Source organism: Mesorhizobium sp. M7A.F.Ce.TU.012.03.2.1, from assembly GCF_004006095.1.
Taxonomy (GTDB): domain Bacteria; phylum Pseudomonadota; class Alphaproteobacteria; order Rhizobiales; family Rhizobiaceae; genus Mesorhizobium.
Genome location: NZ_CP034779.1, coordinates 1,119,445 through 1,231,122 on the forward strand (window position 1 = coordinate 1,119,445; position 111,678 = coordinate 1,231,122).

Genomic DNA, 111,678 nt, shown 5'->3' on the forward strand with positions numbered 1-111,678 from the left:
GGTGGCTGCCCGGCCAACATCGCGGTCGGCACCGCCAGGCTCGGCCTGCACTCGGCGTTGCTCACCCGCGTCGGCGACGAGCAGATGGGCCGCTTCATCCGCGAGCAGCTGACGCGTGAAGGCGTCAATGTCGACGGGCTGAAGACCGACAAGGAGCGGCTGACCGCCTTGGTGCTGCTGTCGGTCGAGGACGAAGGCGTTTCGCCGATGATCTTCTACCGCTCGGACTGCGCCGACATGGCGCTGGCGCCGGAAGACATCGATGAGGCCTTCATCGCCTCGGCGCGCTCGATCGTCGTTACCGGCACGCATTTTTCCAGGCCCAACAGCGATGCCGCGCAGCGCAAGGCGATCCGCATCATGAAGGCCAAGGGCGGCAAGGTGGTGTTCGACATCGACTACCGGCCGAACCTGTGGGGCCTTGCCGGCCATGCCGAAGGGTTCGAGCGCTATGTGAAATCGGACCGGGTCTCGGCGCAGTTGAAGACGGTGCTACCCGATTGCGACCTCATCGTCGGCACCGAGGAAGAGATCATGATCGCGTCGGGCGCCGACGATTGCCTGAGCGCCTTGAAGACGATCCGCTCGCTGTCGTCCGCCACCATCGTCCTGAAGCGCGGCGCCATGGGCTGCATCGTCTATGACGGACCGATCAGCGACGATCTCGAGGACGGCGTCGTCGGCAAGGGATTCCCGATCGAGATCTACAATGTGCTGGGCGCCGGCGACGCCTTCATGTCCGGTTTCCTGCGCGGCTGGCTGGGTGGCGAAGACCATGCGACAGCGGCGACCTGGGCCAATGCCTGCGGCGCCTTCGCCGTGTCGCGGCTGCTCTGCGCGCCGGAATATCCGACCTTCGAAGAACTGCGGTTCTTCCTCAAACACGGCAGCAAGCATCTCGCCTTGCGCAAGGACGAGGCGATCAACCACATCCATTGGGCGACGACGCGCCGGCGCGACATCCCCTCGCTGATGGCGCTCGCCTGCGACCACCGCGTGCAGCTCGAGGATGTGGCGGCGAAGGCCAGCGCCGATCCGGCACGGATCGAAGAATTCAAGGTGCTGGCGGTCAAGGCCGCTGCGAAGGTCGCCGCCGGCCGCGACGGCTACGGCATGCTGATCGACGAGAAACACGGCCGCAAGGCAATGTTCGAATTCGCCAGGCATTCCTTCGCCTGGCTCGGGCGGCCGGTGGAGTTGCCGGGCTCGCGGCCGCTGCGCTTCGAATTCTCGCAGGACATCGGCTCGCAGCTTGTCGAATGGCCGGTCGACCACTGCATCAAATGCCTGTGTTTCTATCACCCCGACGATCCGGCGGCGCTGAAGGAAGAACAGCAGCAGAAGTTGCGCGCCCTGTTCGAAGGCGCGCGGAAGGTCGGCAGGGAACTTCTCATCGAGATCATTGCCGGCAAACATGGCAAGCTCGACGACACGACGATCCCGCGCGCGTTGGAGGAACTCTATGCGCTCGGCATCAAGCCGGACTGGTGGAAGCTCGAGCCGCAGGCGTCGAGCGGCGCCTGGGCGAAGATCGAGGCCGTCATCCTGAAGCACGACCCCTGGTGCCGCGGCGTCGTGCTGCTGGGCCTGGAAGCGCCGCAGGACGAGCTGGAAGCGGCGTTCGCCGCCACCGCCAAGGCGCCGATCGTCAAGGGCTTTGCCGTCGGCCGCACCATCTTCGTCCATGCGGCCGAGCAATGGCTGGCCGGCAAGATGTCGGATGACGAGGCGATCGCCGATATGGCGCAGCGCTTCGAACAGTTGACGGATGCGTGGCTTGCCGCGCGCGGCCGCAAGGCGGCATAAGAAGGCGCGGAATAGGACTGCGGAGGAAAACACCATGAGCAAGACAATCCGCCTGACGATGGCGCAGGCGCTGACCCGCTTCCTCAGCCGCCAGATGACCGAGATCGACGGGAGCAAAGTCCCGATCTTCGGCGGCGTCTGGGCGATCTTCGGCCACGGCAATGTCGCTGGCATCGGCGAGGCGCTTTATCAGCTGCGCGACGAACTGCCGACCTTCCGCGCCCACAATGAACAGGCGATGGCGCATGCGGCGATTGCCTACGCCAAGGCCAATTTCCGCCGCCGCTTCATGGCCGCGACCTCTTCGATCGGCCCCGGCGCGCTCAACATGGTGACGGCGGCGGCGCTCGCCCATGTAAACAGGTTGCCCGTCCTGTTTTTGCCGGGCGACGTCTTCGCCAACCGCATCCCAGACCCGGTGCTGCAGCAGGCCGAGGATTTCTCCGACGGCACGGCGACGGTCAATGACTGCTTCCGTCCGGTTTCACGCTATTTCGACCGCATCACCCGGCCGGAGCAGATCATCCCGGCGCTCAGCCGCGCCATGGCTGTGCTGACCGATCCGGCCGAATGCGGCCCGGTGACGCTGTCTCTGTGCCAGGACGTGCAGGCCGAGGCCTACGACTACCCCGAGAGTTTCTTTGCCGAGAGGGTCTGGCACCAGCGCCGGCCGCGCCCGGATCGCCATGAGCTTGCCGCTGCGGTAGCGGCGCTGAAGGGCGCAAAAAAGCCGCTGGTGATCGCCGGCGGCGGTGTCCTCTATTCGCAGGCGTCGGACGAACTGGCGAAATTCGCCGAGAGCGCCGGCATCCCGGTCTGCGAGACGCAAGGCGGCAAATCCTCGTTGCCGGACGATCATCCGCTCAACATGGCGGCGGTCGGCGTCACCGGCACTTCTGCCGCCAATCGGCTGGCTGAGGAAGCCGATGTCGTGCTGGCCATCGGCACGCGCCTGCAGGACTTCACCACCGGCTCGTGGGCGCTGTTCAAGAATTCCGGCAAGACCATCATCGGGCTCAACGTGCAGCCCTTCGACGCCGGCAAGCACCGGGCGCTGCCACTGGTCGCCGATGCGGCCGAGGGCCTGGCGGAACTCGGCGCGGATCTGAAAGGCTGGAAGGCGCCGGCAAGCTGGACCGCCAATGCGGCCACCGGCAAGAAGGCCTGGCAGGCCGAGGCGGCCAAGGTGACCGCGTCGACCAATGCCGCCTACCCGTCCGACGCGCAGGTGATCGGCGCCGTGCAGCGCGCCATGGGCTCCGGTGTGACGCTGCTGAATGCCTCCGGCGGGTTGCCGGGCGAATTGCACAAACTTTGGCAGGCGGGCGCGCCCGGATCGTATCATGGCGAATATGGCTTCTCGACCATGGGCTACGAGATCGCCGGCGGGCTCGGAGCCAAGATGGCGAAGCCCGGCGAGGAGATCGTCGTCATGATCGGCGACGGCTCCTACCTGATGATGAACTCCGAAATCGCCACCTCGGTGATGCTCGGCCTCAAGCTCACTATCGTGCTGCTCGACAACAGAGGCTATGGCTGCATCAACCGGCTGCAGATGGCGACCGGCGGCGCGAACTTCAACAATCTGCTGAAGGACTCGCGCCACGAGGTCCTGCCCGACATCGACTTTGCCGCGCATGCGGCGAGCATGGGGGCGATCGCCGAGAAAGTGCCGTCGATCGCCGGGCTGGAAAACGCGCTGGCACAAGCCAAGAAGAATACGCGCACCACGGTGCTCGTCATCGACACCGACCCGCTGGTTTCCACAGATGCCGGCGGCCATTGGTGGGACGTGGCGGTGCCGGAAGTGTCGGCAAGGCCGCAGGTCAACGCGGCGCGCAAGGCGTATGACGAAAAGCGGAAGATGCAGAGTGTGGGTGATTGAGGTCGGCGCTGCCCCTCACCTGCCTGCCGGCATCCTCTCCCCGTATAGGGACGGGGAGAGGGACGCTGTCACCACCGGTTTCGCCAATCACCGCCGTCGCAAGAAAGACGCCGAGGTCGCGGCTAGACCCCTTCTCCCCGTCACTATACGGGGAGAAGGTGCCGGCAGGCGGATGAGGGGCGGCGGCAACCAAAGGATAACTGTTCTAAACCGGAGTGACGACTTGAAAGCCAAACTGGGCATGTCCCCCATTGCGTGGTGGAACGACGATCTTGCGGAACTCAGCGATGATGTGTCGCTGGAAGAATGCCTGCGCCAGTCGCGCTCGGCCGGCTTCACCGGCATGGAGATGGGCCGGCGTTTTCCCAATGATCCCGAAATCATGCTGCCGATCCTGAAGGCAGCCGACGTCACGCTATGCGGTGGCTGGTTCTCCGGCACGCTGGTCGATGGGGAGATGGCCGACAACAAGGATCGCATCCAGCCGATGATCGACCTGTTCAAGGCGGTGAATGCACCTTGCATCGTTTATGGCGAAGTCGGCCGCTCGATCCAGGGCGACCGCTCGAAGCCGTTGGCGACCAAGCCGAAGCTGTCGGATGACGAGATGAAGGCCTACGCGAAACGCCTGACCGAATTTGGCGAATGGTGCGCCGAACAGGGCATGCCGCTGTCCTACCACCACCACATGGCGGCGGTGGTCGAGACCGAGCCGGAACTCGATGCCTTCATGCGCTATTCCGGAGCCGGCATTCCGCTGCTGCTCGATGCCGGACATCTGGCATTCGCCGGCGGCGACGTGCTGCGTGCCATCGACAACCATCACACCCGCATCAGCCATGTGCATGTGAAGGACGTTCGCATGGAGGTGATCGACAGGCTCGATCGCACCAAACAATCCTTCCTCGACGCGGTGGCGCTCGGCGCCTTCACCGTGCCGGGCGACGGTTCGCTGGATTTCGGCGCCATCGTGCAGCGCTTCGCCGACCATGGCTATGAGGGCTGGTTCGTCGTCGAGGCCGAGCAGGACCCGAAGAAGAACCCGCCGCTCAGGATGGCGCAGGTTGGCTACAAGGAATTGATGCGCGTCATGACCGCCGCCGGCTACACGGTCGAGACGCAAGGCTTTCCAAATGTCTAGTTTCCCAATGGCTGGTGCGACGGGTTCCCGGCGGGGCCGATTGCTGTAGATTGGCCCGATGAAAGATTCCGAACACCCCTTCTTCCGGCCTTTGTGGCGGCGTGCCGCCATCGTCGCGGTCTGCGTCATCTGGTCGATCATCGAGTTCGCCACCGGCACGCCGTTCTGGGGCATGATCGCGCTCGGCTTCGCCGGCTACGCCGTCTGGCAGTTTTTTTATCTCTACAAGCCTGCTGACGAGGCGAAGCCTTCGGTCGAGCCCGAGCCGAAGGAGTAACTGATCGCATGCGTTGGCGACTAGCTTGCAGTGCTTCTCGTTTCGTCATCCTAGGGTCTCCGCGACGGAGCTTCGCTCCTGCTTCGCCCTAGGATGACGAAGTTGGAAGGGCGCCGGCCGAAGATTTGCGATGGCCCTTTCAAACAGGCGGCTTGGCTTCACGGAGTCCTTCAAGCCAACGGAATAGGAGACAAAAATGTCGAAGCTGCTCGTCAAAGCCGACAAGGGCCATGGCCGCGTCGCCCATGTAACGCCGAAAGGCGCCGGCTGGACCTATGTCGGTTTCGACCTGCATCGGCTGAAGCCGGGCGAGAGCGTCTCCGGCAAGACGGAGGATCGTGAAGTCTGCCTGGTGTTCGTCACCGGCAAGGGCAAGGCGTCAGCCGGCGGCAAGGAGCTCGGCCTGCTCGGCGAGCGCATGTCGCCCTTCGAGGGCAAGCCGTGGTCGGTGTATGTGCCTGAGGGTTCGGACTGGTCGGTGACAGCGGACACCGGACTGGAACTCGCGGTCTGCTCGGCGCCGGGCCTTGGCGGCGGTCTGCCGGTGCGGGTGATCGCGCCGGACGACCTCGGCCAGGAGGTGCGCGGCAAGGGCACCAACACGCGCTACGTCACCAACATCCTGCCGGAAGGCGAGCCGGCCGATTCGCTGCTGGTGGTCGAGGTCATCACGCCCGGCGGCCACACGTCGAGCTATCCGCCGCACAAGCACGACCAGGACAATCTGCCCGCCGAATCCTATCTCGAGGAAACCTACTATCACCGTCTCAACCCGCCGCAGGGCTTTGCCTTCCAGCGCGTTTACACCGATGCCGACAAGAATGGCCATCGCGCGCTCGACGAAGCGATGGCGATCGAGGATGGCGATGTCGTGCTGGTGCCCGGGGGCTATCACCCCTGCGCCGCCTGCCACGGCTACGACCTCTATTATCTCAACGTCATGGCCGGACCGAAGCGGACGTGGAAATTCCACAACGCGCCCGAGCACGAGTGGTTGATGAAGGCCTGATCGGTCGCTGCGTGAGCACTCGCTCCCTGGTCCAGCACGAAAAAATCGTCGGCTAATGACCCCGCCGCAGCGTTTTGTTACCTGAAAAGCCAGCAAGGCTTCGTCAATTCGTCATGGAAATCACCTATGGCAGCGAAGCTGACAAGGACTTTCCATGCGCTACGCCCTCTATTTCACCCCCCGGCAGGACGAGCCACTGGCGCGGATCGCCGCCGACTGGCTGGGCCGCGACCCGTTCGGCGCCGCGACGAGGCCGGTCGAAGCGGTGGCAGACCTGTCGGCGGCGGAAGTCGCTTTCCACACCGCTTCGGCGCGCCGCTATGGCTTTCACGCAACGCTGAAAGCCCCCTTCCGCCTGGCTGCCGACGAGACGGAAGCCTCGCTGCGCGCCGCACTCGACCAATTCGCCGAGGTGACGCCGGTGGTTACCATCCCGCGTCTCGTCGTCAGCCAGATCGACGGCTTCTTCGCATTGGTGCCGGAAGGGCCAGTGCCTGCGCTCAACCGGTTCGCCGATGACGTGGTGCGCGATTTCGACCGGTTTCGCGCACCGCTGAGCGAAGCGGAAATCGAGCGGCGCAGCCCGGATTCGCTGAAGCCGGCCGAGTTCCGCAATCTCTGCCAATGGGGTTACCCCTATGTCTTCGAAACCTTTCGCTTCCACATGACGCTGTCGGGCCGGGCGGGGTCACAGGAAAGCCCTCGTTTGCGCGCAGCGATCGACAGCCTGTTCGCGGAAGTGCTGCAACAGAAGGTGCTGGTGGATGCGCTGACCTTGTTTGTCGAAACCGAACCGGGTGCACCGTTCATGGTGCTCTCGCGTCACGCGCTCGGGCGCCGCCCGGCCAGAAAAACCGCCTGAAGGACTGCCTGAAATGACCGCCGAGACTGTTCTCCACAATGCCCGCATCGTGCTTGCCGACGAGATCGTCGAAGGTTCGCTGGTGCTGCGCGACGGCTTTATCGCCGGCATCGAATCCGGCATCAGCCGCATCGGCGAGGACATGGGCGGCGACTATATCATTCCCGGGCTGGTCGAATTGCACACCGACCATCTCGAAGGCCACTACGCGCCGCGGCCCAAGGTGCGCTGGAATCCGATCGCCGCCGTGCTCGCCCATGACGCGCAGGTGGCGACCGCCGGCATCACCACCGTGCTCGACGCCTTGCGCGTCGGCATGGACGAAGACGCCGACCTGACATCGGCCGACATCCGCAAGCTGGCCGACGCGATCGAGGACAGTGTGAAGCAGGACCGTCTGCGCGCCGACCATTTCATCCATCTGCGCTGCGAGGTTTCGGCACCGGACTGCCTCAGGGCTTTCGCCAATTTCGACGGCGACGAGCGGATCAAGCTGGCGTCGTTGATGGACCATGCGCCAGGCCAGCGCCAGTTCGTCGATCTCGAGACCTATGCCTACTATTACCAGCGCAAGCTGAAGCTGACCGATCGCGACTTCAAGCTGTTCTGCGAAAAGCGGATGGCCGAATCGGCGCGCAATTCGGCGCCGAACCGGGCGGTGATATCAGCCGCCTGCCAGGAGCGCGGCATCGTGCTGGCCAGCCACGACGACGCCACGTCAGGCCATGTCGACGAGGCGATCGAGCAGGGCGTGCGCGTCGCCGAATTCCCGACCACGGAAGAGGCCGCCAGGGCCTCGAAAGAGGCCGGGATGGGCGTGCTGATGGGCGCGCCCAACGTTATGCGCGGCGCCTCGCATTCGGGCAATGTCTCGGCCCGTACCCTGGCCAGCGACGGCTTGCTCGACATCTTGTCGTCCGACTACATTCCCTTCAGCCTGATCCAGTCGGCGTTCTTCCTCGGCGATGTCGTCGAAGGCATTTCCCTGCCGCAGGCCGTCGCCATGGTCTCGAAAAACCCGGCCGATGCGATTGGCCTGACCGATCGCGGCGTCATCGGACAGGGCCGCCGCGCCGACCTGGTGCGGGTGCGCGTCGACGACCATGTCCCGGTCGTGCGCACCGTGTGGCGGCAGGGAAGCCGGGTCGCATGATGGTGTCGGCGTCGATCGAGCGGGAATTGTCGGCCGAGACGTTTCCGATCCGCGATGGCGTTTTCGTCGCCGTCGTCGGCCCTAGCGGCGCCGGCAAGGACACAGTGATCGGCTACGCCCGCGCCCGCTTTGCCGATGAGACAAGGCTGGAGTTCGTCCGCCGCGTCATCACGCGGCCGAGCGATGTCGCCAGCGAGGACCACGACACGCTGGCCGATGCCGCCTTCGTCGAGGCCGAAGCCGATGGCGCCTTCGCCATCTCCTGGGAAGCGCACGGCTTGCGCTACGGCATCCCCGCCGATGTCGACTGGTCCGTTGCCAATGGCCGTGTCGCTGTCGCCAATGTGTCGCGCGCGATCATCGCCTCCTTGCGCGAACGCTATGCCAATCTGGCTATCGTCGAGATCACCGCCTCGCCTGAAGTGCTGGCCGAGCGTCTGGCGATGCGCGGCCGCGAGTCACGCGGCGAAGTGCTGGCGCGGCTGGCGCGCAGCGCCAATGTCACTCTGTCCGGGCCCGGCGTCACCTCGATCGACAACAGCGGCCCGCGCGAAGCGGCCGGCGAACGCTTCGCCGAGGTGCTGCGCAAGGCGATGGCTTTTTCCGACATGTCGGGCCTGATCTAGATCGTCGGCTCCTGACGCCTCGTTCACGCGATGGGCGCTTTAAGCCCCAAGCGCAAAGGGCATCAGCGACACCGTGCCGGCCGAACTTTCACCTGGGGCGAGCACGATGGCGCCCTCGTCCGGATCGCTCCATCCGCCCCGGTTGAAAGCACCGGAGGCCATGGTCTGCGGTTCGACGCAAAAATAAGGCTTGGCCGGGTCGGCGTACAGCATCAGGTGCTTGAAGATCGGATCGGCCTTGATGCGCAAACCCGCGCCGCGCGCCGGAAAGCGAAGCGTCGCCTCACCCGTCCAGCCGCCATAATCATTGTTGCGCCAGCCGGCGGGTAAAGGCCGGCTCTCGGCGAAGTCGAGTTCGGGCGCAAGCGCTATCGGATCGCCGGCGATGCCTTGCGGTTCCTCCAGATAGAACCGCGCGGCCTTGAATTGCAGCGTGACGTCCGGGTCGCGGTCGAACCAAGGATGCAGGCCGAAACCAAACGGCATGGAAACCGGCCCCATGTTGGTCAGTGTCATGGTCACGTCGAGGCCTTCTTCGGACAGCACGAAAGCCTGCGTCGCGTGATAGGAGTAGGGTTCGAGGCCGGCTGCGATATCCAGCGACAGCGTTGCCTGGGCGTCGCCCGTCTCAGTGACAGTCCAGGGGTGTTTCCAGCCGCTGCCATGCACGTTGATGGTTTCGGGCGGATTGTTGGGCTGGACCCGCCAGCGCTTCGCTCGAAACTCGAAGGTGTTTCCGGCGATGCGGTTGGCGTAGGGCATCATCGGGAACATGGCGACGCCAAGCACGTTGCCCGCTTCACGATCGTCATCGGAAATCCGGCGCATGAGATCGATGCCGCGCCAGCGCAGCGCGCTCACGCTGCCGCCGATACGCGGCACCAGTGCGACCTCAAGCGCGCCGGCCCTGAGCGTCAATGGTTCGGGAATTGCAGCCATCGCCGCCATTCGCCGCGAGGCGCTTATTCCGCGGCCGCGCCGGCGGCGCTTTTGCGGGTGGCGTCGACCATCAGCCGCCGTTCCCGGAACACGCCCCATTGCTGGTCGACCAGCACGCCGATGAGGATGACGCCGCCCATCACCGCGAAGTTGAGCGAGGACGGGATGCCGAGCAGGTTGACGAGGTTCTGCAGCTCCTGCAGCAGCACGGTGCCGAGGATGACGCCGATCAGCGAACCTTCGCCGCCGCGCAGCGAAAAGCCGCCGAGCACGGCTGCGGCGATGGCGTAGAGTTCGTAGAACTGGCCGTGGCTGGCCGGTGAGATCGAGCGCGTGTACATGGCGAAATAGATCGCCGACAGCGCCGTCAGCACGCCGCAGATGACGTAGGCGGCGATGACGACGCGGCCGGTGCGGATCCCGGAATATTTCGCCGCCTCCTCGTTCTTGCCGATGGCGTAGAGGTAGCGGCCGAACACCGAGCGGTGCAGCACCACCCACATGACGATCGAGATGACGATCAGGGCGATGAAGCTGTTCGGCACGCCATAAGAGCGCCCGGCGGTCAGGAATTCGAGGTCGGGGAAATTCTGGCCGAAGGCAAAACCCGCCGTGCCGTCGGCGGTGTAGAAGCGGGCGACGCCGCGATAGATCAACAGGCCGCACAGGGTGACGACGAAGGGCTGCAGCTTGAGCCTTGTGATCAGCCAGCCATGCGCCAGGCCGATGATGGCGCCAAGCACCAGGATGAGCACGAAGGCCAGCGGCCATTCCATGCCACGCACGGCGATGAAGTCGATGAACAGCGTTCCCAGCAGCGCGACCACCGAGCCGACCGACAATTCGATGCCGCCGGTGATGATGACGAAGGCCTGGCCGATCGACAGGATGCCGAACAGGCCGATCAGGTTGGAGGTGTTGGCGAGGTTGATCGGCAGCAGGAAGCGCGGATTGATGATCGCCACGATCGCCCCGACCACCAGGATCAGGATCAGCAGGCCGAGATCTTTCTTGCTCATCGTCTTCTCCCCAATGCCTGCCTGAGCGGATCGCGTTTGCGCGGCCCGTGGCAAGAACTATTTCGGCTGCTTGCCCACCGCCAGCAGCAGCACATTTTCCTGGCTGAACCGGTCCTTGTCGAGAATGCCGGAGATCTGGCCCTCATGCATGACGGCGATGCGGTCGGACACGCCGATCACCTCTTCCATGTCCGACGAGATCATCAGCACGGCGACGCCGGCATCGGCCAATGCGCGCATCAGGCCATAGATTTCCGCCTTGGCGCCGATGTCGATGCCGCGCGTCGGCTCGTCGAGGATCATCACTTTCGGGTTCATGGCCAGCCACTTGCCGAGCACGACCTTCTGCTGGTTGCCGCCCGACAGCGTGCCGGTGCGCGTCTGCACCGAAGGCGTCTTGATGCCGAGATCTTTCTTCTGCTTCTCGGCGGTGGCGGTCTCGGCGCTTGAGGACACCAGCGAGCGGCGCGCATGCGCGGGCAGATTGGGCAGCGAAATATTCTGCGCGATCGACAGGTCGAGCAGGATGCCGGTGAGCTTGCGGTCTTCCGGCACCAGGAAGATGCCGTGCGCGACGGCGTCGGCCGCGGACGCCAGCGCGAGCGGCTTGCCGTCGAGCTCGAGCGCGCCGCCGAGCTTCGAGTCGATGCCGAAGAACACCCGCGCCAGTTCGGTGCGGCCGGAACCGACAAGGCCGGCAAGACCGAGGATTTCGCCGCGCCTGACGTCGAGGTCGACCGGCCGGCCGGGATAGGCCGGTGTGCGGATGGCTTTGGCCGCAAGCGCTACGGCGCCGGGCGCCCGCGCCGCTTCCGAGGCCTTTTCGCGCTCCTTCAGCATGCGGCCAATCATCAGCTTGACCATCTGGTCGTGGCCGATGTCATGCTTGCCCAGCGTACCGGCCAGCATGCCGTCGCGCAGCACGACGACGCGGTCGGCGACGCGCTCGACCTCGTGCAGGCGGTGCGAAATGAAGATGACGCTGATGCCGTCCGCCTTCAGCGCCTTGATGACGTCGAGCAATTTGTCGGTCTCGGCGAGCGGCAGGCTCGATGTCGGCTCGTCGAGGATGACCAGCCGCGCCTCGATCGACAGCGCCTTGGCGATCTCGACCATCTGCTGCTGGGCCAGCGACAGGGTCGCAACCGGCGTGTCGGCGGAAAAATTGGCGCCGACGCGCTTCAACAGCGGCGCCACCATGGTGCGCAGCCTGGCGCGGTCGACGAGTTTCAGCGGCCCGGCGCGCAACGGCTCGCGGCCGAAGAAGATGTTGGCGGCGACGTCGAGATTTTCGAACAGGTTGAGTTCCTGGTGGACGAAGGCGATGCCCGAACCCAGGCTGGCCTCGACGGAGAGCCTGTCATGCGCGGTGCCGTCGACGGTGATGGTGCCGCTGTCGGGCGTGGTGACGCCGCCGAGGATCTTCATCAAGGTCGATTTGCCGGCGCCGTTTTCGCCGACGAGGCCGATGACCTCGCCCGGCCTGACCTCCATTGAGAAGCCATCGAGCGCGACGACGCCGGGATAGGTCTTGCGCACGTTCTCGAGGCTGAGGAACGGCGTAGTTGCTGCGATGGATGTGTCGGAATAGTTCATCATGCCTGACAGCAGCCGGCGGGCCGTTTTTGGTCCATCTTCAGACTGACGATCCGCGCGCGGTTCGTCAATGCGAGCAGCCGGCCCAAGCGAAGTTGAGCCGGCTGAACTGCTTCAAGTCTTAGTTTCCAGACATCGCCTTCAGATTGGCGGCGTAGGCGTCGACGTCATCCTTGCCGATGATCTTGGTCGGGATGATGATGAGGTTGCCTTCCGGGATGCCCGACTTGTCGCCCTTGAGATAGGCCGCCATCAGCTTCATGCCCTGATAGGCCCATTCGAAGGGCTGCTGCACGACGGTGGCGGCAACGGTGCCTTCCTTGACGCCGCCCAGCGTGATCGGATCGTCATCGAAGCCGACGACGGTGATCGAGCCGAGCTTGCCGGCATCGCGCAGCGCTTCATAGATGCGCGGCGTGTTGTAGGAGTAGAAGCCGACCATGCAGGTGACGTCGGGGCTGGCGACCAGCGCGTCCTCGACGTTCTTCTTGGCGCGCGCCTGGTCGATGTCGTCGCCGCGCACGTCGATCAGCTCGATCTTGGTGCCGGCGAGACCGTCCTTCATGCCCTGGATGCGCTCCTTGGCATTGTCGGCGCCGAGCAGGCCGACGAAGCCGAGGCATTTGCCGCCATTGGGCATCGCCTTCTTGGCGATTTCGGCCGCCTGCTTGCCGGCGTCGACATTGGACGAGCCGATATAGGCGACGCGCTTGGTCTGCGGTGCGTCCGAGTCGGTGGTGAACAGCGCCGTTTCCGAAGCGATCTTGTTCAACCCGTCGGTCGAGGTCTTGGGATCGACGGCCGAGACCATGATGCCCTTGACGCCGGCGGTCACCAGATCGTCCATCAGCCGCTGCTGGATGGCGACCGAGGACTGCTCGGGATATTTTAGCTCGAGCGTATAGTCGGGCAGCTCGCCCTGCGCCTTCTTGACGCCGGCTTCGGCGGCCTTCCAGAAATCGGAAGCGCCGTTGACGACGAAGGCCAGCGTCGGCTTGTCTTGGGCGCGCGCGATGGCCGTGGCCGACAGGCCAAGCAGCAGCGCGGTCGCGGCTACGGATGCATTGCGTATCAAGGATTTCATGTTCAACCTCCCGTTTGGCTCAGTCGTTGGACCGGCCGATCTTGCACTGACCTGATTTGCCGTTTGCAGCGTGGACGCCCTCCTCCTCAAAGGGGTTCCCGGCACCGAAAGAATGGCGTCGTTCCAGCCACGATCATGGACCTTAGAGACTCATCCTTCGTTCGTAAATAGTCCGATTTGTCTGACATATCACATATCCGAGACAAGGCTTGCGGAGGTAGGTTCCGCTCGCCACCGGGCCATTTTTCGCACTCTCCCGCCGCCCCGGACGTGACCGGCCGGACGCGACGGATTGACGGTACAGCGCATTTTTGTATTAGTAAACAGTATTAGTTCCGAGCCAGTGCCGGGGTTTCGCAGTGCGCCCGCCGCCGAGCCGTGGTCACCGCTGGCCCACCGCCCAAGCCTTTCGCCCTTTGAGTTTTGGCTTGTATGGAGATCCACGGCGGATGGACCTCCTGCATACTAATAGTTATAAACGGCCTGGACGTTATCTCTATGCATCGACAGCGTCACGCCATCTTGCCGGCCTGACCGGCCAGCCAGACTGGGATTTGCCATGAGCGAGACGACGGATCGGGCCAGCGACACGGCGAGGCGGCGCAAGGCGCCGGCCAAGGGCGCCAAAGGCCGCGTCACCATGATCGATATCGCCAGGGCGGCCGGCTGCTCGCAGGCGACCGTCTCCTTCGTGCTCAACAATTCGCCAGGGATCAAGCTGTCGCAGCAGACCCGCGAACGGGTGATCGAAACCGCGCGCACGCTCGGCTACACCGCGCCCGCCTTCTCAGCCCTCCACCCGACGTTGCCTGCCTTCGGGGGGCCCGCCTTCGAAGGGCTGGACGGGGTGATCGGCTTCGCCGTCGACCAGCTCGCCACCAGCCCGGAAGCCGTGGTCGCCATCGAGGGCGCGCGCCAGGCCTCTTGGAACGCCGGCAACGTGCTTCTGGTGGCGCAGACGCTGGGCGATGCCGTCATGGAGCCGCGCGCCATTTCGGCACTGACCAAGCGGGGCATTTCGGCGCTGATCTACATGACCATCTTCACCCGCGAGATCACTGCGCCCGATTATCTCTACGGCCTCGACATCCCGGTGATCCTGCTCAACTGCTATACGGCCGACTACGCCTTCCCTGCCGTGGTGCCGAGCGAGATCGCCGGCGGCCAGAGCTCGACCCGCCACCTGATCAGCCACGGCCACCGCCGCATCGCCACCATCACCGGCGAGCCGTGGATGCAGGCCGCACAGGACCGGCTGAAAGGCTACCGCCGCGCGCTCGCCACCGCCGACATCCCGTTCGATCCCGACCTGGTGGTCGAGGGCGACTGGTCGGCCAGCGCCGGCTACGCCGCGACCGTCAAGCTCCTGGCGCTCAGGGATAGGCCCACCGCCATCTTCTGCCAGAACGACCGCACCGCGATCGGCTGCTACGAAGCGCTGAAGGAAGCCGGCCTGCACATTCCTGCGGATATTTCCGTCGTCGGCTACGACGACGAGGAAATCGCTAGGCATTTGTTCCCGCCGCTGACGACCTCGATCCTGCCGCACATGGCGATGGGCCAATGGGCGATCGAGCAGCTGGAAGCGCCAGCGGCGCCTGGGCGAGGGCGGTATCCGATTACGAAGCTGGAGTGCCCGCTGGTGGAACGGGAGAGTGTGCGGGCGGTGAAGGCAGGCTGAACGGTTTTCAGGAGACGGCAGCCATCTGCAATATCCAGTCAACTTCGGCCGACCCAGGTTTCTTCCTTATTCGCGCACCAATGCTGCGACCTTGGGGTCGTATCTGTAGTCGGTAATTGTCCCGTCCCTGATCCGGCCGACAGCCTCATCTACGACAAACAGGGGCACGAGGAACCATTCCCGCGGGATCGTGGGATGCCCAAATCGATCTTTGATCTCGATGTCGAGCCGCGCCGCGTCGAAAATACGATGGATGAGGTGTTCGAGCCGGGTGCGGTTAATGTTGTATAGTTCATAGGTAGCGACGATCTCCACATCGGCCATCAAGAAAGTCGGGTCGAGCTTCGCGATCGCCAAGCGCCTAGTGATATCGCCGCCGGTCACGCCGATCTTATGCAAGACATCGCGGTTTGCTGCCACAGTGGGGTGGTCAGACTTGCTGCGTAGCACGTAAATTATACCGCTGGCTTGGTCGCCATCTTCGCTTTCACCGGCAAACAGCGGACCAGCCGCCGGATCGGTGATGCGCCTTCCGGTCTCATCCTTGTAGAGGGCACGTTGGAGTGATCGGCGAAGTAAGTTGCTCTCCGTTCCGTTGGAATAGATGACGCGAAGGCGAGCGTCATACTCACCGTTTGGCGCTCTGAAGGTCTCACCGACCTCGGCGACATAGGCAATCTGACCGCCGAGAATGAAGAACTGTCCTTCCATGATGTCCGCTTTCAGGAACCCTGCATCCCGCACGAACGGGCGGGGAGTCCTAGCGCCCATGTCGAGATCGCGCTGAACAGCGGCGAACAGCTGTTTGAAAGTCTCAAAATCCAAGCAGGGTTCGCGGTTGGCAATTTCCTCGGCCGCACGCTTCTCAGCGCTCGTACGGACGTACCGAAGCTCGGTGATCTCAGCCGCGCCAGCCGCGCCGGCCAGTTCCGCGAGCAACTCATCATCATTGACTGGTTCCGCAAAGCCGCCTGCGGCGCTGGCCGGTTGGAGAAGGCCTTGGTGATCTAGAGAGGAGAGCAGCGATCTGCATTCTTCAAGCGCGGAAAGTCGGTCCAGTCGCACCGCATATAGCCGCTCGAAAATATCCCGGTCTTCGGTATGAAACGGCGGATGACCGTGCTTTTCGACAAAGCGCTGTATCTCTTCGAATCCTGCGATGATGCGCTCCTCGCGCGGGGAGCGACCATTCTTCTTCTGAGGCTGGGCGAAGTCGTCGAGTTCGGCGCGCAGTTCGTCCAGGTCGAGGTCACTCATAACGGCCCTCGTCCTTGAAGCGTACAAAGGCGGCGGCGCCTTCGGCCATCCGCTTCTCCCAAGCGTCAGTCGAGCTGATCGAGGGAAGACGCCCTCGCTCTTTCTTGAATTTGACCGCGCGGATGGCCAGATCCTTCGCCTCCTCCGGTGTCAGAGTGGTGTGTTTGGCGGCGATTGCGGCTGCGACCTCTTTCAAGCTAGCCTCACTCATGGCCTTAGCGAGGATCGCGTAAGCCTCGCCGAATGGGTTGATCCGGTCGATAAGGTCGATATCCAATTCCCGGACATCCATGGCAAACTTGCGCACGCCGTCGATAAGAGCGGTGTTGGCGCTCGGTTCGCCGTCGGAGCTTCCAGCACCGAGCGCAATTTGCTTCGCTTGCTGCGTCAGGTTAAGAGCGGCGATGGTGTGCTGGCGCACGGCTTCCTGATCCGCATCATCCAGTTCGGGATATTTGTCCTTGATGATCTTGCCCAGGCGGACTTGCGTCAATTCCTCGGGCACCAACTCATCATCGAACAGGCCCCGCGTAATGGCAGTCTTGTCTTGAACGAAGGCTGCAATCACCTCGTTCAAATCTTCCCGACAGATGCGTGCCGCCTCTTTGCTCTTGGGTTCAGCCAAACCTTTAATTTCGATCTGGAACTGCCCCGTCTCGTGGTTGAAGCCGACATTGCATTTCTCGCGACCGTAGCCTTCCTCCCCATAGTCGAAGCCTTCGACCGGGACGCCGTTCGGATTCTTCGGCGTGAAGTTGAAACGGGGCGCCAGAACCTGCTCCATCAAGAGGCTGGCCGCGATCGCTTTCAGCGTGTCATTGACTGCCTCGTTCACGGCTTCATCAGAAGCGTCCGGCGCTGCGATCAGATTGCTGAAGCGCGCGCGTGCCTTACCTGGCGCATCGCGGGTCGCACGGCCGATGATCTGCACGATCTCTGTAAGGCTCGACCTGTAGCCGACCGTCAGGGCATGTTCGCACCAGATCCAGTCGAACCCTTCCTTAGCCATGCCGAGCGCGATGATGATATCGACATGGTCGCGGTTATTCTTCTGTGTCGAGTCTTTCAGCGCGGCGGAAACCCGGTCGCGCCTGGATGCATCGTCATCTACAAGATCGGCGATCCTGAGCACGCGACCACTCGGTGTTTTGACTAACTGGAACCCCGTCACGGGGTCGCTCCCCTGCCAGTCCCCAAGCTCCTCGATTATGTGCTCGACCTCCCTGACCTTATCCTTGGTGCTTTCGCGGGAATTGACACTCGGAATGTGGACGATTGTCTTTTCGGCCGGGTTGAGCACCTTCAGGATGTCGTCGGCATAGGAGCCGGAATAGAAGAAATATCCTATGTCGAGCTGCTTCAAATACTCGTAGCCGTTGAGCTGTTCATAGTAGGTGTAGGTAACGGTATCAAATTTGGCTTCATCCTGCGGGGCCAGCACGGCTTCGGCGTCGCCCCGAAAATAGGAACCGGTCATCGCCAACAGATGCACGCGGTTGCGGCCAATGAACTGGCCGAGATGCAGGCCGAGCCTATTGTCAGGGCTGGCCGAAACGTGATGGAACTCGTCCACCGCGATCAGCCGGTCGTCGAACGCTTCGACCCCAAATCTGTCCACAGCAAAGCGGAATGTCGAGTGGGTGCAGACCAGCACCTTGTCGTCGCCCGCAAGGAAAGCGCCGACGGAATTGACCTTGCCGCCGTCTGTACCGGGCGAGTTACAAAGGTTCCATCTCGGGGCGACGATCCAGTCCGCCCAAAAGCCAAATTTGGTCAGCGGTTCGTCGTTGAAGCTCGCTCCGATCGACTTTTCGGGCACCACGATAATCGCCTGCTTGAGCCCTTGGTTGTGCAACTTGTCGAGGGCGATAAACATGAGCGCGCGGCTCTTGCCTGAGGCGGGCGGCGACTTGATAAGAAGGTATTGCTCGCCCCGCCGCTCATAAGCGCGCTCCTGCATCGGGCGCATGCCGAGCTCGTTAGACCTGGTAGAACGCCCATTGCGGGCGTACGTGACCGACACGGCAGGAACCGGGCTGCCAACAACGTGGGCATCCGCTCCTGCAGGCCTAACGCCACCTGGCATCACAAGTCTGGCCCTCGCGAAGAATGCCTCGCCTGCTTCGGAGATGTCCGAAGTGTCGATCTCCTCTTCGGCGATCGCCGCTATTTCAGCTAGTCGCTCTTTTGAGATAGGCATCGAAATGTTTCCGTTCTTGCTTGGTCGCTTTGCGAGCGCTTATCAGTCGTATGGCTTGGCCTCTGTCCGTGTGTATGACGCAGATTACCACTATCCCATTGAGGAGACCGAAGCTCCGCTCCCGGATCTCGTCATACGCCCCATAGTCTTCTGCCGAAACGACAGGGCCTTCGAAGATCGTTATCGCCTCCTCAAAGCTTATCCCATGCTTGGCGATATTCGCCGCATTCTTGTCCTCATCCCACTCAAAGGTATGCATTAGACGGCGGACCTCCAAGATCTGTCGACCATCGCAGCCCCTAAGCTGGTTGCCGCTTGCGCGCGGTCATTTTTGTGTACATCTCAAAAAGCTTTTCCAGTCGCTCGGTATCATTGCGGAACCGACGGCCGATATAGATGCGCTCAAGGACGTCGTCGTTGCGCTCGTGAGCCTCGCGCAGATCAGAGGGCATAGCATCGGAGTCGTAGAGATCGGCAATGGCCGCCGGGAAATGGGCCTCGCGCGCCAGCAGTATGTCTTCGGCACAACGGGTCAGATCAACCTTGTTCTTCTCGGTGAGCGCCGGGAGGGTAAAAGTGTTCCAACAAAGAGTATTTGTAAATCTGTAGTCGGTTCTCATTCGCGCGCACACAGCGGCGACCCATGAAAGCATCATCCGTGACACCACAATGCTTAATACCCAAATCTTAGTGCAAGGCATGCCAAACGCAAGATTTGAAATTACTACTTCCGCAGGAAGCAAGCCCGCGGGCAGATACTCGCGATTCTCCGAACTCGTAATAGGTACACAAATTGTTGGTACGCTTGGCAGAGGCTTCCTCTCATCAAAGCGATAAGCCCACTCGGCGGCCTTTCTCGTTGCGGCCTTTGTACTTTCGAGGCGAAAAGATCGAACGCGCGCCACTCGATCGGCAATCGCCGCGACTGACAATCCGTCATTAACGTCTCGGTCTTCAATCCAGATGCAATACCGATTTGCTCCTCGGATTAATTCGAAAGATCCAACGAATGGGCGGACAAATCTATGAACTTGATCCTCGGTCAGACCCATTTCAGCCAGGTCATTTCTATCAAGAAGAAGATTGCCGCCGTCGGTAGGGGAGTTTCCGCGATCAAATTCTGGCAGGTTGGATATCTGGCTCCTTCGAGCTTCCACAATCGCATTAGATCCCGGAATCAAGTATGCATTGATGGTGGACACTTCTCGTACGATCGAGGAACCTCGTTCACCGGGCTCAAATATTCGACGCACACCGGTATACAACGACGAAATGCCAGCAATTATAACTGTTACTCCAGCGTTATTACTAGCTAAATTTTTCCAATTGAATGAACTATAAGCAAAAAAAATCTCGTGCCTTGATTTGAATATAAGAGGCCATAGAATAGACGCCTGCTGTCCCTGACAAATGGAATTCGTCGCAACAAACGCAGCTGCAGATTTTGTGTGCCTTCCATAATTTGCCGCCTTCATAAACCATGAAGCAACATAGTCTAGCGATCTCCAGTTATTTGTTAATTCTCCGAAGATTGCCTCGAGATCTGATTTCTGCTCTTCAGTTTGCCGTTTGCTGCCCAAATATGGCGGATTTCCGCAGATATACGTTTCACCGCCCTCATTCTCAAAGTCGATCTGCGCCTGATCAAATGGCATGTGAAATAAGTCTTCAGCGTGGTGCTTCACACCAGTTCCGGTGGGCGGGCAGATGCTTAGCCAGTCTAGCCGCAGCGCATTGCCACATGTGATCCAGTTCTGCGCGTCGAGCGGTAGAAATTCGGCCAGTGCTTCCTTTTGCCCACGATAGAGAACGTCGCACTGAAACTCTGCGATGATAAGCGCAAGACGCGCAACCTCGGCCGGGAAATCGCGCAGTTCGATCCCGCGAAAATTGGTTAGTGGAATTTCCGTGCGTCGATCCGGCTCGCCACGCCGTCGATTGATTTCGACTTCGATCGCCCTCATTTCCTTATAGGCTATGACCAGGAAATTGCCGGAGCCGCAGGCCGGGTCAAAGACCCTAATTCGTGATATGCGCTTGCGCAGATTGAGCAGCGTACGGGCATTGTCTCCTGCCCCCCCAAGCTGCTCTCGCAACTCGTCGAGGAACAGCGGATTCAGCACCTTCAGGATGTTCGGCACACTGGTGTAGTGCATGCCGAGCGCGCCACGCTCGTCGTCATCCGCGACAGCCTGAATCATCGACCCGAATATGTCGGGATTGATCTTCTTCCAGTCGAGACTGCCGATGTGAAGCAGATAGGACCGAGCGATGCGGCTGAAGCGCGGCACATCTGTGCTGCCTGAAAACAGCCCGCCGTTTACATAAGGAAAGCCATCGGCCCAGCGCGGCAGCTTCGCCGTGGCGCGATCCTTGATCGGCGTATTCATCGCGCGGAATATTTCGCCGATCACCTCATTGGTGTTGGACGAGTCCCGTGCGCTCATCTGCTCGATCGTGGCCGTGAACAAGCCGGTGCCGTTGAAGATGTCGGTGTCTTCCGCGAAGAAGCAGAAGATCAGCCGCGCCATGAAATGATTCATATCAGGGCGCCGATCGACTGCACCCCATTCCGGGTTGTCTTTCAGCAGTTCGATATAGAGGCGGTTCAAGCGCCCCGTGGCCCTAATGTCGAAAGAGCTTTCGCGGATTTGTTTAACTGTTGTAATCCCCGCCAACGGCAGGAAAAAGCCGAAATGGTTAGGAAAATCCGCATAGCGGCAGGCGACTGGCGGGTCATCGGAAGTGACATCTTCCGCCTCAAAGAGGTCGCCGTCCGTCGCCAATACAAAGCGCGCTTTTGCTCTTGCTGTTGCCGGGCTGGCCTTCAGTGCTGCAAGCGCCCTTGTGACTTCGCCAGGCTTGCAGGTGGCGATGTGGATGTTGTTCGTTTGAAGAACGCCGCCCAAATCAGATTTATTGGACTCGCCTTTCCGCAGACGCTTGATCGTGGTTTCCTTGTTCCCGAAGGCGGTAAGGAAAGCGAACGGAAACTCACCCGCATCGAACGGGGCTTCTGACAGCTCAGAAACAGCTTCCTCGATCTCAACTGCGTTCACTGCGCTCCCCAACACAACAGATCGACTAACGCCGGCGATTGCGAACCATAGTCGCTGCTGCTGGACCCGCCGAGTGCCTAAAAACATATAGCCGTTGGCGCACCCGACAGGATTCGAACCTGTGACCTCTGCCTTCGGAGGGCAGCGCTCTATCCAGCTGAGCTACGGGTGCTTCCCGGAATCCGGAAAACGAACCAGCCGGTGAACCGGCAAGTCACGGCTTCTTAGCGGAAGCCGGGGCGGGCTTCAACGGGCAATTGGTGATTGGCGCAGCGACTTGGCTCGGTGCGTGCACGCTGCCGGCTATGAGGTTGCCGCCTCGCTCTTCACCGTCCGCCTTCCGCGCACCGCCCGCTTTGGCTTCTTGGCACCGGCCAGCTCATGCATGGCATCCAGCTGCATCTGCTGCATTTCGGCCAGGCGCGTCCATTGGCGCGAGATGAGGTAGTCGAGCTTTTCGTGCAGATGGCGCACTTCGAGCTCGGCCTTGAGGTTGACGCGGTAGTCGTTGAAGGAGCGCAGGCGGTCCTTGGACTCCTGCCGCCGCTGGCTCATCATGATGATCGGCGCCTGGATGGCGGCGATGCAGGAGAGCAGCAGGTTGAGCAGGATGAAGGGATAGGGATCGAAGGCGGCGCTCATGCCGGCGATCAGGTTGATGCCGATCCACACCAGAAGCACGCTGCCGAACGAGATCAGGAACCACCAGCTGCCGCCGAAGGCCGCCATGTTGTCGGAGACGCGGTCGGCGAAGGTGCGGTGCTCCTCGAATTCCTCCTCCGAGTTTTCGGAGATCGTGTCTTGCCGGGCGATCGATTCGACCACCTGGCGATCGAGCTCGGAGAATTCGCCGTGCTCCTGCTGCAGCAGCTCCTCCATGTAGCGCATGCGGTAGCGGCCGAGCTCGGCGCGGCTGATGCGGGCGCCGGCCGGCAGGTCGGGATGGTCCGAGCGGATGCGGTCGGCGAGGCTCGGGCGCAGCGTGTCGATGCGCACCAGATCGCGCTTGCGGAATTTGCGGCCCGAGATCGCCGACGGTTTTTTCTTCGGCTTGCCACGGTGGGCGCCGGGGCCGGCGGGTTCCGAGTCCGGCACTTCGGGCGTGTCGAAGTGCTCGTCCGATACCGGATCGGCCTCCAGCTCGCCAATGATCGGGGCCTCGAAATATTCGCCGCCACTGTCGTGCTGGTTGTCTTCCGGTTGCTCGGGCGTTTTGGGGACGGTGCTCATGGTGGGCTCCTTAAGGTGCTGGGCGACGATAGACAGAGGTGGCGGCGCATAGCCAGCGCGGGACACGGATTTCGCAGGCCGGACAAGTGGTTTTGATCGGGGAGGTGATGTGGCTGGCGGCGGCTCGCCCCTCAGGGCGTGTGGAGACGTTCGAGATTGGCCGAAGCCTCACCAACTTCGTCATCCACGGGCGGAGCGGGAGCGAAGCGGACGCGTAGACCCGAGGATCCATGCCGGGACGTTTGTGGAGGGTGCAGCGGAGCAGAATTCGGCACCGCTGCGGCGCTTTGAAGTCGCGGCATGGATCCTAGGGTCTGCGCCGCGTCGCTTCGCTCCTTGCTCCGCCCTAGGATGACGAAGCGATGGATGTCTTCGCTAAACGGCGCCAGGGCTGCGGGAGAAGGCGGCGCGGCGGCGGGCAACAAAAACCCGCCTTGCGGGCGGGTCACGTTTCCAGTGGGTCAATTGGCGCGACTCAGCACCATACCCAAAACAGTAGCATAACTGCCCTCATCGGTCAAGAAAAAATTCCTATCCGTCACCGTGCACCCAGACGCGAACCGCGCCGCGGCCACTACTGCTCGGCGAACATCAGCCTGGTCTTGGTGCCGTCCATGGTCGGCGACAGGCTGCGCTGGATCAGCGCTTCGACATGGTCGTTGCGCTGGCGGGCTGAGTCGGCGCCCATGACCACGACGATCAGATTGCGGCCGTCGGCATTGTAGGAGGTGACGATGTTGAAGCCCGACGCCCTGATGTAGCCGGTCTTGATGCCGTCGACGCCGCGCACGCGGCCGAGCATGTCGTTGTGGCCGCGCACCAGCCGGCCGCGGAACATGAAATCGCTTTCGGAGAAATAGTGGAACTGCTGGGGAAAGCGCCGATGCAGCGCCATGCCGAGCACCGCCATGTCGCGCGCCGTGGTCATCTGGCCATCGTCGGGCAGGCCGGAGGCGTTGCGGAAAATGGTGCTGGTCATGCCGAGCTGGCGCGCCCTGGAGGTCATCATGGCGGCGAACTGATCCTCCGAGCCGCCGAGATATTCGCCGACCGCGACCGCCACGTCGTTCGCCGATTTGACGACGATGGCGCGGATCGCCGAATCGACATCGATGCTCTCGCCGCGCCGGAAGCGCAGCTTGGTCGGCGGCTGCGAGGCGGCATGGTCCGAAACCGGGATCTGCGTCTGCTTGCTGACGCGGCCGGAGTCCAGCGCCTCGAACAGCAGATAGAGCGTCATCATCTTGGTCAGCGAGGCCGGGTAGCGCTGTGCCGTCGAGCTGACCTCGAACAGCTGCTTGCCGGTCCTGGCGTCGACGACGATGGCCGCATATTTCTGCGCCGGCGCCGGCACGGCCAGCACCGAGTCCGGCGGCGTCGTGGCGCAGCCGGCAAGCAGCACCAGCAGGGCGAGTGCCGCAAAAAATCTCTGGATGAGCGGAAGGGGGTTGTACAAGGGCAAGTCTGTTCTGGGGTCGGCTGTTGCTGAGATGCGGCGAAGCTAACGTAACGCATGTGATGCGTCCATTTGGTTAATGGCGGCAGCAAGGCATTTGCCCAGGTTTGCGCATATTTTCAGAGCTTGGCGCCGCCCCTCATCTGCTGCCGCCATCTTCTCCCCGTGAACGGGGAGAAGGACGCTCTCCTCGACGGGTTCGCCAACCGCCGGCGTCGCAGAGTGAACGCCAACGCCGCGGCATCTCCCTTCTCCCCGTTCACGGGGAGAAGGTGCCGGCAGGCGGATGAGGGGCAGCGCCGGCGTCGGCTATCGGCACCGCCGAGCATCTGCCCCGAAAACGCCGGTTTTCCCGTGTCTTTCCTTGCCAGGGCCGCGTTTCCCGTGGGAAGGGGCGTGGTATCTCAGGGCTTGGGGGCTTGGCATGACGAATATCGGGGCCGGGGGCGCAGCGCCCTCGCTTATCAGGGCATCGCTCAGCCGCACCGGCAAATGGGCCGGCAGCGTCGCCTTTATCGGGGGTGCGGTATCCGACATCCTCAATCCGCTGGCGCCGTTCGCCGCCTATATCGCGCTGATCGCCGCGGTGGCCGCAATCATCATCGCCATTGCCATCGTGCTCAGGCTGGTGCTGGCGGCCAGAGCGCTGCCGGCCTTGATCTTCGCCACCACGGCGGCGGCCGTCGCCGGCGGTGTCTACGGCCTGCAGCAGCAGACCAACGCCCAGAACGGGGTGATCGCAAGCCTGGTGCCGGCCATTGCCGGGCTGCAGCAGTCGATGGGGATCGTGTCCGAAAAAGTGGCCAGGATCGAGCAGACCGTCACGCAAACGCAAAAGACGGTCGAACAGGTCAAGCAGACGACCGACACGGTGGCGAAAAAGGCCGACGAGATCGCCTCGGCTCAGCAGCAGCAGACGCAGCAGACGGCGGAGGTGCAGAAGACCACCGACGAGGTGAAGAAGCAGACCGAGACGCTGGCCGCCGGCCAGGCGCAGCAGCAGGCCCAGACCGAGAAGCTGCAAGAAACGACGCAGCAGATCGCCGCCTCGATCGACACCATCGCCAAGGGCTTTGCCGCCTTGGCCGCGCAAGGCGGGGCGATTGCCGAGCCGAAGCGGCCGGACGAGTTCTACCACAATGCCCGCGTCTATGAGCTGTCCGGCGACATGCTCAATGCGCGGCGCTCCTACCTCGCCTTTGCCGGTTTCGACGTCGACGCCATCGACCCCTACACGCGCTTTGCCACGCTGCTTCGGGTGCAGGACGGCAAGGCCGGCGCGCGCGAAGTGTTCGGCGCGCTTGCCGACAAGGGCAAGGCGCTGTCGATCAAGCTGGTGCATATCCAGCAGTTCGACGACGCCCAGCGCCTCGACAAGCTCAACGCCTTCATATCAGCCAATCCAGATTTCGCGCCGGCCTATTTCCTGTTGGCGCAGGAGTTTTCGGAAGATCGGCTCGGCGCCCAGACGCTGGCCGACAAGCGCAACGAGGCCAAGGCACTGACCAGGTTCGTGTCCTACGAAAAGGATGGCGGGCTGCTCAAATATTTCGTCGACCAGACGCAGCTCGCCGACTGGCTGGACCGCAGCCGCAGCCGGCTGGCCGCACTCGGCGACGTGCTCGACCCCTCCCGCTTCGTGCCTTCGCTGACGCCGATGCGTTCAAACCAGGGCTGGTCGATGACCATCTCGCTGCCGGAGCCGGCAACCGCCATCTCCTGGCGCATGGGCGACAGCGGTCCGTTCACCGACACCGGTTTCCTGGCGATGAACGATCAGACGACCGGCAAGCCGATGGCCAATCCGAGCTTCGAGATGCCCGACAGCACCGTGGCCGGCATTATCGCCATCAAATATCTCGACATCAGGGGCCGCGAGACCGGCCCGTTCGACATCCGCTTCGACCCGGAGACAGCGCTCCAGCAAGGCAACAAGCAGATCCTCGACCAGTTCTGGACCTCGTGGATCGCCTTCGATGCCAGCGGCAATCACGGGCTGGTCTACTTCACCCAGATGCTGTCCTACCGCTGCGCCATCAAGCAGGTGCATTACAGCCTGAACGGCGCGGCGCTCGACAAGGAGATCGAGATGCCGCCTTGCGACAAGAAGGATCCCTACGCCATCCCCTACGACTACCAGCCCTATTTCAAGGTCGCCGATAGCGTGAAATCGATGTCGGTGCAGGTCACCTACACCGACGACACCAAGTCGCCGATACGGGAATACAAGCGGCAGTAGCTGCGCTCACCCTCCCCCTTGTGGGAGGGTGAAAGGGCGCTGATGCAAAATGCCTGCCGCAATGCTTGCGCAAGTGCCGCCGAACAGGCCAGTTTGCGCCTGCAGAATCGGTGAGAGCACAATGACCATCCACACCATCAAGGCCCGGGGCATTTCGGTTTCGCTCGACCTCACGGTCGGCCATATCGCCGACATGGTCGTCGAGGGTGGCGGACGACAGCTGAAGCCGCTGCATCGCGCGCCCTGGGTCGATGCGGGCGAGACGCTGCCGGACAATCTGCCGGAAGGCACGGTTCGGCTGTCCGGCGATTTTCTCTGCGCGCCGTTTTCGCGCAGCGATGTCGAGGAGGCGCCGCTGCATGGCTGGCCGGCCAACAGCGCCTGGGATGTGGTCGAAAGTGTCGCGACCGACGATGGCTGGGGCGCGGTCTATCGCCTGCGGCACAAGGTGATGGGCGCCAGCGTCGACAAGATCCTGACGCTGCGCGACGGCCATCCCTTCCTCTACCAGGAACATGTGTTTTCCGGCGGCCATGGTGCGATTTCGGTCGCGCATCACCCGATGACGGCAATGACGGGCGGCGGCAGGCTGGCCTTTTCGCCGAAGCGGTTTGCCGCGACGCTGGACGACCCGCTGGAGCCGGATCCCGCACGCGGCCGCTTCCTGCTGGCCTATCCGGCACGATCCGCCGATCTCGGCCGTTTTCCCGCCGCAGGCGGCGGTACGCTCGACCTGACGGAATACCGCATGGGCGACCTGCGCGAGGATTTCCTCACGCTGGTCGAGACGGATCATGGCGGACCGGGCTGGACCGCGCTTGCGCGCCAGGCCGAGGACGATCTGGTGCTGGTGCTGAAGAACCCTGCCGAGCTGCCGATCACCATGCTGTGGTTCAGCAATGGCGGGCGCGACTACGCGCCCTGGAGCGGTCGCCACCTGGGCGTGCTCGGCATCGAGGACGGCCGCGCCGCCGTCGGCCATGCCGCTTCGATCGGCGACAACTGGCTGAAGCGCGAAGGGGTAGCGACCGCCTTTGCGCTGGGCGAAAGCCAAAGCGTTTCCTTTCGCCATGTCATCGGCGTCATGCCGCTGTCGGGCGGCGAGCCGCCGCAGGAGGTCACGACGGCGGATGGCCGCATGCGGCTGACGGCCAGTGGCGCGGCGCGGGAGGTTCCCTTCGACAGCGATTTCCTGCGTATTGGCCGGCCAGCGGCTGCCTGAACGAACAGCACAGTTGACTTCTGTTCGTTCAAGGGTCCCCATCAATTGCCAAAGTTGGCGCCGCCCCTCACCTGCCTGCCGGCACCCTCTCCCCGTATAGTGACGGGGAGAGGGGTGCTCTCATCACCGATTTCGCCAACTACCAGCGTTACAGAGTAGGCGCCGAGATTGCGGCTGGCCCCTTCTCCCCGTCACTATACGGGGAGAAGTGCCCGGCAGGGCGATGAGGGGCGGCGCCAACTTTGGCAAAAGACCGCCTCCAATAGCTCAAATCCCGATTTGAAATTTCCGCCAACTGCCGACAAGATACAGCGGAAATTATCGTGCCGATCATCCAGGCAAGCGAGGCTCTCATGTCCGAAATCGCCCATCTCGCCGCCACCATCTTCAAACGCGCCGGCAAGGCAAACCGCTTCATCGTCGCCATTGCCGGTCCACCAGGCTCCGGCAAGTCGACGCTGTCGGCAAGGCTGCATGAACTGCTGCCCGAAGGTGCTTCGGAAGTCGTGCCGATGGACGGCTTCCACTATGACGACGCCGTGCTCGAGCGGCGCGGCCTGCGCGCGCGCAAGGGCGCGCCGGAAACCTTCGACTTTGCCGGGTTTGAGGCCCTGCTGAAGCGTATCCGTGCCGGCGAACCCGACATCGCCATCCCGGTCTTCGACCGCAGCATGGAACTGTCGCGCGCCGCCGCCTCGATCGTCGCCACGCAAACCAAGTTCATCCTGGTCGAGGGCAACTATCTGCTGCTCGACGAAGAGCCGTGGTCGCGGCTGGCGCCGCTGTTCGATTTCTCGATCTTCGTCGACGTGCCGCGCAACGAACTCGAGCGCCGGCTGATGGAGCGCTGGCACGGACATGGCCGCTCCGATGAAGATGCGCGCGCCTGGATCGCGTCCAACGACCTGCCCAACATCGAGCGCGTGCTGGCGCGGCGCCGGGCTGCCGATCTGGTGATCGGCCTTTCCGCTTGATTCGACGGATTGCGCAAGGGGAACCTTAAGACTTTCAGGCCGTTATCCCGACACGGCAATTGTGCCAAAAGAGGGATTCGGTTCTAATGGCAACCAAGGCAAAGAAGCCCGCGCCCGCCAAGGGCAAGGCGACCCAATCCGAGGCTGGCGCCGGCCCGGCGATGACAGCCCGTTCGAAGGACGCGAAGCCGACCTTCGGCAAGGCAGCGCCGAAGAAAGTGGTGCCGACCGCAGCGAAAGCCGCGCCGAAAGCCGCAAAGCCGACGAAGCCCGCGAGTTCCAGCGACTCCCTGAGCGGCAGTGCGATGCGCACGGCCAAGGCGACGGCCAACGTCGCTGCCGGCGCGGTCATGGTCGCCGCCCGGGGTGCTGCGTCGCTCGCTGCTTCCGTCACGGGCAAAGGCGGTTCCAAGGCCAAAGCGAAGGCGAAATAGCCGCGCTTCGGAGGCTGGTTCGGCTATCCCTTGGCCGGGATGGTCAGGCCTTTCTGCACCGCCGGCCGCGCCAGGCCGCGCTCCAGCCATGTCGAGACATTGACGAAATCGTCAAAGCCGACGAGTTCGCGCGCTTCGTAGAAGCCGATCAGGTTGCGCACCCAGCCGAGCAGCGAGATGTCGGCGATGGTGTAGTCATTGCCCATGATCCACTTGCGCCCCTTCAGCCTGCCGTCGAGCACACCGAGCAGTCGCTTTGACTCGTCGCGATAGCGCTCCAGAGGGCGTTTGTCGGCGATCTGGCGACCGGCGAATTTGTGGAAGAAGCCGACCTGGCCGAACATCGGCCCGACCGAAGCCATCTGAAAGAACACCCACTGGATGGTCTCGTAGCGGCGCGCGGCATCGATGGGCATGAGCAGGCCGGTCTTTTCAGCGAGGTAGAGCAGGATGGCGCCGGATTCGAACAGGCCGATCGGCTTGCCGTCCGGACCGTTCGGATCGATGATCGCCGGTATCTTGCCGTTGGGATTGAGCGACAGGAATTCCGGTGTCCAGCTTTCGTTCTGGCCGATGTTGACCCAATGCGGCTCGTAGGGCAGGCCGAGTTCCTCCAGGGCAATCGATATCTTCACGCCGTTCGGCGTTGTTGCCGAATAGAGTTGGATCTGGTCCGGATTCTTGGCCGACCAACGCGTTGCGATCGGAAAGGCGGACAGGTCGGCCATGGAAACTCCTGAATGGGGATTCGCGCCGAGCGGCGCGGTTTGGCGGGGGGCCAAGAATTAGACGCGCAACACGGCACGATCAATATAGCGGTGACCATTTCGTCGTGCACGGACGGTCAACGGAACGGCCCGTTTGGGGCAGATCGCGCGCCTGGGCTCAAACAGCCTTGAAGGCCAGCACGGCATTGGTGCCGCCGAACGCGAAGCCGTTGCTGATCGCGGCGCGCACCTTGCGCTCGCGCGGGACATTCGGCGTGACGTCGAGGTCGCAATCGGGATCGGCCTCACGAAAATTGGCCGTCGGCGGCACGATGCCTTCGCGGATCGCCATCACGCAGGCGATCATCTCCAGCGCCCCCGATGCGCCGAGGCAATGGGCGTGCATCGACTTGGTCGACGACACCGAAACCTTGTAGGCATGGTCGCCGAAGACGCGCTTGATCGCTGCCGTCTCGATCTGGTCGTTGGCCTTGGTGCCGGTGCCATGGGCGTTGAGGTAGTCGACATCCTCGGGATTGAAGCCGGCATCGGCCAGGCAGGCGCGCATGGCCGCCGTCGGCCCTTCGACGGTCGGCGCGACAATGTCGGACGCGTCGGCGGAAAGGCCGGCGCCGGCAATCTCGGCAAGGATGGTGGCACCGCGCGCCATGGCGTGTTCGTAGCTCTCCAGCACCGCCATGCCGGCGCCCTCGCCGAGCGACAGGCCCTGGCGATCTGCCGAGAATGGCCGGCAAGTGTCGGGTGCCAGCACCCGCAGCGCTTCCCAGCCCTTCAGAATACCCCAGACCAGCGGCGCATCGGTGCCGCCGGCGACCATCACATCGGCGCGGCCAAGCCTGATCTGGTCGACGGCCGAGGCGATGGCGTGGTTGGACGACGAGCAGGCCGAGGTGACGCCGAAGACCGGGCCGCGCAGGCCGAGATTCATGCTGACGTGGCCGGAGGCCGCACTTGGCATCACCTTTGGCACGGTGAAGATACCGGCGCGGTTCTTGCCCTCGATCAGGATGGCGCGATAGCTCTCTTCGATCGCCTCCCAGCCGCAGACGCCGACACCGACGACGGTGCCCATCCGATAGGTGGTGGCTTCATTCGAAACCAGGCCGGCCTGCTGCATGGCTTCTCTGGCTGCGATCGTCGCCAGCAGGCTGAAGCGGTCCATCGACACGGTCTGCTTGCGGTCGATTCCGTGATCGGGAAGTGCCTTGATTTCGCAGCCGACCTTGACCTTCAAATCATGCAGCTGGGGACTTGTGATCTGGCCGATGGCCGAGCGGCCGGCGCGCATCTCGTTCCAGATCGCGGGCGCGCTGGTGCCGAGCCCGCAAATGCCGCCCATGCCGGTGATGACAACGCGCTGCCGCATTCAGTTCAGGCTTTTTTCGCGATCAGCGCGCGCACAGCTTCGACCATGTCGCCGACATTCTTCAGATTGCTCCAGGCGTCGACCGTGTTCATCTCGATCTCGATGCCATACTCTTCCTCAAGATCGAAGATAATCTCCGTCAGCTCGAGCGAATGGATGCCAAGCGAGGTCAATTCGGTGGTGGTGGTGATTTCTTCGCCGCCGGGCTCGGCATGAGCCTTGATCTTCGCGATGATATCCGTTGCCAGCTGGTCGGCCATTCGGTTCCTTCCCCACTATCTCGACGTTTCCCGACGCCAACTGAGCAGCGCCCCTTTTTCTCCTGGTATCAAGCCACCGTCGTCGTTTAATACCCTCGCCAAGCGCAGCATGACCGTACCAAGGTGGTTCCCTCTATAGAAACCGAAACGTTGTCAAGCAACAAGCTATATCGAACTCCATATCGACAAAGCCGACGGAGTGCTTAACGTGCAGGCATGGATATGGGCGAACCTAACGGCGAACATGACGGGATTTCGACGCAGCGCGTTGCGGGCGTCGCGCGGCTTTCCTGCGCGCTCAGTGAGGGCCGCACGCGCCTGCGGCGCCTCTATCAGGACGGCGCCGCCAAGATAAGAATGCCGGCCGTCTCGACCGATCCGCTCGAAGCGGTGCTGATCAACACCGCCGGCGGGATGACCGGCGGCGACCGTATCGCCTGGGAGGTGGATGTCGGCGCGGCCGCTTCGGCGTCGATCACCACGCAGGCCTGCGAGAAGATCTACCGGGCGGCATCCAACCGTGCCGAAGTGCGGGTCAATTTGTCGGTCGGCGAAAATGGCCGGATCGCCTGGCTGCCGCAGGAAACCATCGCCTTCGACCGGGCGGCCTTTGCCCGCACGCTCGAGGTCGAGCTTGCCGTCGGCGCCGAGGCGCTGGTGCTGGAAGCCGCCGTTTTCGGCCGCCTGGCGATGGGCGAACGCGCCACGCAGGGCGACTTCCATGACCGCTGGCGTGTGCGCCAGGATGGCGCCCTCATTCATGCCGAGGATTTCCGCATCGGACCCGATATCGCCGCCACGCTCGACCGCCCGGCGGTTGCCGGCGGCGCGATTGCGGTGGCGACGCTGCTTCTGGTGTCGCCACGCGCCGAGGCCCTGCTCGACCGGGTTCTGGAGATCGTCGGCGACCACGGCAGCGCCAGCGTCTGGAGCGTGAAGAAATCTGGCAAGCTTCTTGCGAGGCTCTACGCCGGGGACGGCTACCGGCTGCGCCAGCGGCTGGTTCCACTCGTCGAATTGCTTAACGGAAGGGCGGGGTTGCCCAAATTATGGTCACTATAGGCCTGTCTCTACCAATCCAGGGAAACGCATGAACCTGACGCCGAGGGAAAAGGACAAGCTGCTGATCGCCATGGCGGCGATCGTGGCGCGCAAGCGGCTCGAACGCGGCATCAAGCTCAACCATCCGGAAGCGATCGCGCTGATCACCGACTTCGTCGTCGAAGGCGCCCGCGACGGCCGTCCGGTCGCCGAACTGATGGAAGCCGGCGCTCATGTCGTCAGCCGCGCGCAAGTCATGGAAGGCATCGCCGAGATGATCCATGACGTGCAGGTCGAGGCGACTTTTCCCGACGGCACCAAGCTGGTGACCGTGCACGAACCGATCCGTTGAGGAGGACAGGATGCTGGAGCTGCGTCCCAACTGCGAATGCTGCGACAAGGACCTGCCGCCGGAGGCGACGGATGCGCTGATCTGCACCTTCGAGTGCACCTTTTGCGCCGGATGCGTGGAACAGGTGTTGGGCGGCATCTGCCCCAATTGCGGCGGTGGTTTTTCGGCGCGGCCGATCCGCCCGCCAGCGATGCTGAAGAAATATCCGGCGTCGCGCAGACGCGTTCTCAAGGCTGAAGGCTGCGGTCCCAGCAAGGCGGCGTAAACACCAGACCGAGCAAAACGAAAGGCAAATAGAATGATCCCTGCCAAACGCCTCTGCCTGTCGGCGATCCTGCTGCTGGCCGCTGCCATGCCGGCCTATGCTCATGTCGGCATCGGCACGGCCTCCTCCTTCACGGCCGGCTTCATGCACCCGCTTTCCGGGCTCGATCACATGACGGTGATGGTCGCGGTCGGGCTGTGGGCGGCGCTCAAGGGCGGCAAGGCGGTTCTTGCCTGGCCGGCGGCCTTTGTCGGCGTCATGCTGGTCGGCGGCGCGCTGGGCATGCTGCACATGCCGCTGCCCTTCGTCGAACCGGGCATACTGGCATCGGTCGTGACGCTCGGGCTGCTGGTGGCGCTGGCGATCGATCTGCCGGTCTCGGCCGGGGTCGCCATCATCGGCCTGTTCGCACTTTTCCACGGCCACGCGCATGGCACCGAGGTGCCGGAGAATGCCGGCGGGCTTGAATACATGGCCGGCTTTGCCATCGCCACGCTGTTGCTGCATGCCGCCGGCATCGCTGCCGGTCTCAGTCTCGGCATCCGGTTCCGTGGAGTGGCCCGTGCTGCCGGTGCCGCCTGCGCGGCGATCGGCATCGGTCTCGCCTTCGGCATCGTGTGAGGGTGACCATGATCCCCGGTGAAATCATCACGGTGAGCGGCGACATCGAACTCAACAAGGGCCTGCCGACCGTCACCCTGAAAGTCGCCAACAGCGGCGACCGGCCGGTCCAGGTCGGCAGCCACTACCATTTCTTCGAGACCAATGAGGGGCTGAAGTTCGACCGCGAGCGCGCCAGGGGCATGCGTCTCGACATTGCCGCGGGCACGGCGATGCGTTTCGAGCCGGGCCAGGAGCGCGACGTCACGCTGGTGCCGCTCGGCGGCAAGCGCGAGATCTACGGATTTCAGCAGAAGGTGATGGGCAAGCTGTGAGATCTTCCGGCGCGCTCAGCTCAGTTCGATGGCTTGGCCGCGGCGTAGATGACGATCTTTCCGGGATCGCCGAATTCGACGGCAAGGACATCCTGCGCCTGCACGCGCCGCGATTCGATGGCGTTGAACAGCAGCGCGTTGGCCTCGATCTCCTTGCGCAGCTCGGTGATGTCGTCCTGATGCTGCTTGACCTTGCTTTCGATCTCCGGCGGCGGGCCGCCTTCGCTGCGCGCGGCATCGGTGAGGAACACGATGTCGACCTTGTCGAGCTTGGACGTCTTGCGCACCGTACCGATGTTTTCACGCGTCCGGTCGATCGCCGTGTTGACGTTTGCGGCCTCAGTGGTGGCGTTGGTCTCTTCCTGCTTGACCTGCGAGCCGACGATGCGGTTAACGGTCTCAGTGCTTTCCAGCCCCTGCGCCTTCAATCCGGCAACAGGACCCGCCACCGCCAGGAACGCCATAGCGGCGATTGCCCGCATTCCGGTCGAGAAAGAATTGGTCGCCATCGCTCGCTCCTGAGAGAAATCGTTTCGGGGCGCGGGTTAGCGCGAAAAGAACAAAACGAATGCCGCCCGGAGAAGGTTCCTTTCCCGATGCGGCCGGCCGGCCGGATGCCGGCCCGCCGTGCCGTGGCGTCAGCTCGCCTTCTTGGTGATCAGGGTCAGTGCGCCATTGGGTTCCATGCTGGCCGCGACCACCTGCGCAGAGGTCATTCCCTTGGCCTCCAGCGCCGACTTCACCTTGGGTGTGGCATCGATCGAGCTGCGCAGTTTCTTCAAGCCGTCATCGCCGCGCTGGGCGATCACCTGGTTGACCTGCGTCTGGGTGTCCTTTGGCAACTCGGTGATGTCGACGATGTTGACGCTTTGGATCGTCGGCACCGCAGGCTGAGTCTGGGGCGTGGCTGGAGCAGGCGTTGCCGGCGCCGGAGCGGGCTGTGGCGCGGGTTGCTGCTGGGCACTGGCGGCGCCCGCCAGCATCAGGCTGGCTGCGGCGGCAAGAATTATCGTTTTGCGCATGGATCTTCCTTTCCATCGATTGGCAAACGGTCGGTCTGGGGTGACCCCCTAACCTCAACCGCCAAATGGGATCAGAAGGTGTCGCCCAGCGGGTCATTGCGTGACCATAGGATGGCAGCAATGTGCAGCACCGCTTCAATCCAACCGCATTTCAGGAGCAATCGCTGATGGCCAGAATTACCCGCGCCGCCTATGCGCAGATGTATGGCCCGACGGTCGGCGACAGAGTGCGCCTTGCCGACACCGAACTGTTCATCGAGGTCGAGAAGGATCTCACCATCCATGGCGAAGAGGTGAAATTCGGCGGCGGCAAGGTGATCCGCGACGGCATGGGCCAGAGCCAGGTTTCCCGAGCCCAGGGCGCCGTCGACACGGTGATCACCAACGCGCTGGTGATCGATGCCAGCGCCGGCATCTTCAAGGCCGATATCGGGCTTCGCGACGGCCGTATCGCGGCCATCGGCAAGGCCGGCAATCCGGACACCCAGGATGGCGTCACCATCATCATCGGCCCCGGCACCGAGATCATCGCCGGCGAAGGCAAGATCCTGACGGCAGGCGGCTTCGATGCGCATATCCACTTCATCTGCCCGCAGCAGATCGAGGAAGCGCTGATGTCAGGCATCACCACCATGCTCGGCGGCGGCACCGGCCCGGCGCACGGCACGCTGGCCACCACCTGTACGCCGGGACCATGGCACATGGCCCGCATGATCCAGTCCTTCGATGCCTTCCCGATGAACATCGGCCTGTCGGGCAAGGGCAATGCCTCCCTGCCCGCCGCGCTCGAGGAAATGGTGCTGGGCGGCGCCTGCTCGCTGAAGCTGCACGAAGACTGGGGCACGACGCCGGCGGCCATTGATTGCTGCCTGTCGGTCGCCGACGACTACGACGTGCAGGTCATGATCCATACCGACACGCTGAACGAATCCGGCTTCGTCGAGAACACGGTCGCCGCCATCAAAGGCCGTACCATCCATGCCTTCCACACCGAGGGCGCCGGCGGCGGCCACGCACCTGACATCATCAAGGTCTGCGGCCTGCCCAACGTCATCCCGTCCTCGACCAACCCGACGCGGCCCTACACGGTCAACACGCTGGCCGAGCATCTCGACATGCTGATGGTCTGCCATCATTTGTCGCCGTCGATCCCCGAGGACATCGCCTTTGCCGAAAGCCGCATCCGCAAGGAGACCATCGCGGCCGAAGACATTTTGCACGACATCGGTGCCTTCTCGATCATCTCGTCGGACAGCCAGGCCATGGGCCGCGTCGGCGAAGTCGCGATCCGCACCTGGCAGACCGCCGACAAGATGAAGCGCCAGCGCGGCTCGCTGCCGCAGGAGACCGGCAACAACGACAATTTCCGCGTCCGCCGCTACATCGCCAAATACACGATCAACCCGGCCATCGCGCATGGGCTGTCGAAAGACATCGGCTCGATCGCGGTCGGCAAACGCGCCGACCTGGTGCTGTGGAACCCCGCCTTCTTCGGCGTCAAGCCGGACATGGTGCTGATCGGCGGCATGATCGCCGCAGCACCGATGGGCGACCCCAACGCCTCGATCCCGACGCCGCAGCCGATGCACTACCGGCCGATGTTCGGCGCCTATGGCAAGGCCAGGACCAACTCGTCGGTGACCTTCGTTTCGAAAGCCGCGCTCGAATCAGGCCTGCACGGCAGGCTCGGTGTCGACAAGCAGTTCGTCGCCGTCGAGAACACCCGCGGCGGCATCGGCAAGCATTCGATGGTGCTCAACGACGCCACGCCGCATGTCGAGGTCGATCCGGAAACCTATGAGGTGCGTGCTGACGGCGAGCTTTTGACCTGCGAGCCGGCGACGGTGCTGCCGATGGCGCAGAGATACTTTCTGTTCTGAAGCGGCGATTCGACCGGGCGAGCATTATCCGTTGCAACCCTTGGGGGGAGGCAGCAATATGCGGCCGACCAACAGTTGCATTGTGATCGAGCATGGCCACCGAAATCGCTTCCGCCCACGACATTTTCCCGCATATCCGCATCGTCATGGGCATGGTGATCGGGCTTGGCGTCGCCCGCCTGCTGTCGGGGGTGGCGCGCATCGTCCAGCATCCCGGCCAGTACAAGCTCTATACCGTGCATCTGGCCTGGGTCGTCTCGGTGCTCCTGATGCTGGTGCATTTCTGGTGGTGGGAGTTCGGCCTCTACGCCATCGAAACCTGGACCTTCGGCAAGTACCTGTTCATCATCTTCTACGCGATCACGCTGTTCCTGCTGTGCGCGCTCTTGTTCCCAGATTCGATGCTGGACTACACCAGCTATGAGGATTTCTTCTATTCGCGCCGTGCGTGGTTCTTCGGCCTGCTGGCTGCGACCTACCTGCTCGACGTGGTCGACACGCTGCTGAAAGGGCCAGAGCATTTCGCCCGCTTCGGCAGCGAGTATCTGTTCCGCACGCCGGTCTTCGTTGCGCTGTGTATCGTCGCGATCCTGGTGCGCGATCGCCGCTTCCACATCGCCTTCGTCACGGCGGCGCTTATCTACCAGATATCGTTCATCCTGCGGCTCTTCGACACCATCGTCTGAACGAACGCGATGGTCTAGCTTGTTGGGGAAAGGCAGGGTTCGACATGTACAAGGCCGTCGGATCGCGCGGATCCCGGGTCAGCCGCGTTCTCTGGATGCTCGAGGAGCTCGCGCAGCCTTATGAATTCGTCGAGGTTCATCTGCGCTCACCGGAAGCCTATGCGCTCAACCCATCGGGCAAGGTGCCGATCCTCATCGACGGCGAACTGACGGTGACGGATTCGGCGGCGATCTGCGTTTATCTCGCCGACAAGCACGCGGACAAGGGAATGGGCGCCAATCCGGGTGTCGCCGGCCGGGCCGAGATGGATTCCTGGATGCATTTTGCCCAGAGCGAGTTGGAAGCGCCGCTGTGGAACAAATTGCGCCATCGCTTCCTGCTGCCTAGGGATGTGCGCGTCGATGTCGGTCCTGCGGCGGCTTACGATTTTGCCTCGGAACTGAAGGCGCTGGAGCGGCGGCTGGGCGACAAACCGTTTGCGCTCGGCGATCGGTTTTCCGCTGTCGATGTGCTGCTCGGCGACATGGGCGGCTGGGCTCGCGCCGGCCGATTCCCGATCGACTCCGAGCGCGTCAACACCTATTTCGACCGCGTGCTGGCACGGCCCGCCCGTGCACGGGCGCAAGCAAATGGGGGATCCATGAAATGAAGCTCAACCTCAACACCGACTTCACCAAATTCCCGCGGGCCGTCTCCGTACTGTCCGCCGGCAATGCCGGAACCACGCTACCGTCCGGCCGGGCCATTCTCGCCCATGACGAGCGGCATTTGCGCCGCCGCGCCATCGAGCTTGCCGACGGCAGCAAGGTGCTGGTCGACCTGCCCGAACCCGTCGCCTTGAACGATGGCGACCGGCTGGTGCTGGAGGATGGCGGCCATGTCGAGATCATCGCGGCGCCGGAAGAGGTCTATGACATCCGCGCCCGCGACGGCGTGCATCTGGCCGAGCTCGCCTGGCACATCGGCAACCGCCATCTCGCAGCAAGCATCGAGGCCGGTCGCATCCTCATCCTGCGCGACCATGTCATCAAGGCGATGCTGGAGGGGCTCGGCGCCACGGTGGCCGACGTTTCCGAACCGTTCAAGCCGGTGCGCGGCGCCTATTCCGGGCATGGCGGGCAAAGCCACGATCACGGCCATGCGCATGCCCACAGCCACGCCGAAGCGCACAGCCATTCTCATGACGAAGCGCATACCCATTCGCACAGTCACGCCGGCCACCACCACGATCATGACTGACCAGCCTTCGAACATCGCCCTGCTGCGGCTGATGGCGTGGCTGTCGCCTGCCTTTCCGGTCGGCGGCTTTTCCTACAGCCATGGTCTCGAGCGCGCGGTGCATGACGGGCTGGTTGCCGATGCCGGGAGCCTGGCCGGCTGGCTGGAAACGCTTGTCGAGATGGGCTCGGGCTGGAACGATGCCGTGCTGTTCGCCGAGAGCTGGCGCCGCGCACGCGGCACCGGTGATCTCGATGAAGTGGCGGCACTCGCCGAGGCGCTGGCCGGCTCGCGCGAACGCCACACCGAGACCATGCTGCAGGGTGCGGCCTTCCTCAAAGCGGCGGCAGCCTGGCCTAATTCAGCGCTGGCGCGTTTGCCGGCCGAATGCGCCTATTGCGTCGCCGTCGGCGCAATCGCCGGCGGCAATTCAATTGCACTTCCCGATGCGCTGTCCGCCTTCCTGCAAACCTTCTTCTCCAACCTCGTGCAGGCAACGATCCGCCTTGGCGTTGTTGGCCAGAACGGCGCGACCGCGTTGTTAGCCGGCTTCGAGCCGCTGGCGCTGGCGACCGCAAGCCGCGCTGCGCGCTCGACATTGGACGATCTCGGCGGCTGCGCCTTCGTCTCCGATGTCATGGCGATGAAGCATGAAACCCAGTATTCGCGACTGTTCCGCTCATGATTTTTCTCGCTTTCTCGCTCTCCCTTGCTCTGCTGCTGATCACCGCGCTGCATGTCTATTGGGGCCTTGGCGGCATCTGGCCGGGCCAGGATGCGGCCTCCTGCGCCCGCGCCGTTGTCGGCTTTCGCGGCGTCGATGAAATGCCGACGCCGTTCGCCAGTTTCGCCGTCGCCGCGTGTCTCTGCCTGGCGACACTGTGGCCGCTGGCGCTCGCAGGCGTCTTTGCTTCACCCTTCCCAAAGCAGGGGCTCGCCGCCACTTCGCTGCTCATCGGTCTGGTGTTCCTGGGCCGCGGCATAGCCGGCTTCACGCCATGGTGGCGGCGGCTGGCGCCGGAACAGCCTTTCGCGCGGCTCGATGTCCGCTATTATTCGCCGCTGTGCCTGTCGATCGGGCTCGGCTTTGCCATCCTCGCCATCACGGAGTTTCCCGCATGACACAGACAAATGGTCCGCTGCGCGTCGGCATTGGCGGCCCGGTCGGTTCGGGCAAGACGACGCTGACCGAAAAGCTGTGCAAGGCGCTGCGCGACGAGTTTTCCATCGCCGTCGTCACCAACGACATCTACACCAAGGAAGACGCCATGATGCTGGCGCGGCTGCAGGCACTGCCCGAGGACCGCATCATGGGTGTCGAGACCGGCGGCTGCCCGCACACCGCCATCCGCGAGGATGCGTCGATCAATCTGCAGGCAATCGCCGAAATGAACAGGAAATTCCCGGATCTCGACATCGTCTTCATCGAATCCGGCGGCGACAATCTTGCCGCGACCTTCTCGCCTGACCTCGCCGACCTGACGCTCTATGTCATCTCGGTTTGCCAGGGCGAGGAGATTCCGCGCAAGGGCGGGCCGGCGATCACCCGCTCCGATTTCCTGGTGATCAACAAGAGCGATCTTGCTCCTTACGTAAACGTCAACCTCGATGTCATGGAGAGCGACGCCGGCCGCATGCGCCGAAAACGGCCGTTTGGCTTCACCGACCTGTCGCGCGGCAAGGGGCTGCAGGAGGTGATCGATTTCATCATCGAGCATGGCGGCCTGCGAGCCGGCGCTGCCGCTGCCAGCACGGCGGCGTGAGACAGCTATCCCTGCACCAACCAAAACCGGTTGCGGGGATCGACTGGCCACGGCATTCTTGCCGAAACCGGAGGATTTTAGGATGAGCATCGCCCGCCTGCAAAAGGAAACGCTGACCAACCTGCCCTTCTATGAGGAGCGCGTCGATCTCGCCTGCGCCTTCCGCTGGACGGCACGGCTCAATATGCACGAGGCGGTCGCCAATCATTTCTCACTGGCCGTCAATGACGACGGCACACAGTTCCTGATGAACCCCAACCAGGTGCATTTCTCGCGCATCAAGGCGAGCGACCTTCTGATGATCGATGCCAACGATCCAGAAACGCTCTCCGGCCCCAATGCGCCCGACCCGACGGCGTGGGGACTGCATGGTGCCATCCATCGCAATGTGCGCCACGCGCGCTGCGTCATGCATGTGCACTCGATCCACGCCACGGTGCTGGCATCGCTCGCTGACTCGACATTGCCGCCGATCGACCAGAATTCGGCGATGTTCTTCAATCGCCATGTCGTGGACGCGCACTATGGCGGGCTGGCCTTCGAGGAGGAGGGCGAGCGCTGCTCGCAGCTTCTCGTCGATCCCAAGGTCAAGGTGATGGTGATGGGCAATCACGGCGTGCTGGTCATCGGCGACACGGTCGCCGATGCCTTCAACCGCATGTTCTATTTCGAACGCGCCGCCGAGACCTACATCAAGGCGCTGTGGACCGGCCGCCCGCTGCGCACGCTTTCCGACGCGATCGCAGAAAAGGCCGCGAGCGAGATGGACGACTATCCCGGCCAGGCCGAACGCCATCTCAGCGAGTTGAAGGCGATCCTCGACGAGCAGGAACCGGCCTACCGGAATTGAGGACCCTTCTCCCCGTCACTATACGGGGAGAAGGTGCCGGCAGGCGGATGAGGGGCGGCGCAAGCCCCGAAAGTGTGGGACGAACCAAAACTCGGCCTGACCGTGATCTCAATACGCCATGGAAAGCGCCTTCATTGTCAATCGCGGCGCCGCCCCTCATCGCCCTGCCGGGCACTTCTCCCCGTATAGTGACGGGGAGAAGGACGCTCTTATTCGCCGGTTTCGCCAATCATCGACGTCGCAGGAAGAGCCACCCACTTTCCCCAAGCTTAAAGCCCCAGTTCAGTCCGCAATTCCTCGGCGCTGTTGATGACGACGGCGCCGGGCGGGCCTTCCATCGGCTTTTCCGGCCAGAAGATCGTTTTCATGCCCGCCGCCAGTCCCGCCATGGCGCCCGGCCAGCTGTCGTCGATCGCCACGGCGTGCGCAGGGTCGACATCGGCCAGATAGGCGGCGCGCAGGAACGGCTCGGCATGCGGCTTGCCTTCGCGCACATCGTTGCGGCTGATCGTCTTCATGCCGGGGTAGATCAGGCCGACCATGCTCAGATTGGCGTCGACGATCATCCGGTCCGAATTCGAGACCACGGCCTGCTGGATGCCTCTTGCACGCAGCTCGTTGAAGATCTCGATCGCGCCGGGGCGCGGCTTCAAGCTCTCCACCAGCGGCAGATAATGCTCGTATTTGCGCACGATCCAGTCGTCGAAAGGCAGGTCCAGGCCGAACTCGTCGCGCATCATCTCGTAGACCGGCCAGGCGGCGACGCCGAGCACGCGCTCATGCAGATCGTCCGGCGGGACAAGGCCGACATTGCGCATCGCCGCCACCAGGGCTGCTTCGTGCAGCGGCTCACTGTCGACCAGCGTGCCGTCCATGTCCCAGAAAACCGCTTTCGGCGTCATGCGAGGCTCCTTTTTGCCATCCCTTAAAGGGTTTGGGCTGGGAGATAAACCTTCGGAGCGCAAGAACCTGCCGTCTGTCGGGACCGCCGCCAAGTCTCTTTGGCGACGCAGGGCATCGTGGGAGAAAAAAACCCGGGCCGTGCCTACGCCGGGAAACAGCAAGCAATTGCTCCCGAGATTGACAATTGCGCAGCAGGCCGTTCCCTGCGAAAGTGGGCATGAGCCGCTCTCATGACCGGCGGTCTCGGGAGGCAGGACCTTGAATAGCCGGCAGGATGGTGGCAGCAACAGGCTGGACGATGCGGCGCGCGCCGGCTGGCTTTATTATGTTGCCGGCAACACACAGGACCAGATCGCTTCGACGCTCGGCATTTCGCGGCAAACGGCGCAGCGGCTGGTATCGCTGGCGGTGTCGGAGGGCTTGATCAAGGTTCGCGTCGACCATCCGATCGCCAACTGCCTCGATCTGGCGGCACGGCTGAGATCGCGCTTTGCGCTCGATCTGGTCGAGGTGGTGCCGAGCGACCCCAATTCGTCCTCGACCACGATCGGCATCGCCGAGGCGGCTGCCGCCGAGATCGAGCGGCGGCTGCGGTCACCGACCCCGATCGTCATGGCGATCGGCACCGGGCGCACGCTGAAGGCGGCGATCGAGCAGCTGCCGCCAATGGAATGCCCGCAGCACAAGGTGGTGTCGTTGACCGGCAACATCTCGCCGGACGGCTCGGCCGCCTTCTACAACGTCATCTTCACCATGGCCGACAGGGTCAAGGCGCGCTCCTTCCCGATGCCGCTGCCGGTCATCGCCTCGTCGCCGGAGGAGCGCGAGATGCTGCTCAACCAGCCGATGATCCAGCCGACGCTTGCGCTTGCCGCCGAGGCCGACGTCACCTTCATCGGCATCGGCGACCTCGGCCCCAAGGCGCCGCTCTACGAAGACGGCTTCATTTCGGAGAGCGAATTGAAGGCGCTGCAGAAGGCCGGCGGCATCGCCGAGATCGTCGGCTGGGTGTTCGACAGGGAGGGCCGCATGATCGAGGGCATCACCAACGACCGGGTGTCGTCGGCGTCGCTTCCGTCACGCGAGAAATCGCTGGTCATCGCACTGGCCATGGGCGAACGAAAGCTGCCAGGCATTCTGGCGGCCGCGAACCGGCGGTTGATCAACGGCCTCATCACCGATGAACGGACCGCCGCCGCCCTGCTGGCCAACATCTGACCGGAACCACACCTGATTTGCGATAAAACCAACCGCGCTAGCTGTGCCGCCCGAAAGGGTCGTTGCCATCGAGAAAACCGAGATCGCGCTGCAGATGCGGCGACAGGTCCCTGATGTCGAGATGTGCCCGTTTCTTGCCCGCGAACCAGCCGAATCCGTCTGTCAGCCACGAAATCCAGCGGTGATCCGGAGCGGGACTGCATTTTTGCTGCGCCATAGTCATGATCGTCAACCTTCGCTATCCTGAACCCGAATGACGGGTTGACTGGGAATGTCGGTCTTGACGGCAGTCTTTGCCAATCGAACGTCGATAAGGACCCATAAGGAGGCTTTATGCCGGACCTGAGCTCTCGGCAGGTTTCACAGCTTCCGCCGCTGCAGGCGATCCGGGTGTTCGAAGCGGTGGCGCGGCATCTTTCCTTCACCAAGGCCGCCGGCGAACTCGCCATGACGCAGGCAGCGGTCAGCTATCAGATCAAGGTGCTGGAGGAACGGGTCGGCGCACCGCTGTTCCTGCGCCGGCCGCGCCAGATCGCACTCACCGAGGCCGGACAGCGCCTCGCGCCGGCGGTCAGCGAGGCCTTTGCCATTCTCGGCCAGGCCTATGCGGCGGCGCGTGGCGGCGCCGATGGATTGCTGTGCGTCACGACGGTGCTGACCTTTGCCTCGAACTGGCTGGCGCACCATCTGGGCTCTTTCCAGATCGCTCATCCCTCCCTTGCCGTGCGGCTCGAAACGTCGAGCCGGCTGACGGATTTCGCCCGCGAGGATGTCGACCTCGCCATCCGGTCGGGCGGCGGCAAATGGCCGGGGCTGGAAGCCTACAAGCTGCTCGATGCCGACTTCACCCCGATGCTGAGCCCGAAGCTCGCGGCAAGCATCGGCGGCGTCAGGGAACCGGCGGACCTGTTGCGGCTGCCGATCCTCGATCCCGGCGACATCTGGTGGACGCAATGGTTCGAGGCTGCCGGCGTGCATTCGCACGATCTTGCCAAGCGGCCCGGCAGCAGCATGGGCGCGCAGGCCTATGAGGCCAATGCGGCGATCGCCGGTCATGGCGTCGCGGTCCTGACCAGGGCGCTGTTCAAGGCGGAACTTGCCGACGGGCGCCTGATCCAGCCTTTCGATCTTGTTGGCGACGACGGCCATGCCTATTGGCTGGTCTACCCCGAAGCGCGCCGCAACGTGCCGAAGATCCGTGCCTTCCGCGACTGGCTGCTGGCCGAGATCGCCGGCTGACCGGCAAGCTTTCGGGCTGCACCTGGTTTTCGCAGATCTATCCGCTGCTGCCTCACTGTATCCGGCCGGGATGATTCTCGCCCTGGCAATTTCCGCTCGTCCCGGCCTGCGGTGTCGCCCGGGTGCTGCGCTGCAGCATCGAATCCGACTTGACATAATTCACGCCAAGTGAGTAATTGCCCAAAGCCAAGGCAAATGCTCATCTTGGTTCAAGGGAGGAATTTGATGAAACTTCGCACGCTCACCCTGGGCTTGTTGTCGGCCAGCACGCTTGCGTTCGCCGCACACGCCGAATCCATCACCATCGCCACCGTCAACAATGGCGATATGGTCCGCATGCAAAAGCTGACCGACGACTTCACCAAGGCGAACCCGGACATCCAGCTCAACTGGGTCACGCTCGAAGAAAACGTGCTGCGCGAGCGCGTCACCACCGACATCGCCACCAAGGGCGGCCAGTACGACGTGATGACCATCGGTACCTACGAGGTTCCGATCTGGGCCAAGCAGAGCTGGCTGCTGCCGCTCGACAAGCTCGGCGACGACTATGACGCCAAGGACATCATCCCCGCCATCGCCGGCGGCCTTTCGGTCGACGGCAAGCTCTATGCCGCGCCCTTCTACGGCGAAAGCTCCTTCGTCATGTACCGCAAGGACCTGATGGAGAAGGCCGGACTGAAGATGCCCGACGCGCCGACCTGGGACTTCATCAGGCAGGCCGCCGACAAGATGACCGACCGCGCGAATGGCGTGAACGGTGTCTGCCTGCGCGGCAAGGCCGGCTGGGGCGAGAACATGGCCTTCCTGACCGCCATGTCGAACTCCTTCGGCGCCCGCTGGTTCGACGAGAACTGGAAGCCGCAGTTCGATCAGCCGGAATGGAAGAACACGCTGCAGTTCTATGTCGACCTGATGAAGGCCGACGGCCCCGAGGGTGCGTCCTCCAACGGCTTCAACGAAAACCTGGCGCTGTTCCAGCAGGGCAAGTGCGGCATGTGGATCGACGCCACCGTCGCTGCGTCCTTCGTATCCGATCCCAAGGCATCGCAGGTCGCCGACAAGGTTGGATATGCGCTGGCACCCGACAATGGCCTGGGCAAGCGCGGCAATTGGCTGTGGGCATGGTCGCTGGCGATCCCCGCCGGCACGCAGAAGGCCGATGCCGCCCAGAAGTTCGTCTCCTGGGCGACCAGCAAGCACTACGCCGAACTGGTCGCTTCGAAGGAAGGCTGGGCCAACGTTCCTCCGGGCACGCGCTCCTCGCTCTATGCCAACGCCGAGTACCAGAAGGCGGCTCCGTTCGCCAAGATGACGCTGGACTCCATCAACGCCGCCGACCCGACGCATCCGACCGTCAAGCCGGTGCCCTATGTCGGCGTACAGTTCGTCGCCATCCCTGAGTTCCAGGGTCTTGGCACCACGGTCGGCCAGCTCTTCTCGGCGGCTCTTGCCGGCCAGTCGAGCGTCGACGACGCGCTGAAGCAGGCCCAGGACGCTGCCACCGCGGCAATGTCCGAAGGCGGATACATCAAGTAAGGCTCCTCCCGGTGCCGACTGCCGGTCGCCTCCTGACCGGCAACGGCCGCCCGAGTTCCCAGTTCGGGCGGCCGCCTTTAACGCCTTTTGAAAATTCCGTCTGACCAGTGAAGGGTGACCGTCATGGCTACTCAGCAGACCCGTTCGCTTGCCCGTTTCATGATGGCGCCATCCGTGGTGCTGCTGTTCGTCTGGATGATTGTGCCGCTGGTCATCACCATCTGGTTCTCTTTCCAGCAATACAATCCGCTCAATCCGATCCGCGACGGCTTTGTCGGCTTCTCGAATTACGCGTTGTTCTATTCCAACCCGGCCTTCCTGCAGTCGATCCTCAACACGCTCACCCTGGTGGTCAGCGTGCTCCTGATCACGGTGATCGGCGGCATCCTTCTGGCACTGCTGATCGACCAGCCGATGTGGGGCCAGGGCATCGTGCGCATTCTGGTCATTTCGCCGTTCTTCGTCATGCCGCCGGTGGCCGCATTGGTGTGGAAGAACATGATCATGCACCCGCAATATGGGGTGTTCGCCGACATAGCGCGCTTCTTCGGGGCCCAGCCGATCGACTGGTTCGGGCAGCATCCGATGCTGGCGATCATCATCATCGTCGCCTGGCAATGGCTGCCTTTCGCCACGCTCATTCTCTTGACCGCGCTGCAGTCGCTCGACGGCGAGCAGAAGGAAGCCGCCGAGATGGACGGCGCCGGCTTCATCAGCCGCTTCATCTATCTGACGCTGCCGCACATGTCGCGCGCCATCACGGTCGTCATCCTGATCCAGACGATCTTCCTTCTCTCCGTCTATGCCGAGATCCTCGTCACCACCAATGGCGGCCCGGGATACGCCTCCACCAACCTGCCCTTCCTCGTCTACCAGAAGGCGTTGCTGGAGTTCAAAATCGGCCAGGCATCCGCCGGCGGTGTGATCGCCGTCATTCTCGCCAACATCGTTGCCTTCTTCGCCATGCGCGCCGTCGGCAAGAACCTGGACAAGTAAGGGAGGCTACGATGGCACGCTCAGTCACCACCCAGCACAAGACGATTGCGACAGTTGCCGCCTGGATCGTCGCCCTGCTGATCTTCTTCCCGATCCTCTACACGATCATCACCTCGTTCAAGTCGGAGCAGGAAGCCATCCAGGGCTTCAGCATCATCCCGTCGGGAACGTTCGAGAGCTATGCCGAGGTTCAGGCGCAGAGCGGCTACTTCAAATTCTTCTTCAACTCGGTGCTGCTCTCGGTCGGCTCGACCATCCTGGCCCTGCTCGTCGCCATACCGGCGGCATGGTCGATGGCCTTCTCGCCGACCAAGCGGACCAAGGACATCTTGATGTGGATGTTGTCCACCAAGATGATGCCCGCGGTCGCGGTGCTGTTCCCGATCTACCTGATCTTCCGCGACACAGGACTGCTCGACAGCCGGATCGGCCTGATGATCATGCTGATGCTGATCAACCTGCCGATCGTGGTGTGGATGCTCTACACCTATTTCCGCGAAATCCCGGGCGAGATCCTGGAAGCGGCGCGCATGGACGGCGCGTCGCTGTGGAACGAGATCGTCTATGTGCTGACGCCGATGGCGGTGCCGGGCATCGCCTCGACGATGCTGCTCAACATCATCCTGGCCTGGAACGAGGCATTCTGGACGATCCGGCTGACGACGACGGAAGCAGCACCGCTGACCGCCTTCATCAGCTCGTTCTCCAGCCCGCAAGGCCTGTTCTGGGCCAAGCTTTCGGCCGCCTCGACACTGGCCATCGCGCCGATCCTGATCATGGGCTGGTTCAGCCAGAAGCAGCTGGTGCGCGGCCTGACATTTGGTGCGGTCAAATAATTGATGGTGCGGTGAAGTAACGGAATTGCCCGAAGCAATCGGCAGAAATAACCCCTCGGGGAGGAAATCATGGGAAACATCACGCTCAAGAACGTCTCCAAATCCTTCGGAGCGACGTCCATCATCCCCGGTCTCGACCTGGTGATCGAGAATGGCGAGTTCGTCGTCTTCGTCGGCCCGTCGGGTTGCGGCAAGTCAACGCTGCTGCGGCTGATCGCCGGGCTCGAGGACACCAGCGGCGGCTCCATCAACATCGACGGCCGCGACGTCACCGGCGAGGCACCGGCCAAGCGCAAGCTCGCCATGGTGTTCCAGTCCTACGCGCTCTATCCGCACATGACGGTGGCCAAGAACATCGGCTTCCCGCTGAAGATGGCCGGCGAGGACAAGGCGACGATCGACAAGAAGGTGGGAGACGCGGCGCGCGTGCTCAACCTGACCAACTATCTCGAACGCCGGCCCGGCCAGCTTTCCGGCGGCCAGCGCCAGCGCGTCGCCATCGGCCGCGCCATCGTGCGTCAGCCGACCGCCTTCCTGTTCGACGAACCGCTGTCCAATCTCGATGCGGCACTGCGCGGCACCATGCGGCTGGAGATCAGCGAGCTGCACCATCAGCTCAAGACGACCATGATCTACGTTACCCATGACCAGGTCGAAGCCATGACCATGGCCGACAAGATCGTCGTGCTGAACGCCGGCAACATCGAGCAGGTCGGCTCGCCGATGGAGCTCTACAAGACGCCGAAGAACCTGTTCGTCGCCGGCTTCATCGGCTCGCCGAAGATGAACCTGATCGAAGGCGCGCCGGCTGCCAAAAACGGCGCCAGGACCATCGGCATCCGCCCCGAACACCTGGAGATCTCGACCACGGCGGGCGAATGGAAGGCGGTCGTCGGCGTCGCCGAGCATCTCGGCTCCGACACCTTCCTGCATGTCCAGGCCGATGGCGTCGGCCCGCTGACGGTGCGCGCCGACGGCGAACTCGGCGTCCATCATGGCGACACCATCTATCTAACGCCCGACAAGGCCAAGCTGCATCGCTTCGGCGCCGACGGGAAGGCAATCTGAACATGCGGCTGGCCGGCAAATCCGCGCTGATCACAGGTTCGGCCCGCGGCATCGGCAGAGCCTTCGCCGAAGCCTATGCCGGCGAAGGCGCCACCGTCGCCATAGCCGACATCAATCTGGATGCGGCGGAGAAGACGGCCGCCGAGATCGGCGGCAGGGCCTATGCGGTCAAGCTCGACGTCACCGACCTCGCCTCCATCGAGGCGGCGGTGAAAGCCGTCGAGACGAAGACCGGCGGCCTCGATATCCTGATCAACAACGCCGCTCTTTTCGATCTGGCACCGATCGTCGAGATCACCAAGGCAAGCTACGATAAATTGTTTTCCGTCAATGTCGCCGGCACGCTGTTCATGCTGCAGGCAGCCGCCCGCTCGATGATCGCCGCTGGCCGGGGCGGCAGGATCATCAATATGGCGAGCCAGGCCGGACGACGCGGCGAGGCGCTGGTCGGCGTCTATTGCGCCACCAAAGCCGCCGTCATTTCGCTGACACAGTCAGCGGGGCTCGACCTGATCAAGCACCGCATCAACGTCAACGCGATTGCCCCTGGCGTCGTCGACGGCGAGCACTGGGATCACGTCGATTCGCTGTTCGCCAAATATGAGAACCGGCCGAAGGGCGAGAAGAAGAAGCTGGTCGGCGAGGCAGTGCCGTATGGCCGCATGGGCACGGCGCAGGACCTCACCGGCATGGCGGTTTTTCTCGCCAGCAGCGACGCCGAATACATCGTCGCCCAGACCTACAATGTCGATGGCGGCCAGTGGATGAGTTGAGGGCGGGGGACGGCCTCTGCTCCTCGTCCCTCCGCGGGGAGCAGAGGCCGACATCAGCGGGCGCGTAGCCAGTGCCACCCCTTATCCTCTCCCCAACCGGGAGAGGAGCGTAACGAAGGCCTAGATCCGGCCAAAGGGTAAAACAGATGACCGTGAAACTCTCGTCCTCAAACCTCTCCAAACTGCCCGCTGAGGTCGCCGGGCCGAAGTATGACCGCGCGACATTGAAGGCCGGCATCGTGCATTTCGGCGTCGGCAATTTCCATCGCTCGCATCAGGCCGTCTATCTCGACGATCTGTTCAATTCGGGCGTCGGCCATGACTGGGCACTGATCGGCGCCGGCGTGTTCGACGGTGAAAAGATAGGCCGCGGCAAGCTGGAAGAGCAGGACTGGCTGACCACGGTGGTCGAGCAGGACAGCGGCCATATGAGCGCCCGCGTCACCGGCGCCATGATCGACTTCCTGATGCCCGGCGATGCGGCCGGCATCATCGAACGGCTGGCCGACCCGGCGATCAAGATCGTTTCGCTGACCATCACCGAGGGCGGTTATTTCATCGATCCGGCATCCGGCGTGTTCAACCCGACCCACCCCGACATCGTCGCCGATGCGCAGCCCGGCGCGACACCGAAGACGGTGTTCGGCATCATCCTTGCCGGGCTGGTGCGGCGGCGCGACGAGGGCACCGTGCCGTTCACGGTCATGTCGTGCGACAACATTCCCCACAACGGCCATGTCACCTCGGACGGCGTCATCGGCCTGGCCCGTTTGATCGACGAGGATCTGGCGAACTGGGTCAGCGAGCATGTCGCCTTCCCGAACGGCATGGTCGATCGCATCACGCCGGCGACCACCGACCGCGAACGCGGCATCCTGGCCAAGGATTTTGGCCTTGAGGACAACTGGCCGGTGTTCTGCGAGCCGTTCCGGCAGTGGGTGCTGGAGGACCATTTCACCGGCGGCCGGCCGCCGCTGGAAAAGGTCGGCGTGCAGTTCGTCAAAGACGTTGCGCCCTACGAATTGATGAAGATCCGCATCCTCAATGGCGGCCACGCCACCATCGCTTATCCGGCCGGGCTGATGGACATCCATTTCGTCCATGAGGCGATGCAGGAGCCGCTGGTGAGCGGGTTTCTGGCCAAGCTCGAACGGGAGGAAATCATCCCGACCGTGCCGCCGGTGCCGGACACGGTCCTGGAAGACTATTACCAGCTCATCGAGAGCCGCTTTTCCAATCCCAAGATCGGCGACACGGTGCGCCGGCTCTGCCTCGACGGCTCCAACCGCCAGCCGAAGTTCATCATCCCGACCATCGCCGACCGGCTGAAGGCCGGAAAGAGCGTCGCGGGCCTGGCACTGGAATCGGCGTTATGGTGCCGCTACTGCTTCGGCACGACGGATAGCGGCGCCGTCATCGAGCCCAACGATCCGAGCTGGGACCGGCTGCAGGCAACGGCAAAAGCGGCAAAGGATGCTCCCGCCGCCTGGCTTGCCATGGAGGACATCTATGGCGATGTCGGCCGCGCAACCGCGTTTGTCGAGGCCTTTGCACATGCGCTCAACGTGCTGTGGGCGAATGGCGCGCGCGCGACGCTGACGCGCTACCTCGCCGGCAAGCTCTGAGAGCCATTCTCGGCCATGACGCCTGAACTGGTCATCTTCGACTGTGATGGCGTGCTGGTCGACAGCGAGGCGCTCTCCGTCTCGGCGCTGCTCGGCATGGTCAAAGTCGCCGGCGGCAGCGTCAGTGAGGATGCCGCCTACGAGCATTTCCTCGGCAGGAGCATGAAAAGCGTGCGCGAGATCCTCGGCCGCGACTTCGGGCTCGATATCACAGACCTGCACCTGACCGAGATGCGCGTCGAACTGATGCGCAAATTCCGCGAGGAGCTGAAGCCGATCGCCGGCGTCAAGAAGATGCTGCCGAAGCTTGGGCTGCCGTTCTGTGTCGCGTCCTCAGGCACGCTCGACCGCATCCGCTACGCGCTCGACGTCACCGGATTGCTTGGGCTGATGGAACCGCATCTGTTCAGTGCCACCATGGTGGCCAAGGGAAAGCCGGCGCCGGATCTGTTCCTGCATGCCGCCGCCAGCATGCGGGCCCATCCGCGCAAATGCCTCGTCGTCGAGGACAGCCCGGCCGGCATCATTGCTGCGCGGGCGGCGGGGATGCGCGTGTTTGCCTTCACCGGCGGCTCGCATGCCGGCAACCCGACCTTGAAAGCGCGGCTTGCGTCGAGTGAGCCGGACTTTATATTCGCTGACATGCTGCAATTGCCCGATCTGATTGCAGGCCTGGGAGCGAGAGACAGAGCATCTTGACGAAACAGTTCGTTTGCGCGGTCGATGTCGGCACCGGGAGCGCTCGCGCGGGCATTCTCGACACCACAGGCACCTTGCTCGGCCGCGCCGAGCGGCCGATCGCCATGAACCAGCCGAAGCCCGATCACGCCGAGCATGATTCGCGCGATATCTGGTCGGCCGTCTGCACCGCCGTGCGCGCTGCCCGCGAAAAAGCCGGTGTCGAGCCTGAGGACATTGTCGGCATCTCCTTCGATGCCACCTGTTCGCTGGTGGTGCGCGACCGGCAAGGCGGCCAGCTCAGCGTCTCGGTCACCGGCGACAAGCGCTGGGACACCATCGTCTGGCTCGACCACCGCGCCATCGCCGAGGCCGACGAATGCACGGCAAGCGGCCACGCCGTGCTGAATTACATCGGCGGCGTCATGTCGCCGGAAATGGCGACGCCGAAGCTGATGTGGCTGAAGCGCAATTTGCCGCGGACGTGGAATGAAGCCGGCTATCTATTCGACCTAACCGATTTCCTGACCTGGCAAGCGACGGACTCGCTGGCCCGCTCACAATGCACGCTGACCGCCAAATGGACCTATCTGGCGCATGAGGAGACAGGCTGGCGGCGCGATTTCTTCGAACTCGTCGGCCTCGACGATCTTTTCGAGCACGGCAGCCTGCCGGGAAAAGCCAGCCCGGTGGGCGCCGATATCGGTCGATTGACGGCGCAAGCGGCGGCCGAACTTGGGCTGAGCGAGAAATGCCGGGTCGGCGCCGGGGTCATCGATGCCTATGCCGGCGCGCTTGGCGTGCTCGGCGGCTTTGCCGGCGACGAACAGGACATCGGCCGGCATTTGGCGCTGATCGCCGGCACATCGAGCTGCGTGATGGCGATGTCGCCCGATCCGCAGCCTTTCGCCGGCGTCTGGGGGCCGTATTACGGCGCGGCGCTGCCCAGGCTGTGGCTGTCGGAAGGCGGCCAGTCGGCGACCGGCGCCCTGCTCGACCACATCATCCGCTGGCACGGCGCCGGCGGCGAGCCGGATGCCGCCATGCATGCGAAGATCGCCAGGCGTGTCGCCGAGCTGCGCGCCACCGAGGGCGACAACCTCGCCGCAAGGCTGCATGTGCTGCCCGACTTTCACGGCAACCGCTCACCGCTCGCCGATCCGCATGCCGTCGGCGTCGTCAGCGGGCTGACGCTGGACTCCTCCTTCGACAGCCTGTGCAAGCTCTACTGGCGCACCGCCGTCGGCATCGCGCTCGGCGTGCGCCACGTGCTGGAGGCGCTGAACGAGAACGGTTATCTGATCGACACGCTGCACGTCACCGGCGGCCATACCAAGAACCCGCTGCTGATGGAGCTCTATGCCGACGCCACCGGCTGCACGGTGATCGAGCCGCTGGCCGACGAGGCGGTGCTGCTCGGCACCGGCATGATCGCAGCCACCGCGGCCGGGCTGTTTCCCGACCTCAACGCGGCCTGTCTTGCCATGCAGCAAGGCGGCCGGACGCGCCCGTCGAACCCGAAATCATCAGGGCGTTTCGAGCGCGACTACAAGGTTTTCCTCGAGATGCACCGCCAGCGGCGGATGCTGGACGCGATCCGCTAGAGCATCGGGGCCGGTCGCTGGCTCAATCCGTTCCCGTCCCTCCTCTCTTGCCTTCATGTCGCGTTTCGTCCAGAAGCTGACGCAAACGCCGCGAAACCGAAGGTTTTGCCGTTTGACATGCGGCTTCCGGCTCTGGCCGACGTGCCGTAGCTGGAAAGAGCGGAACAATGTCTGCGATCGAAGCCGGCGCTCGCGCGCCGGAAAATCTTTGGCGTCAGGAAATCAGGGCGACGCTGGCGCTTGCCTGGCCGATGGTGCTGACCAATCTCGGCCAGACCGCGATGACTGCCACCGACGTCATGATGATGGGTCGTCTGGGGCCGGACACGCTGGCCAGCGGCGCGCTTGGCGCCAACCTTTATTTCATGCCGCTGATCTTCGGCCTCGGCCTGATGCTGGCGACCGCGCCGATGATCGCTACCGAGCTCGGCCGCCGCCGCTATTCGGTGCGCGACCTGCGCCGCACCGTGCGCCAGGGCCTGTGGCTGGCGATCCTGATCTCGATCCCGATCTGGCTCGTGCTTTGGCACGGCGAGGGCATTCTATTGGCCATGGGCCAGGACCCGGTTCTGGCCCATCAGGCCGGCATCTATCTGCGCTGGCTCGAATGGGCGGTGCTGCCCTTCTACTTCTATATCGTGCTGCGCTCGTTCATCTCGGCGCTGGAACGGCCGGGCTGGGCGCTGGTCATCGTCTTCGTCGCCGTCGCCTGCAACGTCTTCTTCAACTGGGTGTTCATGTTCGGCAATCTCGGCGTGCCGGCAATGGGCATTGCCGGGTCAGGCCTTGCCACCTCGCTGTCGAGCACGCTGATGTTCGTCGGCATGGCGGCTGTGGTGATGCTGGAGAAGAAGTTCCGGCGCTACCGGCTATTCGGGCGCTTCTGGCGGTCCGACTGGCCGCGCTTCAAGGGTCTGCTGCGGCTCGGCATGCCGATTGCCGGCATCCTCGCCTTCGAGGTGACGATCTTCAATGCGGCGGCGCTGCTGATGGGCCTGATCGACGCGGATTCGCTGGCCGCGCACGCGATCGCCATCCAGATTGCCTCGATCTCCTTCATGGTGCCGCTCGGCCTCAACCAGGCGGTGACGGTGCGCGTCGGGCTTGCGCATGGCGCCGGTAATCCGGAAGGCGTTTCGCGCGCCGGCTGGACCGCTTTCGTCATCGGTGTCTCGTTCATGGCGCTGATGGGGCTGGTGATGATCCTGTGGCCGCATCCGCTGATCAGCGCCTTCATCGATCTGAGCAATCCGGCCAATGCCAGGGTGATCGAACTTGCCGTGTCGTTCCTGGTCTTCGCGGCGCTGTTCCAGGTCTTCGACGGCGCCCAGGCGGTGGCCGCCGGCATGCTGCGCGGCCTGCACGACACCAAGGTGCCGATGATCTATGCCGCGATCGGCTATTGGGGCATCGGCCTGCCGCTCGGCGTGCTGCTCGCCTTCCATTTCGGCCTGCATGGCGTCGGCATCTGGATCGGCCTGTCGACGGGGCTGGCCGTGGTGGCCGCGCTGCTTCTGGCGCGCTGGCTGCGGCGGGATCGGATCGCGCCGCCGCTGGTGTTCGGGCATTGAAACAGGACGATTGGACCCGGCGGCTGTGTCCTGTGGACGTTGGCTCATTGAACAACGCCTTCGGAGCTGCCTCGAAATCCGGCACCGCGATGGAGGCGGTCAGAATGTCGGCGGCGTGTTGACCCAGAGGATACGGACCGTGGTCGAACCGATATTGCGGTAGCCGTGGCCGAGTTCGGAGTTGAAATAGAACGCGTCGCCTGCCTCTAGCGCCACCACGTTCGCTTCGACCAGCAACTCGACCGAACCTTCGAGCACGTAGCCGAATTCCTGTCCCTTATGGCTGATCAATTCGGGGCTGCCGCCGCCGGCCTCGATCACGTGGACATTGATCTGCAGCAGATATTCCGGACCGGATGGGACCAATTGCTCGAGCACGACATGGTTGCCCGAACGCCGATGTCCCGTCTCCATGTGCGGACGCTCGTTGTGCCGCAAAACGAACACTTCCGAGGCATTGTGCTGCAGCGTGCCGAACATTGCGTTCATGTTGATGCCCAGCGCCTGCACCAGCCGGTGCAGAGCCGCCATCGACGGCGTCGCGCGGTCGTTTTCGATCTTCGAGAGATAACCCTCTGTCAGCCCGATGCGAGCGCCGAGCTCTTCCAGGCTGAGGCCAAGCACCTGTCTGGCATGGCGCAGCTTGACGCCGATCCTCGGGGTTCCGTTTTTGTCGCGCATGTCAGGTTCGCGTCTTCATCCAGTCCGCCAGCTTCGCCAACAGGAAATCGACTTCCGCCTCGGTGTTATAATGGGCCAGCCCGATACGGACGACGCCGTTGCGGTCCGCAAGCCCCAGCCGCTTGATTGGCTCCAAACCGTAATTGTGGCCGTGCCAGAGATAGATGCCTTCCTTTGCCATCGCTTTGGCGATATCGGCGGGATCGGTTCCGTCAACGGTGATCGACACGGTAGGCACACGGCGCGCCAGCGCCACCACATCTGATATACCCTGGATCAAGACGCCATCAATTCTGGACAATCCGGCAATCAACCGTGCTGTCAGGACACGCTCATAACGGTCGGCGACTTCAATGCCGGCGACGATGCGCTCCCGCCGCGTCGCCTGCGGGTGAACGTTGCCGAAGGACTGTCCGAGCCAGGCATAGTGCTCGACGGCGCCAAGCACCCCGGCAAGCGCCTCGCGGCTTGTCGTCCCCGTCTCGAATTTTCCAGGTGGCGTGTTCGAAGCCGCGCGCACTCTATAGGCGGTCAGCGCCTGCAGCAGATCGAACCGGCCCCACAACACCCCGTGATGCGGTCCGAAAAATTTGTAGGCCGAGCAAACCAGGAAATCACAGCCAATCTCCTGGACGTCGATCACCCCATGCGGCGCGAACTGCACCGCGTCGATATAGCTCAGCGCCCCGACCGCGCGTGCGCGCTGCGCGATCCGCTTCACGTCGTTTATTGTGCCGGTAACGTTGCTGGCATAGCCGACGGCGACCAGCTTGACCTCCTCGTCGATAGTGGCCTCCAGCGTCGACAGGTCGAGTTCGAATGTTTTTGGATCGAAGTCGATCCAGCGCACTTCAAGCCCGCGATCCTCCGCCAGCATCAGCCAGGGTGCGACGTTGGCGTCATGATCCATGCGCGTCAACACGATGGCGTCGCCGGCGTTCAGATCGCGGCCGATGGCGCGCGAGACGGCGAACGTCAGAGTCGTCATGTTCTGGCCGAACATCACCTCACGCCGGTCCGCGGCATTGAAGAAATCGGCCATCGCCTGATGCGCGTCGTCGACCATCGCCTGGGCCGCGAGTGAGGTTTCGAAATAGCCACCAAGATTGGCGTTGGTCTCGATCATCGCACGCGTCATACGCTCGATCGAACGGCTCGCCATCTGGGTTCCCGCGGGATTGTCAAAGAAAATCCGCTTCGTCGGCGCGGCATCTTTCGCCATCGCCGGAAAAGCATCGCGGACTGTGTTTATATCCATGTCTGAATTCCGTGTCTGATGAACGTTGTGCGACGGTCCCTAGACCGCCGCCAGCTGCGGTTTCACGCGTTCAGCCGGCCGCTTCATGGATGGCGACAGCGCGAGCCGGGAAGCCAGATCCGGCCTTTGGCTTTGGCCAGCTTGCCATTATCAACGCGCCGGCTTCAGGCACCTTGTCGAGATTGGCCAAGAGCTCGATCTGCCAGCAGTCGCGGGACAGCACATAATATTCCAGGCTTGCGTCGCCTGCCGAAGTGGCGCGGCCGGGATCGGTGTCCATGCCCTCATGCCCGATCGCAGCGACACCGCGGCATTCCAAAAGTTCCTTCAGCACCGGCTTCGACCAGCCCGGCGCATGCGAGATACCGTCGGCCGACTTGTTCTGAAACGTCACGGGGTCTGGCCAGCGCGGCCACCACCCTGTGCGAAGTGCGACAAAACACTTTTCGGGGATACGGCCGTTCCGTGTCTCCCAGGCGGAAATGTCGTCGAGCGTCGGCGTCGCGTCGGGATCGGCGGCGACCCTGTCGCTGATATCGAGGATGACCAATGGCAGAAGCATCTCCGCCACCGGGAGTTGGTCGATCGAGCGGCCGCCGTCGATGAAGTGCACCGGCGGATCGACATGGGTGCCCCACTGTCCGACGAAGGCGTAGTGGTGGACCTGGAAGGCGTCGCCCTTCGAAAAATCGAGCAAGGCACGGCGTTCCTCGTCCGGGAAAGCCGGGAAATGCGGCTGGCCCGGATGAAACGCATGCGTCAGGTCGGTGAAGGTCGCGGCGGAGAGCCGCGACCTGTAGATGTCCCAAAGGGAACCCGGAGTGGACAAAATCACGGCTCCGCGACGAAGGTCGGTGCCGCTTCACTTGCCAGGACAAGCTTGCCGTCCTTGACACCGATGACCGAGACCGATTTGTCCGGCACCGAAATGCCTGGGCGGTAGGTGATCGTTCCGGTCACGCCGTCGAGCCCGGACGTAGCCGCCAGCGCGTCACGGATCTTGGCCGGATCCGGCGCGCCGGCACGCTTGATCGCGTCGGCCATCAGCTTGACCGAGTCGTAGCCGAGCGCAGCGAACGCGTTCTCCGGGGCATTACCGGCCGATTTGGTGTAGGCATCAATGAAGGCCTGCACCTTCGGGGTGGCGCCCTCGCCGATATAGGCGTGGGTGGTGAAGTAGGTGTCCTTGGCCGCGTCGCCGCCGACCTGGATCAGCAATGGCGTGTCGTAGCCGTCGCCGCCGACCACCGGCAGGTTGATGCCGGCCTGGCGCATCTGCTTCAAGATCAAGCCGATTTCCTCGGCATTCGACGAGGCATAGACGAAGTCGGGCTGCGGCGACAGCGCCTTCAGTTTGGCGATCTGCGCGGTAAAGGTCTTGTCGCCGATCTTGTAGGTGTCGCGCTCCAAAATCTTGCCCCCGCCATGCTCGTAGGCGGTGACGAAGTAGTCCGACAGCAGCGTTGTGTATTCGGTGCCGATGTCGGTCAGCAGGTAGGCGGTCTTGCCGTTCAGCTTGTTCAGCGCAAATTCCGCGCCAACCGCAGCCTGAACGTTGTCGCCGAAGGCGGCGAGGAAGATCTCGTTGCCGAGCTGGCTCGGCAATTTCGGCGAGGTCGCGCCGGGCGTGATGAACGGGATCTGCGCCTTCTGGACCTGCGGTCCGATGGCCAGCACCGAGTCGGAATCGGCGAAGCCGATGATGCCGACGACCTTGTCGCTGTCGATCAACTGGCTGGCGACGGTCGAGATCGTCGTCGAATCGCTCTTGGAGTCGTAGATCACCAGTTCTATCTGCTGGCCGAGCACGCCGCCGGCGGCGTTGATTTCGCTCGCTGCCAGCTTGGCGCCATTCAGCATCGGGCCGTCGAGCGAGGCCTGAATGCCGGTCAGGTTTGCCGGATAGCCGATCTTGATCGTGTCGGCAGCAAGTGCCGTGCTGGCCGAGGCAAGCGCGAAGAATGCGCCCAGTCCCAGGCCGATGGTGCCGCGTCGAGTGAGTTTGATCATGGTTTTCGTTCCTCTGTCTGGTTCACCGTTGCCGATCTTTGGGTTAATCCGAACGTAAGTTCCCGGTCCCCCATGATCCCCTTCGGCCGGAAGATCATGACTAGAATGAAGATGAAGCCGAGCACGATCTGGCTGGCGCCAAACAGGGCCGGCACCGCGAAATCGCCGATCGTGAAGCCGCGTTCGACCGAGCGCAGGACCTCCGACAACAGCGAAACGCAGATGACGCCGACGACCGCGCCGGTCAGGGAGCCCATGCCGCCCAGCACCAGCATTGTGATCAGGCTCATCGTCAGCGCGAAGTAGAAGGTGTTCGGCGAAAACGAGCCGAGATAATGTGCGTAGAGCGACCCGCCGACGCCTGAAAAGAACGCCCCGATGACAAAGGCGATCAGTCTGGTCCGCAACACGCCGATCCCGACAGCGCTGGCCGCGATTGTGTCGTCACGCACCGCCTTCATGGCGCGCCCGAAAGGCGAATAGACCAGGCGCGCCAGCACGAACACCGTGATGGCGAGCCAACCCATCACCCAGGGCAACGTCGTCTCCAGCGGCACGCCGGTAAAAGTGCGGGCGCCTCGGGTGAAATCCGATGCATTGATCAGCACTACGTTGACGATGATCAAGAATCCCATCGTCGCCACCGAAACGAAATAGCCCGACAGGCGCATCAAGGGATAACCGACGACCACGGCAAGCAGTGCCGTCAGAAGACCCGCCATTAGCGTCGCCGGCAGGAAGGGGAGGCTGAAAGCATGCAGAAACGTCGGCAGATGCGGCAGCAATGCCATCTTCTGCTGCACCGGAATCGACAGGATTCCCGAAATATACGCGCCGGCGCCGATGAAGCCGACATGACCGAGCGAAAACACGCCCGTAAAACCGTTGCTCAGCGACAGCGCCAGCACCAGGATTGCATTCAGCGCGATCAGCAGGATAATCCGGACGAAATAGTCGCTCAGCACGTGCGGTGCACCGAATGCGACAGCTGCCCCCGCCACAAGGACGACCAGGACGACGAGTGTGATCCACACTTCCCGGCTCACAGCTTTACCTCCCGGTTTGGCTGGAGCAGCCCGCCCGGGCGCACCAGGAGAAAGGCGATCAGCACAGCGAAGACGATTGCGTCGCGATAAGACGAGACGCTGCTCGGCAGGAATGCGACGATGAAGATCTCCAGCGCGCCCAATATGTAGCCGCCGACCAGGGCGCCAGCGATCGACCCGAAGCCGCCGATGATAGCCGCCACGAAAGCCTTCAGGAGCGGTGTGAAGCCCATCTGCGGCTGCACCACGCCGGCCTGTGCCGCCCACAAAATGCCGGCGAGGCCGGCATAGGCGGATGCGACGATGAAGGCGACGATGATCAGCCGGTTGACGTTGAGTCCGACAAGGTGTGCCGCCGACATGTCCTCGGCCGCGGCGCGCATGCCGAGCCCGGTCGTGGTGCGCGTGATGAACCAGCCGAGGAGCAGCAGCGACACGAAGGTCAGCGCGATGGTCAGCAGATTGATGCTCGTGAAGGTGATGGCGCCGTTCGACATTTCCCAGGAGGTGTTGAGAATATCGGGAAGTGGAAAATTGCGCGGCGAGGAGGTGAACACCAGGATGCCGACGTTTTCGATGATGTAGGTGACGGCGAGGCTCGTCAGCAGTCGCGCAACGTCGGGCGCGTCGCGGATCGGGCGATACGCGATGCGTTCGATGAGGAAGCCCGCGACGGCGGCCGCGGCGATGCCGCAGATCACGGCGACCGGGAACGGAACGCCGACTCCTGCCAGCAAGGCAACCCCGAAGGCGCCTACCATCATCACGTCGCCATGCGCGAAATTGGTCAGCTTGAGGACGCCGAAGACGATCGACAGACCGACCGCCACCAGTGCGTAGAGGCTGCCGAGGCTCACCGCATTGACGATCTGCTGCAGGATATAGTCCAGCTGGGTCATGTTGCCGCCCCGAGATATGCCTGCGCCACGCGTTCGCTGTCGCGCAGTTCCGCGGACCGGCCCGACAGCGCCACCTGACCCGTGCGCAGCACATAGGCGCGGTCGGCGAGGTCCAGCGCGAGCGTGATGTTCTGTTCCACCAGCAGCATCGTCATGCCCTGGCGCTTCAGTTCGGCAAGCGCGCTGAAGATGTGGCGCACCAGCAGCGGCGCAACGCCCAGCGAAGGCTCGTCGAGCAGCAGCAGGCGCGGCGCCGCCATCAGCGCACGCGCCAGAGCAAGCTGCTGCTGTTCGCCGCCCGACAGCGTGCCGGCCAGCTGCTTCAGCCGCTGCTTGAGAATCGGGAACAGCATGAACATGCGCTCGCTGTCTCTGACGACGGCCTCCTTGTCGGTGCGGGTGCAGGCGCCCAGCCGCAGATTGTCGGCCACCGTCAGGCCGCCGAACAGGCGCCTGCCCTCCGGGCTCTGTGCTATGCCCAGACTTACGATCCGCGACGGAGCGACACCTCCAATCGGCTTGCCATCGAAGATGATCTTGCCGCCGCGCGGCCGCGACAGGCCGGAAATGGTGCGCAAGGTCGTGCTCTTGCCGGCGCCGTTGGCCCCCACCAGCGCCACCACCTCGCCGGCATGGACGTCGAGCGAAATGCCCTTCAGCGCACGCACCGCGCCGAAATTGACCTCCAGGTTCTCGACGCTGAGCAGAACGGGCTTAGGCGTGGCCAAGATACGCCTCCCGCACTTTCGGGTGTTCGCGTACCTGCTCCGGTGTTCCGACGCAGATCACCTCGCCAGTCGCCAGCACCTGGATGCGTTCGCACAGCGCCATGATCAGGTCCATGTCGTGCTCGACAACGACCACCGTTACGCCATAGCGGTCACGGATCGTCCGAATCAGCGCTGCCAACACCTTGGTCTCTTTGGAATCAAGCCCGGCTGCGGGCTCATCGAGCAGCAGCAGCTGCGGACCGGTCGCCAACGCACGCGCAATCTCCAGCCGCCGCTGATCGCCATAGGGAAGATCCGCGGCGACCCTGCCGGCCTGATCCGTCAGGCCCATGAGGTCGAGGAGTTCGTCGGCCTTCTGCCGCGTCGCGGCCACCCGCTCGCGATAGCGCCGACCGCGCAGCACGGTATCGGCGGCGCCTACAGGATGGCGCAACTGCGCCGCCGTCAGCACGTTCTGTGCGACGCTGAGGCTGCCGAACAGACGAGAGCCCTGGAAGGTACGGGCGATGCCCATTGCGACGATCTGCGATGTGCGCAGGCCGACGAGCGAACGGCCCTCCATCTTGATGCTGCCGGAATTCGGCTGGGAGAAGCCGGTGATCAGGTTGAAAAGCGTGCTCTTGCCCGAGCCATTCGGCCCGATTACCCCAACGATTTCACCTTCGTGGAGCTCGATGGAATGATCCCGCAGGGCAACCAGCCCTCGAAAGGCTTTTGTCAGCCCAACCGTCCTCAACAGCACTCGACTTGACTGTCTATCCACGCGCCGGTTTGCCCCTGTCCGCCCTCGCCGCCCCGTTCGGCCCGGTCAAGCATCAAATGGACAATTCGAACGGCAAGATGTCAAGGCCTATTCCTAACAGGAAAGCTATATGCCTGCCTCGGCTCGACCGCGACAGCACCGGCAGCGATGCAGCGCTACGCTACCGAACTGGGTTTCCTGGCTTGCAGTCCAGCGCGCCGGCGCTCGCTTCTCGAGCCTCCACCCATATTGCGCGGGCGAAGGCACGTGACGAAGAAGATCAGCGCGACCGGCCCGTAAACCTTGGCCGTCCTCGAACCGCGCTTCAGCTTGTTATCTGTTCGGCGACAGCTTCTTCGAGGCCGGCCGCGGCTTGGGCGGCGAGGCCGCGCGCCGCCGCCTGTGAATCGTAAAACTCCTCGAGCGCATGAACCGTGCCCCACCGCAGCGTGAACACGTGGAGACCACGGTTGATGTAGGATGTATCGCCGTTGAGCAGGGTTGCGGTGCCATCCCACTGGGCAAACACGGTGGTATGCCACGGCCAACCCTTCACCCAGACGTGGTTGACCGTGAGATGGAGAGTGGGCAGAACACGGCCGAGGCGCTCGAACCACCGGCGCAGGGCTTGCTTGTCGTGGCGCTCCCCACCAAGCGCGTGGGCGCCACCAACCCGGTGATGGACATGCGGCGCGATGGCCTTCACCGCCGCGTCCCAGCGATGGTTGTTGACGTCGTCGAAGCTCTGCCGGATCGATTTCTCGACAAAATAGCTGTAAAGCATGTGACCTCTCTCCAGACTTGTTGGTGGCTCGCCCTTCCGACGCGAGAGCCCCGGCCAGCATCGCGCGGCCGCGGCCTGCGCGTCATGTCAGGGCATTGTCGCGTCGGCTCGCAGGGATGTGTCAGTCTCGGTCGAGACCGTCACCTCCTTGCCGGACCTCGAGAACGCGTAGAGCGAGCCCGGGTAGCCCGGTATGGAGAACGCCACCGAGTCACTGTTGGCGAGGCCCATGACAACCCGCAGCGGATCACCCCCGGCCTTCGGTGCGAAATTGGCGGTGACCTCAAGCAGGTCGCCGCGCGGAACGTAGTAGGCCACCATGTCCAGGTGTCCCTGGTGCAGGCTGCCGCCTTCGATCGGGCGTCCGATGGTGGCTTCCTCGGCAAGAGCCGGGGTTGCAAGAAACAGCGCGGCCAGCAGCGAGGCGCTCAGGGTTTTGCGGATCATCTCATTTGTCCTTTTTTAGATTGCGTTCACCCTCTATATAGGGTATAGATTACGAATACAATCTAAAAAAGGAGATGACGATGCGTGTGAGTCGCACTCAGGCCGCGGAAAACCGCGAGACCGTGATCAATGTGGCAAGCCGGCTTTTCCGGGAGCGCGGCTTTGACGGCATCGGCCTCAAGGACCTGATGAAGGGTGCCGGGCTGACCCAGGGCGCCTTTTACAAGCAATTCGAGTCGAAGGACGATCTGGCGGCGCTGGCGTCCAGGCGGGCGATGGAAAGCGCCACCCACAAATGGTCGGCCGCGACCGCCGCACATCCTGGGAGCCCGCTCGACGGGGTGATCTCATTCTACCTCAGCATGGATCATCGCGGGGAAAAGATGGACGGCTGCCCGGTCGTTGCGCTCGGTTCGGATGCAGCCAGGCAGGGTGCCGAGGTGAAGGCGTCATTCGAAGCCGGCATCAAGGCGTACCTTGAGATGCTTGGCGGTTGGGTTGGCGAGGGCGACAGCGAAAAGACCGGCAACAAGGCAATGGCCGTTCTCTCGACGATGGTCGGCGCGGTGGTGCTCTCGCGGGTCGTCAACGACCCCGACCTCGCGCGGGCTTTTCTGGATGCGGCGGCCGATCAGGTTCGCGAAGCAGTCGCCCCTTGAACGGCGCGAGCAGTGCCGCCGGCACACCAAGGACAGGAGAGCAGATGCAACGGATTGTCGTCACGGGCATGGGAGCCGTCACGCCTCTTGCCGCCAATGTCGAAGCGTCCTGGTCACGCCTGCTTGCCGGCCGGTCGGGCGTTCGCAGGCTTCCGGACGATGTGGTGGGAGAGCTGCCGGTTAAGATTGGCGGCGTGGTTCCCTCCCTGGGCGAAGATCCGGAGGCTGGTTTCGATGCCGATGCCGTCCTGTCGGCGAAGGATCAACGCAAGGTGGACCGGTTCATTCTCTTCGCGCTGGCCGCGGCGGAAGAGGCGCTGGCGCAGGCGCAATGGAAGCCTGCCCTGGAAATCGATCGCCTGCGCACGGCCACGATCATCGCTTCAGGGGTCGGCGGGTTCCCCGCCATCACCGAGGCGGTGCGCACGGTGGACCTGCGTGGCGCCCGCCGCCTGTCTCCCTTTACGGTGCCGTCCTTCCTTGTAAACCTCGCGGCGGGCCACATCTCGATCCGTCATGGTTTCAAAGGTCCACTCGGCGCACCGGTGACGGCATGCGCGGCGGGCATCCAAGCGATCGGCGACGCCGCCCGCCTGATCCGCGCCAACGAAGCCGACATCGCCGTATGCGGCGGAACGGAAGCGTGTATCAACACCGTCAGCCTCGGCGGTTTCGCCGCGGCGCGTTCTCTTTCAACCGGCTTCAATTGGGCGCCGGCTCAAGCCTCGCGCCCTTTCGACATATCGCGGGACGGCTTCGTCATGGGCGAAGGAGCCGGCGTGCTGGTCATCGAGGCATTGGACCACGCGTTGGCGCGCGGCGCAAAGCCGTTGGCTGAGCTCGTCGGCTACGGCACGACCGCGGATGCCCACCACGTCACCTCCGGACCAGAGGACGGCGACGGCGCGCGCCGGGCCATGCAGATCGCGATTGCCCAGGCAGGGATTTCGCCACGCGAGGTTCGTCATCTCAATGCGCATGCGACATCCACGTCAGTCGGCGACCTGGGTGAGATCGAAGCGATCAAGAGCGTGTTCGGGCGCGATTTCGCGATAGCTGTCAGTGCCACGAAATCGGCGACCGGACATTTGCTCGGAGCGGCCGGCGGGCTTGGTGCCATCTTCGCAATCCTGGCGCTCAGGGATCAGGTCGCCCCGCCAACCCTCAACCTGGGCGAGGCCGATCCAGCCGGCGACGGAATCGACTTCGTCGCAAACGCGCCCCGGCCCATGGAGATGGAGTACGCGATCGCCAATGGCTTCGGCTTTGGCGGCGTGAATGCCAGCGCCCTGTTCAGACGCTGGAACTAACCGGTTGCCAGACGCAGTCATGACCAACGCCCTTTGCCCCGGCCTCTCATGCTTTTCCCAATCCGATCCAACGCAAAGAAGGATATGATCCCATGAACAAGACTCCTGGCGTCGCCCTGGTCACAGGGGCATCTTCCGGCATCGGGCGCGCTACCGCCGATGCCTTGCTAGGCGCCGGCTTTCGCGTCTTCGGAACCAGCCGTCGCGTGGCCTCCCGGCCATCCGCCGGCGTTACCATGCTGACCTGCGACGTGACCGACGACGCGTCCGTTGCGACAGTGGTCGATGACGTTCTGGCCAAGGCCGGACGCATCGACCTGCTTGTCAACAATGCCGGCATGGGCCTGTTTGGCGGCGCGGAGGAGTCTTCGACCGTTCAGGCTAAGGCGCTGTTCGACGTGAACGTCTTCGGCGTCTTGCGTGTGACCAACGCGGTTCTGCCGGCAATGCGACGCCAAGGGAAGGGCAGAATCATGAATTTGAGTTCGGTGCAGGGGTTCATCCCCGCTCCCTATTTCGCACTCTACTCGGCGACCAAACATGCCATCGAGGGTTATTCGGAGTCGCTCGATCACGAATTGCGCCCGTTCGGCATCCGCGTTTCGCTGGTGGAGCCCGCCTATACCCGCACGGCATTCGAGGACAATCTTGCCGCCCCCGACCGGTCGCTCGAAATCTACGACTCCGCGCGTGCCGGGATGACTGCATCAGTGCGGAAATCGATGGAAAAAGGCGATGCGCCCGAAGTGGTCGCCAACACCGTTTTGGCCGCGGCGACCGATCCCGCGCCGAAGACGCGCTATGCGGCGGGAAAGATGGCGCGCCAGGTCAGTTTCCTGCGCCGTTTCGTCCCCGCGTCCGCATTCGACAAGAGCCTGCGCAAGCAGCTTGGGCTGCCGGCCTGAAATCAAGCGCTGCCTTGGCGCGTCAGCGAGCAGCCGCCTGTTTCTCGAGCCTGCGGGCGTATTGCGTCAGCGGAAAGCACATGACGAAGAAGATCAGAGCCACCAGCCCATAGACCTTGAACGGTTCGAAAGTCGCATTGTTGATGGCGTTGGAGGTCCGCACCAGCTCCTCGAAGCCGATGATCGAAGTGAGCGCGGTCGATTTGATCAGCTGAACCAGGAAGCCGACGGTGGGTGCGCGGGTGATCGAAAAGGCCTGCGGCAGGATGATCAGCCTCAGCTCCTGCAGATAGTGCAGGCCAAGGCTTGCGCCGGCGTCCCATTGCCCCAGGGGTAGCGCCACGACGCCGGAGCGCCAGATTTCGGCGAGATAGGCGCTGGCGAAGAAGGTGAGGCCGAGCGCCGCCGCCGTCCAGGGTTCGATGCGCAGGCCGAGCATCGGCAGCCCGAAGAACATCAAGAACAGCTGCATCAAGAGCGGCGTTCCCTGGAACAGGGCGATGTAGCCGGAGGCTATGCGCCTGCTCCACTTGTTCTTGGCGATCCTGAAGAACAGCACGATCAGGCCGACGATGCCGCCGCCGATGAAGGCGGCCAGCGATAGCAGCACCGTCCAGCGGGCGGCGAGCAGCAGGTTGCGCACGATGTCCCAGGAGGTGAACTCGATCATGATACACCGGCTCCGAGCGCACGGCGCCCGCCTGACACCAGCAGCCGGCGCAAGGCCATCGACAGAGCGAGATAGACCAGCGTCACGACGAAATAGGTCTCGAAAGAGCGGAAGGTGCGCGCCTGCAGCATATCGGCCTCGTAGGTCAGTTCACGCACGGCGATCTGCGACACCACGGCCGACTCCAGCATCATGATGACGATCTGGCTGGTGAGCGCGGGATAGATAATCTTGAGTGCCTGCGGCAGCACGATCTTGACGAACACCTGGCGTGGCCGCAGCCCAAGTGCGAGCGCTGCTTCCGTCTGTCCGCCGGGCACGGCGTCAAGCCCGGCGCCGACGATCTCGATCGTGTAGGCCGCCATGTTGAGCGTCATCGCCAGCATGGCGGCCAAGATCGGATCGAGCCGGATGCCCAGGCTGGGCAGGCCGAAGAAGATGAAGAACAGCTGCACCAGGAACGGCGTGTTGCGCATCACCTCGACGTAACAGGCGATCGCCCGCTTGAGCAGAACCGGGCCGTTTCGTCGCCCCGCGGCACCCAGGATGCTGAGCAGCGTTCCGGCCAGCGTGGTCACGGCGATCAGCAGGATCGTCGTGGCCGCGCCGTGCGCGATGTCGCCCAGAGCACCCGGGAGCCAGGCAAAGGCCACGGAAACTCAATCCTTGAGGTTTTCGGGATTGAGCGGCGTCTTCAGCCAGGCTTTCGAGCTTTCGTCCAGCTTGCCGTCGGCCAGCATCTTGGCGACCGCATCGTTGACAGCCTTCTTCAGGCCGTCTTCGTTCTTGTTGAGGCCGATATGCGAGGGCGAGGTCAGAAGCTGGAACTTCTGCTCCGGCTTCAGTGCGTCCTGCTTGGCCAGCACCTGCGCGCCGACATCGTTGCCGACGACCATCAGCTGCGTCTGGCCGGAGATGAAGGCCTGGATCACCGAATTGTAGTTGTCGAAGCGCTTGATGTCGGCCGACGCCGGTGCTGCCTCGGTGAGCGAGGTGTCTTCCAGCGTGCCACGATTGACGGCGATCGACTTGTCGGCGAGGTCTTCCTTGCCCTTGACCGTCAGAGCCGCCGGACCGATCACGGCGATGTAGTAGGGCGCATAGGCGGCGGCGAAGTCGATGACCTGTTCGCGTTCCTTCGAGTAGCCGACGCTCATCAGGATGTCGACGCGCTTGTCGTTCAGATACGGGATGCGGTTCTGGCCGGTGACGGCGATGGGGTTGAGCTTCACCTTGAGCGTATCGGCAATGTATTGCGCGACATCCATGTCATAGCCCTTGAGGCTCATGTCGGCGCTGGCCGAGGAGAAGGGCGGGAAATCGGCGAAGACGCCGACATTGATGGTGCCGGCCTTGGTGATGTCCGCCAGCGCATCGGCGCTTGCGGCTTGTGTGGCGAAGCCGAAACCGGCGGTGCCAAGCATCAGCACGGCGGCGATCGAGGCAAATGTCTTGCGGATTGTCATTGTTATTCCCCTGTCTGGACGCTTGTTTGTTGGATACGGCCGCCGGCTCCAGCGCGGCGGCCGCCTTCGTTCGGATTGGTAGAGGTCAGGCTCCCTTGCCGGTGACAGCCGGGCTGAACACCATCAGGCTCAATATCTCGAACAGCACCTGTGCGGCGGCGTGCGCCGTGTTGGTGGTAGCGTCATATTGCGGCGCCACCTCGACGACGTCGCCGCCGACGATGTTGAGGCCCTTGAGGCCGCGCAGCAGTTCGAGCACTTCGCGCGTCGTCAGCCCGCCGACTTCCGGCGTGCCGGTGCCCGGCGCGAAGGCCGGGTCGACGCTGTCGATATCGAAGGACACATAGGTCGGGCCGTCGCCGACTATTCTGCGCGCCTTCTCGATGATGGCCGGAATGCCGAGACCGGTCACCTCCTCGGCATGCACCACGGTCATGCCGGACTCGTAGGTGAATTCCCACAGATATTCGGCCGAGCCGCGGATGCCGATCTGGATCGTGCGCGTCGGGTCGAGCACGCCGTCAAGCACCGCGTTGCGGAACGGGCCGCCATGGTGGAACTTGGTCATGTCGAACAGGCCACTGGTGTCGCAGTGGGCGTCGATATGGATCAACCCGACCGGAGCTTTCTTGCCGACGGCCTTCAGGATCGGATGGCTGATCGAATGGTCGCCGCCTATCGAAAGCGGGATGACGCCGGCATCGACGATCTGGTTGGTGCGGCGCTCGATATCCTCATGGCTTGTCTCAAGCCGGTAGCGGCTGCGGAACGGCGTGTCGCCGATATCGGCGACCCGGAGCTCATGTGTGGGCGCGCATTCCAGAACGTGATTGTAGGGGCCGATGCGCTCGATGGCACGCAGCGCTCGCGGCCCGAAGCGCGAGCCTGGCCGGTTGGTGACGCCGAGGTCCATCGGCACGCCGATCATCGCCACCTGCAAATCGCCGAAATCCGGATTGTCGGCCGATATTTCGCGGTAGGGCGCGGCGAGGAAGGTCGGGATGCCTGAATAGGGCGCCAGCCGCGTGCCGCTCTTGGAGAAGATCTTATCGGCGACCTTGCGGAATTTCGGGTCGAACATCTCGCCGCCATGGCTTTCACCATATTTGCGACGCAACGCGTCGAGCTTGCCGCGATCGTATCCCATGTCCGCTCCTCCTGGGCTGATGCAGTGCCGCCGCGGATGACGCCTGCGAACCGACCGTCATCCGGCCGGGCCGCTGTCCCGCTGGCTGCCTGCAGATTTCACGTCTTGATGCTGTTCCAGGTTCAGTGTCCGGCAGCGGCATTGAAAAATCAATTGATATTGTTAGGGTGTTTTCTGTGAGAAAATCTCACAATAAAGTTGATACCCATGACCAAGCGCCTGCCACCGCTTAATCCACTGCGCGCCTTCGAGGCAACGGCCCGACATGGCTCGCTGACCAAGGCAGCCATTGAGCTGAATGTCACCCATGGCGCCGTCAGCCATCAGATCAAAGCGCTCGAGCAGTCGCTCAATGTCAAGCTGTTCGAGCGGGCCGGCCAGCGGGTCAAACTGACACCGCATGGCGCGGAGCTTCTGCCGGCGGTGTCGACCGCCTTCGACGGCATCGCCGCCGCCACCCAGCGCATGACAAGGCCGGCGAGCAGCGGCACACTTTCGGTCTCCTGCGTGCCGGCGCTTCTGTTGTTGTGGATGACACCGCGGCTCGGCAGTTTCATGGCGCAATATCCCGACATAAGGCTGACGCTTATCCCTTCCAACGATTCCAAGGATTTGCGGGCGCCCACCATCGATGTCTGCGTGCATTATGGCGACGGCAGCTGGACCGATTGCTGGATGCGCAAATGGTCGGGCCTCGAACTGTTTCCCGTGGTCAGCCCGACACTGATCAACAACCGGCCGATCCGCAGCGTCAGGGATCTCGCCGACCATGTCTTCCTGCATGGCGATGACGGCCGCGAATGGCATACCTGGCTGGCGGCCGCCGATGCGCTGGACCTGGAGCGGGGTCGCCGCCATCACCTCGGCGATGCGCGTATGGCGACCGAGGCGGCGGTGCATGGCCATGGCGTGGCGCTGGGCGACTCCGTGACGGCAAGCGCGCTGCTGGCCAGGGGCATGCTGGTCGCGCCGTTCAGCCTGTCGGTGCCGGCGGTCGACGATTTCTATGTCGTCTGCCGCAACGAGATGCGGGCGACACCGATCGTGCAGGTGTTCATCGACTGGCTGTTCGCCGAGAAGGCCGGGGATGACGGGCGCGCCGACGCCCCTGTGGCCGGCCGCATCGTCAGCCGCCGCAAGCGTCCGGCGCTCAGGGTGATGGGCGGAAAATCCGCAAGTTGATGCCAAGCTCTGCGCCACCGCATGCAGGCAGCTCTTTTTGTCGGGCCAGCCTGAAAGCGGGCAGCGTTCTGGCCGATTCGATGCTATGAGGCCTGTCGCGATTGTGGATGGCAGGCAGCGAAGGCGGTGTTGAGACATGGCTAAGACCGATATTGCGCGGCGCGTCTACAACCACACCTGGAAGCTCGACCCGATCGTGCGCAGCCTGCTCGACACGGATTTCTACAAGCTTTTAATGCTGCAGATGATCTGGGGCATGTATCCCAAGGTCGACGCAACCTTCTCGCTGATCAACCGCACGACTTCGGTGCGCCTTGCCGACGAGATCGACGAGGCCGAATTGCGCGAACAGCTCGACCATGCCCGCACCTTGCGCTTCTCCAAGAAGGAGATGATCTGGCTCGGCGGTAACAATTTCTACGGCCGCAAGCAGATCTTCGAGCCAGAATTCCTCGCCTGGCTGGAAGGCTTCCGGCTGCCCGAATACGAGCTGTCGAAGCGCGACGGGCAGTATGAGCTGACCTTCAGCGGGCCGTGGATGTACACCACACTGTGGGAAATCCCGGCGCTCGCCATCATCAATGAACTTCGATCGCGCGCGGCGATGCGGGCGTTCGGGCCTTTCGCGCTCGACGTGCTCTATGCCCGCGCCAAGTCCAAGATGTGGGCCAAGACCGAGCGGCTGAAGGCGCTGCCCGGCATCCGCATCTCGGACTTCGGCACGCGCCGGCGCCATTCCTTCCTATGGCAGCGCTGGTGCGTCGAGGCGCTGAAGGAAGGCATCGGCGAAGCGTTCACCGGCACCTCCAACGTGCTTCTGGCCATGGACAACGACCTCGAAGCGCTCGGCACCAACGCACATGAGCTGCCTATGGTGTTCGCCGCCCTCGCCGACTCGGAAAAAGAGCTGAGGCAGTCGCCCTACAAGGTGCTGCAGGACTGGCAGCGTTACTATGGCGGCAATCTCTTGATCGTGCTGCCCGACGCCTTCGGCACGGCATCGTTCCTGCGCGATGCGCCGGACTGGGTGGCCGACTGGACGGGCTTTCGCCCCGACAGCGCGCCGCCGATCGAAGGCGGCGAAAAGATCCTGTCCTGGTGGCGCGACAAGGGCAAAGATCCCCGGCAGAAACTGCTGATCTTCTCCGACGGGCTTGAAGTCGAGACCATCGAGGAGACCTATCGCCACTTCAAGGGCAAGGTGCGCATGTCCTTCGGCTGGGGCACCAATCTGACCAATGATTTCGAAGGCTGCGCGCCGACGGAAACCAACAGCCTCGACGCCATATCGCTGGTCTGCAAGGTCACCGAGGCCAATGGCAGGCCAGCGGTCAAGCTTTCCGACAATCCGGCCAAGGCGACCGGCGATGTGAAAGAGATCGAGCGGTATCTCAGAATTTTCGGCGAGAAGGACCGCGTGGAGCAATTGGTCAAGGTGTGAGGGGTGGGGTTCCTGGATAGTACGAGTTCCCTGGCGCCCCCCTCTGTCCTGCCGGACATCTCCCCCTCAAGGGGGGAGATTGCTCCCTCATCTCTGCTTTCGCCAATCAACAACATTGCCAGGGAAGAGCCGGCGGCGAAACTGCCAATCTCCCCACCTGTGGGGGAGATGTCCGGCAGGACAGAGGGGGGCGCCGTAGGGTGCTTCCCTTCGCAAATTCCGCCCATTTGCTTCTCCGCTTCGTTGGCCCTCCTCCCCTGCCTTCGCCCACGCCTCCGACCGTGGCCATGTCCTGCTGCTGCCGACCGGCTACTATCTGATCGGCGGCGCCTTCGCCGTTGCCGTAAGCTTCCTCGTCCTGGCGCTGCTGCCTGCGGATTTGCTGGACCGTTTCTGGCGCCGGCGCCTGCCGTTGTTTGCCCTCAGCAACGCCGCCCGCACCGTCATCAGCCTGCTCTCCTTTGCCGGCTTTGTAATCCTCATAGCCGCCGGCCTTTTCGGCAGCCGCGACCCACTTTCCAATCCTCTGCCACTGGTGATCTGGACACTGTTGTGGGCCGGCGTCACGCTGCTGCAGGGTGTCTTCGGCGACCTCTGGTCATGGCTCAACCCCTGGTATGGAGCATGGCGTCTCGCCTCGCGCCTGTTCGGGACCAGGGATCACGGAGCATGGCGCCTGCCCGGATGGGTCGGCTGCTGGCCGGCTGTCATCCTGTTCTTCGCCTTCGCCTGGTTCGAACTCATCGATCCGGCGCCCGACGATCCGGGGCGGCTGGCCTTGGCCGCCGGCCTCTACTGGCTGTTCTCTTTCCTCGCCATGCTGGCGTTCGGCTATCGCGACTGGAGCCGCAGCGGTGAATTCCTGACGGTTTTCTTCTCGATGGTGGCGCGCTTCGCCGTGGCCGAACGCAACCAAGACGGCCGGCTTGGCCTGTGCTGGCCCGGCGCCAAGCTGCTGACGGCGCAGCCCCTGCCGGCCAGCGGCATCGCCTTCCTGCTGCTGGCCCTGTCGTCGGTGTCCTTCGACGGCCTGTCGAAGACCTTCTTCTGGCTCGGCCTGTTCGGCATCAACCCGCTCGAATTTCCCGGCCGCACCGCGCTGATCGGCAGCGGCACTTGCGGGCTGATCCTGACATTCGCGCTGCTGGCGGCGGTGTTCCTGCTTGCCGTCCGGCTCGGCCAGCGTCTTGCCGGCAGCGATCACACGCTCGGCCAGGCCGCAGGCCTGCTGGTGTGGTCGATCGTGCCGATTGCGCTTGCCTATCACGTTGCGCATTATCTGACGGCGCTGCTCGTCGACGGCCAGTATGCGCTTGCGGCACTGTCCGATCCGTTGGCGCTGGGCTGGAACCTGTTCGGCACCGCCGACATGCAGATCGAGGCCGGCATCGTTGCGGGGGCGGACTCTGCGTGGTGGCTGTGGAATATCCAGGCCGGCGCCATCATCCTGGGCCATGTGCTCGCCGTCCTCGTCGCTCACGGCTTCGCCTGGCGCCTGCACCCACAGCCCTCCCGCGCGGCACTCAGCCAGTTCCCGCTCACCTTGCTGATGATCGCCTACACCGTCTTCGGCCTCTGGTTGCTTGCCACGCCGACTGTCGGATGAGAAAAGGCGACCAGCATGCCTTCGGGGAAAGCCCGCTTGCCACGTCGGGGCTTTGGTGATTTAGTTTGTACACATGCGATTTTTTGCCTCGTTACAGCCAGTCAAAACTCAAAAACAGGGGAACTGCCGTGACTGACAAGAATGGGTTTTTCGATCTCTCCAGATCCACGCTCACCCGCCGCACGGCGCTGAAGGGTCTGGCCGCCGGCGCCGGTCTGGGCCTGGCCCCCGGCTTCGTCCGCTATTCCCAGGCGCAGAGCTCGGCGCCGATCAAGATCGGCTTCCAGTCGCACCGCACCGGCATCGGCGCCGCCTATGGCCGCTGGTACGAGAAGACCACGGCTGCCGCGGTCAAGGCGATCAACGCCGCCGGCGGCATCAACGGCCGTCAGGTCGAGGTGATCATCGAGGATGACGGCACCGATCCCGGCCGTGGCGCCGAGGTGGTCGGCAAGTTCGCCACCCAGCACAAGACCGACATCGTCTTCGGCACGCTGTTCTCGCATGTCGTCATTGGCTCTGCGCCCGCCGCCGGCGAAAACAAGATGCCCTATTTCGTCGTCAGCGAAGGCCATCACGTCGCCTCGACAAAGCTGAACCGCTATGTCTTCCAGCCCGGCATCACCGACGTGAAGAGCCAGATCCAGTCGATGGCGCCGTGGATCGCGGCCAATGCCGGCAAGAAGGTGACGCAGATCTTCCCCGATTTCGCTTTCGGCTACGACCATCGCGACTACCTGCCGCCGGCACTGAAGGCGCAAGGCGGCGAGGTCATCGCGCAGATCGCCATCCCGCCGACGGAATCGTCCTTCACCAAATACTTCCCGCAGATCCCGGCCGAGACCGAGGTGATCTACCACGTCATGGTCGGCCCGGCCGTGCTGACCTTCGTCAAGGAGCTCGGCGAGTTCTATGGCTCCAACCGGCCGCAACTGTTCGGCTTCATCGATTCGCTCGAAGCCACCGACATCAACAGTCCCGGCCTCGAATTCCTCGACGGCAGCCATTTCTGGGAAGGCTCGCCGCGTTATGCGCAGGCCAACGATTCCGAAGCGCAGAAGGCCTACCGCACCGCTGTCGGCATCGATGACAATGGCGCTGCCGTCGGCGATCCCAAGGATGTCTCCACCGCAGCCCACATGTTCGGCTGCTGGGAGACGCTCTATGTCGTCAAGAAGGCAATGGAAGACGCCGGCTACAAGGGTCCGGAAGACCGCGCCAAGCTGGTCGAGGCGACCGAGGCACTGACCGAGTTCGCCGAAGGCCCGCAGCATCCGCAGGGGCCAAAAACCTTCAACGGCAAGATCCACCAGTGCTTTGGTATCCAGAACATCTCCAAGGTCGAGGGCGGCAAGCTCAAGGTCGTGCACAAGACCAAGATCGAGGACGGGCTTTACGAGGCCGAGGGAGATTATACGACGCAGGCGCTGTGAGTTTGGCATTCCAGCAAGCGCCTGCCAGCGTGTAACCGATGCACTTTGGTCCCCACCTCCTCCTCGCTGCCCTCGAAGGCCTCGTCACCTCAGCCGTGCTGGCGCTGACGGCGCTTGGGCTGTCCCTGGTGTTCGGTGTCATGCGCGTGGTCAATGTCGCGCATGGCGAGTTCTTCATGCTGGGCGCGGTGCTCGCCTGGGCGATCACCACGGCCATCGGCGGTCACCCTGCGCTCGGCTTCCTGGCGGCGCTGGTGATTGCCCCGCTGATCGTCGGCGCCATTGCGCTGGTCGCCGAACGGCTGGTGCTGCGCCGGCTCAATTACAATCCGGAAGCCACCATCGTCGCCACCATCGGCATGCTCTACATCATCCAGCAGCTGGCGCTGACTTTCTATGGCCCGGAGGCTCGGCCGGTCGAGCCGCCGTTCAGCTACCGCATCCTTTTGCCTTGGTTCGGCTATTCCGGCTACAAACTGTCTGTTATCGCCGCTTCCGCGCTGCTGCTCACCGCGACATGGCTGGTGCTGACGCGCACCAGGATCGGCCTCGTCATGCGCGCCACGCAGTATGACAGCGAAACCGCACAGGCCTTCGGCATCCCTGTCGGCCGTGTCTATGGCGGCGTCTTCGCGCTCGGTGCCATGCTGGCGGCCATTGCCGCGGTGCTGATCGTGCCGATCAGCCAGGCGCATTATCTGATGGGACAGGATCCGCTGCTGCTCTCCTTCATCGTCGTCATCATCGGCGGCCTCGGCTCGCTGCGCGGCACGGTCGTCGCCGCCGTGCTGATCGGCCTCTCCGACGGCATCATCTCGATGTTCTTCTCGCCGACGCTGGCCAAGATCATTGCCACGCTGCTCGTCGCCATGGTGCTGGTGTTCCGCCCGCAAGGCCTGTTCGGGACGGCATCGCGATGAGCGAAGCTTCGCCGGCAAAAGCCTATGCCCTGCATCTCGGCGTCATCGCCCTGCTCTTCGTGCTGAGCTTCCTGCTGCCGGACTACTATCACGGCCTGCTTGCCCGCATCATGGTGCTGGCGGTCTTTGCCACGGGCTACAACATGCTGTTCGGCTATGCCGGCCTGCTCAGCCTCGGCCATGCGATGTTCTTCGCCGCCGGGCTCTATGGCGCCGGCCTTGCCGTCATCCAGCTCGGCTGGAGCGTACCAGCGGCATTCGCCTCGGGCCTCGGCTGTGGTGTTGTTGTTTCACTCGTGATCGGCCTGCTGGCGTTGCGCACCACGGGCGTCGCCTTCATGATCGTCACCATGATGTTCGCTCAAGTGTTCTACCTCCTCATCCTCTACTTCGCGACTTGGACCGGCGGCGACCAAGGCATGGTCGTGCCGCAGCCGGCGCGGGTGCTCAGCTTTGGCGCTACATCGCTCGAACTCACCAATCCGACGGTGCGCTACATGACAGCGCTGGCGCTGTTTTCCATCGTGCTGCTCGTCACATTGGCCATCGTCCGCTCCCGCTATGGCCGCGTGCTGGTCGCCATCCGCGAGAATGAGGAGCGCACGAAGATGCTCGGCTACGATACGTTTTCGAACAAGCTCGCCGCCGTCGTCATCTCCGGCATCATCTGCGCGGCCTCGGGGGCCGCCTATGCGCTGCTGTTCGGCTATGTCGGATCGAGCTTCGCGTCGGTGCAGTATTCGATCCTGCCGCTGCTGTGGGTGCTGCTGGGGGGTGCCGCGACGACGCTCGGACCGCTGATCGGCACGCTGTTCATGTACTATGTCATTGATATCACCAGCGGCTACACCTCCGCCTATCTGCTGATCGTCGGCATCGCGCTGATCCTGCTGGTGCTGTTTTTCCCGAAAGGCATTCTGGGCAGCATCCGCCAGCGCTGGCTCGGGTGGCTGCCATGATGCCGCTTTTGACCACCAAGGGCCTGTCGCGCAATTTCGGTGGTCTGCGCGCCGTCGACAATGTCGATTTCGCGCTGATGCCGGGCGAGATCCGCGCCGTGATCGGCCCCAACGGGGCGGGGAAGACCACCTTCGTCAGCCTGGTCAGCGGCCGCATCCAGCCGTCTGCCGGCATGATCGTGTTCGACGGCGCCGACATCACCAATCTGCCTGCCTATGTCAGGGTGCGCAGGGGCATCGCCTACACCTTCCAGCTCACCAGCGTCTATGCCAACCTGTCCGTTTACGCCAACGTCGCGCTGCCCGCGCAACTGACGCAGCGGCATGGCAGTCTTTCCAAGAGCGCGATACAGGCCGCTGTCTTGACCGCACTGGAACGCACCGGCCTGGCCGATCGTGCCCACATGCCGGCCGGCCAATTGTCCTACGGCCATCAGCGCCTGTTGGAAGTGGCGATGGGCCTGGCGCTGAAGCCGCGCCTGCTGATCCTCGACGAGCCGACGCAAGGGCTGGCCGACAGCGAGATCGACAATTTCATCACCCTGGTGCGCGAGATCGCCAAGAACGCCACCGTGCTTCTGATCGAGCACAACATGCCTGTCGTCATGCAACTCGCCGACCGCATCACCGTCTTCAATGCCGGCAAGATCCTGGCCGAAGGCACCCCCGAAGCGATCCGCGAGAACGCGGCGGTGCAGGAAGCCTATCTGGGGACCGCCCCATGACCGAGGCAAAGTCCGAGGCGCTGACCATCTCTGGACTGGACTGCTACTATGGCGAGGTCCAGGTGCTCTATGGCCTCGACCTGGTGCTGAACAAGGGCGAGGTGCTGTGCCTGTTCGGCCGCAATGGCGCCGGCAAGACGACGACGCTGAAAGCCATCATGGGACTGGTTCCCTCAAGCGCCGGCTCGATCAAACTGGCTGGCCAAGAGTTGACTGGTCTGCCGGCGCATGAAGTGCCCAAGGCCGGCGTCGCCTATGTGCCGCAGGGAAGGCGGCTGTTCGCCGAAATGACGGTGGCCGAAAACATCGAGATCGGCCTGATGGCGCGCGGCAAGGGCAAGGCGACGCGTGAAAACGTGCTCGACCTCTTTCCATTGCTGCGCCAGCGGCTGCGGCAGCGTTCCGGCACATTGTCCGGCGGCGAACAGCAGATGCTGGCCATGGCGCGCGCGCTCTGTCTCGAACCGCAAGTGCTGCTGCTCGACGAGCCAACCGAAGGGCTGATGCCGTCGATGATCGCCAAGATCCGCGAGACGGTGTCGAAGCTGCGCGACATGGGCGTCTCGACCATCCTGGTCGAGCAGCGTGTCGATGCCGTGCTTTCGGTCGCCGACCACGTTGCCTTCATCGAAAACGGCCGCAACCGCGAGACGGTCGACGTCGAGGAGTTGCGCGCCGACCCGTCGGCGGTGCGCCGCTATGTCGGCGTCGGGTGATCAGCCGAAGAACAGAAAGCCCGCGACCAAAAATGTCGGGATCAGCACCAGCCCAGACCACAGCATGTAGCCGAAGAAGCCCGGCATCTTCACGCCGCGATGGCGGGCGATGGCGTAGACCATGAAGTTCGGTGCATTGCCGATATAGGTGTTGGCGCCCATGAACACGGCTCCGGCCGAGATCGCGGCAAGCGTCGAAGCGAACTCCGTCATCAGGTGCCTTGGGTCGCCACCGGCAAGCTCGAAAAACACCAGATAGGTCGGCGCATTGTCGAGGAAGGACGACAATGCCCCTGTCAGCCAGAAATAGGCGAGATCGTTGGGCGCACCCGAGGGTGAACTGACAAGCGACACCAGCGGCGCCAGTGCCCCCTCATGGCTCGCCCTGAGGATGGCGATGACCGGCACGATGCAGACGAAGATGCCGGCAAACAATTTGGCCACCTCCGCTATCGGACCCCAGTTGAAGCCGTTCGCCTCGCGGTGGCTCTTGTAGGAGAGCGGAAGCGACAGCAGGGCGAGCGCCAGGATGATGGCATCGCGCACCAGGTTCTGCAGTTCCAGGCTGACCCCGAACACGGAGAAGCTGACGCCCGGCTTCCAGGCCGCCGACAGCAGGATGGCGCCGATCACACCTGCCAGCAGCGGAAGGTTGGCCAGGCCGCGCAGGCGCACCGTTTTATCCGGCGTCGGGTCCTTGATCTTCGGCGCACCAGCCTCGCGCCGATGCAGGATGATGTCGATCACCAGAAAAACGGCCAGCACGGCACCGCCGACGAACAGCGTCTCGCGCCAGAGATTGGCGGTCGTCCAGAAGAAAGCGACGCCTCTGAGGAAGCCGACGAACAGCGGCGGATCGCCAAGCGGCGTCAGTGAGCCGCCGATGTTCGACACCAGGAAGATGAAGAAGATGACGACATGGGCGTTGAACGGCCTGTTATCGTTGGCGCGGATGATCGGCCGGATCAGGATCATCGAGGCACCGGTCGTGCCTATCACCGAGGCCAGCAGCGCGCCGACCAGCAGCAGGCCTGCATTCACCAGCGGCGTGCCGTGAATGTTGCCGGCAAGGAGAATGCCGCCCGAAATGGTGAACAGCGCAAACAGCAGGATGATGAACGACATGTATTCCGTGAGCAACGCATGCAGCACCGCTTCGGTCGCTGTGGGAACACCGAAGGCAATCGCCAGCGGCACGATCACCAGCGCGGCCCAAAGGGCCGATATCTTGCCGTAGTGATGTTCCCAGGCATGAGGAAACAGCAGCGGACCGGTGGCGATCGACAACAGCAGCCCGGCAAAGGGCAGCGCCCACCACAGCGACATCGAAGCGCCGGGTAGGCCGTGGTCTTCGGCGGCAAAAGCTGTTCCAGGAAACAGTATTGCGAAAACTGTTACAGCGCATGGGATCGCGTACGAGAAAGGCCCCCTCATCCGGCCGCTACGCGGCCACCTATGCCGGGGCGAGTCACGGGCCTCGCCCGTCCTTCGGACCCCCGCTGGGGAGAAGAGACGAGCTTCGGCGCCGGCAGCCTCCTCTCCCCTCGGGGAGAGGTCGGATTGCCCCGAATTGCCCTTCGCAATTCGGCTGGCAATCCGGGTGAGGGGGTGCTTGCCCAACGGCCGTTCAATCCGACAAAGGGTCTTCGAGCGTCACGCCGGCGTCGCGCATGCGCTGCAGCATTGTATCGAGCGAACCGTTGAGATCGATGCCGCGGCAGGCATCGAGCCGCACTGTGGTTTTGAAGCCCTGGCTGACGGCGTCCAGCGCCGAAAAGCCGACGCAGAAATCGGTCGCCAGCCCGACCAGGGTCAGCGTGTCGATGCCGCGCTCCCGGAGGTAGCCGGCAAGGCCGGTCTGGGTCGTGCGGTCGTTCTCGAAGAAAGCCGAATAGCTGTCGATGTCAGGCCTAAATCCCTTGCGAATGACGAGCTCGGCCTTGGTCCAGGCGAGGCCGGAATGGAAATCCGAGCCCAGGCTGCCCTGGATGCAGTGGTCCGGCCACAGCGTCTGCTGACCATAGGGCATTTCGATCATCGTGAAAGGCTGCGCGCCAGGATGGCTGGAGGCAAAGCTGGAATGACCGGCGGGATGCCAGTCCTGCGTCAGCACGACATGGTCGGTTCGCCGGATCAGGTCGTTGACCAGCGGCACGATCTCATCGCCGCCGGCAACCGCCAGCGCACCGCCCGGACAAAAATCGTTCTGCAGGTCGATGACGACAAGCGCTTCGTCGGCCATGGGCTTTCCTCTTCCGTATGCAGGCTCCAGTGGAAAATGCCGCTGACGCGACCGGACGCAGAAACTTGACCAGATGGCCGGCGGCGTCAACCCTCTCGCGACATAACAAATGCGTGCCGGCCGGGCCGCCGCAAACTCGGGCTTTGACAAATCCTGCGGGCTTGATATCATTTGCATACGAATGAGTTTCTCGGCTCGAACGCCGGAAATACCGGATTCGGAAAGTTCCTTTCTGGAAGGCAAAGCGTGATCCGTTACGCGAAACCCACCTCGGTCGACGAAGCGCTCGCTTTGCTTGGCGAGGGCGCCTGGCGCATCCTTGCCGGCGGCACCGATTTCTATCCGGCACAGGGCAGCAAACCCTTCCGCGACAATGTTCTCGACATTAACGGCCTGGCGGCGCTGCGCGGCATTGCCGAGACGCACGACCATTTCGTCATCGGCGCGCGCACGACCTGGACCGACATCGTCCGCCATCCCTTGCCTCCGGCCTTCGATGCGCTGAAACAGGCGGCGCGAGAGGTCGGCTCGGTGCAAATCCAGAACGTCGCCTCGGTCGCCGGCAATCTCTGCAACGCCTCGCCGGCCGCCGACGGGGTGCCGGGCCTGCTCATCCTCGATGCCGAGGTCGAGCTGCGCTCGGTGGCCGCGACGCGGCATCTGCCGTTGCAGGACTTCATTCTCGGCAACCGCCGAACCGCTCTGCTGCCCGGTGAGATGGTCACGGCCATCCGCGTGCCGAAGCCCAGCGGCACGTCGGCCTTCGTCAAGCTCGGCGCGCGCCGTTATCTCGTCATTTCCATCGCCATGGTGGCGGCGCGTCTGGTCGTCCAGGATGGCCTTGTCCGGCAAGCGGCGGTCGCCGCCGGCTCCTGTTCGGTGGTGGCCAAGCGGCTGGCCGGCGTCGAAGCCGCGCTGCACGGTCTGCCGGTGGACGGCGGACTCGCCGACGCGGTCCTGGCCGCGCCGATGGCAGAACTGTCGCCGATCGCCGATGTGCGCGGCAGCGCCGAATACCGGCTCGATGCGGTGCGCGAGATTGTTGCCCGCACGGTGCTCGCGGCTATGGGGCGTACGACTGGCGAAGAGGTGGCGGCATGAGCCAAATTCAGCCTGACGCGCGTGAAGCCCTGCCCGATCCGGGCAGGGCCCAGCCAGGCTTCGGCGCTGCGCGCGCCGATATCGCCTTCGAGGTCAACGGCGCCGCCGTCTCGGTCAATGTGCCGCCGCTGCGCCGCCTGTCCCTGGTGCTGCGCGATGAATTGCTGTTGACCGGCACGAAGGTCGGCTGCGACGCCGGCGACTGCGGCGCCTGTACGGTGCTGGTCGACGGCGATCCGGTCTGCGCCTGCCTGATGTCGGCGGCTTCCGCCGCCGGGACGGCGGTAACATCCGTCGAAGGCCTCGCCAATGGCCGGCTGTCGGCGCTGCAGGCCTCGTTCCTTGCCCATGGCGCGGCGCAGTGCGGCATCTGCACGCCGGCGCTGCTGGTCGCGGCAACGGCGTTGCTGGACAAACAGCCAAGCCCGACCGAGGCCGAGGTGCAGGATGCGCTGGGCGGAATTCTGTGCCGCTGCACCGGCTACCGGAAGATCATCGCGGCGGTGATGGATGCCTCGCTGCAGGCAGCAAGCCTGGATTTCCGCTTGCCTCGATCAGGCCATGCGATCGGCTCCTCGCCCGTCCGGCTCGATGGCGTGCCGAAGGTCACCGGGGTTGAGAAATTCGGCGGCGATTCCTTCCCCGCCGATGCGCTGGCCGTGCTGGTGGTCCGCTCGCCGCATTATCACGCCGGCTTCGCCTTCGGCGACCTCGACGGCTGGACGAAGGCGCATCCCGGCATAGCCGGTGTCTTCACAGCAGCCGACATTCCCGGAAAAAACTGTTTCGGCGCTATCGGCCCGTTCGCCGACCAGCCGGCGCTGGCCGAAGGGTTTGCGCGGCTCCGTGGCGAGGCGGTGGCGCTGGTTGCCGGCGAGCGCGAGGCGATACTCGATCTCGATTTGTCGGATTTTCCTGTCCGCTGGAGCGAACTGCCGCATTTTCTGCAACCTGCCGAGGCGCAGGCTGAGGGTGCTGCGCTGATCCATGAAAGTCGGCCGGCGAACCTGCTCACCTCCGGCCTGGTCGAGCGAGGCGACCCCGAGACGGCGCTTGCCGGCGCTGCGTTCACCGTGTCCGGCGCCATCGACACCTCCTATGTCGAGCACGCCTATATCGAACCGGAAGCCGGCTATGCCTATCTGGACGGCGACACGCTGGTCGTCGTCGCCTGCACCCAGGCGCCCTATATGGACCGCGACGAGACGGCGAAGGTGCTCGGCCTAGCCGTCGACAAGGTGCGCATCGTGCCGACCGCGACCGGCGGCGGTTTCGGGTCCAAGCTCGACGTTTCGCTGCAGCCGCTGATCGGCCTGGTGGCGATGAAGACGGGGCGGCCGGCGGCACTTGCCTACACCCGCACCGAATCGATGATTTCGACCACCAAGCGCCATCCGGCCGAGATGAGAGCGACCATCGGCGCCGATGCCGATGGCCTTGTCACCGGCATGATCTTCGAAGGTGACTTCAACACCGGCGCCTATGCAAGCTGGGGCCCTACCGTGGCCAACCGCGTGCCGGTGCACGCCTCCGGACCCTACGCGACGCCGAATTACCGCGCCGAAGGTCGCGCCATCCACACGCATGGGCCGATCTCCGGCGCCTTCCGCGGCTTCGGCGTGCCGCAAGCGACGATCATGCAGGAGACGCTGTATGACGAGCTAGCCGGCAAGCTCGGCATGGACCGGCTCGATTTTCGCTTGAAGAACTGCCTTCGTAACGGTTCCGAAACGGTTACCGGGCAGCTTCTGGAGTCCGGCGTCGGCATTGCCGAATGCCTCGAATCGCTGCAGCCGCACTGGGTGCGCGCAACGGCCGATGCGGATGCGTTCAACCGTGCCAGCAGGGATAGAAAGCGCGGCGTTGGCGTGGCGTCCTGCTGGTATGGCTGCGGCAACACCTCGCTGCCCAATCCGTCGACCATCCGGGTCGGCATCGCGGCTGACGGCACGGTCATCCTGCACCAGGGCGCCGTCGATATCGGCCAGGGATCGAACACGGTCATCGCCCAGATATGCGCCGACGCGCTCGGCCTGCCGCTTGAGAAATTCCAGTTGAAGAGCGCCGATACAGCCATCACCCCCGACGCCGGCAAGACCTCGGCCTCGCGCCAGACCTTCGTCACCGGCAAGGCGGCCGAAAAGGCTGGCCGCGCCTTGCGCGAAAAGATCCTGCGCTTCGCCAATGTTTCGGAAAAAGCCGCTCTGCAACTGGACGGTTCGGTGATCGTCATCCGCGAGGGAGAAGCCACCCGCCGCATCGATCTCGCTACATTGGACGTGGATGCCGAAGGCTTCGTCTTTCGCGCCGAGGAGACCTACGACCCGCCGACGCTGCCCCTCGACGCCAAGGGCCAGGGCAAACCCTACGCCGTCTACGGCTATGGCGCGCAGATCGCCGAATTGGAGGTCGACCTCAAGCTCGGCACGGTGAAGCTGCTGAAAATCACCGCCGCGCATGATGTCGGCAAGGCGATCAACCCGCTGCTGGCCGAGGGCCAGATCGAAGGCGGCATTGCGCAAGGCATCGGCATGGCGCTGATGGAAGAGTATATCCCCGGCCGCACCGAGAATCTGCACGATTATCTCATCCCGACCATTGGCGACGTGCCGCCGATCGAGACCATCCTGATAGAAGTTCCGGATCCGGAAGGACCCTTTGGTGCCAAGGGTTTGGGCGAGCACGTGCTGATCCCGACGGCGCCGGCGATCCTCAACGCCATCCGCCACGCCACCGGTGTGCTGGTCACCAAGATTCCGGCGACGCCGACGCGTATCCGCGCTGGCATCCGCGAAAAAGATGGCATCCGCGAAAAGGAGGCACGCCGATGAGCGAGCTTGCCGAGCGCTTCGAAACCCATGATCCCGGCGAGAAGCTGGTGGCGGAGAAGATCCGCTGCGATGCCTGTCCGGTGATGTGCTACATCGCTGACGGGCGCACCGGCGCCTGCGACCGCTACGGAAATGTCGGCGGCAGGATCGTGCGGATGGATCCGCTGACCATCCTCGATCATGCGGCCGAGACCGGCGCGGCGATCGTGCCGTTCGTCGCTGTGGGCGAGGCCTGGGACGGCGAACTGGTCAACACCGGCCGCCGCTTCGTCACCGCAATAGGCGCCGGCACCACCTATCCCGACTACAAGCCGGCCCCCTTCATCGTCAGCCAGGAGGTCGAAGGCGTCGATCTCGTCACCGTCGTCACCGAGGGCATCTTCTCCTATTGCGGCGTCAAGGTGAAGATCGATACCGACCGTCACCTCGGTCCCGAGACGGCAATAGTCCGCGCAGCCGGCGAAGCGATCGGCCATGTCACGACGGGCGAGTATGGCTCGCAGATGCTGTCGCTGGGCGGTGTGCACCATCTGACCGGCGGCTCCAAGGCCGAGGGACGCGCCACCTGTGACGCGCTGCTCAATCTGTGCAACCGCAAGCCGGTGGAACTGGCCATCGACGGCGGCGCCACCATCATAGTCGAAGCCGGCAAAGCACCTGTCATCGACGGCAAGCAGGAACACCGAATGCGCGTCGGCTGCGGCTCGGCCACCATCGGCATGTTCGCCACGCAATGGCGCGGCCTTGTCGACGAGGTGGTGGTGGTCGACGACCACATCACCGGCGTCGTTTCCGAGCACCAGGCCGGCAAGGTGCTGGGCTGGCAGGATACAGGTATAAAAATAGTCGGCCGCCGTTCGACGCCGGGCCGCTATTTCAAGGTCTCCGAACCCGGGCTGGGCTGGGGCGGCACCAGCATTTCAGACCCGCTGTCGATCCTCGGCGAATGGAATGCCAAGAAAGGCGCGCGGCCGGGCCTTTCGCTGCTGATGGTGTCGACCACCGGGGAACAGTTCGCCTATTACGAACTCGACGACGAACTGAAACCGGTGCAAAAACCTTTCCCCGAACGGCTGCAGAAGTCCGTCGGGCTGATCGAGGACAATTGCGAGCCAGCTTTGTGCACAGTGCTGTTCATCGGCGGCGCCGGCGGCTCGCTGCGGGCCGGCGTCACCGAAAACCCGGTCAATCTCACCCGCTCGGTTCAGGGCCTGACCACCTATGTCACGGTCGGCGGCGCGCCGGTCTATGTCTGGCCGGGCGGCGGCATCACGCTGATGGTCGATGTCACCAGAGTGCCTGAGGGTGCCTTCGGCTATGTGCCGACGCCGGCGCTGGTGGCGCCTATCGAATTCACGCTGCGCCGCGACGACTATGTCAGGCTCGGCGGGTACGAGGCCGAGATCCGCAGCGTCGAGGATATTGTCGCAAAAGGCGGTGAGTACCTGAATCCGCGCCGCGGCACAGGCGCCGAAGCCACCAATCCATGGCCGCCACTCGCGCAGCTGCGCCGTGCCGGCTCGAACGGGGCCGGGTGATGCAAGGCCCGCAAGCCAACTGGCTGCAGGACGGCAAGCGGCTGCATCTCAACCACGGGCCGATCGACCTGATCGTCGAGGTTTTTGGTGAGGCGGATGAATGCCGCCGAGCCTATGAACAGGCGGTAGCGCGGTTCCAGACGATCCTGATGGAGCTGGTCGAGGAGCTCCCCGAATTGCGACTACCGGCGTTTTTCCTGGCGCCGCGCACCTTCGCCGGCCCGACGGCGCGCCGCATGGAAGCAGCCGTCATGCCCCTGGCGGAATGCTTCATAACACCGATGGCCGCCGTCGCGGGATCGGTAGCCGACGAAATGCTCGCCGCATTGCTTGCCGGTCGCAAGCTCGAGCGCGCCTATGTCAACAATGGCGGCGACTGCGCAATCCATATCGGCAGGGGAAAGTCGATGGGCTTGGCGGTCGCCGGCACCGGTAACGGCATGGCGGACCGGATCACGATCCGCGCGGAAGATGGCGTTCGCGGCGTTGCCACCAGCGGCTGGCGCGGCCGCTCCTTCTCGCTTGGCATTGCCGACGCCGTCACCGTGCTCGCGCGGACCGGCGCCGAGGCCGATGCGGCGGCGACCCTCATTGCCAACGCGGTGGACCTGCCCGGCAATCCGGCCATCAAGCGCATTCCCGCACACGAACTGTCGCCCGACAGCGATCTCGGCGCGCGCCTGGTGACACATAGTGTCGGCACGCTTGCCCTTGGCGAAGTGGCGCGGGCGCTGGACAATGGCCTTGCCGTCGCCGAAGATTTTCGCCGGCGCGGCCTGATTGCCGGATCGGCGCTGTTTCTTGGCGGTGAGATCCGCATCAGTGGCTCGGTTGCGCTTGCCGCGCCCAACAAAAGTTCGAGGGAGGAAGTTGCCCATGCCTGAGTTTCCGATCCGCAAGGTCGCGGTGCTGACCGAAGAGATCTTTCACGAGGGCGGTCCAATCGCAGAAGTGCCACGCCGCCGCGCCGCCGCCATGGCCTTGGTGAAGAACCCGTTCGCCGGGCGCTATGTCGAAGACTTGCAGAGCGCCATGGACGATCTGAAGCCGCTCGGCCTGTTGCTCGCCGACCGGCTGATCGTGGCGCTCGGCGGCGACGTCAAGCAGATCGACGGCTACGGCAAGGGCGCCATTGTCGGCACGGCGGGCGAGTTGGAGCACGGTGCGCTGTGGCATGTGCCCGGCGGCTACGCCATGCGCGAACGGCTCGGCGACGCCAAGGCGATCGTGCCGTCGGCCAAGAAGGTCGGCGCGTTCGGTTCAAAGCTCGATGTACCGCTCGGCCACATCAACGCCGCCTATGTGCGCAGCCATTTCGACGCCATGGAAGTCGGCATCAGCGATGGTCCGCGCCCAGACGAAATCCTGTTCTGCCTCGCCATGACCTGTGGCCCGCGCATCCACAATCGCATGGGTGGTCTCGCGGCCGATGACATCAAAGCCTGGGATGGCTTGCGGTGAGCGGCGAGGACAATCTGCTCAAGCTGGTCGAGGTCGAGGCGCCGGACGACCAGGATTACCTGCTGCAGGAGCAGGTCGGCTTCATCCTGCGCAAGGCGCATCAGCGCCATGTGGCGATATTTGCCGCGCATATCGGCGATCTGACGCCGCCGCAATTCGCGGCGTTGGCCAAGCTGCGTGACGTCGGCGAGACCTCGCAGAACCAGCTCGGCACGCTGATCGCGATGGATGCGGCGACGGTGAAGGGCGTCATCGACCGGCTGAAGGCGCGCGGCCTGGTCGAGCTTTCCAGGCACGAGGTCGACAAGAGACGGCTGCTGGTCAATCTGACCGCGGCAGGCCGCGATGCCATCGACCGCCTGATCCCGCTGGCGCGCGAGATCACCCAGGAAACGCTGGCGCCGCTCTCCGCCAAGGAGATCGCCACCTTCATGAAGCTGCTGGTGAAGCTGGCTTAGACCGCCGGGCGCCAAAAAGGCACCCGGCAGGAAGCTTGGCTCAGAGGCCGTTGTCCTTCAGCACCTGGGCGGCGTTTTCCTTGGTGATCTTCTCGGTCGGCAGAGTGATGGTCTTTTCGACCTTCTCGCCGTTGAGGAACTTGATCGCCTGGCGCAGGCCTTCGGCACCGGGAGTGACATAGGTGAAGGTTGCCGTCAGCTCGCCCTTGTTGACCATCTGCACGCCTTCGTTGGGCAGGCCGTCGATACCAATGAACTTGATGTCCTTCTCCCGGCCGACATCCTTGGCGGCGAGATAGGCACCATAGGCCATCGGGTCGTTGTGGCCGTAAACGAGATCGATCTTCTCGTTGCTCTTCAGCGCGTTGGCCATCAGATTGTAGGCCTGATCCTGCTTCCAGTCGCCCGATTGCTGGTCGAGCAGATATTTGATGCCCGGCTCCTTGTCGGTGAATTCGTGGAAGCCGTCGTGGCGGTCATGCGCCGGCTGGGTGCCCATGCCGCCCCAGATCTCGACGACGTTGCCTGCAGCCTTGCCCTTGCCGCCAAGCAGTTCGACGGCATATTCGCCGGCCGCGCGGCCGATCAGCGCGTTGTCGCCACCGACGAACTGCGTGTAGTCCTTGGTCTCGACATTGCGGTCGAGCACGAAGACCGGGATCTTGGCATCGATCGCCTGCTGCACGACGCCGGTCAGGCCGGCCGATTCCTTCGGTGACACCAACAGCGCATCGACTTCCTGGCGGATCAGGTTCTCGACATCGGCGACCTGCTTTTCGGTCTTGTCCTCGCCGTCGGTGATGATCAGTTCGACCTCGGGATGCTTGGCGGCTTCGGCCAGAATGTCCTTGTTGAACTGCGCGCGCCAGGGCTCGATGGTCGTCACCTGCGAGAAGCCGATCTTCCACTTCTTGTCCTGGGCGAAGGCATTGCCGGTGGTCAGCAGCGCGGTGGTGGTCAGCAGTGCCGCGGTCACGGCGGCAAGCTTCAACATGTCACGTCGTTTCATTTTTTGTTTCCTCCGAGATTGAGAGACGGTGTCTCTTGCGACGGCCGCTTTGCCGCGGCCGTTTCCTTGTGCGCCGATTGCCCGCCGGGCAGGCGCAGATAGGCCAGGAGATCACCGGCATTGCGCTCCTGCACGAGCACGGTGCCGATGATGATCATCCCCTTCAGCACCAGCTGAAGGTTCGAATTGATGTTGTGGAGCTGCAGGATGTTGGAGAGCAGACCGAAGATCAGCACGCCGCAGAACGTGCCGGTGAGGCTGCCGCGCCCGCCCATCAGGCTGGTGCCGCCGATGACCACGGCGGCGATGGCGTCGAGCTCCAGCCCGGCGCCGGCATCCGGCTTGCCTTGCCGGTACTGTGCGACATAGAGCACGGCGGCGATCCCGGCGAGCAGCCCCGAGACGGCATAGGTTGCGATCTTGACGCGGCCGGCGGCGATGCCGGAGAGGCGCGCCGCCTCCTCGTTGCCGCCGATGGCGTAGACGTAACGGCCGAACGGCGTGAAGCGCAGCACCGCGCCATAGATCAGGATGGCGCCGAGGAAGAACAGGCCCGGCATCGGGATGATGCCGAACACCAGCGAGCGCAGGATCTCGAAATCGGCGGTCGCGTTGGAGCCGGTATAGACCGGCAGCACCGCATTGTTCTGGCCGGCGGTCAACCGTGCGATGCCGAGCGCCGTCACCATCATCGCCAGGGTGACGATGAAGGGCTGCAGGCGCCCGGCAACGATGATGAAGCCGTTGAGCGCGCCGAACAGCAAACCAACGCACGGCGCCACCAGCAGCACGCCGAGCACACCGAATTTCGGCTCGATCTGCGGCAGCAGAAACCACAGCGACAGGCAGCACAGGACCACGCCGACGACGGCGGGCGTGACCAGGCCGCGAATCCCGTCCAGCTTGATCTCACGGAGGAGGTCGGCGCCGGCACGGGATTTTGCCAGGTTCTGGAAAATGAAACGGGTGACGACGAAACCGAGGCAAAGCGCCACCAGGGCGACGGTTGGCACGCCCAGCACGACGCCCGGCGTCACGCCTGGAACCGTCAGCAGCATGGCGCAGACCACCGAGCAGATGGCCATCAGCGAGCCGACGGAGAGATCGATGCCGCCGGTGATGATGACAGCCGTCATGCCAGTGGCGATCAGGCCGGTGGTCGACACCTGGCGCAGCACATCGAGCAGATTGCCGTAGGAGAGGAAGATGTTGTTGCCCTTCGAGCTCATCGGCGAGCCCAGGACACCGATCAGGAAGATGGCGATCAGGCCCCAATAGAGCTTGGTCCGGGACAGGAGTTTCAAAACGGTCATGCGGCTGGTCTCGATATGGTCCGGCGCGGGGCGGCGAGGCGCATGATGGCCTCCTCACTGGCCGCGTCGCGGGAAAGAATGCCTGTCTGGCGGCCATCGGCCATCACCAGGATGCGGTCGGAGAGGTGCAGCAGCTCCGGCAGTTCGGAGCTGATGACGGCGATGGCGAGACCGTCGCGCGCCAGCTTGAAGATCAGGTCGTAGATCTCGCGTTTGGCGCCGACATCGATGCCGCGCGTCGGCTCGTCGAGCAACAGCACCCTCGGCTTCGTCGCCAGCCATTTGCCGATGACAACCTTCTGCTGGTTGCCGCCCGACAGCGTACCGGCGGGCTGGTCGATGTCCCGGCAGCGGATGCCGAGGGCCTTGACCGCCTGCCGCGCCAGCCCCTGCTCGCCGGCCAGCGAGCGGATGCCGAAGCGGGCCAGCGAGCCGACCAGCGGCAGCGCGACATTGTCCGCGATCGAAGCCTGCAGATGCAGCCCTTGCGTCTTGCGGTCCTCGGTCACCAGCGCAATGCCCAGCCGCCTCGCATCGCGCGGCGAACGGATGTCCACGGGATGGCCGTCAATACGGATTTCGCCGCCGGTGCGGCCATTGCTCGAGCCGAAGATCGCTTCCAGGATCTCGGTGCGGCCCGAACCCAGCAGCCCGCCAATGCCGAGGATTTCTCCGGCGGCAAGATCGAAGCCGACGCCGTCGATCACCGTGCGCCAGCCATGCGCATCGGGCTTCGACAGCGACAGGTTTTCGACCGAAAGCACGGTCATGCCGCTGGTGTTGCGCTCTTCCTCGGAGGAAGCGAGCAGGTTGCGGCCGACCATCGCCGAAATGATCGTATCTTCGTCGAGCCTGGCCATCGGCTCGGTCAGCACATGGCGGCCGTCGCGAAACACGGTGACGCGGCCGGCCAGATGCATGACCTCGTCGATGCGGTGCGAGATGTAGACGATGGCGACGCCGCTGTCGGCAAGCTGGCGGATGATGCGGAACAGCCGCTGGCATTCGGCCGGCGAAAGCGCCGAGGTCGGCTCGTCCATGATCAGGATGCGTGCCGACATCGACAGAGCCTTGGCGATCTCGACCAGTTGCTGCTCGCCGACACGCAGGGCGCCGACGCGGGCTTGCGGATCGAGTTCGATGCCGAGCCGCTGCAACAAAGCACCTGCCGCGCGGCTGCTCGCCTTGCGGTCGACGATCAGCCCGGCGATCAGCTTCTCGCGGCCGAGGAAGATGTTGTCGGCGACGCTGAGTTCGGGCACCAGGTTGAGCTCCTGATGAATGATGGCGATGCCGGCATCCTCGGCGTCGCGCACGCCGGCGAAGCTGACGGGGCGGCCATCGACGCTGACCGTGCCTTCATAGCCGGTATAGACGCCGGAGAGGATTTTCATCAGCGTCGACTTGCCGGCGCCGTTCTCGCCCATCAAGGCATGAACCTCGCCGCGACGCAGCTCAAAGCCGACATCGACAAGCGCGGCGATGCCGCCGAAGCTCTTGGAAATGCGCTCGGCACTCAGAACGATGTGCGACCGATCGGCCGCACCGTGCTCCGGTGAAAGGGAATTGCTCTCTTGCATGACAATGGCGGCCTCCCTTCCGTCGTCGTCAACTTCCCGCAAACGCTAATCTAAACGTTTCGATCATGTCAAGCCGATATAAGGTGCCGGGCGTTTGATGCAATTCGATTCTTGCTTAAAAGGACAGGATTCCGTACGTATTGGCCAGCAAGGGTGGCGAAACGTTTCGAAAATGACAGCGTCAGGGCAAAAAAGACACCGCAAATCCACCGCGCCCACCATGCTCCATGTGGCTGAAGCGGCGCGTGTTTCTGTCGCCACCGTTTCGGCGCTGATCAATGGCACGGCGACGGTCAGCCCGGAGCTTAGCCAGCGCATCGAGCAGGCGATCCGCGATATCGGCTACAAGCGCAACGCGATCGCCCGCAGCCTGAAGATGGGCACGACCCGCACCATCGGACTGACCGTGCCGCACATCACCAACCCGTTCTTCACCGATGTCGTCTCGGTCATCCAACAGGCCTTCGACCGGGCCGGCTATGCCGTCATGCTGTGCTGCACGGACGAGGACTTGAACACCCAGGACGACCAGATCAGGCTGCTGCTCGATCGCATGGTCGACGGGCTGATCGTGGCGCGCGTCGGCGACGGCGCGATCCTCAAGCGGATCGTCGACGACGCCAACGTGCCGGTCGTGCTGCTCGATCGTATCTGCAAAGGCATCGACACCGATGCCGTGGTGCTGGACAACCAGCGCGCGGTGTTCGACGCCATCACCTATCTGATCAATCTCGGCCACCGGCGCATCGGTTACATCACCGGCACCTCGGACATCTCGCCGATGCATGACCGCATGGCGGGATATCGCGAGGCGCTTCACGCCGCCGGCCTGCCGATCGCCGAGGAGCTGATCCGCTTCGGCAATTTCCACGAGATCGATGGCTATAACGAAACCATGCAGATGCTTTCCTCGCATGATCGTCCAAGCGCGATCTTCTCGGCCAACAATCCGATGGTGATCGGTACCATGAAGGCGATCCGCGACATCGGCCTGTCCTGCCCGGAAGATATTTCGGTCGCCTGCTTCGACGACTTTCCATGGTCCGACGTGTTCCAGCCGCAGTTGACCACGGTGGCCCAGCCCGTGCAGGCGATCGGCGAACAGGCGGCCAATCTGCTTCTCGATCGTCTCGCCGGCAACAGGGACGCGCCGCCGCGCAAGCTTTTGCTCAAGGGCAGGCTGATGATCCGCAATTCATGCCGTCCGCTCGGCGCGATTGCGCAGAGCGTGAGCGCGTAGCCTTCCCCCGGCGTAAGTTGTACCAGGATTTGTCAGGCCGCCTGCGACAGGGATTTGTGCGCGTCGGCCAGGATCTCGAACGATCGCACCCGTGCCGCATGATCAAAAATCTGCGCAGTGACCATCAGCTCGTCGGCACCGGTGCGGCGCACGAAGGCATCGAGGCCTTGCCGCACCGTTTCCGGAGAGCCGACGACGGCGCAGGACAATGCCTGGCCGAGCATTGTCTTTGCCATCGGATCGAGATCGCGGTCATAGTTCTCGACAGGTGGCGGCAGCCGGCCGGCCCGACCGGTGCGCAGATTGACGAAAGCCTGCTGCAGCGAGGTGAACAACAAACGGGCCTCCGCATCGGTGGGCGCGGCGAAGACATTGAGGCCAAGCATGACATGCGGCTTGTCGAGCTGCTCGGACGGCTGGAAGCGCGAGCGGTAGACATCCAGCGCGTGATCCAGCTCCGCCGGCGCGAAATGCGAAGCGAAGGCGTAGGGCAGGCCGAGCATGGCGGCGAGCTGCGCGCCGTAGAGGCTGGAGCCGAGGATCCAGACCGGCACGTTCTGGCCTTCGCCGGGCACGGCGCGAATTCGCTGGCCTTCCTCGGCCGGCTGGAAATAGCCCATCAGCTCGACGACATCCTGAGGGAAATTGTCGACCCCGGCCTCGAGATTGCGGCGCAAGGCACGGGCGGTGCCCATGTCGGTGCCGGGCGCCCGGCCGATGCCGAGATCGATGCGGCCCGGATGCAAGGCGGCCAGCGTGCCGAACTGCTCGGCAATCACCAGCGGCGAATGGTTGGGCAGCATGATGCCGCCGGCGCCGACACGAATGGTCTTGGTGCCGCCGGCGACATGGGCAATGACGACGGCGGTTGCAGCGCTGGCGATACCCGGCATGTTGTGATGCTCGGCCAGCCAGAAACGCTTGTAGCCCAGGCGCTCGGCATGGCGGGCAAGATCGAGCGAGTTGGCCAGCGACTGCGAGGCATCGCTGCCTTCGACGATCGGCGACAGGTCGAGAACGGAAAGAGCGGTCATGGATGGGATCCTGTGTCAGGACCGCATGTAGGAAGCATCCGGCGGCGCCGCAAATTCAAAAATATTGATCAGCCTTTGATAGCTTCGGGGTCGGCGATGTCGTCCTCCTCGACGACAACCGCGTGCTGCGCGGCGAGAAAATTGCCGACATGGCTGAGCCCGTCGAAATGATCGCAGAATACCTTGATGACGACCAGCAGCGGCACCGCCATCAGGGCGCCAACGAAGCCCCACAGCCATGACCAGAAGGCGATGGCGATCAAGATTGCCACGGCGTTGATCTCCAGGCGCCGGCCGACCACCATCGGCGTCACGAACTGGCCTTCGACGATGTCGCACAAGATCACGAAGGCCGGCGCCAGAAGCGCGTAGAAGATGGTATCGAAGCTGATCAACGCCATGACCGTGACAAGCACGATGGTGATCAGCGCTCCGACATAGGGCAAGAAGTTGAGCAGCGCCGCGGCGGCTCCCCAGACCAGCGGATTGGGCATGCCGAGCGCCCACAGACCGAGAGCGATGACTGTGCCAAGGCCGGCATTGATGATGGTGACGGTGAGCAGATAGTGCGAGATTTCGCGCTCGACGTCATAGACGACGCGCAGCGCCCGTTTCTTTTCGCTGAGGCTGGCGAAGGACTGGATGATCTTTTCATAGAACATCGTCCCGGAGGCGAGCAGGAACAGCGACATCACGAAGATGATGGTCAGGCCTGTTCCGGCCGACAGGATGTTGCTGGCGGCCGCCGACAGGATGCCGGACTGCGCCATCGCCACCCTCTGGATGCCCGGCTCCTGCGACGTCTGGGTCAGTTGTTCGATCTGATGCGAAATCTGCATGATCTTCTCGAGCGGGCGGCGCAATTGCGCCAGCCGCTCGGCAAGTTGCTGGCCTATCGAAGAGGTGTTGTTGATGAGGTCGATGATCGGTCCGCTGAGGAGGTAGCCTACGCTGGCAAAGATGCAGATCGACAACAGCACCAGAAGGGTCGCCGAAATCACTTCGGAGATGCCGTGCCTGCGCAGGAGCCTAACGATCGGCGTCAGCGTCAGCGCCAGCAGGAAAGCCAGAATGACCGGCATGAAGAAAGCGCGAGCGAAGTAGAGCGCATAGACGGCCATGAACAGGAAAATGCCGACGAGCAGCGAACGCATCAGATGCGTGTCGGCGCGGGCCGTAACGCGCGAATCCGATTCGTCGGCGATGGCGTGGCCCAAGGCAGCGGGTTCGGTTTTCATGCTCACCCTCGAGCCGCCGCCCTCGGCGATCGGCTACTGCCTGCATGAACGCAGAGTTATGGGCGCAGGTTCCATGAGCCGGCTTCCGGAATGAGGCCCGTTTGCACGGGTCCGGAAATCAGAGGGCGCCGCAGCATCCAGGACTGCACTCACGGCGTTGGAAGAAAGATTTGGCTTTATTCCGAATGTCATGGCGACGAGAACGAAAAATCCGGTCCTTCTCAATGGTAGCAGCCAGCAGCCGACATTTCCGTCAGGCTGCCGGCGCGGTGACGGCTGTGGCAGCCCTGGCTGTTTCCTTGCGCACGATCGGCGCCACCCTGGTGCCGTAGAGTTCGATCGCCTTCATGATCTTGGCATGCGGCATGGTGCCGATCGCCATTTGCAGCAGGAAGCGGTCATTGCCGAAGATCTTGTGCTGGGCGACGATTTTTTCGGCCACTTGCTCGGGACCGCCGACGAACAACGCGCCGTTCGGGCCGCGCGACTGGTCGAAATGCGCTTGGGATGTCGGACCCCAGCCACGCTCGCGGCCGATGCGGTTCATCACCTCCGCCTGCGGGCCGTAAAAATCGTCGGCCGCCTGCTCGGTCGTCTCGGCGATGAAGCCGTGCACGTTGATGCTGGTGGCAAGGCCCGCCGGGTCACCGCCGGCGCGCTTGGCGGCCTCACGGTAGAGATCGAACAGCGGCGCGAAACGTGCCGGCTCGCCGCCGATAATGGCGAGCGCCAGCGGCAGGCCGAGCGCGCCAGCGCGGGCGGCAGACTGCGGCGTGCCGCCAGTGGCGATCCAGACCGGTAGCCTGTCCTGGAAGGGCCGGGGATAAACGCCGCGATCGTTGATCGGCGCGCGCAGATTGCCGGACCAGGTGACCTTCACGCTGTCGCGGATGGCAAGCAGCAGATCGAGCTTTTCGGCGAACAGCTCGTCATAGTCCTCGAGGTTGTAACCGAACAGCGGGAAGGATTCGATGAACGAGCCGCGTCCGGCCATGATCTCGGCGCGGCCGCCCGACAGAAGGTCGAGCGTTGCGAACTGCTGGAACACGCGCACCGGGTCATCGGAAGACAGAACGGTGACGGCACTGGTCAGCTTGATGCGCTTCGAGCGCTCGGCGGCCGCGGCCAAGGCCACGACCGGTGCGGAGGCGGCATAGTCGGGCCGGTGATGCTCGCCGAGGCCGAAGACGTCGAGGCCCACCTGATCGGCCAGCTCGACCTCCTCGATCAGGTTGCGCAGCCGCTCATGCGGGCCGATGGCGCCGGGGCCCGGCTGCGGGCTGACGTCGGCGAAGGTGTAGAGACCGAGTTCCATCTAATGTCGTCCTGGTGTTGGAATTTGCCGCTAGACGTAGCCATCCGCCAACCTCGCCGCCAGAGGCGCGACGGTGAACAGTGCATGTCGTTTTCGGTTCAATCTCTTCGTCGCAATTCCCAAGGGAAAGCGCTGCGCGCTTTCCCGGAAAACCGTTTCACACTTTCCCTGAAATTGCTCCAAAGGCGTCTCCCGAGTGCAACAGCCGACAATTTCATGGCTGCCATGCCGTTTTGGCGCTTGAACTCTCGGTTTTCGCGCGTATGTAAGCGTCGCGAATTGACTTCAGGGAAGTGGACTTGGCTATCTACAGGGAAAAAGACGTTTTCGAGCGGCGCAATGCCGCAAACGAGGCAAAGAAGGCGCTCCTCGAGCGCTTCAAGGCAAAGCCGGCGGCGGATGATCCTGCTGTGCTGGCACGGCAGGCTGAACGCAAGGCGATCCTTGCGGCCCGCGAAATCCGCGAGGCTGAAAAGGCTCGGCTGAAGCAGGAGAAGCTGGCACGCGAAGCGGTCGAGAAGGCCGAGCGCGAGGCAGCAGCCGAAGCGGCACGTATCGCCGCCGAGGAAGCTGCACAGGCTGAGGCCAAGATTCGGGAATCCGAAGAGAACGAGCGCATCGCCCGTTTTCTGGCCGACGAAGCCGAACGCAAGGCCAAGCGTGACGCGCGTTATGCGGCACGCAAGCAGCGCACCGGCAGGACGCCGCCGGGCTTCTCCGCCCGCTAGCCTCAGGATTACCGAAGCAGCCAGCTTCGACAATCAGGGTCGCCTCACAGCGGCCCTGAAGGTGTTAGTCCGTCGCCCAAATATTGGTCCCGGTTCTGAGAGGACGACATGCGCAAACCAAAAGACCGTCAGGCGGCGAACTTCAGCCCCATGATGCCGCAGACGATGAGCGCGATGCAGGCCAGCCTGATCGCGGTGGCTGGTTCGCCGAGCAGCCAGATGCCGAGCAGTGCCGTACCGACGGTGCCGATGCCGGTCCACACCGCATAGGCGGTGCCAACGGGCAGCGCCTTCAGCGCCAGGCCGAGCAGAGTGAGGCTGACGACCATCGAGGCAACGGTCAGCACGGTCGGCACCAGCTTCGAGAAGCCATCTGTGTATTTGAGGCCGATTGCCCAGCCGATCTCGAACAGGCCCGCGAAAAAGAGAAGAATCCACGACATCGACAACGCTCCATCAGAGCATCGGACCGGAAGGTGATTTCGGCGTCCGACGATCAGTCAAACAATGGCGGGTCGTCCCGTCCGGATTTTGGGGAAGCGCGAGGTCGTCCCCGCCATGCCAATATAGGAATTTCGAGCGCTCGATCAACAGCGGCCGGCAACAGTGTCGCCGGCCGTAACCCTTATTGCGAAGTGGATCGCCGGACCTACTTGTCCTTGAGCTTCATCGCCTTGACCGGCGGCGCCTTCAGCGCGGGAGCCGGAGCGGGCTTCTTGGCGTCCTTCTTCGGCTTGCGGGCTTCCTTGCCTGCCTTCATCGCACCTTTAGCCATGATTCGTTCCTCCTGATGTGGGACGCCAAGTGAAACAAGAGAACCGCCCGACCGCAAGGGGTTAGCGACCGTTGCCGGCGTCGCCGGCTCGCTTTCAACCGGTTTCTAATTTGCTCGTAAACCATGACGGTCCGTGCGATGGTCATTTTCGCACTGCAGCATCGACCCGAGCTTCGCCGGGTGATCGTCAGGCAGGCCGTCAGGACGACAATGCGAATCCACATCGGCTGCGAGATGAGCTTCGACTTTCCGCAGGAAACGCCGCTCATCGCGATGCTGAATGTGCATTATTCGCGTGCCTCCGACCTCGAGCGGCCGGATTTCCTGATTTCCAACCCGCCGGTGCCGATCGAAAGCTATCGCGACAGTTTCGGCAATTGGTGCAACCGGTTCGTCGCGCCGCCCGGGCGTTTCACCTTCGGCACCGACGCGGTGATCCGCGATCCCGGCACGTTCGAGATGGGCGATCTGATGGCCTGGCAGCACGAGGTTCGCGACCTGCCGGCGGACACGCTGCTGTTCCTGCTGCCCAGCCGTTTTTGCGAAAGCGACCTTCTGGCTGATGAAGCGTGGCGGCTGTTCGGCAACACGCCGCTGGGCATTCCGCGCGTGCAGGCGGTCTGCGACTTCGTCCACAACCACATCGTCTTCAACTACGGCAATGCTCGGCCGACACGCACCGCCGCGGAAGCGTATCGTGAACAGAGCGGCGTGTGCCGAGACTACGCGCATCTCGCCGTCACCTTCTGCCGGGCGCTCAACATCCCAACGCGCTACTGCACCGGCTACATCAGCGACATCGGTATGCCGAAACCATGGGCGAGCATGGATTTCTGCGCCTGGATGGAAGTCTATCTCGGCGGCCGCTGGCATGTCTTCGACCCGCGCAACAATGCACCGCGCATCGGCCGCATCCTGATCGCCTCCGGCCGCGACGCCGCCGACGTGCCGCTGACCCATATATTCGGCCCGGGAACGCTTGCCGGCTTCAAGGTGTGGACCAGCGAGATCGTCGAGTAGTCGCCGTTTTCCATAGGCCGATCTCTCATGACCGCTGGCTTGGACGACCCGACATTCGCGCGGTGTGATGCCTGTGGAGCTTTAGCGGCCTGGCCGCTAGACTGCGCCTTGAATGGGAACAAATGCCATGGCCGGGCACGGCGGCTCAAAAAAGGTGATCTACGCGGCGCTCGCCGGCAATTTCGCCATCGCGCTGACCAAGTTCGCCGCCGCCCTCTTCACCGGCAGTTCGGCGATGCTGTCGGAGGGCGTGCATTCGCTGGTCGATACCGGCAATGGCGGCCTGCTGCTCTACGGCATGCACCGCGCCGCCCGCCCGGCCGATCGCACGCATCCGCTCGGTCATGGCCGCGAACTCTACTTCTGGAGCTTCATCGTCGCGCTCCTCGTCTTCGCGCTGGGCGCCGGCGTGTCGTTCTACGAAGGCGTGATCCATATGATGGCGCCGGAGCCGGTCGCCAACGCCGAGGTGACCTACGTCGTGCTCGGCCTTTCCTTCCTGTTCGAAGGCAGTTCGTGGTGGGTGGCGCTGAAGGAGTTCCGCCAGCAGAAGGGCAAGCAGGGCTGGCTGCGGGCGGTGCAGTCGAGCAAGGATCCGAGCGTCTACACCGTGCTGTTCGAGGACAGTGCAGCACTTCTCGGCCTGATCGTCGCGTTCGCCGGCATCCTGGCGGCGGAAGTTCTGGAGATGCCGGAACTCGACGGCGCCGCCTCGATCGGCATTGGGCTGATCCTGGGCGCGACGGCGATCTTCCTGGCCCGCGAAAGCAAGGGCCTGCTGATCGGCGAGCCGGCATCGCCCGAGGTGCAGATGAAGGTGCTGGCGATCGCCCAGCAGGATCCGGCGGTGCAGCGGGCGAACGGCGTCCTGACCGTCCATATGGGGCCGACAGAGATCGTCGCCGGCTTGAGCATCGAGTTCGAGGACCATTTGACTGCGCCCGAGATCGAAGCTTGCGTCGAGCGCCTGGAGGCGCAGCTGAAGAAGGAAATGCCGGAGATCACGCGGCTGTTCGTCAAGCCACAGACGACAGGCACCTGGGAGCAGCGGCGCAAGCTGATCGAGACCGCATCCGATCCGGCTCTGGACTAGCGCTGCGCCATTGCCTCACGGCCTTGCCCCGCTAGATTGAAGGGACTTTGGAGGAACGAAGATGAGAATAGACGGCGGCTGTCATTGTGGCGCCATCACTTACGAGGCCGAGGTCGATCCGGAAAAGACCACGATCTGCCACTGCACGGATTGCCAGCAACTGACCGGCACGGCTTTTCGCCTGACGGTTCCGGCGCCGGAAAGCAACTACCGCATCACCAAGGGCACGCCGAAAATCTACATCAAGATCGTGGCGAGCGGCGCCAAGCGCACCCAGGCCTTTTGCGCTGACTGCGGCTCGCATCTTTACGCCACGTCTGTCGGCGATGGCCCCAAGGTCTATGGGATTCGCGTGGGGACCGCGCGGCAGCGCCAGGATTTGATTCCAACACAGCAGAAATGGCACCGCTCGGCGCTGCACTGGCTGCCTGAATTTCAGGGCATGACCACGTTGGAGGAGCAATAGCGCCGGTCCGGCACCGCGCCTCAATCGTCGCCTTCGACGACCCTCAGCCTGAGCTGCCCGGTTTTCGAATCGGCAACGCGCGCGCCAGTATCGACCTTCGCGGCGGGAGCCCGTGACGCTGCGTCCGCGACGGCATCGCCGTCGGGCTGTGCGCCGAACTCCAGCGCTTCGATCTTCTGGCCGCGCTTGGTGACCTTCGACGTCGAAACCAGGATGTCGTCGATGTCCTTGGCCGACTGGCCGAAATGGACCTGCAGCTTGCGCACCCGCTCATCGACACGCGCGACATCCTCCATCAGCCGAATGACCTCGCCCTGGATCAGGTGCGCCTGTTCGCGCATGCGGGCATCCTTGAGGATCGCCTGGATGACCTGGATCGACAGCATCAGCAGCGACGGCGAGACGATGACGATGCGGGCACGGTGCGCCTTGTGGATGATCGCCTCGAAATTCTCGTGGATCTCGGCGAACACCGATTCCGACGGCACGAACATGAAGGCGGTGTCCTGCGTCTCGCCCTGGATCAGGTATTTTTCCGAGATATCGCGGACATGGATCTCGATGTCGCGGCGGAAGGCCTGCGAGGCGGCCTTCTGCAGGTCGGCGCCGTCGGCGGCGCGGATGGCATTCCAGGCTTCGAGCGGAAACTTGGCGTCGATAGCCAGCGACGGTGCGCCGTTCGGCATCTTCACCAGGCAGTCAGGACGGCTGCCGTTCGACAGCGTCGCCTGGAATTCATAGGCGCCATGGGGCAGGCCGTCGGCAACGATCGCCTCCATGCGAGACTGACCGAAGGCGCCGCGCGTCTGCTTGTTGGAGAGGATCGCCTGCAGCTGCACGACCTGGCCGGCGAGCGACTGGATGTTGCCCTGCGCGACATCGATGATGGCCAGCCGCTCCTGCAATTTGGCCAGGCTCTCATGCGTGGATTTGGTCTGCTCGGTCATGGTCTGGCCGAGCCGGCCGGTCATGGCGTCGAGGCGCTGGCCGATCGACTGCGTCAGCTCCGCCTGCCGTGCGCCGAACACTTCGGCGATGGCGCCCATACGACCCTGCATTTCGGCCTGGCTTTGCAGAATGCCGGCCATCCGCACTTCCGCATCGCGGGCATGATCGGCGGCTTCCGCAGCCGCGACGGCGCGCGCCTTCGCCGACCGCCACAGCGCAATGACCAGCGCCACGAACAGGGCCAGAAACAGCAAAGCGCCGAAGGCCAGCGCATGGCCGAGCGTGACGGTTGTGGCGCCAAGCCGGGCGACAGGTTCGGAAAGGATGGTGCTCAAATCATTCATGTGGACAGCATAAACGATTCGCGCTGCCGGCACAGATCAAAACGTGAACGAGCCTCCAGCCTACCGGTTGACGCTTTTCTCTGGAGGTCTTAGGTGGAACGCCATGTCGATCAAGCCGCTCATCATCCTTCCCGACCCCATCCTGCGCCAGGTTTCCAAGCCCGTGGAGCGTGTCGACGCGCCTTTGCGCAGATTAGCCGACGACATGCTGGCGACCATGTATGACGCGCCGGGTATCGGGCTGGCGGCGATCCAGATCGGCGAACCGCTGCGCTTACTGGTGATCGATCTGGCCAAGGAAGACGAGACGCCGGCGCCGCATGTCTTCATCAATCCGGAAATCCTGGAGAGCGCAGATGCGCGCTCCGTCTACGAGGAAGGCTGCCTGTCGATCCCGGATTATTACGCCGAGGTCGAACGCCCGGCCGCCGTGCGGGTCAAGTATCTCGACCGCGACGGCAAATTGCAGGATATGGAGGCCGAAGGCCTGATGGCGACCTGCCTGCAACACGAGATCGACCACCTCAATGGCGTCCTGTTCATCGACCACATCTCGAAGCTGAAGCGCGACATGGTGGTGAAGAAATTCAAGAAGCTTGCCAGGGACAAGGCGCCGGGCAAGCTGGCGGGATAGGGATCATTCGAGCACGCCACGCAAAACCCAATCCCTGCCAAGCTCGAACGCTTTTGCACCGATCTCTAATGCAAGCGCGCGAGATTCTGGCGAGATGATCAGCACCAGAGAGACAACCACGGCTAACACCATCAGTAGCAGGGTGTTATAAATGGCGAAATTGCTCTCTCTTCGCCTCGACAATTCGCCTTTCTCGTATCGTTCTTCGACCGATTTGTATTCAGCTATTGGCTTCCTGCGTTTCCCAAAGGGATTTTGAGCGCGCTGCATATGAAGCTCCCAGGACAGATCCGCGAAGCATACGCCTGAACAGTTGGTGTAGACTTAATGGACCGTTTTGAGTGGCTGGGTGAAGGGGCGGAACTCTTGTTGATCAATGACTCCGGGGGTGATATCAGTGATATCAAATCTTGGAGGCATCCATGGGCGATATGTTGATCAGAGATATTCCCGAACCCTTGAAGCGCGAAATCGAACACGCGGCGCGCAAGGGCGGCCAAAGTCTGTCGGGCAAGGCGATCGATCTCTTGCGTAAAGGCATGGTCGCGGAGAAAGAAGCCAAACCGGAGCCGGGACTTTCCGCGTGGGATGCCATTCGTTCGGCGTTCGCTGCGGAAAATGCAATAGGCGATGAATTTTCCGAGATAATGGACCAAATCGAAGCGGACGGAAAACGCGACTTCGGCCATCCAGTTGAGGATTTCGAGTGATCATCCTCGATACCAATGTTGTTTCCGAAGCCAGCAAACCGGCGCCCGACTTGAATGTCTCCGCCTGGTTCCGCAAACAGGATCTTCTCGCACTCTACATGTGTGGGCCAGTCATCATGGAGCAGTCTTTCGGGGCCGAACGGTTTTTGAACAAGACGGGATCAGACCGTTATATTCGCGTGCTCGATCAGCTGATTTCGCAGCAGTTCGCCGGCCGTATCGTGGAATTTTCCGGTTCGATCCCCCGACTTGCCGGCAAGCTGCGGGCGACGCGGGAAAGAATTGGCCGTCCGATCAGTCTTTCCGACGCCAAGATTGCCGCGATCTGCCTCGCCCATGATGCGACGCTTGCCACGCGCAACGTTCGCGACTTCGACGAGCTTGACCTGAAGCGCGTAAACCCGTTTGAAGCGGACGCCTGAGCCGGCACACGGTGCGAGCAAGAAGACAGGATACCAGAAGAAAAAATGCCCCTTCGCGTCATCTTCATGGGCACGCCGGAGTTTTCGGTGCCGACTTTGCGCGCGATCGCCGAGGCTGGCCATGAGATATCGGCCGTCTATACCCAGCCGCCACGCGCCGCAGGGCGGCGCGGGCTGGAGTTGACGCCATCGCCGGTGCAGCGCGAGGCGGAGCGGCTGGGCATTGAAGTCCGGGCGCCGGTTTCGCTCAAGGGCGAGGCCGAGCAGGCCGCTTTCCGTGCCTTGCAGGCCGATGTCGCCGTGGTCGTCGCCTATGGCTTGCTGCTGCCGAAGGCGGTTCTCGAGGCGACCCGGCTCGGCTGCATCAACGGCCATGCGTCGCTTCTGCCGCGCTGGCGCGGTGCCGCGCCGATCCAGCGCGCCATCATGGCCGGCGACCTGGAAAGCGGCATGATGGTGATGCGCATGGAAGAGGGGCTGGACACCGGCCCGGTCGGGCTGGTTGAAAAATGCGCTATCGAACCCGATATGACAGCCGGCGATCTGCATGATCGGTTGATGAGTGTCGGTGCTGCCTTGATGGTGGAAGCGCTGGCGCGACTGGAAAGGAATACCCTGACATTCACCACACAAGCTGTGGATGGGGTGACCTACGCCAAGAAAATCGATAAATCCGAGACTCGCGTGGACTGGACTCGCTCAGCAAGTGAGGTCCACAATCATATTCGCGGCCTGTCGCCCTTTCCCGGCGCGTGGTCGGAGATAGGAATTGGCGGCCGTCTGGAGCGGCTGAAACTGCTTCGCTCGACGCTGTCGCAAGGCCTGTCGCTTTGGGAAGAGTTGGGCGAGTCGGGAGGAATTCTCGATGACCGGCTGACGGTCGCCTGTGGGGCAGGCGCGATCAGGCTGGTCGAAGTTCAACGCGCGGGCGGAAAGCCCGCTGCCGCGTCGGAGTTCCTGCGCGGGGCCAAGATCGAAAAAGGACTGAAATTCTCATGAGCATGATGTCGATACGCGCGGCAACGCCGCGGGATCGCGAGGCCATCCGCCTCGTCGAGGAACACGCTTTCGGCCAGCAGGCGGAGGCCGGTCTGGTCGACGCGCTGGTGACCGGCGGCGACGCTGTTGCCGAACTGGTGGCGGAAGAGGACGGCCAGGTGGTCGGCCACATCCTGTTTTCGCGGCTGTTCGTCCAGAATGGCGGCAAGACTTTCGCGGCCGTGGCGCTGGCACCGCTGGCGGTGGAGCCCTCGTTCCATGGCAGCGGCATCGGCGGCGCGCTGATCCGCGAGGCGCATATCCGCCTCAGGGATGCCGGCGAAACGCTGGCTGTGGTGCTCGGCGACCCCATCTATTACGGGCGTTTCGGATATAGCCACACGCGTGCCGAGAACTTCGAGAGCGAGTACCAGGGCGAAGCGCTGCAGGCGCTGGCCTGGGGTGACGCACCAGAAGCAGGCAGGCTAGTCTACGCCTCTGCCTTCACCGCTCTCGCCGCCTAGGCGAGAGCGTATAGCCGCCCGGCATGCCGCGTTTTCGCCTCGACATCGAATATGATGGCAGTCTGTTTGCCGGCTGGCAGCACCAGGCGGATCAGCCTTCGGTGCAACAGGCGATCGAGCGGGCGATCGAAAAATTCTGCGGCGAAGCGATCCGGCTGCGCGCCGCCGGCCGCACCGATGCCGGCGTCCATGCGACCGCGCAGGTGGCGCATGCCGACCTCGCCAAGGCGTGGCCGGGCGACAAGGTGCGCGATGCCGTCAACGCCCATCTGCAGGCGGGCGGGGCGCGCATCGCCATCCTGAAAGCGACAGTCGTCTCCGACAGCTTCGACGCCCGCTTCTCGGCCATCGGCCGCCACTATCTCTACCGCATCCTGAACCGCCGTGCCCCGGCCGCGCTCGACAAGGGCAAGGTATGGTGGGTGCCGAAGCGGCTCGACGCCGGCGCCATGCACGAAGCGGCGAAAGTCCTGCTCGGACGGCATGATTTCACCACCTTCCGCTCGACCCAGTGCCAGGCCAACAGCCCGATCAGGACGCTGGAACGGCTCGATGTGAGCCGACAGGGCGACATGATCGAGGTCAGGGCTTCGGCGCGCTCATTCCTGCACAATCAGGTACGTTCGATGGTCGGCTCGCTCAAGCGCGTCGGCGACGGCGGCTGGACCGCGGCCGACCTGAAAACGGCGCTCGAGGCGCACGACCGCGCCGCCTGTGGCCAGGTGGCGCCGCCCGACGGGCTGTTTCTCACCGGTGTCGATTATCCAGTCGAGACGAGCCCGGACAGGCTCTGAACTCCGACATCCTCCGGCACGGTGATGCCGAGCAGCGCCTGCAGGCCGAACAGCACCAGCAGCGAGGCGATGAACATGCCGACGAAAACGGCGGTGCCGACCGATGCGCCCCTGCCGATCGTGGCGTTGGTCATGCGCCAGATCAGCACCATCGACAGGGCAAACAGGAACAGCGACACAAGGCTCGCAGCCTGGCTTGCGGACGACAGGAAAAGCCGGATCAGCGCCGAGGGCAGCATCAGCCATGCGGTGATGGCCGAAGCCCAGTTGCTGGCGACGACGTAGTGGACGAAGCGGCCGCCGATGCCGGCGCGCGGCGCGATCAGGGCGAGCGCAACCAGCGGCAGCACCCAGGAGCCGATGTCGACCGTCGCCAGGCGGACCAGCATGCTGAAGCGGCCCGCGAAGGCGTCGGGATCGCCGATTTCGTTGGCGATGCCGACCCAGCCGACGATCAGCGCCGGTGCTGCAACGACAATGGCGAAGAAGGAATTCCAGAAGCCGTCGGCCGACAGGTCGAGCAGGCGCAGGCCGTCGGCCTTGCCGAGCATCAATCGCCAGGCGCCCGTCAGCGAAGCTTGGGTTTCGTCCGCCGAAAGCATGCTGTTCAGCCCTGTCCGAACCAGTCTTCTATGAAGCGCTGGTAGATTTGCGTCAGCGTTTCCAAATCGGCAATGGCGACGCGCTCGTCGACCATATGCATTGTCTTGCCGACCAGCCCGAACTCGACCACCGGACAATAGTCCTTGATGAAACGCGCGTCGGACGTTCCACCGGAGGTGGACAGCGTCGGCTCCTTGCCGACCGCCGACTTGATCGAGCCGCGCAGCGTTTCGATAAGCCTGTCGTCGCGGGTCAGGAAGACATGGCTCGGCCGGTCGCGCCAGACGAGCTCGTAGTCGACCGGCGTCTTCTTGCCCTGCCGGTACTTCCTGCGCCTGGCCGCCTGGTCGAGCCGGTTGTGGATCTCGGCCTGCAGGGTCTCGTCCGTCCAGGTGTCGTTGAAGCGGATGTTGAAGGTCGCGGTCGCTTTGGCCGCAATGACATTGGTGGCAGGGTTGCCGACATCGATGGAGGTGATCTCCAGATTGGTCGGCTGGAAATCCCTGGTCCCCTTGTCGAAAACCGGATGCAGCAAGGCGTCGACCAGGCTCATCAGCCCGCGCACCGGATTGTCGGCAAGCAGGGGATAGGCGACATGGCCCTGGCGGCCATTGACGGTGACCGCGCAGGACATCGAGCCGCGGCGGCCGATCTTGATCATGTCGCCGAGAGCGTCCGGATTGGTCGGCTCGCCGACGACAGAGGCATCCCATTTCTCGCCCCGCGAAGCCGCCCATTCGAGCAGCTTCACCGTGCCGTTGATGGCCGGGCCTTCCTCGTCGCCGGTGATCAGCAGCGAGACCGACCCTTTCGGACCGCCATTGGCCTCGACATGGCGCGCCACGGCGGCGATGAAACAGGCAATGCCGCCCTTCATGTCGACGGCGCCCCGGCCATACATCTCGCCATTGGCGATCTCGGCGGCGAAAGGCGGATGCGTCCAGGCGGCTTCGTCGCCGACAGGCACCACGTCAGTGTGTCCGGCGAACATCAGATGCGGGCCATTGCCGGAGCGCCTTGCATAGAGGTTTTCGATATCGGGCGTGCCGTCTTCGGAAAACACCGGCCGATCGACCAGGAAGCCGAGCGGTTTGAGCATCGTCTCCAGCGCGGTCAGCGCACCGCCCTCAGCGGGCGTCACCGAAGCGCAACGGATAAGGGCGGCGAGGTTTTCGGCGGGATCAGTCGGCAGCGTCATGGCAAAAGCGATAGTCGAAAGCGCAGGGCCTGTCACGGCCAGACATAGGGGCCAGCCTCATGGCTGGCGATACCGCCAATATTATGGTTTTCATGTCGTATAGCTCCGACCCGGCGCGGGCGACAGGATGGCAGACAAGGACAAACGGATCGTCATTGCCGGTGCTGGCAGCATCGGCTGCTATGCCGGCGGCTGCCTGGCGCTGGCCAACCGAGAGGTCATTCTGCTGGCTCGGCCGCGCATCGAGGCAGCGCTACGGCAGGGTGGATTGCGGGTCAGCGACCTCCAGGGCCGCGATCGCTCGATCAAGCCCGAGGCGCTTGTCGTCACCGTCGATCCGGCCGCCGCTTTGCCGCTGGCGGACGTGATCCTGGTCACGGTCAAGAGCGGCGCCACCCAGGATATGGCGGATCTTATCAAAGCCCATGCCCGGCCCGACGCCGTGGTGATCAGCCTGCAGAACGGCGTCGACAATGCCGACAGGCTGCGCGCTGAACTTGCCGGACGTACGGTGCTGGCCGGCATGGTGCCGTTCAATGTGGTGCAGTCGCCGGACGGCGAACTGCCGCTGCGCGTTCACCGCGCCAGCGACGGCACGGTAATGGTCGAGGATGGCGACGCCGGCCTGGTCGGCCTGCTTGGCGTCGAAGGGTTTGCGGTCGAAGCCCATGGCGACATGAAAGCCGTGCTGTGGGGCAAGCTGCTGATGAATTTGAACAACGCGTTGGTGGCGCTTTCCGGCCTGCCGCTGGCGACCGAACTGGCCGATCGGCGCTGGCGGCTGATCCTGGCCAGCCAGATCGACGAGGCCCTGAGAGCGATGAGAGCGTCCGGCATCGAGCCGGCGCGGATCGCCGGCCTGCCGCCGGCGTTGCTGCCCAAGGTGCTCAGGCTGCCGGACTGGCTGTTCAAGCTGCTGGCGCGGCGCTTGCTGGCGATCGACCTGCAGGCGCGCTCGTCGATGTGGGACGATCTTCAGCGCGGCCGGCCGACAGAGATCGACGACCTGCAAGGCGCCATCTTGCAGCTGGCGGGGAAGGCCGGCACGCCCGTGCCGACGGTTCAGCGGGTCACCGCTTTGGTGCGCGTGGCGGAAGCGGAGCGGCTTGGCTCGCCGGGCCTGGCGCCGGAGCAGGTTGTTGCACCGGCCGGCCGTCGATCAACGTGATCTTCTGCCAGATTTTCCGCGACAGGTTGGATGCCAGGTTCTCGATGTCGTTGACGCCGTCGATGACCACGTCGTCATTGACCGACTGTGCGAACAATGCGGCGATCTTGCCCGTGATCGACAGCATTTCGGAGCAATAGTCGAGGTAACGCGCCAGGTCGGCGGCATTGGTGATGCGGGCCGGCGAGTGCGCCGTCGGCTTGAAATCGGCCGAAAGGGCTGCCGGATCCTTGGTCAGCTGGTGCATGTCGATGACATGGATCAGCGAACGCAGGCCGTGCAGCTGGCGAAACACCCTTTTGCGCTTGATGCGCTCCTCGGTGCGGATCAGAGCAAGCAAGCCCAACACTGCGAGTATGACGGTGTTGATCGAAGCCTCTATGCCTTGCACCGACTGCAGGGCATCGTGGGTTCCCGAAATGCGGTCGATCGGCAAGATGGTACCGACGAACAGGAACACCAGCACACCCGTGACGAAGGCGGCGACGATGAGCCCGCGCAGCCACCAGATCGGTGCTTCGAGCACCTTGGCCGCCTTGGCCAGATCGCGCGACAGCGAGACCAGTTCGGCGGCGACGCCACGCAATCCCGCTTCAGGGAAACGGTCGGCGATCCGCTCTTCCAGCCGCTCGGCGGTTTCGACGATCAGTTTCGGATCAAGCGTGCGGTAGCGCATGTCCGATCGGCCCTCAGGATTGTTCCGGCTCGTTGGTGCGCCGGCCGTAGCGGTTGGGTCCAGGCTGCCCTGGAAACAGGCACAACACAAGGAAGGCGACGATCGAGACCACCGGCACGAACAGGATCAGCGCGGCAATGCCCGGCTTGTCCAAATCGTGCAGCCGCTTCACCGCCAGCGCGATGTTCGACCACAGCGAGGCGATGAAGGCGACGAAGAAGATGAACGACCACATGTTGCTCTCGGCCGAACCTTCCGGCACCAGCGTGAAGCGGTAGAGCGGGAAGGCCTGGATGATGGCGACGAGCAACCCGCCAAGAAAATAGGCCGCGCGACTGACGCGGCCCGAGGTTTTGAAGAAAAGCCAGGTGAGATCTGATCTGTCAGGCAAGCGGGTCCGGTCCATATTGATTGGCGCCTCTGGCGCCTTCGAGAATGCCGCACTCCACCAGAAACCAGATCGGGCCGATGAGCGGCACCAGCATGATCAGGCTCCACCAGCCCGACTTGCCGCGATCATGCCAGCGCTTGGCGTAGACTGCGAGCGCGAAATAGATCGAGGCCAGAGCGATGAGAATGCCGATGATGCCGATCTGGGCGCCACTGGCGGTGGTGAGACGTGTACCGAGGATCGCATCGAGAATGAAGGCAACGATACCAATGACGATGAAAACGCCAATCGCGGCCCAGAACTTGCCACGGTTGATGCGACCATCAAAACTTGTGAGCAGATACTTCCAGTCCATGTCACCCCTCCATCTTGAACCAGCGCGACCGATTGTCGCGCCGGCGGAAGGTGCGCTCGCTTTGCGCAAAGATCAATCGCGCAGCAATTCGTTGATCGAGGTTTTGGAGCGGGTCTTGGCGTCGACACGCTTGACGATGACGGCGCAGTAGAGGTTGGGACCCGGCTCGCCGTTCGGAAAGGGCTTGCCCG

At 63.5% G+C, this 111,678-nt stretch carries 115 protein-coding genes and 1 tRNA gene (2 of these 116 cut by a window edge); 66 read left to right on the forward strand and 50 right to left on the reverse strand.

The window, feature by feature from the left end:
* The 8 genes from iolC to phnN all read left to right on the forward strand — a co-directional run.
* Positions 1-1,806, forward strand: partial view of a 5-dehydro-2-deoxygluconokinase gene (gene iolC, locus EJ079_RS05350; protein ID WP_127808294.1) — the 3' portion only. 129 nt of this gene lie to the left of the window's left edge; the window shows 1,806 of its 1,935 coding nt (coding positions 130-1,935); its start codon lies off the left edge, out of view; the stop codon is at positions 1,804-1,806.
* Positions 1,807-1,840: 34 nt separating this feature from the next.
* Complete coding sequence (iolD, locus tag EJ079_RS05355) at positions 1,841-3,691, forward strand: 3D-(3,5/4)-trihydroxycyclohexane-1,2-dione acylhydrolase (decyclizing) (RefSeq protein ID WP_127808295.1); 1,851 nt, start codon at positions 1,841-1,843, stop codon at positions 3,689-3,691.
* 223 nt (positions 3,692-3,914) lie between these two features.
* Positions 3,915-4,832, forward strand: a complete 918-nt coding sequence (gene iolE / locus EJ079_RS05360) for a myo-inosose-2 dehydratase (RefSeq protein WP_127808296.1) — start codon at positions 3,915-3,917, stop codon at positions 4,830-4,832.
* A 58-nt stretch (positions 4,833-4,890) separates the two neighbouring features.
* Positions 4,891-5,109, forward strand: a complete 219-nt coding sequence (locus EJ079_RS05365; protein WP_127398902.1) for a DUF3329 domain-containing protein — start codon at positions 4,891-4,893, stop codon at positions 5,107-5,109.
* Between the two features lie 196 nt (positions 5,110-5,305).
* Complete coding sequence (gene iolB / locus EJ079_RS05370; protein WP_127808297.1) at positions 5,306-6,118, forward strand: 5-deoxy-glucuronate isomerase; 813 nt, start codon at positions 5,306-5,308, stop codon at positions 6,116-6,118.
* A 154-nt stretch (positions 6,119-6,272) separates the two neighbouring features.
* Positions 6,273-6,980, forward strand: a complete 708-nt coding sequence (locus EJ079_RS05375) for a DUF1045 domain-containing protein (protein WP_127808298.1) — start codon at positions 6,273-6,275, stop codon at positions 6,978-6,980.
* Between the two features lie 13 nt (positions 6,981-6,993).
* Positions 6,994-8,133: an alpha-D-ribose 1-methylphosphonate 5-triphosphate diphosphatase gene (locus tag EJ079_RS05380; protein ID WP_127808299.1), complete on the forward strand. Its 1,140-nt coding sequence runs from the start codon at positions 6,994-6,996 to the stop codon at positions 8,131-8,133.
* Positions 8,130-8,759, forward strand: coding sequence for a phosphonate metabolism protein/1,5-bisphosphokinase (PRPP-forming) PhnN (gene phnN / locus EJ079_RS05385; RefSeq protein ID WP_164873733.1), 630 nt, complete (start codon positions 8,130-8,132; stop codon positions 8,757-8,759). The genes EJ079_RS05380 and phnN overlap by 4 nt, the downstream gene beginning before the upstream one ends.
* A gap of 39 nt (positions 8,760-8,798) precedes the next feature.
* On the opposite strand, the gene EJ079_RS05390 is transcribed toward phnN, so the two are convergent.
* The 4 genes from EJ079_RS05390 to EJ079_RS05405 all read right to left on the reverse strand — a co-directional run bounded on the left by EJ079_RS05390 (position 8,799) and on the right by EJ079_RS05405 (position 13,397).
* A complete protein-coding gene (locus tag EJ079_RS05390) occupies positions 8,799-9,698 on the reverse strand; it encodes an aldose 1-epimerase (RefSeq protein ID WP_127808300.1) in 900 nt (299 codons plus the stop codon).
* A 23-nt stretch (positions 9,699-9,721) separates the two neighbouring features.
* Positions 9,722-10,717 (reverse strand): ABC transporter permease, encoded by a 996-nt coding sequence (locus tag EJ079_RS05395; protein WP_027040007.1) that lies wholly within the window; start codon positions 10,715-10,717, stop codon positions 9,722-9,724.
* A gap of 57 nt (positions 10,718-10,774) precedes the next feature.
* Positions 10,775-12,313 (reverse strand): sugar ABC transporter ATP-binding protein, encoded by a 1,539-nt coding sequence (locus EJ079_RS05400; RefSeq protein WP_127811281.1) that lies wholly within the window; start codon positions 12,311-12,313, stop codon positions 10,775-10,777.
* Between the two features lie 121 nt (positions 12,314-12,434).
* On the reverse strand, positions 12,435-13,397 hold the full coding sequence (locus EJ079_RS05405; protein ID WP_127808301.1) for a sugar-binding protein: 963 nt from the start codon (positions 13,395-13,397) through the stop codon (positions 12,435-12,437).
* Between the two features lie 559 nt (positions 13,398-13,956).
* Between EJ079_RS05405 and EJ079_RS05415 the strand changes: the two genes are divergently transcribed.
* Positions 13,957-15,078, forward strand: a complete 1,122-nt coding sequence (locus EJ079_RS05415) for a LacI family DNA-binding transcriptional regulator (RefSeq protein WP_164873734.1) — start codon at positions 13,957-13,959, stop codon at positions 15,076-15,078.
* A 66-nt stretch (positions 15,079-15,144) separates the two neighbouring features.
* On the opposite strand, the gene EJ079_RS05420 is transcribed toward EJ079_RS05415, so the two are convergent.
* The 7 genes from EJ079_RS05420 to EJ079_RS05455 all read right to left on the reverse strand — a co-directional run bounded on the left by EJ079_RS05420 (position 15,145) and on the right by EJ079_RS05455 (position 24,280).
* Positions 15,145-16,335, reverse strand: a complete 1,191-nt coding sequence (locus EJ079_RS05420) for a GIY-YIG nuclease family protein (protein WP_127808302.1) — start codon at positions 16,333-16,335, stop codon at positions 15,145-15,147.
* The gene (locus tag EJ079_RS05425) at positions 16,328-18,421 is read right to left on the reverse strand and encodes a DEAD/DEAH box helicase (protein WP_127811283.1); all 2,094 of its coding nucleotides are present in this window, start codon (positions 18,419-18,421) and stop codon (positions 16,328-16,330) included. Before EJ079_RS05425 ends, EJ079_RS05420 begins: the two co-directional genes overlap by 8 nt.
* 85 nt (positions 18,422-18,506) lie before the next feature.
* A complete protein-coding gene (locus tag EJ079_RS05430) occupies positions 18,507-18,794 on the reverse strand; it encodes a BrnT family toxin (protein WP_127808303.1) in 288 nt (95 codons plus the stop codon).
* A 40-nt stretch (positions 18,795-18,834) separates the two neighbouring features.
* Positions 18,835-21,594: a DNA methyltransferase gene (locus tag EJ079_RS05435; RefSeq protein WP_127808304.1), complete on the reverse strand. Its 2,760-nt coding sequence runs from the start codon at positions 21,592-21,594 to the stop codon at positions 18,835-18,837.
* A 95-nt stretch (positions 21,595-21,689) separates the two neighbouring features.
* Positions 21,690-21,766: transfer RNA gene (locus EJ079_RS05440), tRNA-Arg, on the reverse strand.
* A 131-nt stretch (positions 21,767-21,897) separates the two neighbouring features.
* Complete coding sequence (locus EJ079_RS05445; RefSeq protein ID WP_127808305.1) at positions 21,898-22,824, reverse strand: DUF1003 domain-containing protein; 927 nt, start codon at positions 22,822-22,824, stop codon at positions 21,898-21,900.
* A 574-nt stretch (positions 22,825-23,398) separates the two neighbouring features.
* Entirely contained in the window at positions 23,399-24,280 is an 882-nt protein-coding gene (locus EJ079_RS05455; protein ID WP_245481817.1) for a D-alanyl-D-alanine carboxypeptidase family protein, read from the reverse strand.
* Between the two features lie 424 nt (positions 24,281-24,704).
* Here EJ079_RS05455 and EJ079_RS05460 point away from each other — a divergent pair, with 424 nt between their 5' ends.
* The 4 genes from EJ079_RS05460 (at position 24,705) to EJ079_RS05480 (ending at position 29,149) form a co-directional block, all read left to right on the forward strand.
* Positions 24,705-26,519 carry a methyl-accepting chemotaxis protein gene (locus EJ079_RS05460; protein ID WP_127808307.1) on the forward strand — a complete coding sequence of 605 codons (1,815 nt, stop codon included), beginning with the start codon at positions 24,705-24,707 and terminating at the stop codon, positions 26,517-26,519.
* Positions 26,520-26,640: 121 nt separating this feature from the next.
* On the forward strand, positions 26,641-27,741 hold the full coding sequence (locus EJ079_RS05465; protein WP_127808308.1) for a hypothetical protein: 1,101 nt from the start codon (positions 26,641-26,643) through the stop codon (positions 27,739-27,741).
* A gap of 353 nt (positions 27,742-28,094) precedes the next feature.
* A complete protein-coding gene (locus EJ079_RS05475; protein WP_127808309.1) occupies positions 28,095-28,715 on the forward strand; it encodes a nucleoside triphosphate hydrolase in 621 nt (206 codons plus the stop codon).
* A gap of 86 nt (positions 28,716-28,801) precedes the next feature.
* Complete coding sequence (locus EJ079_RS05480) at positions 28,802-29,149, forward strand: hypothetical protein (protein WP_127808310.1); 348 nt, start codon at positions 28,802-28,804, stop codon at positions 29,147-29,149.
* A 23-nt stretch (positions 29,150-29,172) separates the two neighbouring features.
* Here EJ079_RS05480 and EJ079_RS05485 read toward each other — a convergent pair whose 3' ends face one another.
* From EJ079_RS05485 to EJ079_RS05495, 3 genes are all read right to left on the reverse strand, one after another.
* Complete coding sequence (locus tag EJ079_RS05485; protein WP_127808311.1) at positions 29,173-29,877, reverse strand: glutathione S-transferase N-terminal domain-containing protein; 705 nt, start codon at positions 29,875-29,877, stop codon at positions 29,173-29,175.
* A gap of 157 nt (positions 29,878-30,034) precedes the next feature.
* Positions 30,035-31,243: a beta-ketoacyl-[acyl-carrier-protein] synthase family protein gene (locus EJ079_RS05490; RefSeq protein ID WP_127808312.1), complete on the reverse strand. Its 1,209-nt coding sequence runs from the start codon at positions 31,241-31,243 to the stop codon at positions 30,035-30,037.
* 5 nt (positions 31,244-31,248) lie between these two features.
* Positions 31,249-31,503, reverse strand: a complete 255-nt coding sequence (locus EJ079_RS05495) for an acyl carrier protein (RefSeq protein ID WP_013528393.1) — start codon at positions 31,501-31,503, stop codon at positions 31,249-31,251.
* A gap of 222 nt (positions 31,504-31,725) precedes the next feature.
* On the opposite strand from EJ079_RS05495, the gene EJ079_RS05500 reads away from it, so the two are divergent.
* From EJ079_RS05500 to EJ079_RS05520, 5 genes are read left to right on the forward strand one after another with little or no spacing between them, the layout of a single operon-like run.
* Entirely contained in the window at positions 31,726-32,565 is an 840-nt protein-coding gene (locus EJ079_RS05500) for an urease accessory protein UreD (RefSeq protein WP_127808313.1), read from the forward strand.
* A gap of 28 nt (positions 32,566-32,593) precedes the next feature.
* Complete coding sequence (locus EJ079_RS05505) at positions 32,594-32,896, forward strand: urease subunit gamma (RefSeq protein ID WP_127808314.1); 303 nt, start codon at positions 32,594-32,596, stop codon at positions 32,894-32,896.
* A gap of 10 nt (positions 32,897-32,906) precedes the next feature.
* The gene (locus tag EJ079_RS05510) at positions 32,907-33,161 is read left to right on the forward strand and encodes a DUF1272 domain-containing protein (RefSeq protein WP_127383075.1); all 255 of its coding nucleotides are present in this window, start codon (positions 32,907-32,909) and stop codon (positions 33,159-33,161) included.
* A 33-nt stretch (positions 33,162-33,194) separates the two neighbouring features.
* Positions 33,195-33,782 carry a HupE/UreJ family protein gene (locus EJ079_RS05515; protein WP_127808315.1) on the forward strand — a complete coding sequence of 196 codons (588 nt, stop codon included), beginning with the start codon at positions 33,195-33,197 and terminating at the stop codon, positions 33,780-33,782.
* An 8-nt stretch (positions 33,783-33,790) separates the two neighbouring features.
* Entirely contained in the window at positions 33,791-34,096 is a 306-nt protein-coding gene (locus tag EJ079_RS05520) for an urease subunit beta (protein WP_127808316.1), read from the forward strand.
* 20 nt (positions 34,097-34,116) lie between these two features.
* Here EJ079_RS05520 and EJ079_RS05525 read toward each other — a convergent pair whose 3' ends face one another.
* Positions 34,117-34,605 (reverse strand): hypothetical protein, encoded by a 489-nt coding sequence (locus EJ079_RS05525; protein WP_127808317.1) that lies wholly within the window; start codon positions 34,603-34,605, stop codon positions 34,117-34,119.
* 129 nt (positions 34,606-34,734) lie between these two features.
* A complete protein-coding gene (locus EJ079_RS05530) occupies positions 34,735-35,118 on the reverse strand; it encodes a hypothetical protein (protein WP_127808318.1) in 384 nt (127 codons plus the stop codon).
* A gap of 164 nt (positions 35,119-35,282) precedes the next feature.
* Between EJ079_RS05530 and ureC the strand changes: the two genes are divergently transcribed.
* The 8 genes from ureC to EJ079_RS05570 all read left to right on the forward strand — a co-directional run bounded on the left by ureC (position 35,283) and on the right by EJ079_RS05570 (position 41,516).
* The gene (gene ureC / locus EJ079_RS05535) at positions 35,283-36,998 is read left to right on the forward strand and encodes an urease subunit alpha (protein WP_164873923.1); all 1,716 of its coding nucleotides are present in this window, start codon (positions 35,283-35,285) and stop codon (positions 36,996-36,998) included.
* A 92-nt stretch (positions 36,999-37,090) separates the two neighbouring features.
* The gene (locus EJ079_RS05540) at positions 37,091-37,684 is read left to right on the forward strand and encodes a hypothetical protein (RefSeq protein WP_127808320.1); all 594 of its coding nucleotides are present in this window, start codon (positions 37,091-37,093) and stop codon (positions 37,682-37,684) included.
* A 44-nt stretch (positions 37,685-37,728) separates the two neighbouring features.
* Positions 37,729-38,334: a glutathione S-transferase family protein gene (locus EJ079_RS05545; protein WP_127808321.1), complete on the forward strand. Its 606-nt coding sequence runs from the start codon at positions 37,729-37,731 to the stop codon at positions 38,332-38,334.
* Positions 38,331-38,924, forward strand: a complete 594-nt coding sequence (locus tag EJ079_RS05550; protein ID WP_127808322.1) for an urease accessory protein UreE — start codon at positions 38,331-38,333, stop codon at positions 38,922-38,924. Before EJ079_RS05545 ends, EJ079_RS05550 begins: the two co-directional genes overlap by 4 nt.
* The gene (locus EJ079_RS05555; protein WP_164873735.1) at positions 38,917-39,588 is read left to right on the forward strand and encodes an urease accessory protein UreF; all 672 of its coding nucleotides are present in this window, start codon (positions 38,917-38,919) and stop codon (positions 39,586-39,588) included. Before EJ079_RS05550 ends, EJ079_RS05555 begins: the two co-directional genes overlap by 8 nt.
* The gene (locus EJ079_RS05560) at positions 39,585-40,025 is read left to right on the forward strand and encodes a DUF3995 domain-containing protein (protein ID WP_127808324.1); all 441 of its coding nucleotides are present in this window, start codon (positions 39,585-39,587) and stop codon (positions 40,023-40,025) included. The genes EJ079_RS05555 and EJ079_RS05560 overlap by 4 nt, the downstream gene beginning before the upstream one ends.
* Complete coding sequence (gene ureG / locus EJ079_RS05565; protein WP_127808325.1) at positions 40,022-40,666, forward strand: urease accessory protein UreG; 645 nt, start codon at positions 40,022-40,024, stop codon at positions 40,664-40,666. Before EJ079_RS05560 ends, ureG begins: the two co-directional genes overlap by 4 nt.
* Positions 40,667-40,748: 82 nt before the next feature.
* On the forward strand, positions 40,749-41,516 hold the full coding sequence (locus EJ079_RS05570) for a class II aldolase and adducin N-terminal domain-containing protein (RefSeq protein WP_127399017.1): 768 nt from the start codon (positions 40,749-40,751) through the stop codon (positions 41,514-41,516).
* Between the two features lie 269 nt (positions 41,517-41,785).
* Here EJ079_RS05570 and EJ079_RS05580 read toward each other — a convergent pair whose 3' ends face one another.
* Positions 41,786-42,418, reverse strand: a complete 633-nt coding sequence (locus EJ079_RS05580) for an HAD family phosphatase (RefSeq protein WP_127808327.1) — start codon at positions 42,416-42,418, stop codon at positions 41,786-41,788.
* Positions 42,419-42,677: 259 nt separating this feature from the next.
* On the opposite strand from EJ079_RS05580, the gene EJ079_RS05585 reads away from it, so the two are divergent.
* Positions 42,678-43,637 (forward strand): sugar-binding transcriptional regulator, encoded by a 960-nt coding sequence (locus EJ079_RS05585; RefSeq protein ID WP_127268413.1) that lies wholly within the window; start codon positions 42,678-42,680, stop codon positions 43,635-43,637.
* Positions 43,638-43,674: 37 nt separating this feature from the next.
* Here EJ079_RS05585 and EJ079_RS05590 read toward each other — a convergent pair whose 3' ends face one another.
* Positions 43,675-43,860 carry a hypothetical protein gene (locus EJ079_RS05590; RefSeq protein ID WP_127811284.1) on the reverse strand — a complete coding sequence of 62 codons (186 nt, stop codon included), beginning with the start codon at positions 43,858-43,860 and terminating at the stop codon, positions 43,675-43,677.
* A 110-nt stretch (positions 43,861-43,970) separates the two neighbouring features.
* On the opposite strand from EJ079_RS05590, the gene gcvA (EJ079_RS05595) reads away from it, so the two are divergent.
* From gcvA (EJ079_RS05595) to EJ079_RS05640, 10 genes are all read left to right on the forward strand, one after another.
* Positions 43,971-44,876, forward strand: coding sequence for a transcriptional regulator GcvA (gene gcvA / locus EJ079_RS05595; RefSeq protein ID WP_127808328.1), 906 nt, complete (start codon positions 43,971-43,973; stop codon positions 44,874-44,876).
* Positions 44,877-45,101: 225 nt separating this feature from the next.
* Positions 45,102-46,412 carry a sugar ABC transporter substrate-binding protein gene (locus EJ079_RS05600; protein WP_127808329.1) on the forward strand — a complete coding sequence of 437 codons (1,311 nt, stop codon included), beginning with the start codon at positions 45,102-45,104 and terminating at the stop codon, positions 46,410-46,412.
* A 123-nt stretch (positions 46,413-46,535) separates the two neighbouring features.
* A complete protein-coding gene (locus EJ079_RS05605; RefSeq protein ID WP_013528414.1) occupies positions 46,536-47,408 on the forward strand; it encodes a sugar ABC transporter permease in 873 nt (290 codons plus the stop codon).
* 11 nt (positions 47,409-47,419) lie between these two features.
* Positions 47,420-48,244 (forward strand): carbohydrate ABC transporter permease, encoded by an 825-nt coding sequence (locus EJ079_RS05610; RefSeq protein WP_023810705.1) that lies wholly within the window; start codon positions 47,420-47,422, stop codon positions 48,242-48,244.
* A 69-nt stretch (positions 48,245-48,313) separates the two neighbouring features.
* Positions 48,314-49,312 carry an ABC transporter ATP-binding protein gene (locus EJ079_RS05615; protein ID WP_127808330.1) on the forward strand — a complete coding sequence of 333 codons (999 nt, stop codon included), beginning with the start codon at positions 48,314-48,316 and terminating at the stop codon, positions 49,310-49,312.
* 2 nt (positions 49,313-49,314) lie between these two features.
* The gene (locus EJ079_RS05620; protein WP_127808331.1) at positions 49,315-50,085 is read left to right on the forward strand and encodes an L-iditol 2-dehydrogenase; all 771 of its coding nucleotides are present in this window, start codon (positions 49,315-49,317) and stop codon (positions 50,083-50,085) included.
* A 146-nt stretch (positions 50,086-50,231) separates the two neighbouring features.
* The gene (locus tag EJ079_RS05625; RefSeq protein WP_127808332.1) at positions 50,232-51,710 is read left to right on the forward strand and encodes a mannitol dehydrogenase family protein; all 1,479 of its coding nucleotides are present in this window, start codon (positions 50,232-50,234) and stop codon (positions 51,708-51,710) included.
* Between the two features lie 15 nt (positions 51,711-51,725).
* On the forward strand, positions 51,726-52,409 hold the full coding sequence (locus tag EJ079_RS05630; RefSeq protein ID WP_127396879.1) for an HAD family hydrolase: 684 nt from the start codon (positions 51,726-51,728) through the stop codon (positions 52,407-52,409).
* A complete protein-coding gene (locus EJ079_RS05635; RefSeq protein ID WP_127808333.1) occupies positions 52,406-53,992 on the forward strand; it encodes an FGGY-family carbohydrate kinase in 1,587 nt (528 codons plus the stop codon). The genes EJ079_RS05630 and EJ079_RS05635 overlap by 4 nt, the downstream gene beginning before the upstream one ends.
* 167 nt (positions 53,993-54,159) lie before the next feature.
* Positions 54,160-55,563 carry an MATE family efflux transporter gene (locus tag EJ079_RS05640; protein WP_127808334.1) on the forward strand — a complete coding sequence of 468 codons (1,404 nt, stop codon included), beginning with the start codon at positions 54,160-54,162 and terminating at the stop codon, positions 55,561-55,563.
* Between the two features lie 99 nt (positions 55,564-55,662).
* On the opposite strand, the gene EJ079_RS05645 is transcribed toward EJ079_RS05640, so the two are convergent.
* The 10 genes from EJ079_RS05645 to EJ079_RS05690 form a co-directional block, all read right to left on the reverse strand.
* Positions 55,663-56,244 (reverse strand): cupin domain-containing protein, encoded by a 582-nt coding sequence (locus EJ079_RS05645; RefSeq protein ID WP_027040059.1) that lies wholly within the window; start codon positions 56,242-56,244, stop codon positions 55,663-55,665.
* 1 nt (position 56,245) lies between these two features.
* Positions 56,246-57,502, reverse strand: coding sequence for a cysteine desulfurase-like protein (locus EJ079_RS05650; protein WP_127808335.1), 1,257 nt, complete (start codon positions 57,500-57,502; stop codon positions 56,246-56,248).
* 70 nt (positions 57,503-57,572) lie between these two features.
* A complete protein-coding gene (locus EJ079_RS05655) occupies positions 57,573-58,331 on the reverse strand; it encodes a cyclase family protein (RefSeq protein ID WP_127808336.1) in 759 nt (252 codons plus the stop codon).
* 2 nt (positions 58,332-58,333) lie between these two features.
* The gene (locus tag EJ079_RS05660; RefSeq protein ID WP_027040062.1) at positions 58,334-59,512 is read right to left on the reverse strand and encodes an ABC transporter substrate-binding protein; all 1,179 of its coding nucleotides are present in this window, start codon (positions 59,510-59,512) and stop codon (positions 58,334-58,336) included.
* Positions 59,509-60,558 carry a branched-chain amino acid ABC transporter permease gene (locus EJ079_RS05665; protein ID WP_127808337.1) on the reverse strand — a complete coding sequence of 350 codons (1,050 nt, stop codon included), beginning with the start codon at positions 60,556-60,558 and terminating at the stop codon, positions 59,509-59,511. Before EJ079_RS05665 ends, EJ079_RS05660 begins: the two co-directional genes overlap by 4 nt.
* Positions 60,555-61,457: a branched-chain amino acid ABC transporter permease gene (locus EJ079_RS05670; protein ID WP_127808338.1), complete on the reverse strand. Its 903-nt coding sequence runs from the start codon at positions 61,455-61,457 to the stop codon at positions 60,555-60,557. The genes EJ079_RS05665 and EJ079_RS05670 overlap by 4 nt, the downstream gene beginning before the upstream one ends.
* Positions 61,454-62,185, reverse strand: a complete 732-nt coding sequence (locus tag EJ079_RS05675; RefSeq protein ID WP_127808339.1) for an ABC transporter ATP-binding protein — start codon at positions 62,183-62,185, stop codon at positions 61,454-61,456. Before EJ079_RS05675 ends, EJ079_RS05670 begins: the two co-directional genes overlap by 4 nt.
* On the reverse strand, positions 62,172-62,951 hold the full coding sequence (locus tag EJ079_RS05680) for an ABC transporter ATP-binding protein (protein ID WP_164873736.1): 780 nt from the start codon (positions 62,949-62,951) through the stop codon (positions 62,172-62,174). The genes EJ079_RS05675 and EJ079_RS05680 overlap by 14 nt, the downstream gene beginning before the upstream one ends.
* Positions 62,952-63,255: 304 nt before the next feature.
* Entirely contained in the window at positions 63,256-63,714 is a 459-nt protein-coding gene (locus tag EJ079_RS05685) for a nuclear transport factor 2 family protein (RefSeq protein WP_127268437.1), read from the reverse strand.
* A gap of 87 nt (positions 63,715-63,801) precedes the next feature.
* Positions 63,802-64,161: a hypothetical protein gene (locus tag EJ079_RS05690; RefSeq protein ID WP_127808340.1), complete on the reverse strand. Its 360-nt coding sequence runs from the start codon at positions 64,159-64,161 to the stop codon at positions 63,802-63,804.
* 80 nt (positions 64,162-64,241) lie between these two features.
* Between EJ079_RS05690 and EJ079_RS05695 the strand changes: the two genes are divergently transcribed.
* The 3 genes from EJ079_RS05695 (at position 64,242) to EJ079_RS05705 (ending at position 67,035) form a co-directional block, all read left to right on the forward strand.
* Entirely contained in the window at positions 64,242-64,820 is a 579-nt protein-coding gene (locus tag EJ079_RS05695) for a TetR/AcrR family transcriptional regulator (protein WP_127808341.1), read from the forward strand.
* 44 nt (positions 64,821-64,864) lie between these two features.
* Complete coding sequence (gene fabF, locus EJ079_RS05700; protein WP_127808342.1) at positions 64,865-66,130, forward strand: beta-ketoacyl-ACP synthase II; 1,266 nt, start codon at positions 64,865-64,867, stop codon at positions 66,128-66,130.
* Between the two features lie 92 nt (positions 66,131-66,222).
* Positions 66,223-67,035 carry an oxidoreductase gene (locus EJ079_RS05705; protein WP_127808343.1) on the forward strand — a complete coding sequence of 271 codons (813 nt, stop codon included), beginning with the start codon at positions 66,223-66,225 and terminating at the stop codon, positions 67,033-67,035.
* Positions 67,036-67,057: 22 nt separating this feature from the next.
* Here EJ079_RS05705 and EJ079_RS05710 read toward each other — a convergent pair whose 3' ends face one another.
* The 4 genes from EJ079_RS05710 to speB form a co-directional block, all read right to left on the reverse strand.
* Positions 67,058-67,705 carry an amino acid ABC transporter permease gene (locus EJ079_RS05710; RefSeq protein ID WP_127808344.1) on the reverse strand — a complete coding sequence of 216 codons (648 nt, stop codon included), beginning with the start codon at positions 67,703-67,705 and terminating at the stop codon, positions 67,058-67,060.
* Entirely contained in the window at positions 67,702-68,358 is a 657-nt protein-coding gene (locus EJ079_RS05715) for an amino acid ABC transporter permease (RefSeq protein WP_127808345.1), read from the reverse strand. Before EJ079_RS05715 ends, EJ079_RS05710 begins: the two co-directional genes overlap by 4 nt.
* A gap of 6 nt (positions 68,359-68,364) precedes the next feature.
* Positions 68,365-69,171, reverse strand: coding sequence for a transporter substrate-binding domain-containing protein (locus tag EJ079_RS05720; protein ID WP_127808346.1), 807 nt, complete (start codon positions 69,169-69,171; stop codon positions 68,365-68,367).
* An 85-nt stretch (positions 69,172-69,256) separates the two neighbouring features.
* On the reverse strand, positions 69,257-70,318 hold the full coding sequence (gene speB / locus EJ079_RS05725; RefSeq protein ID WP_127330421.1) for an agmatinase: 1,062 nt from the start codon (positions 70,316-70,318) through the stop codon (positions 69,257-69,259).
* A 207-nt stretch (positions 70,319-70,525) separates the two neighbouring features.
* Between speB and gcvA (EJ079_RS05730) the strand changes: the two genes are divergently transcribed.
* The 8 genes from gcvA (EJ079_RS05730) to EJ079_RS05765 all read left to right on the forward strand — a co-directional run bounded on the left by gcvA (EJ079_RS05730) (position 70,526) and on the right by EJ079_RS05765 (position 79,300).
* Positions 70,526-71,500, forward strand: a complete 975-nt coding sequence (gcvA, locus tag EJ079_RS05730; protein ID WP_127808347.1) for a transcriptional regulator GcvA — start codon at positions 70,526-70,528, stop codon at positions 71,498-71,500.
* A gap of 136 nt (positions 71,501-71,636) precedes the next feature.
* Positions 71,637-72,941: a nicotinate phosphoribosyltransferase gene (gene pncB, locus EJ079_RS05735; RefSeq protein WP_127808348.1), complete on the forward strand. Its 1,305-nt coding sequence runs from the start codon at positions 71,637-71,639 to the stop codon at positions 72,939-72,941.
* A gap of 412 nt (positions 72,942-73,353) precedes the next feature.
* A complete protein-coding gene (locus tag EJ079_RS05740) occupies positions 73,354-74,547 on the forward strand; it encodes a hypothetical protein (RefSeq protein WP_164873686.1) in 1,194 nt (397 codons plus the stop codon).
* A 128-nt stretch (positions 74,548-74,675) separates the two neighbouring features.
* The gene (locus tag EJ079_RS05745; RefSeq protein WP_127398032.1) at positions 74,676-75,980 is read left to right on the forward strand and encodes an ABC transporter substrate-binding protein; all 1,305 of its coding nucleotides are present in this window, start codon (positions 74,676-74,678) and stop codon (positions 75,978-75,980) included.
* A 38-nt stretch (positions 75,981-76,018) separates the two neighbouring features.
* Entirely contained in the window at positions 76,019-76,900 is an 882-nt protein-coding gene (locus EJ079_RS05750) for a branched-chain amino acid ABC transporter permease (RefSeq protein ID WP_127321453.1), read from the forward strand.
* Complete coding sequence (locus tag EJ079_RS05755; RefSeq protein WP_127808349.1) at positions 76,897-77,859, forward strand: branched-chain amino acid ABC transporter permease; 963 nt, start codon at positions 76,897-76,899, stop codon at positions 77,857-77,859. Before EJ079_RS05750 ends, EJ079_RS05755 begins: the two co-directional genes overlap by 4 nt.
* Positions 77,856-78,584 (forward strand): ABC transporter ATP-binding protein, encoded by a 729-nt coding sequence (locus EJ079_RS05760; protein ID WP_127395496.1) that lies wholly within the window; start codon positions 77,856-77,858, stop codon positions 78,582-78,584. Before EJ079_RS05755 ends, EJ079_RS05760 begins: the two co-directional genes overlap by 4 nt.
* Positions 78,581-79,300, forward strand: coding sequence for an ABC transporter ATP-binding protein (locus tag EJ079_RS05765; protein ID WP_127321450.1), 720 nt, complete (start codon positions 78,581-78,583; stop codon positions 79,298-79,300). The genes EJ079_RS05760 and EJ079_RS05765 overlap by 4 nt, the downstream gene beginning before the upstream one ends.
* On the opposite strand, the gene EJ079_RS05770 is transcribed toward EJ079_RS05765, so the two are convergent.
* Positions 79,301-80,734: a sodium:proton antiporter gene (locus EJ079_RS05770; RefSeq protein WP_127808350.1), complete on the reverse strand. Its 1,434-nt coding sequence runs from the start codon at positions 80,732-80,734 to the stop codon at positions 79,301-79,303.
* Positions 80,735-80,927: 193 nt separating this feature from the next.
* Positions 80,928-81,542, reverse strand: a complete 615-nt coding sequence (gene pncA, locus EJ079_RS05775; protein ID WP_127808351.1) for a bifunctional nicotinamidase/pyrazinamidase — start codon at positions 81,540-81,542, stop codon at positions 80,928-80,930.
* A gap of 246 nt (positions 81,543-81,788) precedes the next feature.
* Here pncA and EJ079_RS05780 point away from each other — a divergent pair, with 246 nt between their 5' ends.
* Genes EJ079_RS05780 through EJ079_RS05805 form a run of 6 tightly spaced genes read left to right on the forward strand, consistent with a single transcriptional unit; the run spans position 81,789 to position 88,931 of the window.
* Positions 81,789-82,643: a xanthine dehydrogenase family protein subunit M gene (locus EJ079_RS05780; RefSeq protein WP_127808352.1), complete on the forward strand. Its 855-nt coding sequence runs from the start codon at positions 81,789-81,791 to the stop codon at positions 82,641-82,643.
* Positions 82,640-85,474 carry a molybdopterin-dependent oxidoreductase gene (locus EJ079_RS05785; protein ID WP_127808353.1) on the forward strand — a complete coding sequence of 945 codons (2,835 nt, stop codon included), beginning with the start codon at positions 82,640-82,642 and terminating at the stop codon, positions 85,472-85,474. The genes EJ079_RS05780 and EJ079_RS05785 overlap by 4 nt, the downstream gene beginning before the upstream one ends.
* Complete coding sequence (locus EJ079_RS05790; protein WP_127808354.1) at positions 85,471-87,012, forward strand: 6-hydroxynicotinate reductase; 1,542 nt, start codon at positions 85,471-85,473, stop codon at positions 87,010-87,012. Before EJ079_RS05785 ends, EJ079_RS05790 begins: the two co-directional genes overlap by 4 nt.
* A complete protein-coding gene (locus EJ079_RS05795; RefSeq protein ID WP_127808355.1) occupies positions 87,012-87,896 on the forward strand; it encodes a UPF0280 family protein in 885 nt (294 codons plus the stop codon). The genes EJ079_RS05790 and EJ079_RS05795 overlap by 1 nt, the downstream gene beginning before the upstream one ends.
* A complete protein-coding gene (locus EJ079_RS05800) occupies positions 87,889-88,473 on the forward strand; it encodes an amino acid synthesis family protein (protein ID WP_127808356.1) in 585 nt (194 codons plus the stop codon). The genes EJ079_RS05795 and EJ079_RS05800 overlap by 8 nt, the downstream gene beginning before the upstream one ends.
* Complete coding sequence (locus tag EJ079_RS05805) at positions 88,470-88,931, forward strand: MarR family transcriptional regulator (protein WP_127271007.1); 462 nt, start codon at positions 88,470-88,472, stop codon at positions 88,929-88,931. The genes EJ079_RS05800 and EJ079_RS05805 overlap by 4 nt, the downstream gene beginning before the upstream one ends.
* 40 nt (positions 88,932-88,971) lie before the next feature.
* Here EJ079_RS05805 and EJ079_RS05810 read toward each other — a convergent pair whose 3' ends face one another.
* Genes EJ079_RS05810 through EJ079_RS05820 form a run of 3 tightly spaced genes read right to left on the reverse strand, consistent with a single transcriptional unit; the run spans position 88,972 to position 92,833 of the window.
* Positions 88,972-89,940, reverse strand: coding sequence for a substrate-binding domain-containing protein (locus EJ079_RS05810; RefSeq protein ID WP_127267673.1), 969 nt, complete (start codon positions 89,938-89,940; stop codon positions 88,972-88,974).
* On the reverse strand, positions 89,937-91,253 hold the full coding sequence (locus tag EJ079_RS05815) for an ABC transporter permease (RefSeq protein WP_127322601.1): 1,317 nt from the start codon (positions 91,251-91,253) through the stop codon (positions 89,937-89,939). Before EJ079_RS05815 ends, EJ079_RS05810 begins: the two co-directional genes overlap by 4 nt.
* The gene (locus EJ079_RS05820) at positions 91,250-92,833 is read right to left on the reverse strand and encodes a sugar ABC transporter ATP-binding protein (protein ID WP_127808357.1); all 1,584 of its coding nucleotides are present in this window, start codon (positions 92,831-92,833) and stop codon (positions 91,250-91,252) included. The genes EJ079_RS05815 and EJ079_RS05820 overlap by 4 nt, the downstream gene beginning before the upstream one ends.
* 220 nt (positions 92,834-93,053) lie before the next feature.
* Here EJ079_RS05820 and EJ079_RS05825 point away from each other — a divergent pair, with 220 nt between their 5' ends.
* The gene (locus EJ079_RS05825) at positions 93,054-94,073 is read left to right on the forward strand and encodes a LacI family DNA-binding transcriptional regulator (RefSeq protein WP_127267670.1); all 1,020 of its coding nucleotides are present in this window, start codon (positions 93,054-93,056) and stop codon (positions 94,071-94,073) included.
* A gap of 32 nt (positions 94,074-94,105) precedes the next feature.
* Here the strand turns inward: EJ079_RS05825 and EJ079_RS05830 are convergent, their stop codons facing one another.
* From EJ079_RS05830 to EJ079_RS05840, 3 genes are all read right to left on the reverse strand, one after another.
* Positions 94,106-95,107 carry an LLM class flavin-dependent oxidoreductase gene (locus EJ079_RS05830; protein ID WP_127328151.1) on the reverse strand — a complete coding sequence of 334 codons (1,002 nt, stop codon included), beginning with the start codon at positions 95,105-95,107 and terminating at the stop codon, positions 94,106-94,108.
* A gap of 68 nt (positions 95,108-95,175) precedes the next feature.
* On the reverse strand, positions 95,176-96,345 hold the full coding sequence (locus tag EJ079_RS05835) for an AI-2E family transporter (RefSeq protein WP_127808358.1): 1,170 nt from the start codon (positions 96,343-96,345) through the stop codon (positions 95,176-95,178).
* 253 nt (positions 96,346-96,598) lie between these two features.
* On the reverse strand, positions 96,599-97,660 hold the full coding sequence (locus EJ079_RS05840; RefSeq protein WP_127808359.1) for an LLM class flavin-dependent oxidoreductase: 1,062 nt from the start codon (positions 97,658-97,660) through the stop codon (positions 96,599-96,601).
* Between the two features lie 299 nt (positions 97,661-97,959).
* On the opposite strand from EJ079_RS05840, the gene EJ079_RS05845 reads away from it, so the two are divergent.
* Positions 97,960-98,388, forward strand: coding sequence for a DUF6481 family protein (locus tag EJ079_RS05845; RefSeq protein ID WP_023761392.1), 429 nt, complete (start codon positions 97,960-97,962; stop codon positions 98,386-98,388).
* 128 nt (positions 98,389-98,516) lie between these two features.
* Here EJ079_RS05845 and sugE read toward each other — a convergent pair whose 3' ends face one another.
* Both sugE and EJ079_RS34140 read right to left on the reverse strand, forming a co-directional pair.
* A complete protein-coding gene (sugE, locus tag EJ079_RS05850) occupies positions 98,517-98,831 on the reverse strand; it encodes a quaternary ammonium compound efflux SMR transporter SugE (protein ID WP_013528463.1) in 315 nt (104 codons plus the stop codon).
* Positions 98,832-99,037: 206 nt separating this feature from the next.
* On the reverse strand, positions 99,038-99,163 hold the full coding sequence (locus EJ079_RS34140; protein ID WP_013528464.1) for a hypothetical protein: 126 nt from the start codon (positions 99,161-99,163) through the stop codon (positions 99,038-99,040).
* 210 nt (positions 99,164-99,373) lie between these two features.
* On the opposite strand from EJ079_RS34140, the gene EJ079_RS05860 reads away from it, so the two are divergent.
* The 3 genes from EJ079_RS05860 to EJ079_RS05870 all read left to right on the forward strand — a co-directional run bounded on the left by EJ079_RS05860 (position 99,374) and on the right by EJ079_RS05870 (position 101,742).
* A complete protein-coding gene (locus tag EJ079_RS05860; RefSeq protein WP_027040094.1) occupies positions 99,374-100,183 on the forward strand; it encodes a transglutaminase family protein in 810 nt (269 codons plus the stop codon).
* A gap of 127 nt (positions 100,184-100,310) precedes the next feature.
* Positions 100,311-101,276 carry a cation diffusion facilitator family transporter gene (locus tag EJ079_RS05865; protein ID WP_127808360.1) on the forward strand — a complete coding sequence of 322 codons (966 nt, stop codon included), beginning with the start codon at positions 100,311-100,313 and terminating at the stop codon, positions 101,274-101,276.
* Positions 101,277-101,337: 61 nt separating this feature from the next.
* Positions 101,338-101,742, forward strand: coding sequence for a GFA family protein (locus EJ079_RS05870; protein ID WP_013528467.1), 405 nt, complete (start codon positions 101,338-101,340; stop codon positions 101,740-101,742).
* 20 nt (positions 101,743-101,762) lie between these two features.
* On the opposite strand, the gene EJ079_RS05875 is transcribed toward EJ079_RS05870, so the two are convergent.
* Positions 101,763-103,034 (reverse strand): DNA recombination protein RmuC, encoded by a 1,272-nt coding sequence (locus EJ079_RS05875; RefSeq protein ID WP_127808361.1) that lies wholly within the window; start codon positions 103,032-103,034, stop codon positions 101,763-101,765.
* 103 nt (positions 103,035-103,137) lie between these two features.
* Between EJ079_RS05875 and def the strand changes: the two genes are divergently transcribed.
* Positions 103,138-103,668, forward strand: coding sequence for a peptide deformylase (gene def / locus EJ079_RS05880; protein WP_127383448.1), 531 nt, complete (start codon positions 103,138-103,140; stop codon positions 103,666-103,668).
* A gap of 3 nt (positions 103,669-103,671) precedes the next feature.
* On the opposite strand, the gene EJ079_RS05885 is transcribed toward def, so the two are convergent.
* Entirely contained in the window at positions 103,672-103,938 is a 267-nt protein-coding gene (locus EJ079_RS05885; protein WP_127318306.1) for a hypothetical protein, read from the reverse strand.
* 152 nt (positions 103,939-104,090) lie between these two features.
* Here EJ079_RS05885 and EJ079_RS05890 point away from each other — a divergent pair, with 152 nt between their 5' ends.
* The 5 genes from EJ079_RS05890 to truA are packed head-to-tail and all read left to right on the forward strand — an operon-like array spanning position 104,091 to position 107,096.
* Positions 104,091-104,378 carry a plasmid stabilization protein gene (locus EJ079_RS05890; RefSeq protein ID WP_127328141.1) on the forward strand — a complete coding sequence of 96 codons (288 nt, stop codon included), beginning with the start codon at positions 104,091-104,093 and terminating at the stop codon, positions 104,376-104,378.
* Positions 104,375-104,800 (forward strand): type II toxin-antitoxin system VapC family toxin, encoded by a 426-nt coding sequence (locus EJ079_RS05895; protein WP_127808362.1) that lies wholly within the window; start codon positions 104,375-104,377, stop codon positions 104,798-104,800. Before EJ079_RS05890 ends, EJ079_RS05895 begins: the two co-directional genes overlap by 4 nt.
* Before the next feature lie 45 nt (positions 104,801-104,845).
* Complete coding sequence (fmt, locus tag EJ079_RS05900; protein ID WP_127808363.1) at positions 104,846-105,799, forward strand: methionyl-tRNA formyltransferase; 954 nt, start codon at positions 104,846-104,848, stop codon at positions 105,797-105,799.
* Entirely contained in the window at positions 105,796-106,302 is a 507-nt protein-coding gene (locus tag EJ079_RS05905; RefSeq protein WP_127398815.1) for an N-acetyltransferase, read from the forward strand. Before fmt ends, EJ079_RS05905 begins: the two co-directional genes overlap by 4 nt.
* Positions 106,303-106,325: 23 nt before the next feature.
* Entirely contained in the window at positions 106,326-107,096 is a 771-nt protein-coding gene (gene truA, locus EJ079_RS05910; protein WP_127318314.1) for a tRNA pseudouridine(38-40) synthase TruA, read from the forward strand.
* Here truA and EJ079_RS05915 read toward each other — a convergent pair.
* Both EJ079_RS05915 and dapE read right to left on the reverse strand, forming a co-directional pair.
* Positions 107,063-107,698 carry a transporter gene (locus tag EJ079_RS05915; RefSeq protein ID WP_127808364.1) on the reverse strand — a complete coding sequence of 212 codons (636 nt, stop codon included), beginning with the start codon at positions 107,696-107,698 and terminating at the stop codon, positions 107,063-107,065. The two genes, truA and EJ079_RS05915, sit on opposite strands and share 34 nt — an antisense overlap.
* A gap of 5 nt (positions 107,699-107,703) precedes the next feature.
* Entirely contained in the window at positions 107,704-108,897 is a 1,194-nt protein-coding gene (gene dapE / locus EJ079_RS05920; RefSeq protein WP_127808365.1) for a succinyl-diaminopimelate desuccinylase, read from the reverse strand.
* A gap of 127 nt (positions 108,898-109,024) precedes the next feature.
* On the opposite strand from dapE, the gene EJ079_RS05925 reads away from it, so the two are divergent.
* The gene (locus EJ079_RS05925) at positions 109,025-110,065 is read left to right on the forward strand and encodes a 2-dehydropantoate 2-reductase (protein WP_127808366.1); all 1,041 of its coding nucleotides are present in this window, start codon (positions 109,025-109,027) and stop codon (positions 110,063-110,065) included.
* Here the strand turns inward: EJ079_RS05925 and EJ079_RS05930 are convergent.
* The 4 genes from EJ079_RS05930 to dapD all read right to left on the reverse strand — a co-directional run.
* Entirely contained in the window at positions 109,968-110,741 is a 774-nt protein-coding gene (locus tag EJ079_RS05930; protein ID WP_127318320.1) for a hypothetical protein, read from the reverse strand. The two genes, EJ079_RS05925 and EJ079_RS05930, sit on opposite strands and share 98 nt — an antisense overlap.
* A gap of 13 nt (positions 110,742-110,754) precedes the next feature.
* Positions 110,755-111,132 (reverse strand): DUF805 domain-containing protein, encoded by a 378-nt coding sequence (locus EJ079_RS05935; RefSeq protein ID WP_023810766.1) that lies wholly within the window; start codon positions 111,130-111,132, stop codon positions 110,755-110,757.
* Complete coding sequence (locus EJ079_RS05940) at positions 111,125-111,487, reverse strand: DUF805 domain-containing protein (RefSeq protein WP_127318322.1); 363 nt, start codon at positions 111,485-111,487, stop codon at positions 111,125-111,127. Before EJ079_RS05940 ends, EJ079_RS05935 begins: the two co-directional genes overlap by 8 nt.
* Positions 111,488-111,559: 72 nt before the next feature.
* A protein-coding gene (gene dapD, locus EJ079_RS05945) for a 2,3,4,5-tetrahydropyridine-2,6-dicarboxylate N-succinyltransferase (RefSeq protein ID WP_127269742.1) crosses the window boundary here: on the reverse strand, positions 111,560-111,678 show its final stretch. Its footprint extends 736 nt past the window's final position; 119 of the gene's 855 nt are visible here — the last part of the coding sequence; its start codon lies beyond the right edge, outside the window; the stop codon is at positions 111,560-111,562.

Excerpts from the sequence above, each read along its gene's own strand:
- EJ079_RS05905 (WP_127398815.1), top strand. The coding sequence starts at position 105,796 with ATGAGCATGATGTCGATACGCGCGGCAACGCCGCGGGATCGCGAGGCC.
- EJ079_RS05555 (WP_164873735.1), top strand. The coding sequence starts at position 38,917 with ATGACTGACCAGCCTTCGAACATCGCCCTGCTGCGGCTGATGGCGTGG.
- EJ079_RS05720 (WP_127808346.1), bottom strand. The coding sequence starts at position 69,171 with ATGACAATCCGCAAGACATTTGCCTCGATCGCCGCCGTGCTGATGCTT.
- EJ079_RS05600 (WP_127808329.1), top strand. The coding sequence starts at position 45,102 with ATGAAACTTCGCACGCTCACCCTGGGCTTGTTGTCGGCCAGCACGCTT.
- EJ079_RS05650 (WP_127808335.1), bottom strand. The coding sequence starts at position 57,502 with ATGGATATAAACACAGTCCGCGATGCTTTTCCGGCGATGGCGAAAGAT.
- EJ079_RS05380 (WP_127808299.1), top strand. The coding sequence starts at position 6,994 with ATGACCGCCGAGACTGTTCTCCACAATGCCCGCATCGTGCTTGCCGAC.
- ureG (WP_127808325.1), top strand. The coding sequence starts at position 40,022 with ATGACACAGACAAATGGTCCGCTGCGCGTCGGCATTGGCGGCCCGGTC.
- EJ079_RS05405 (WP_127808301.1), bottom strand. The coding sequence starts at position 13,397 with ATGAAATCCTTGATACGCAATGCATCCGTAGCCGCGACCGCGCTGCTG.
- EJ079_RS05860 (WP_027040094.1), top strand. The coding sequence starts at position 99,374 with ATGCGAATCCACATCGGCTGCGAGATGAGCTTCGACTTTCCGCAGGAA.
- EJ079_RS05810 (WP_127267673.1), bottom strand. The coding sequence starts at position 89,940 with ATGAAACGACGTGACATGTTGAAGCTTGCCGCCGTGACCGCGGCACTG.
- EJ079_RS05560 (WP_127808324.1), top strand. The coding sequence starts at position 39,585 with ATGATTTTTCTCGCTTTCTCGCTCTCCCTTGCTCTGCTGCTGATCACC.
- EJ079_RS05645 (WP_027040059.1), bottom strand. The coding sequence starts at position 56,244 with ATGCGCGACAAAAACGGAACCCCGAGGATCGGCGTCAAGCTGCGCCAT.
- EJ079_RS05545 (WP_127808321.1), top strand. The coding sequence starts at position 37,729 with ATGTACAAGGCCGTCGGATCGCGCGGATCCCGGGTCAGCCGCGTTCTC.
- EJ079_RS05660 (WP_027040062.1), bottom strand. The coding sequence starts at position 59,512 with ATGATCAAACTCACTCGACGCGGCACCATCGGCCTGGGACTGGGCGCA.
- EJ079_RS05550 (WP_127808322.1), top strand. The coding sequence starts at position 38,331 with ATGAAGCTCAACCTCAACACCGACTTCACCAAATTCCCGCGGGCCGTC.
- EJ079_RS05670 (WP_127808338.1), bottom strand. The coding sequence starts at position 61,457 with ATGACCCAGCTGGACTATATCCTGCAGCAGATCGTCAATGCGGTGAGC.
- EJ079_RS05770 (WP_127808350.1), bottom strand. The coding sequence starts at position 80,734 with ATGAGGGGGCCTTTCTCGTACGCGATCCCATGCGCTGTAACAGTTTTC.
- EJ079_RS34140 (WP_013528464.1), bottom strand. The coding sequence starts at position 99,163 with ATGGCTAAAGGTGCGATGAAGGCAGGCAAGGAAGCCCGCAAGCCGAAG.
- EJ079_RS05795 (WP_127808355.1), top strand. The coding sequence starts at position 87,012 with ATGCAAGGCCCGCAAGCCAACTGGCTGCAGGACGGCAAGCGGCTGCAT.
- EJ079_RS05570 (WP_127399017.1), top strand. The coding sequence starts at position 40,749 with ATGAGCATCGCCCGCCTGCAAAAGGAAACGCTGACCAACCTGCCCTTC.
- EJ079_RS05885 (WP_127318306.1), bottom strand. The coding sequence starts at position 103,938 with ATGCAGCGCGCTCAAAATCCCTTTGGGAAACGCAGGAAGCCAATAGCT.
- EJ079_RS05540 (WP_127808320.1), top strand. The coding sequence starts at position 37,091 with ATGGCCACCGAAATCGCTTCCGCCCACGACATTTTCCCGCATATCCGC.
- EJ079_RS05840 (WP_127808359.1), bottom strand. The coding sequence starts at position 97,660 with ATGGAACTCGGTCTCTACACCTTCGCCGACGTCAGCCCGCAGCCGGGC.
- EJ079_RS05395 (WP_027040007.1), bottom strand. The coding sequence starts at position 10,717 with ATGAGCAAGAAAGATCTCGGCCTGCTGATCCTGATCCTGGTGGTCGGG.
- EJ079_RS05490 (WP_127808312.1), bottom strand. The coding sequence starts at position 31,243 with ATGCGGCAGCGCGTTGTCATCACCGGCATGGGCGGCATTTGCGGGCTC.
- EJ079_RS05400 (WP_127811281.1), bottom strand. The coding sequence starts at position 12,313 with ATGAACTATTCCGACACATCCATCGCAGCAACTACGCCGTTCCTCAGC.
- EJ079_RS05415 (WP_164873734.1), top strand. The coding sequence starts at position 13,957 with ATGAGCGAGACGACGGATCGGGCCAGCGACACGGCGAGGCGGCGCAAG.
- EJ079_RS05430 (WP_127808303.1), bottom strand. The coding sequence starts at position 18,794 with ATGCATACCTTTGAGTGGGATGAGGACAAGAATGCGGCGAATATCGCC.
- EJ079_RS05875 (WP_127808361.1), bottom strand. The coding sequence starts at position 103,034 with ATGAATGATTTGAGCACCATCCTTTCCGAACCTGTCGCCCGGCTTGGC.
- EJ079_RS05695 (WP_127808341.1), top strand. The coding sequence starts at position 64,242 with ATGCGTGTGAGTCGCACTCAGGCCGCGGAAAACCGCGAGACCGTGATC.
- gcvA (WP_127808328.1), top strand. The coding sequence starts at position 43,971 with ATGCCGGACCTGAGCTCTCGGCAGGTTTCACAGCTTCCGCCGCTGCAG.
- EJ079_RS05420 (WP_127808302.1), bottom strand. The coding sequence starts at position 16,335 with ATGAGTGACCTCGACCTGGACGAACTGCGCGCCGAACTCGACGACTTC.
- EJ079_RS05760 (WP_127395496.1), top strand. The coding sequence starts at position 77,856 with ATGATGCCGCTTTTGACCACCAAGGGCCTGTCGCGCAATTTCGGTGGT.
- EJ079_RS05765 (WP_127321450.1), top strand. The coding sequence starts at position 78,581 with ATGACCGAGGCAAAGTCCGAGGCGCTGACCATCTCTGGACTGGACTGC.
- phnN (WP_164873733.1), top strand. The coding sequence starts at position 8,130 with ATGATGGTGTCGGCGTCGATCGAGCGGGAATTGTCGGCCGAGACGTTT.
- EJ079_RS05865 (WP_127808360.1), top strand. The coding sequence starts at position 100,311 with ATGGCCGGGCACGGCGGCTCAAAAAAGGTGATCTACGCGGCGCTCGCC.
- EJ079_RS05925 (WP_127808366.1), top strand. The coding sequence starts at position 109,025 with ATGGCAGACAAGGACAAACGGATCGTCATTGCCGGTGCTGGCAGCATC.
- EJ079_RS05530 (WP_127808318.1), bottom strand. The coding sequence starts at position 35,118 with ATGCGCAAAACGATAATTCTTGCCGCCGCAGCCAGCCTGATGCTGGCG.
- EJ079_RS05825 (WP_127267670.1), top strand. The coding sequence starts at position 93,054 with ATGCTCCATGTGGCTGAAGCGGCGCGTGTTTCTGTCGCCACCGTTTCG.
- EJ079_RS05870 (WP_013528467.1), top strand. The coding sequence starts at position 101,338 with ATGAGAATAGACGGCGGCTGTCATTGTGGCGCCATCACTTACGAGGCC.
- EJ079_RS05515 (WP_127808315.1), top strand. The coding sequence starts at position 33,195 with ATGATCCCTGCCAAACGCCTCTGCCTGTCGGCGATCCTGCTGCTGGCC.
- speB (WP_127330421.1), bottom strand. The coding sequence starts at position 70,318 with ATGGGATACGATCGCGGCAAGCTCGACGCGTTGCGTCGCAAATATGGT.
- EJ079_RS05830 (WP_127328151.1), bottom strand. The coding sequence starts at position 95,107 with ATGACCGCTCTTTCCGTTCTCGACCTGTCGCCGATCGTCGAAGGCAGC.
- EJ079_RS05790 (WP_127808354.1), top strand. The coding sequence starts at position 85,471 with ATGAGCGAGCTTGCCGAGCGCTTCGAAACCCATGATCCCGGCGAGAAG.
- EJ079_RS05620 (WP_127808331.1), top strand. The coding sequence starts at position 49,315 with ATGCGGCTGGCCGGCAAATCCGCGCTGATCACAGGTTCGGCCCGCGGC.
- EJ079_RS05940 (WP_127318322.1), bottom strand. The coding sequence starts at position 111,487 with ATGGACTGGAAGTATCTGCTCACAAGTTTTGATGGTCGCATCAACCGT.
- EJ079_RS05475 (WP_127808309.1), top strand. The coding sequence starts at position 28,095 with ATGTCCGAAATCGCCCATCTCGCCGCCACCATCTTCAAACGCGCCGGC.
- EJ079_RS05835 (WP_127808358.1), bottom strand. The coding sequence starts at position 96,345 with ATGAAAACCGAACCCGCTGCCTTGGGCCACGCCATCGCCGACGAATCG.
- EJ079_RS05460 (WP_127808307.1), top strand. The coding sequence starts at position 24,705 with ATGACGAATATCGGGGCCGGGGGCGCAGCGCCCTCGCTTATCAGGGCA.
- EJ079_RS05755 (WP_127808349.1), top strand. The coding sequence starts at position 76,897 with ATGAGCGAAGCTTCGCCGGCAAAAGCCTATGCCCTGCATCTCGGCGTC.
- EJ079_RS05485 (WP_127808311.1), bottom strand. The coding sequence starts at position 29,877 with ATGGCCGACCTGTCCGCCTTTCCGATCGCAACGCGTTGGTCGGCCAAG.
- EJ079_RS05890 (WP_127328141.1), top strand. The coding sequence starts at position 104,091 with ATGGGCGATATGTTGATCAGAGATATTCCCGAACCCTTGAAGCGCGAA.
- gcvA (WP_127808347.1), top strand. The coding sequence starts at position 70,526 with ATGACCAAGCGCCTGCCACCGCTTAATCCACTGCGCGCCTTCGAGGCA.
- EJ079_RS05820 (WP_127808357.1), bottom strand. The coding sequence starts at position 92,833 with ATGCAAGAGAGCAATTCCCTTTCACCGGAGCACGGTGCGGCCGATCGG.
- EJ079_RS05750 (WP_127321453.1), top strand. The coding sequence starts at position 76,019 with ATGCACTTTGGTCCCCACCTCCTCCTCGCTGCCCTCGAAGGCCTCGTC.
- EJ079_RS05915 (WP_127808364.1), bottom strand. The coding sequence starts at position 107,698 with ATGCTTTCGGCGGACGAAACCCAAGCTTCGCTGACGGGCGCCTGGCGA.
- EJ079_RS05425 (WP_127811283.1), bottom strand. The coding sequence starts at position 18,421 with ATGCCAGGTGGCGTTAGGCCTGCAGGAGCGGATGCCCACGTTGTTGGC.
- EJ079_RS05640 (WP_127808334.1), top strand. The coding sequence starts at position 54,160 with ATGTCTGCGATCGAAGCCGGCGCTCGCGCGCCGGAAAATCTTTGGCGT.
- EJ079_RS05510 (WP_127383075.1), top strand. The coding sequence starts at position 32,907 with ATGCTGGAGCTGCGTCCCAACTGCGAATGCTGCGACAAGGACCTGCCG.
- dapE (WP_127808365.1), bottom strand. The coding sequence starts at position 108,897 with ATGACGCTGCCGACTGATCCCGCCGAAAACCTCGCCGCCCTTATCCGT.
- EJ079_RS05495 (WP_013528393.1), bottom strand. The coding sequence starts at position 31,503 with ATGGCCGACCAGCTGGCAACGGATATCATCGCGAAGATCAAGGCTCAT.
- pncB (WP_127808348.1), top strand. The coding sequence starts at position 71,637 with ATGGCTAAGACCGATATTGCGCGGCGCGTCTACAACCACACCTGGAAG.
- EJ079_RS05705 (WP_127808343.1), top strand. The coding sequence starts at position 66,223 with ATGAACAAGACTCCTGGCGTCGCCCTGGTCACAGGGGCATCTTCCGGC.
- pncA (WP_127808351.1), bottom strand. The coding sequence starts at position 81,542 with ATGGCCGACGAAGCGCTTGTCGTCATCGACCTGCAGAACGATTTTTGT.
- EJ079_RS05365 (WP_127398902.1), top strand. The coding sequence starts at position 4,891 with ATGAAAGATTCCGAACACCCCTTCTTCCGGCCTTTGTGGCGGCGTGCC.
- EJ079_RS05375 (WP_127808298.1), top strand. The coding sequence starts at position 6,273 with ATGCGCTACGCCCTCTATTTCACCCCCCGGCAGGACGAGCCACTGGCG.
- EJ079_RS05625 (WP_127808332.1), top strand. The coding sequence starts at position 50,232 with ATGACCGTGAAACTCTCGTCCTCAAACCTCTCCAAACTGCCCGCTGAG.
- EJ079_RS05465 (WP_127808308.1), top strand. The coding sequence starts at position 26,641 with ATGACCATCCACACCATCAAGGCCCGGGGCATTTCGGTTTCGCTCGAC.
- EJ079_RS05580 (WP_127808327.1), bottom strand. The coding sequence starts at position 42,418 with ATGACGCCGAAAGCGGTTTTCTGGGACATGGACGGCACGCTGGTCGAC.
- iolD (WP_127808295.1), top strand. The coding sequence starts at position 1,841 with ATGAGCAAGACAATCCGCCTGACGATGGCGCAGGCGCTGACCCGCTTC.
- EJ079_RS05520 (WP_127808316.1), top strand. The coding sequence starts at position 33,791 with ATGATCCCCGGTGAAATCATCACGGTGAGCGGCGACATCGAACTCAAC.
- EJ079_RS05815 (WP_127322601.1), bottom strand. The coding sequence starts at position 91,253 with ATGACCGTTTTGAAACTCCTGTCCCGGACCAAGCTCTATTGGGGCCTG.
- EJ079_RS05785 (WP_127808353.1), top strand. The coding sequence starts at position 82,640 with ATGAGCCAAATTCAGCCTGACGCGCGTGAAGCCCTGCCCGATCCGGGC.
- iolB (WP_127808297.1), top strand. The coding sequence starts at position 5,306 with ATGTCGAAGCTGCTCGTCAAAGCCGACAAGGGCCATGGCCGCGTCGCC.
- EJ079_RS05615 (WP_127808330.1), top strand. The coding sequence starts at position 48,314 with ATGGGAAACATCACGCTCAAGAACGTCTCCAAATCCTTCGGAGCGACG.
- EJ079_RS05690 (WP_127808340.1), bottom strand. The coding sequence starts at position 64,161 with ATGATCCGCAAAACCCTGAGCGCCTCGCTGCTGGCCGCGCTGTTTCTT.
- EJ079_RS05390 (WP_127808300.1), bottom strand. The coding sequence starts at position 9,698 with ATGGCTGCAATTCCCGAACCATTGACGCTCAGGGCCGGCGCGCTTGAG.
- EJ079_RS05630 (WP_127396879.1), top strand. The coding sequence starts at position 51,726 with ATGACGCCTGAACTGGTCATCTTCGACTGTGATGGCGTGCTGGTCGAC.
- EJ079_RS05610 (WP_023810705.1), top strand. The coding sequence starts at position 47,420 with ATGGCACGCTCAGTCACCACCCAGCACAAGACGATTGCGACAGTTGCC.
- truA (WP_127318314.1), top strand. The coding sequence starts at position 106,326 with ATGCCGCGTTTTCGCCTCGACATCGAATATGATGGCAGTCTGTTTGCC.
- EJ079_RS05590 (WP_127811284.1), bottom strand. The coding sequence starts at position 43,860 with ATGACTATGGCGCAGCAAAAATGCAGTCCCGCTCCGGATCACCGCTGG.
- EJ079_RS05505 (WP_127808314.1), top strand. The coding sequence starts at position 32,594 with ATGAACCTGACGCCGAGGGAAAAGGACAAGCTGCTGATCGCCATGGCG.
- EJ079_RS05525 (WP_127808317.1), bottom strand. The coding sequence starts at position 34,605 with ATGGCGACCAATTCTTTCTCGACCGGAATGCGGGCAATCGCCGCTATG.
- EJ079_RS05800 (WP_127808356.1), top strand. The coding sequence starts at position 87,889 with ATGCCTGAGTTTCCGATCCGCAAGGTCGCGGTGCTGACCGAAGAGATC.
- EJ079_RS05480 (WP_127808310.1), top strand. The coding sequence starts at position 28,802 with ATGGCAACCAAGGCAAAGAAGCCCGCGCCCGCCAAGGGCAAGGCGACC.
- fmt (WP_127808363.1), top strand. The coding sequence starts at position 104,846 with ATGCCCCTTCGCGTCATCTTCATGGGCACGCCGGAGTTTTCGGTGCCG.
- sugE (WP_013528463.1), bottom strand. The coding sequence starts at position 98,831 with ATGTCGTGGATTCTTCTCTTTTTCGCGGGCCTGTTCGAGATCGGCTGG.
- EJ079_RS05930 (WP_127318320.1), bottom strand. The coding sequence starts at position 110,741 with ATGCGCTACCGCACGCTTGATCCGAAACTGATCGTCGAAACCGCCGAG.
- EJ079_RS05710 (WP_127808344.1), bottom strand. The coding sequence starts at position 67,705 with ATGATCGAGTTCACCTCCTGGGACATCGTGCGCAACCTGCTGCTCGCC.
- EJ079_RS05605 (WP_013528414.1), top strand. The coding sequence starts at position 46,536 with ATGGCTACTCAGCAGACCCGTTCGCTTGCCCGTTTCATGATGGCGCCA.
- EJ079_RS05500 (WP_127808313.1), top strand. The coding sequence starts at position 31,726 with ATGGGCGAACCTAACGGCGAACATGACGGGATTTCGACGCAGCGCGTT.
- EJ079_RS05445 (WP_127808305.1), bottom strand. The coding sequence starts at position 22,824 with ATGAGCACCGTCCCCAAAACGCCCGAGCAACCGGAAGACAACCAGCAC.
- def (WP_127383448.1), top strand. The coding sequence starts at position 103,138 with ATGTCGATCAAGCCGCTCATCATCCTTCCCGACCCCATCCTGCGCCAG.
- fabF (WP_127808342.1), top strand. The coding sequence starts at position 64,865 with ATGCAACGGATTGTCGTCACGGGCATGGGAGCCGTCACGCCTCTTGCC.
- EJ079_RS05685 (WP_127268437.1), bottom strand. The coding sequence starts at position 63,714 with ATGCTTTACAGCTATTTTGTCGAGAAATCGATCCGGCAGAGCTTCGAC.